Raw genomic sequence first — 115,343 nt, 5'->3', positions numbered from 1 at the left:
AGATCCGCATCCTGCGAACATTGCTGCCGCCAGCATTGCAGACAGACCAACAGCCAGAATTCTTTTCACTGTCTTGTTTTTCATATGATCCCTCTTTCCTCATTTTCTTTGGCGCTTTGACTCGCTAAAGTGCCAATCAATAACGCTTGAATTATAACATACTCTGACGGAAAGGGCAATCTATTTCAAAATCTTTTTGAGTTCATCCATAAACGTATTTACATCTTTAAACTCGCGATAAACGGATGCAAAACGCACGTACGCAACCGCCTCCAGGTCCTTGAGTTTATCCATCACAATTTCTCCGATCACGGAACTGGGGATCTCGCGTTCCTCCATATTAAAAATCTCAGTCTCGACTGAATCTATAAGGTCCGTTATTCTTTCTGCCGAAATCGGACGTTTATGGCATGCCCGAAGTACACCGGCCTCAATCTTTGCGCGGTCATACTGCTCCCTGTTCTGATCTTTCTTAATCACAATCAGCGGAATGGTCTCAACCTTTTCATATGTGGTGAAACGCTTTCCGCACTCATCACACATCCGGCGTCTGCGAATTGCATTACTGTCTTCCACTGGCCTTGAATCAACAACCCTGGTGTTATCCTGGTTACAAAATGGACATCTCATGCTCTTCCCCCTTTTTCGCTCTCCCATCACACAACTGTGAATATCATAACATTTTTCTTCTCTCTTTGCAAATTATGACAGATAATTTTTCATACTTCGCAGTGCGCTCTTTTCCAGGCGTGATACCTGTGCCTGAGAGATTCCTATCTCAGTTGCCACCTCCATCTGAGTCTTTCCTTCAAAAAACCGAAGCTGAATAATATGTTTTTCCCGTTCATTCAGTCTGTTCATCGCTTCCTGAAGAGACAGATCCTCAATCCAGTTTTCTTCTTTGTTCTTTTTATCGCTGATCTGGTCCATCACATACAGCGTATCTCCGCCTTCAGTATATACCGGTTCGTACAGACTCATAGGACTCTGGATCGCATCCAGCGCATATACGATATCTTCTTTCTGGATTCCTACCTCCTCGGCAATCTCTGCTATGGTCGGTTCACGCAGATTCTGCTTTACGTAGTTTTCTTTGGCGAAAATAGCTTTATATGCAATATCTCTCAGAGAGCGGCTCACACGAATACTGTTGTTATCCCTCAGATAACGCCGGATTTCTCCAATGATCATCGGCACGGCATACGTACTGAATTTGACGTTTAATGTCGTATCAAAGTTATCGATCGCCTTGATCAGTCCGATACAGCCGATCTGGAACAGATCATCGGCAGCCTCATTACTGTTGGAAAAACGTTTGATCACGCTTAAGACGAGACGCAAATTTCCTTTTATATATTTTTCCCTGGCCTCTTTATCCCCCTGTTTGATCTTTCGGAATAATTCTTCTTTTTCTTCATTGCTAAGTATCGGTAATTTTGATGTGTTGACTCCGCATATCTCAACTTTATTAAGCGCCATAACAAGAATCCTCCTAGAAGTTTTTTCTAGTAAAATGGTTCTCATTATGGCGCTTTGCTATGCGCATCCGGCTGAAATTTTACAAAGTTTTAGCCCTTGACAATCAAAAATTTTCCCTGTACCAAAGTAAAAAAAGGTATACTGTCCAGATTTTTCTGCTGTTATCCCTTTTCCCGTTTTTGTGTTGGTCCAGCAATACTGTCAGTCTGTCTTTTTCAAAAAATTTCTCTGCGGTTTCGCTCTCAAATTCCGCTCTCACGATTCCCTGATACGGTTCCTGCATCAGCCACTTTCGAAGAGGGACCGGAAATCCCAGTTTCCGCCTTTTGGATGTCTCCTGCGGGAGATATCCGCCGGAAACACTGCGGAAAAATGATTTCGTCTGTTTACGCGTAACTCTATGCCTTACAGGAACGGAAAATGCTGCTTTCGCGACTTCCTCATCCAGATAGGGAACTCTTACTTCGAGTCCATGTGCCATACTGATATGGTCCGATTTTCTCAGGATATCGCCGCGCATCCAGAAGTTAATGTCTATATACTGCATCCTGGTTATGTCATCAAGGCCTTCTGTTTCGGCATAATATGCCGCTGCAACATCCTGTTCCGTATATGTGACCAGTTCTTTGTTCTTCAGCAGTTCTTTAACTTCCTGGTTTTTGAATATATAGGCATTTCCTATAAAGCGTTCCTCCACGCTCTGTCCGGCCCTGATCAGATATTCCCTGCCTTTAAATGAAAACGGCAGACACTCCATCATTTGCCGCAGGCGGCGCCGTATCTTTGCCGGCACGATACGCACAAATGGTTCCAGCGCCAGTGCAGACTGGTAGATGTTATACCCCCCGAACAGTTCATCTGCCCCCTCCCCGGAATAAACGACTTTAACATCCCTTGCCGCCAGTTCACAGAGATAGTAAAGTGGTATGATAGACGGATCTGCCACCGGCTCATCCAGCGCCTTCAAAACCCAGGGAACCGCCTCCCAATACTCTTCTCGGGTAATGAGTCTGGAATGATTTGTCATCCCGTTGACCCGGCTCAGTTCCTCAGCTTTTTTTGTCTCGTCATATTCGGCTTCCTCAAATCCGATACTGTATGTCTTTTCCATCTTTCCTGCTACAGCCAGAAAAGAAGAGTCTATGCCTCCTGACAAGAAGGAACCAACCTCGACATCACTGAGCTTATGAGCTTCAACAGAATTCAGAAGTGCCTCCTCCAGGCGTTCCTCTGCTTCCTCTCTGCGCATAGTCTCTTCAGCGTTAAATCTGGCTCTCCAGTAACGGTGAATCTGCATCTTTCCGTTTTCGATCATCATATAATGTCCCGGCAGAAGCTGGTAGATACCTTTATAAAATGTTTCTTCAAGCGGATTATACTGAAAAGACAAATAACCCGGAAGTACATTTTCATTCAGCTCTTTTCTCACATCAGGGTGCGCAAGCAGTGCCTTGATCTCCGATCCAAAACAGAATCCATTATTCTGTGTGCAGTAAAACAGCGGCTTGATGCCGAATGGATCCCGTGCGATAAACAGGGTCTTGGATACTGTATTCCACAGTGCAAAGGCGAACATCCCCCGGAGCTTTTTCAAAACATCAACACCATATTCTTCATATCCGTGAAGAATCACTTCCGTATCGGCATCTGTTGTGAATACATGTCCTTTCCGCTGCAGTTCTTCCTTCTGCTGCAGATAATTGTAGATCTCACCATTGTAGACCAGGACAAGTGTTTCGTCTTCATTCCACATTGGCTGTCTGCCGTTGTCAAGTCCTATGATGGAAAGCCGGCGCATGGCAAGAGCGATCTCCTCATCAACGTAATACCCGTCATCATCAGGACCTCTTGTAATGATTCTGCTGTTCATTTTTTTTAAAGCAGTTTCGTTTTTTTCATACTTCCCCTCGGAAAGAAATCCGGTTATTCCACACATTACTTTCTCCCTTTTCATACGTACTTTTAAACACACTGTTTTTATTATAACAATTCTGCCCTTTAAACAATATAGAAATTATCTTAAGAATTATAAACTTTTTCTATTAAAATTACATATACTATAAAAACGGCATTGAGGTGGTCGCTTTGCGCCTTTTTGAACTGCGACAAAAAGAAGTTATCAATATCTGCAACTGTAAAAGCCTCGGCTGCCCGGTCGACCTGGAATTTGAATGTAAAAGCGGCCGTATTACCGCATTGATCATCCCCGGTCCCGGCAAGCTGTGGGGGCTCATGGGCCGGGACTGCGAATATGTGATTCCATGGGAGTGCATTAAACAAATCGGAGATGATATTATTCTTGTTGAAATCCGCGAGGATGTATGTCTGAAGAGGTTTTAACCGTGCCGCGGCTGAATTTCCTTCCTGCGAATCCTGTGATTATCATAATGCAGGATGATACATAAAGTATTCAGCAACTTGTTTTCAAATTGTTATTTCTGACAGTGATAAAGGGCTGCAGTTCCGTTTTCGGCGGAACTGCAGCTTACTGCTGGCAGCAGATGTATCCTCAGGAAAATCCATATCCCGGTATGTTATTATTAACAAACGTGGCAGCCTCCAGCGCTGGAAATCCCGATATCACGATATCGGTAACAACGGGATGTGAAGCGTGGTTATCAGGGAACTCAAAATAAAGTGTATATTCATCACCGTTATAAACTGCACGCGTCCCGCCATCTGCAAATTCCGCGGTATGTTTCTTAAAAATCAACGACCGCTCACCCGTCATCCCACCTACTTTATATGCTGTAAAATCAAAAGATGTATCTGTAATATCTGAAATATCAACTTCACAGTAGTCATCCTCAATATACAGCCCGTCAACGACTTTTTCCTCATCAAAGCCTGTAACTACACTGTCAAAGTACGTCCCTTCATATAACTGGACTTTAGCACTCACCGCAGATTCCCTGTCGTGATTCTCCGCGGGCACTTCAGCATCTTCCGGTGAGTCCTTCTCTTCGTCAGCCGTTATGACTTCCGGCTGCTGAGTCGTTTCCGCTTCCGGTGTCTGCTGTACATCCAGGGTCTGTTCCGGTGTCTTCTTGGCTTCCCGGGTCTGTTCTGGTTTGGGCAATTTTTCACCCGTTTTTTCTCCCTGGTCCGCCGAAGACGTATCTTTCACACCCGTATCAGAGCCGGACTGTACTTTCCCGGTCACCGGTGCGCTGGGAGCATCTGTTTCCCCTTCATTTTTGTTCACAGAACATCCCACCAGAACATTGGCAACCACTAAGACAAACGTGAGCATCAAAATTGGAATGATTCCCTTTCTTAACTTCGCAGCTTTCATCATATACCAGATCCTTTCTTTAAATGCCGCCTTACTGTCATTCAGGCTTGCGGTGAGATAGTGTGAATTCCCTGAAGCTGCTGTTTTCAGCAGCAGCCTGTTATAGACTGCGTGATCACTCTTCGGATATCCGGCTATTACATAACAATCACAGATGTATTCGATATCTTTGTCCGCTTCCCTTATCATCCAATGCAGCAGCGGATTGAACCAGTAGACCGTATCGACAATCAGCAAAAACATCTTATACCACAGGTCTTTATGCCGGTAATGAAACAGCTCATGTTTCAAAATCAGTTCCAGTTCCCGGTCTGTGTAGGGAACATCCGGCAGATAAAGATACGTTCTTCCAAGCCCTGCTAAAACAGGCGACTGCACTCTCGGATTCATCATCAGTTTCGGTACTCTTTTGATATGTTTCTCAGTACATGCCGCACGGTATATTTTAGTTATTTTGCTGTTTTTCACCGGCATTCCCCAGCGTCTAAGCCTATCGAGCGAACGGTAATATGAGATAAGCCTGCCAAATGCCAGAAATAAGAAACCGGTCAGCCAGATATAACAAAAATAAGTCAGTATATCCGTCAGCGTAAGCGCAGGTTCTTTCTGCTCATAAGTGTTGCCGCTTAGTCCCGCTTCTTTTTCCTGCACCTGAGACACATCCGCCAAAGGCGTGTTCCCCACTGTATGATGTACTGTGCCAGGGGTATTATCCTGCTGCCTGATCTCCAGTCTTACAACTGCCCGTTCATTCGAAATATTAACCGGAAACATCAAAAATAATGAGATCAGCAGCCACATGGTATATTTCCACCGGACAGAATATCTGCCTTTGAATACACGTGAAAGCAGTATGACTGCAAGAATACAGGCTGCAGCGAATATATTAACTTTTAAAATATGAAGAATCGTATTAACCATACACTGACCCCCTCGTGTTCTCTTACCTCGTTTTTCTCTAATCTCTGTGCTTTTCCAGTTCTTTTAAGAAGTCATTTAATTCATCCAGATCTTCTTCGGCAATCTGATTCCCCTGATACAGGGATGCCACAAACTTTTTAATGGAATTTCCATACAGTTTCTCCAACACAGTTTTACTTTCATTCTGCAGATACTCTTCCTGCCGGATGACCGGAGAGTACAGGTTACTTTTTCCCTGCTTTTCAATTTTTACAAATCCCTTTTTCTCCAATCTGGTCAACAGCGAAAGAATCGTTGTCGGTGCAAGGTCCTTCTTTTCATTTACGACAGCCTCAATCTCCATCCGGCTCATCCTGTCATGTCCGTTCCACAGCACAATCATAATATCCAGCTCTGAGTCGGGCAGTCTTTGATATTTGCTCTTCATACTGTTTTCCCCTTTTCCCATGCATATTTCTATTCTTCTACATATGTAGAACTTATTTCATTCTACACCTGTAGAAGAAATTTGTCAATGATTATTAAGTACAGGGCGTGAAAAAATCCCGCTTGCGGGATTCTTTTTCTGCGGCGGGTTGCTTCAGCGACATGATTCCCTTTTGCCACGGTGCGATCCTGTGAAACAAAAAACGGCCTGCCCCAGGGCAAGCCGTTAAACTGCAAAAAATCATTTCCCAGTCAATATTATATGCCATTCATTATGAACGTCACTCATATCTCACAATCTCTTTCTTCAGCCGCTTCATAATGCGTTTTTCAAGTCTTGAGATATAGGACTGTGAAATACCAAGCATATCCGCAACCTCTTTTTGTGTCTTTTCCTTACCGTCCGGTGACTGCAGACCATACCGCAGTTTAATAATGATCTGTTCCCTGTCAGACAGTTTGCTGATGGCTTTTCCCAGCAGCTTACACTCTACTTCGTGTTCGATATCGCGGTAGATCACATCCTCATCTGTCCCCAGAATATCTGACAGCAGCAGCTCATTCCCATCCCAGTCCACATTCAGCGGCTCATCAATGGACACTTCCATTTTTGTTTTATTGTTTCTTCTAAGATACATCAGGATCTCATTTTCTATGCAGCGCGAGGCATAAGTTGCAAGTTTGATCTTCCTGGTCGGATTAAATGTATTGATCGCTTTGATCAGGCCTATGGTCCCGATGCTTATCAGGTCTTCCACACCCACACCGGTATTGTCAAATCGCTGTGCGATGTACACCACAAGCCGCAGATTATGTTCTATCAGTTCATCCCTGGCTTCCTTGTCCTGCTGGCTGCCCAGGTTCTCAATAACGACCGCCTCCCGCTCTGCATCCAGCGGTGCCGGCAGTACATCAGTTCCTCCAATATAAAAAATTTCTCCCGGTTTTTTAAAGATCATTCTCGAAAATCCAGGAAACATCCCAAACCGAACACGGTTCGGCAATACAGCATGTATCATATTCTTTCCTCCTAACCGTCTACCAGATCCGGATTTAAAATCATCTGGCACTGTCCTGCAAACGACCGGTGGCCCTTTGCCAGTGCGATAACCGGCTGATCGACTGTCCTGCTCATAGTTTCATTTTTTACCACCAGGGAATCCAGCGTGACCGCAAGTATGACTCCCTGTGTACACCCCACACTTTGGAACGGGATGTAATGTGGATGGAACTGCAGCAGTTCGTCCTGTGAGAACAGACTTTCCACTACGCTTTCATCCACAATGGATACCGGTTTTTTCGATATTGTATCGAACAGCCGGTTTCCGGTGTCATATAGTCCCTTGACTTCCTTGCATTTCCCTCCTGCGTACAGCACTACTTCATAAAGATTTGTGACATTTCCCTTTAATCGCGTGTATACCAGGATGCCCGCGGTAATGACCAGATAACTCACGGCCGCAAGAAGCAAAAAAGTCCAAAAACCAGATTTTGTCAGATGGGTCTGCAACCTAGTCAGCAGACCGCCTGTAAGAAATGACGCCAGATATAAGAGCAGCAAGCCTTGTAATATTTTTTTCCAGCCTTTGATTTTGCATCCGAACTTTACCATCAAAGTATTGATTACCACATGCACCAGTACCGTATTCAGCAGCCTCCAGTCCGGAAGCTGTATGATGATGAGCAGACAAAGCGCAAGCGCTCCGAACACTGCCGCCGCCAGACTTCTCAGATGTGTGGCAGAACATCTGAGTATTCGGCTTACGATTCGCAGCAGAAAATAATCCATCACCATATTTGTTACAAAAAAGACGTCTATGAAGATCTCATAGTACACAAAACACCCCCCATAACCTTTGAATACGCACTTACTGGAATAAGCAAGATTCATTATAGGTTATGAGAGGTGTTAATTTTGTCAAAAGTACGCTGTCGGATTTTATATCTTTTCGACAGCTTTTCCCTCTAAGATTTTTAATTATGTAAAGTAAATTACTGCATACTTCTATGAAGTGAGCCAAGCATCTGCCGCATCTCTTCTATAGGCAGCTGTCCGGGCGCAGAACACGCCTCTGTCGCAGCAAAAGTAACACTGGAGCCGAAAACCTCGCCGCTGATACGGCTTACAGCCCCCATACCCGCCATGGACATGGTAATGATCGGACGCGTGGTACGCTTCGTCTCCTCATGCGTAGCCGCAAGAAGTGTCAGCACATCTTGCGGGTCCCGGGGCATCGCAGCAATTTTCAGAATATCCGCGCCTTTCAGCTCCATTCTGTCAAATATCGCCAGAAGCTCCTCTTTTGCGGGGGTTTTCGTAAAATGGTGATTCGATCCGACAACAACACATCCATTATGATGAATTTTTTGGATCAATGACTGTACAATCTCATCACCTCGGAAAATCTCGACATCAACCGCATCCACAAGCTTTGTTTCGGCTGCTGCCGTGTTTAAGTTTACATAATATTTTGTCGAAATATCCAGAACCCCGCCCTCTTCCTGCGTGCGGAAGGTGAAAAGAAGAGGAATATCGCATAAAATAGCGCGAACTGTCGACAGAACTTCTTTTACGCTCTGCAAATTTTCGACATTTTCAAAGAAATCCGCTCGCCATTCCACCAAATCCGCCCCCGCAGTCCTGGTGCCTTCCGCCTGCCTTATAATATCTTCTCTCGTTCTTCCAGTTATGGGAACGCAGATTTTCGGTATACCGTTTCCTATCATCAGCTTTCCAAGCTGTATGGGTTGTATCATATAATTTCACCTGTCTCTCTCTCAAATTAGAGGCGTCAGCCTGTACCAGCCACGCGATGCGCTCATTATACCGTTCTAAAAGTCCCTTGTCAATCTTTACACTGGCAGGATCTCATGATAAGCTAAGTGAGTGAAACTTACGATTTGGAGGAAAAACGATGACAGACATCTCTATTACCGGCCATACAAAACTGACGGGACTCCTTGGAAGCCCCGTTGCCCACAGCATGTCCCCCCTTATGCACAACGAAGCGTTTCGTGCGCTGAAGCTCGACTACGTATATCTCTGTTTTGAAGTAGGTGAGGAAATGCTGTCCACAGCCGTCAACGGACTGAAAGCAGCCGGCATCCGAGGCTTTAACCTGACCATGCCGAACAAAAATAAGATCATGGAACTCATGGACCGCCTGTCCCCCGCTGCAGAACTGATTGGAGCAGCCAACACTGTCGTCAATGACAACGGGATACTAACCGGTTATAATACAGACGGTATTGGTTTTATGCAGTCTGTCCGTGATGCAGGTCACAATATCACCGGTGATACCATGACTCTTCTCGGCGCGGGAGGAGCCGCCACTGCGATCGCTGCTCAGGCTGCCCTCGACGGGTTACGTGAAATCCGCATCTTTGCAAGACCAACCAGCCGCTTCTACAAACGGATACAGGCATTGACTGACAAGATCAATCAGATAACAGACTGCCGTGCCATCCTGTGCGACAATGCAGATCAGAAAGCCCTTAAAGACTCTCTTGATTCCAGCACAATTCTGGTTAATGCGACTTCCGTCGGCATGCATCCGGACACGTCTAAATCTTTGATCACGGATCCTGCATACTTTCACAGGGGTATGATCGTCTCCGATATCATCTATGAACCGCGCAAAACACGGCTGCTGTCTCTGGCAGAATCTGCAGGGTGCCAGACGCTGAACGGTCTTTATATGCTTCTGTATCAGGGCGCTGAGGCATTCCGCCTGTTCACCGGACATGATATGCCCGTATCACTGATAAAACAGAAGTATTTCCAGTGACAGATAAAACTGGCTTCCGGGTTTGCAGTACCCGGAAGCCAGTTTTTTAATACATGATACTTAATCAGATTTTAAAAATAAGCGCCTTAACCAGCGTGCTTAATCCCGCGCAGATAAATACAATCGTAATGATTCTCTTTATCGCAGCTTCACTCAGCTTACTGTCAACACGGCTTCCAAAGAACATGCCGAAGACAACACCCACCGCAGATATCAGTGCCAGTTTGATAATGTCCAGCGTATAGAAACCGGTGAAAATGTAAATCAACAGACGTATCGTATTCTCAATAAAGAAAATAAAGCACATCTGCCCCCGGAACTGGTTACGATTTACATAACCTGTACGTTCGATGTAAGCCACAAAGAACAGGTTGATCCCATATAGCCCTGCCGTAAAACCCGACGCTATCGACACAAGAATCATAACAATCAGGTTTCCTGAAGATTTTGTCGACTGTTTTCTCGTCAGCATCTCCACACCGCAGATCACGATAACGAGCCCGAGCAGTGCCTTGAGCACCCAGGAGGTCGCATACTTCAGGCACAGCATTCCCGGAACCATACCGATCAGTATACAGACGATCATCGGTATGGTCGATTTGACAGAAAAAGCTTTTCTGTTCTTAAATGCTATGTAAAGATTCAGCGGCCAGTTCATCAGCAGATTCATCGGTGTGATCTGATTGTTCTGCATCGTAGTCAATGACAGCATCGGATTTGATATCAACGGATCTCCAAACCCCGCCAGTCCTTTTACAAAATACGAACAGAATTGAACAACAAACAAAAACAGTGCAAATCCAATTGTAATTTCCATACTCATATTCCCCTTCTCGATCAACATTGCATCAATTATACTACTTTTCGGAGAATTTGTCTTTTATTTTATTGCATACTTCACAAAAATATGGTATCAGGTTTTCTTTTGCAGATTACGCATGGGGGATATCCGTAAACTCAGAAATCTCCCTGTTTATGGTGCACAGATCCCCCACATTCATATCATGCAGGTTTCTGTGACCCGTGATACGCGCGAACGTCTTCAGCTCCTCCCTCGTACAATTTAGGAAATTTGCTACACGCTGTGCCGCTGCATCCACTTTCAGGCGTGCCCTAAGCTCAGGATCCTGAGTCGCAACCCCAACCGGACACATTCCACTTCCGCAGATCCGATACTGCTGACATGCCGCCGCTATCAGCGCTGCCGATGCGATCGCAACTGCGTCAGCGCCCATCGCGATCGCCTTTGCAAAATCCGATGAGACCCGCAGTCCGCCGGTTATGACCAGCGAGATATCGGAATGAACAGAATCCAGGTACTTTCTCGCGCGATGCAGTGCATATACTGTCGGAACGCTCGTCGCATCCCTTATCAGGCGGGGACTGGCTCCTGTCGCACCTCCCCGGCCGTCGATCGTGATAAAATCCGGTTCGGCAAATACGCAGAATTCCAGATCCCTTTCAATCCTTCCGGCAGCGATCTTAATGCCGATCGGGCGCCCATCCGAGCGCTCGCGCAGGCTGCGAACCAGATCTCTCAGATCTTCTTTTGTATTCAGCTCAGGAAATCGGGAAGGACTGATCACATCCTGACCCAGCGGCTTGTTGCGTATTTCTGCAATTTCCGGCGTCACCTTACCTCCAGGCAGATGTCCTCCCATGCCGGGTTTCGTGCCCTGCCCTATTTTAATCTCTACCGCATCTGCCTTCCTGAGATTCTCATCTGTCGCACTGTACCGGTTCGGCACATATTCGAAAATATATTTATGCGCCGCCTCCTGCTCCTGGGGAAGAATTCCTCCCTCACCGCTGCACATCGCTGTCCCTGCCATAGCACTCCCTTTTGCAAGTGCAACCTTTACTTCTTTTGACAGTGCTCCAAATGACATATGCGATATGTACACGGGACCGCTCAGGATCATTGGTTTTTTTGCATGTCTGCCAATTACGGTCATCGTGTCTACAAATTCATGTTCATTAAGCGGCGGGGGATTCAGCTGTGCCCCAAGCACCAGAATATCTTCCCAGCCCGGCATCTGCATCTGTGTTCCCATCGCCTCGATGATCGGCTTTCCGGTAACTGCCATTTCGTGAATTTCCTTCATAAAGCGGCATCCTAAATCCACTCTGGCATACTCCGGTGGATACGCAAGGTCCGCACTTTTGACCTCTGTATCGGGCTCACCCTCCGCTGGCTGTTCTGGTTCGCCAGCTTCTTCCAACCGTGTGAATTTGTCCGCAGGCTGTCTGCAGACCGGACAGACCGTCAGTTCGGCAAACGGTTTTCCTTCTTTTTCTTCATCATAAACGTACCCACATACACTGCATTTGTATTTCGCCATAACATCCTCCCAATAAAATAAAATCAGTAACTATTATTAGTTTATCCCATTTTATTCCATATGTCAAGAAAATGAGCGTTTGAATTCCGTATCCCACACAGGGATACAAAATTCAAACGCTCATCACAGAACAGCGTCAGTTGACACTGTACAAATATATTCCGTTATGCACTCATTGCTACTTCCGATTCTTCAGGAAATCCGGAATCTGAATATCTTTTTTCGGCACATTGCTTGCTGTCGGTGCGGAAGCCTGTGAAGGCATCTGCAGCTTTGGCATTGTGAATCCCTGTGCCTGTGTAAAGGAAGGAGTTTCCTGTTTCGTCTCAGTCTTCGGCATACTGAACATGCTCTTGCCGCCAACACTCGGCTGTTTAGATGTGGCATCATCAAGTCCTGTTGCTATCACAGTGATTCTTGCTGTATCCACATCAGAATCATCATACATTGCACCGAAGATAATATTGGTATCCTCACCAGCCAGATCCTGAACATAGCTTACCGCATCGTTCGCATCCATAAGTGAGATATCACCGGAAATATTGACAATGACATGAGAAGCACCGTTGATCGTGGTCTCAAGCAGCGGGCTGGCAACGGCCTGCTGTACTGCCTCGAGTGCCTTGTCATCCCCTTTCGCCTCGCCGATACCGATGTGTGCGATCCCTTTATCGATCATTACAGTCTGAACATCTGCGAAGTCAAGGTTGATCAGGGCCGGCAGATTGATCAGGTCTGTAATGCCCTGCACTGCCTGCTGCAGCACCTCATCAGCTTTTTTCAACGCCTCCGGCATTGTTGTCCGGCGGTCAACGATCTCAAGGAGTTTGTCATTCGGAATGACGATCAGTGTATCAACGTTCTCTTTTAACTTATCAATTCCCATAAGCGCATTGCTCATGCGTGTTTTTGCTTCAAAACGGAATGGTTTTGTCACTACGCCGACTGTCAGAATACCCATCTCTTTCGCGAGCCCTGCCACAATCGGAGCCGCACCGGTACCGGTACCACCACCCATGCCGCAGGTTACAAACACCATATCAGCACCTTCGATCAGTCTGCGCACCTCATCAACGCTCTCTTCCGCTGCCTTCTGTCCTACCTCAGGCTGTGCACCGGCGCCAAGACCTTTGGTAACCTTTTCACCAATCTGAAGTACAGTAGGTGCTTTACATAACGTCAATGCCTGTTTATCTGTATTAATTCCGACGAATTCAACACCGCCGATCGCTTCATCTACCATGCGGTTTACAGCATTATTTCCTGCCCCACCTACTCCGATGACAATTATCTTTGCAGATGATTCCGCTTCATTTGACATAATCTCTAACAAGGTACTTCCTCCTTTTGCACTTTCGCATATCTTATTCCCCGAAGGGCATTCTTCTTTCTTTCGTTTAGCTACATATAGATATATAATATAATCTCTCGTCCAATTAATCAACCATTTTTTTATTTTTTTTAGTATCCGCCGTCGCTGTCTCCGCCGTCCGTTTCCATATTCTGGGAAGTACTTTCGCCCGTCCCTGATGTATCTGTTCCGGAATCCGTTTCCTCATCGCCGGATGTATCTGCTCCCGGATCCGTTTCCCCGCCGCCGGACGTATCCGCTTCGGAGTCTGTATCCTCATCACCGGTTATGTCGTCTCCGGAAGTATCGTCTCCCGAATCTCCTTCTCCCTCACCTGAGGTGTCGGCTTCTTTGTCCTGATCGTCAGTCTCCTCCTCCGGCACATCTTCCGTAAAAATGATGTTCACCGTACCCTTGGAATAGTCCTCCAGATGCAACACACCTGATTTGCCCGAAACCTTTGGCAAAATCGCAGCCACCCTGGTAATCTTTTCTTCCAGCAGAGTATCCGGTCCCAGTGTCACTCTGATGTTTCCATAATACAGTGTAATGTTATAATTATCATCAAATTCCACACGTTCTGGCTGAATCTCATATTTATCCACAATCCGTGCGATTCCGAGCACCGTATTGAACACACCCTCGTTTTCCACCGGAAGTTTCTCTTCCATCACCACGTGCCTGAATTTCAAGCCTGTGATAAAAGGTATATCTGTGACTGCAGCATGATATGTGGTCTCATTCTCATCCCGGATCTCTTCCGGCTCTACCACATCCGAGTCAGCATCCTCCGCCTGGATGACATCACTTACTTCAGGTGCCACCTCACTCTCAACCACGATGCCGTCCTTGTCGAAATACATATTGCAGTCGAGATACCTGACGTAACCGATCACCTGCTTTTCATTGACATGCAGCCGGAGCTTATGAGAAGATACCATTTCCACTTCTATGGAACTGACAAACGGCATTTTTTCTGTCTGGATTTTTTTCCTGAATACTGACATCAAAAATGAATTCGATGCAAATGGACCTTTTAATACCTCTGCCTGAACATCCTCAGTCGTATATCTGGTATTTCCTACCACTTCAACTTCTTTCACATGAAAAACGGCGAGAAAGACGATGACGCCAATGAGCAGCACCAGTACTATCCCGCCCAAAATCATGCGAAGCAATTTTTTTCCTATTTTTCTTCTATAGCGTGGAGTATTCATCCGTATAATCCTTATTCCCCTGTTAATTCAATCTTTCCCCCAAGCGCCGCCAGGTTTTGGCACAGATTTTCATATCCCCGTTCTATAAAATGAGGATTCTCAATGACCGTCACCCCTGAAGCCGAAAGTCCCGCCAGTACGAGAGCGGCACCGCCTCTCAGTTCTTCAGCAAATACGTGCTGCCCATATAGTTCTCTGCCTCCAAAAATCAGCGCATCTCTGCCATCTATCAGTATATGTGCCCCCATACGGTTTAATAGTGTTACAATCTTAAACCGTTCTTCAAATATTTGTTCTCGGATCAGACTGTTCCCCGGTATCGTTGCAAGCACACTCATCAGCAGTGACTGCATATCGGTCGGAAACCCCGGATAGCCTGCAGTCTCTATAAACGGCACCGGAAAACTGATCTGCCGGCTGTCCGTTACTAGTTTACCACTGTTCAGATGATATTGTCCACCCATTTTCTCATAGACAGACAGGATTGAGGCAAGTTCCTCGATCGGTGCATTTTCAAGCGTGACCTCTCCGCGTGTGGCTGCGCCTGCAAACAGGTACGTGCCTGCGGCGATACGGTCAGGCGGGATCCGGTACTTTACATCATGCAGCTGTTTCCCTCCGGACACCGTCAGCATATCCGTCCCACCGCCCCGAATATCCGCACCCATGGCATTTAAAAAATTGCAGAGATGCAGGATCTCAGGCTCCCGTGCACAGTTTCTGAACACGCTGACACCATCTGCCAGCACTGCCGCCAGAATTGCATTTTCCGTAGCCCCGACACTGGATTTGGAAAAAGTCATATTGACCGGTTGGATCTTTGCACAGACTGCATGCAGTATTCCTTCATTTTCCTCAATTCTGGCCCCCATCTCCTGCAGCAGTTTCAGATGCAGGTCGATCGGCCGTTTCCCGATCGTACAGCCCCCCGGATACGAAATTTCTATACACCCGGAACGCCCCAGCATGCTGCCCATTAATACGATAGAAGACCTCATACGGTTGGCATATTCTGAAGGCACGTACGTTTTATCAATGTTTGTACAGTCAAGCATCAGTGTATTTCCATTCCAGGCCGTCACGGCACCGAGTTCTTTTAAGATCGCTTCCATGCACAGTACATCTGTGATTTTTGGACAATTATAAAGCGTTGTGACTCCCTGATGCAGAAGCGCGGCCGCCATGACCGGCAATGCCGCGTTTTTGGATCCCTGTATGTATACAAAACCGGAAAGAGCGCTTCCTCCTTCAATTCGAATACTCTGCAATCGGCACACTCCCCATTTCAGTTATAAATTATTGTATTCAATTCACCTCCGATTGGTTACAGAAATTCCTGTTTTTCGTAACGGCTCACGGCGAGCGCAAGCCCCATCTCCCCCAGCAGAAACAGCACCGATGTACCGCCGTAGCTGACAAAAGGCAATGTTATTCCAGTATTTGGAATGGTATTTGTCACCACCGCGATATTTAAAATAACCTGAATCGCCATATGTCCCATGATGCCGGAGGCTATCAGTGACCCCAAAAGATCCGGTGCATGTGTAGCGATCACCATCAGCCGCCAGATCAGAAAGCTAAAGATCAGCATCAGAAGGATTGCACCGATCAATCCTGTCTCCTCACAGATAATAGAGAAGATCATATCATTCTGAGCCTCCGGCACAAAACCCAGTTTCTGCAGACTGCTTCCCAGCCCCTTACCGAAGATTCCCCCGCTTCCGATCGCATACAGCCCCTGGATCGTCTGAAACCCCTTATCATAGCTCTCCGGGTCCCTCCAGACGGCCAGCCGCTCAAGCCGATAACTCTCCAGACTTAAAAACACGGTGATAAATGCGATTCCGGCCCCTCCGATACCGATAAACTGCATATACTTTGGATTCGATACAAAGATGAGAATGACACCGATTCCCAGAATGATGATCGCTGTACTCAGGTTGTTGGTCCCGACCAGCCCTACGATCGGAAGGACAGCCAGCATGACACTCGCCATAAACCAGATACTGGTCATCTTACCTTTATACTTGCTGATGTGGTACGCCAGAAACAAAATCACCGCCACTTTCGCAAACTCAGACGGCTGAAAAGAAAGAGGTCCCAGTGACAGCCACCGTTTAGAGCCGTTGTATTCGTCTCCGAACAGCAGAACTGCCAGTGACAGCAGCATTGATATAATATAAAGCGGTGTCGCAAACCGTGCAACGATATGATAATCAATTCCCGCCACCACATAAAGCACAAGGAACCCGAGTGCTGTCGCAAACAACTGCTTTTTAAAGTAATACGCGGGATCATGAAATTTGACGCGTCCGTTGTACGTGCTTGTGCTGTAGAGCAGCACCAGACCTGTCAGCACAAGCAGAATGACAAGCACCAGCAGCGTAGCATCCAGCTTTTTCTTTTTATTACCTTCCATCGGCCACCGCTTTATCTTTTTCTCTCATTCTATGAATGTTTTTACCAAAATATAATACAGGGACAGGCCAATTCTGATCTTATTTGGCCTGCCCCTGTCAGTTAAAAGCCTGCTGCCGCAACCTTTTACTGCGCTGCAGCGAACTACAGTTCATTTACGTATTGCTTGAACATATCTCCGCGCTGCTCGTAATTATCAAATTGTCCCCAGCTCGCACATGCCGGGGAGAGCAGTACTGCATCTCCCGGATTTGCCTTCTCTGCACAGATTTTTACCGCTTCTCCCAGTGAATCTGCCAGAATTATACTGGTAAAACCGCACGCGCGCGCTTCCTGTTCTATTTTTTCCCGTGTCTGTCCAATCAGGACCAGATACCGAACTTTTCCGTCGAAAGATTTTATCCATTCCGTGTATTCCGACTGCTTGTCATACCCGCCGCCGATCAGCAGCGTCGGACGGTCCATCGCCTGTATTCCTTTGATGGCCGCATCGGGATTCGTACCTTTGGAGTCGTTATAGTAGACGACACCTCTTTTCTCAGTCACATACTCGATCCTGTGTTCCACCGCCTTAAAATTCCGAATCGTATTTCGTATGCTCTCGATGGGAACCCCGGCATAGATTGCGATAGCGGCTGCAGCCATCACGTTCTCATGATTATGACGTCCCGGCAGTTTCAGGTCTTTGACCTCTGTGACCATGACCTCATCTTTATCCTTGCGGAACAGGATTCTGCCGTCTTTCAGGAAAATCCCCTGTTCCAGTTCCCTGCAACTCGAAAAGAATACAACCCGCATCCGTTCCTTCAGCTTCTCTCCGAAAGCCCGGAGCACTTCATCTTCATAGTTGAGGACACAGACATCATTTTCACTCTGGTTTGCCGTGATCAGTTCCTTCACCCTTATGTACTCTTTCATCGTGTGATGGCGGTTCAGATGATCTTCTGTAATATTCAGGATTGCGCTCACCCGGGGTGCAAAATCCTGTATGGTCTCCAGCTGAAAACTGCTGATCTCAGCCACCGTCACAGAAGCATCCGTCATTTGCAGCGCCAACGATGTGTATGGTGTCCCGATATTCCCTACGATATAGACTTCCGGGAAATAATCCTCCATGATCTTTCCTGTCAAAGCCGTTGTCGTCGTCTTTCCGTTCGTACCGGTGATCGCGAGTATCTGCCCTTTGCTCATCTGGTAAGCCAGTTCCACTTCACCCCAGACTGGAATTTTGCTCTCTTTGATCCGGATCACTTCCGGTATATCCGTCGGAACACCCGGACTCAGAACAGCAAGCACAACTGAGGCAAGTACTTCATCCGGCAGATGCCCAAGCACGATTTCTGTATTTTCCTTTTGTTCCAGCCTGTCCAGAATATCTTCCCTGGACGCATTTTTATTTCCATCATAGATCACCGGCACTGCCTGTACCCTGTGCAGAAGGTCCGCCGCTCCGATCCCACTGACGCCGGAGCCAAATACCAGTACTCTTTTTCCTGTTAACTTCATTTCAATACTCCTTTATATCGCAAGCAGCGCTGTCAGACACAATATGGCTGTGATGATAGAGAACACCGCAACCACTCTTGTCTCCGACCACCCGCAAAGCTCAAAGTGATGGTGAATCGGCGCCATTTTAAAGATCCTCTTGCCGCCTGTCTTTTTAAAATAAGTAACCTGAATCATCACAGAAGCTACTTCTACCAGATAGATCAGCCCAACGATGAGAATGAACAGCGGCATCTGAAGCATATACGCTGTCCCTGCCACGAACCCGCCCAGGGCAAGTGAACCCGTATCCCCCATAAAAACACGTGCAGGAAATACATTAAAGAGCAGAAACCCGAGCAGGCCCCCTACAACGGCACATGTGATCGGTTCGATACCACTGTGATTACCGATCGCAACGACGGTAAAAAATGTTGCGACCATAACTGTCACACTGGAAGCCAGACCATCCAGTCCATCCGTGAAGTTGACGCCGTTCACAGTTCCGATCACCGCCAAAAACATCAGCGGTATGGCAAGCCATCCGATGTCCAGATAGTGGCCTCCGGAAAACGGTACCAGAAGCGTCAGTTCTACATCCGTGAACAGTATCATATATACCGCAAAGACAGCCGTCACGATAATCTGCAAAAACATCTTCTGCATCGGCAGAAGCCCATCAGAACGCCGCAGTACGACTTTCAGATAATCGTCCAGAAATCCTATCAGACCGAATCCCAGCGTCAAAAATAAGATCGGAATAATATTGGGATAGTCTCTGACATAAAACAGTGAAGTCACTGTTGTCGCGATCAGAAAGATAAGTCCTCCCATCGTCGGCGTCCCTGCCTTCTTCAAATGAGACTGAACGCCGTCCTCCCTCTCTGTCTGCCCCACCTTCAATTTTCTCAGAAACGGAATGATGACAGGTGCCAGCACCACACTGACAACAAACGCAATTATTACCGGAATGACTGCTTTAAAATCCATAATCCACCTCATTACATTCTTTCGTTTATTTCCGCGGGAAAAGATTCTCGCCTGACCTTGGCGACTGTCGCGGGAGTCACACACCAGACAGCCTGCTGCGGGGTATGTGACTCAGGATGCCCGGCGGCATCCTCAAACAGTATAATGCCTTTTCACAGAATAATCAACTGTTTTGGCTTTCATCGGTCTGCTTTGTGGTGCTTTGTTTTTCTATTTTCAGGTAAGGCAGCACATTATCAAATATGTCCCTCATAACGGGTGCCGCGATCGTACCGCCGTAATAGACACCCTGCGGATTGTGAATGATACAGATTCCGAGAACTTTGGGATTCTCAGCAGGTGCAAATCCGAGAAATGAGGAGATATAAATATTGGCGCTTCTTGGCAATGTCTGGGAAGTCGCTGTCTTTCCGCCGATCGTATATCCTTCAATATAGGCATTTTTCCCTGAACCTTCCGACACCACTTTTTCAAGGATATACCGCATTGTCTCCGATGTTTCGCCGGACACGATGTGTTCCTTTGTCTTATACTTCAGTTTCTCGATCAGTACTCCGTCATCATCCCGCACTTCGACGCCAAAATGCGGAGTTACCCGGGTTCCGCCGTTGACCAGTGAACTTGCTGTCGTAGCCAGCTGGATCGGAGTAATCTGAAAAGACTGGCCGAACGAAATCGTCGCCAGCTCCACCAGGCCGACATTTTCTTTTTTATGCATGATCGTGGCCGCCTCCCCCGGCAGGTCGATCCCGGTTTTTTCAAGAAGACCAAACTGTTTAAAATATTTATAAAAATTATCAACACCGAGACGCAGGCCCACATCGATAAATACAGGATTACAGGAGTTTTCTGCCGCCTGTAAAAATGTCTCCGCGCCATGTCCCGCCCGCTTGTGACAGTGGATCCTGCGGTCTTCCACAATCCTGAATCCAGGGCAGCTGAACGTATCATCGAGTGTTACCACCCCCTCCTCCAGTCCTGCCGAAGCCGTAATGATCTTAAACGTGGACCCCGGCTCATACGTATCATTGATGCAGACATTACGCCACATCTGATTGCGAAGATCCTGTATCTGTTCTTCACTCTTCCCGGATATATCGGTACCTTCAGGCAGAGTGAACGGATCATTCAGATCAAACTCCGGCACATTTACCATCGCATAGATTTCCCCGTTCTGAGGATTCATCAGCAGGATTGATACACGGTCCGCCTCTTTTTCTTCCATGACTTTAAGCGCCGCCTGCTGGACGTATTTTTGAATGTTATAGTCCATGCTGATATGCAGATTGTATCCGGCGACAGCCTCCACTCTGCTCTCACCGATCTCATCCACCTCCACACCTCTGGCATCCGTGGTCGTCATGATTTTGCCATTGATACCCTCCAGAACAGAATCGTAAGCTACCTCCAGCCCGATAATCCCCTGGTTATCCCCGCCCGTGAAGCCGAGCACGCGTGAAGCAACTTCATCATATGGATAAAATCGCTTAAAATCTTCATCTACTTTTACCCCTGCCAGGTTATATTCCCGGATTTTGTCTCCTGTTTCTTTCGGTACATTTGTCTTGATCCGTTCGATGGAACTTACCTTCTCCACCCGCTTTGTGGCTTCTTCCTGTGTCAGGCCCAGTTCTGTCACAAGCATGCTGATAACTTTGTCTTTTTCCTTGATCTGACTGTGTATCACGGATATCGTACAGACCGCACGATTATCAGCGAGTACAACGCCTTTGCAGTCGATGATCTTACCTCTGGCTGCTTTAATATCACGTTCACGCTCATGCAGCTCATCCGCTTTGCGGGCATAGTAATCGGAACGCACAACCATCAGATAGACCAGGCGTCCGGCCAGCCCCAGAAGCATCAGAATACATGCCAGAAATACAATGACTGTTTTCTTTTTGTTATAAGTCTTATTCTTCCGCACAAAAACCTCCGGATCCCCCGTTATTTCACTTTATGGGGTATCCGGAGGCTTTAACACATTTTTTTAGTATTTTCAGGAGAGCGGAACAAAATACCGGAGTTCGCGGTCCGGAAAAATATCCGGATGGAATATGGCTGAAAGATCCTGTGCTACCTGATCCGGCTGGTCAGCACTCATCCAGAACGAGTTATCCAGTTGCCATATCTTCCCATCCTGAACAGCCTTCAGATCCTCCAGCACGGGCGCTTCCGCCAGTACCGAAGCCAGGTCCGGTGTGAAATCCGGCGTCGTCGAGTAGATCAGGATATCTGCCTCCTCAGACCGGGCATAAAATTCCTCCAGCGAAATCTGTGTGTCTGTTGCCTTTATATCTTTAAAAATATAGTCGCCGCCTGCATCTTCGATCATATCGGCGATCCATCCCTCACCGGATGCGACGTATACCACACCGTCAAACAGGCTTCCGTAAGATACCGTCGGTCTTTCCTCGCCAGCGATCATCTCTTTCATCTCTTCAATATTTCCGGCCGCCTGCTGAATCACCGCCTCCCCCGATTCATCTTCGTTATAGAAAGCTGCAATAAACCGGAGCCAGTCCAGCCTGCCCATATATGTCGTCTCCATATATTCGTTGTCCACGGCGTATGGAATCCCAAGTTCTTCAAACTTCTCAATAACTCCGGTCTGTGGATTGCTTCCCGTATACACAAATACGAGCTCCGGATCCATACTCTGTATCAGCTCATAGTCGGGCTCTCCCATGTCGCCTCCGACGTCCTGTATCTGACCGTCGTCAAATCTCTCAATGACTTCGTCGATCGTCCAGGTTTCCTTTGCTCCTGCAACTCCCGTAATTGATTTCCAGATTTCTTCACTGTCAAGCGCCTGCAGCATACAGACCTGTGTTGTGGACATATACACAACGCGCTCGACAGGCGTGCGGACCACCATCTCATCTGCAGCTTCCCCGGGAATCTCGCTCTCTCTCGGCACAAGATAGATTTTTCGCTCCTCTGCATCTGTCACCAGCTTAACGCCGTCCTCGAGATACTCAATCGAAAAATCAGAGGTATATTGATCTTCTTTACTGATCTCTTCCTGCGCAGTGTCCTCTTTCTCCTGTTTCCCACAACCCGTAAATGTCACAGCCATGCACAATGCTGCCAGCACGATATACTTTGTTTTTTTCATTTTCTCTCCTCCCAGATCCTGGTGATTTTCCCTGTGATGCCCGTCACATAATGTTCCATCAGTTCTTCCCGGCCGTTCCCTGTCTTTTTTTCTCGCTTATGCGGCAGGCCCATATCCATCTTGTCAAGCAGTTCATCCGCCGTCTGTAAGGCTTCCCTCCGCCCTATCATCCCCCAGTCCAGCTGATCTGCCAGATGGACATACAGAGATGTATACAGCACACAGCTCTCTTCACCGTCTATTGTCTGCAGGATTCTGTCAAATAATTCCCGGGGCATCCTGTTTTTCGCATCACCGCATCGATAAGACTCCCAAAGAGAATCCTCCGTCACACCAAATCTTTCCAGCCGCCGCAGCACCGTATGCTGATGCGCCGGACACAGACCTGTCTCCAGAAACAATGCCTCCTTCACGGCTTCCAGCACGGCAAGACCGATCAGTTCTCCCAGTTTGCTGTGCTTTCCGGCGTCCGAAAATACGAGGTTCGATTCCGGTTCCGTGATTATGACCACCCCATCCGTTCCTGACCCGGTAGCGATACCCGATGAATAAAGACTGGGTGCCAGAAGTTCCTGCAACGCCGCGGCTTTCGCCTCTGTGCAGACCATCAGTGACTGCAGTATGGCACTATCGCTCAGTCCGGCATTGATATCCAGAAAAATATTGACAGTCCCCGGGGAAACATCGTTATATCCGTCCTCTGTCTCATACCACGAAGCCGGATCCCCGGCGCGTCCGCCGTTGACGTCAACACCTGCAGTCACCATAGCAGAAACTATCAGCTCCCTGTATGCCTTGACTTTTATGGCTGTATGTTTCATTGACGCAGCTGTCCCCAGCCCTGTCGTGTATTCTGCTTTAAAACCAAGCTCTTCCGCTGCCAGAGCCATATGTTCCGGATACGTGGCTGCGCGCAACCGGCACTCTTTGGTATCCTTCTCTTTCATATCCAGATTAAACGCCGCCGTGAGATGTTCGCTGATACCTCCGCCCAGCGGACCAGTGCTCAGTACTCTCCGTTTTCCTGTAAAACGAATCACTGTGGCATTTTGCAGTTTTACCATCTGGTTTGACCCAAATTGCTTCATATCCTCACCTACGCAAATTTTCTGCAGCGATTCTCTGCACCCTGATGTTTCAGATTTTCCAGTAACTCAGCTATACTGCTGCAGAAATGAATCTCTTGGAATACATCCGAAAACAGACGGCTGCCCTCTTTTTGCTCCCTCATAGATAACACGGTGCTCCCGTTTTTCACGGCCTGTGTGATCAGCTCCAGATTTCTCCGGTTCATGGAGCCACACGGGAAACCGGAATCAATCACAAAGCGGCAGTCTTTCATTCTTTCTGCCGCCTGTTTCAAATGAATTGCTGATATTGGTTCAAACGCCTCCTCCTGCACAATATGGCTGCAGATGGCACCAGCTATCTGGGCGTCTACGTCATTCTTATGCAGGACGCCGCTTGCAGTACCGTATCCGCCCCTCTCCAGGCTCCTGTACAGGGGAATTGCAGTTCCGCAGCCCGGAATTACAAAGACTTCTTCCTCATAGTTTCCGGTCAGTTCCACGCTTCCCAGCAATTCATTGTACCTGGCGCCTTTAACATTATACAATTCCTGCAGCGTCCCACTTTTGATAACGTCCTCCGGAGCCCCCTGCGCGATCACTTTCCCATCCTTGACCATCAGCAGTGTCTGACAGCCTTTTGCGGCCAGGTCAATATCATGCAGGGAAAGAATTGCGGTAATCCCCAGCGTACGGCAGAGATTATTTAAAATCTGTATAATCTCAATTTTATGGTGGATATCCAGATGGCTGGTGGGCTCATCGAGTATGATCAGCTCCGGCTGCTGTACCAGTGCCCGGGCGATCATCACTTTCTGTTTTTCACCGTCACTGAGCTCGCTGTAATAACGCTCTGCCAGATGCCCTATCCCTACCCGTTCAAATGCCCCGTCAATAACCTCGTAATCCTCCTTTTCCAGTTTCCCCCAGAAATTTGTATGGGGATACCGCCCCATGGAGACGAGTTCATATACCGTCATGAGTGCAGGAGCTGACTGCTCTGTCAGTACCACAGCCAGCTTTTTCGCAAGTGCATTCTCCCGCAGGCTGCTGATATCCTTCCCGTCAATCTGTACGATCCCTGAGACTGGCGCAAGAAGACCTGAAAGCGTACGCAAAATGGTGCTTTTCCCTGCCCCGTTCGGACCGAGAAGACAGATCATCTGTCCTTTCAATCCTTCCAGATTCACGCCCTCCACCACAGTCTTACTCTCATAACCTGCATTCACCTGAACTGCATTTACAATCAATTCGTTCTTCATTTTATTTTTGCCTTTCTATAATTCCTGACCCTTCTGGCGGATCAGAAGGAATACCACCAGCGGCGCTCCAATGATCGAGGTCAGCGCGCTCAACGGGAGTTCGATCGGGCTGAGCAGCAGTCTTGTACCAAGATCGCAGATGCCGGTCATCAGCGCTCCGCAGACACAGACAGCCGGCAGCACAATCCTGTTATCGGAAGTCTTAAGGAGCATGCGTACAATATGCGGGACTGCAAGTCCGACAAAGGATATCGGTCCTGCAAACGCTGTCACAAGTGCCGTAAGGACACTGGAAATGAGCACGATCATAATGCGAAAACGCTGAATACCCACACCCATCGATTTTGCATAGCGCTCGCCCAGCATCATGCTGTTCAGCGATTTGCTCATGAAAAGAGCCGCCGCCAGAAACGGAATCCCGACTGCATAGAGTACGGCTACCTGCTCCCAGGTGATTCCGGCAAAACTCCCAAGAGACCAACGGTAGAAGCCTGTCACCTTTTCTTTATCTGCCAGCGCAGAAAGCATGCTGGTCACAGCGCTGCAGACAAATCCTGCCATCAGCCCGATGATCAGCAGTGTCGATATACTTTTCACTTTTCTGGAAGCTGCGATCACACAGAGCATAACTGCCATCGCACCGATAAATGCACCCGCAACCATTCCCATCGGAGGTATGCTTTTCATCCCGAAACTGAATCCTCCAAGTGTCACAAGTCCGACAAACAGCGTGGAACCCGATGAGATGCCGAGTACATACGGTTCGACGATCGGATTATTAAAAAATACCTGCAGCAGTACGCCGGCGGCAGCAAGAGCGGCTCCCCCTATGACTGTAGCGAGTGTTCTCGGGAGCCTTATATTCTGTACAATCGCGCGGTTTGTCTCCGCCACATCCGGGCTTCCCGTGAAAATCCCCAGGATTTCACTCATGGATATCGATACGGACCCGAGCGCTATATTCAATAGAAAGACAATCACCGCCGCGGCTGCAAAGATTCCCAGCAACAGTACTCTGCGCGAATGATTCTCATAAGTTTTCAAATTTACTTCCTCCCCTCTTATACAGGAAAATCCCGTATTGAGGATTTCTTCTCAATACGGGATTCTATCATCCTTTTACCGTACCTCCTGAATTCGAAGAGTCCTGTACGTCTCATCATACCGTGTGTTCTGACTTATACATCAACATGATTCTCCGCCTTCCCGAATACATTCAGTGGCCGAACTCCCGTTCCCGGAAAATCACTCCGTAATTACAGCAGCGCTCCTGTGCGGGATTCCCACCCGTCTTCCTGGCCTTTACGTCCCAAACGGCCCGTATCAGCCAAAACGATATCATAGTGTTTCTTATCATTATATTTTCTTCGACCCAATCTGTCAACTGTCGGATTTTTTCGCCGTTAATTTTCCAGCCCGGCCTCCTCATTTGTGACTCCGTCGTCCGTCTGTGTATTTCCGCCTTCCACTTCTTCATCATCCTCAAGAGGCTCAGGAACAGAAGTGTCGGACACCCCCTCCGAAGTGCGGTCTTCACCCTCCATATCAAAAATCTCTTCAAGTGTGATCCCATCGTCTCCCGATTCCCCGTCCGTTCCTTCATCCGGGAATATATTCATATAGGGCAGAATATCCGCCATGATATTGTGAGCGAGATACTGTGCATAGGTACTGATTGACTGAATCTCTACATTCGGCTCATCCACAACTACGTATATGACTACCTGGGGATCATCAAGCGGTGCAAAGCCGACATACGATATCAGATATTTACCATTTCCCCTCGGTATCTTCTGAGCCGTACCGGTCTTCCCGCCCATGCTGTATCCATCCACCTTGGCATATTTCCCGGTACCGTCCGACGCGACAACTGCTCCCATGTATTCTCTGATATGGGCTGATACTTCTTCAGACACGGTCTGTTTCATAAGTACAGGTTCTACGTTTTTTATGACTGCACCATCGCTGTTGAGGACCTTGCTCACAATATGCGGCTGATAATAATTCCCCCCGTTGATCACGGAACAGATCGCTGCCGTCTCCTGAATCATTGTACAGGTATATCCCTGGCCAAAAGATGATGTGGCAAGTTCTGTCTGCCCCATCGTATCCGTAGTGTGAGTAATACCGGATGCCTCGCCCGGCAGATCGATGCCTGTCTTGGATCCAAAATTAAATACGTTCTGATAACGGATAAAATCTTCCACACCCATCTTCTCTGCCATCTGCATCAGTGCGGAATTGCAGGAATTTTTCATTACCTCGGACAGTGTCTGTGTCTCATGAGCCCCGGGATAAACGGAACATTTGATCGTCTCACCGGCCACCACCTCATATCCGCCGCAGTAAAAAGTATCATCATAGGCGATATCTCCGCTCTCAAGAGCCGCTGCCACAGACATAGGTTTCACTGTTGAACCTGGTTCATAAGCATCGCTGATACAGTAGTTTTTCCAGATGCCATTCAGATTATCCAGCATGGTCTCATTTGACATTTTATCAATCTCTTCCTGAGTATAAAATGGCGTCAGATCCCGCGGGTCGTTAAGATTGTAGGGATCCGAGCTTCCCATTGCCAGAATTTCTCCTGTATTGGGATCGGCTACCACAACCCCCACGTTCTTCGCACCTTTCGCACCATTAGGACCATTTGCGAGGCCATCCATCAGATCCTTGATATATTTTTCCACAGTTTCCTGAATATTGACATCAATCGTTGTAACTACACTGTTTCCACTCTGCGGCTCAATAATCGTCTGCTCAACATCAGCATCCGAATTAAAGTAACCGTACTGCCTGCCGTTTACTCCATTGAGCGTACTGGAATAGTATCCCTCGATTCCCCAGTCAGCCGTATTTCCCGAATAGGTAAACCCGATCACGTCACATGCAAGCGAATTCATCGGGTACGTGCGCAGATAGTCTTCTTCAAACCAGACACCTTTAACGTTCTGACGTTCGGCAAGCTCATCCTTGGACATTTCCTTTTCTTCGGTATCACAGTAATCTTCAAAATTTTTCTTGTCTGTGATGGAAAGTTCTTTTTTCAGAATCTGGTATTGGCTGGATTTTGTCTCTTCACCGGTCAGTTTGGCACGAACCATCTCCTCGTCGAGTCCCAGTACTTCCACAAGCGCCTTGATTGTTGGCTCCAGATATTTTTCATTGGAGTTAACAACTTTGCAGTCCAGGATCACATTGTATACCTTTTCGCTTGTCGCCAGAATCGTGCCGTTTTTGTCCAGTATATCTCCCCGCTTAAACGGAATCACACGGCTGTCGTACTGCTGCTGAGACTGCGTAAGCACCTGTTTTTTGTAACGTTCGCCGCTTGTAGCATTAATATATGTGATTCTGATCGATAAACCTACTAAAGCCAGTATGACCGCTCCAAATGACCATACCAGCTTTTTCCTCATATTGCTATTTAATTTTCGTTCTGTAAACGCTTTGTATACGCGCCTCGTTTTTTTTGTTTTTCTTGGTCTTCTAGCCACTGTTTCACCTACTCCGTGCCAGGCACATCCTGATACTGACGTACATAACTGTTTCCTGCCGTATCATACGTCACGATCTGTTCTTCTGTCGGATACTGCATGCCCAGCTTATTGATTGCTGTGTTTTTTACACTCTCCAAATCCACGGAAGCCATAACGGTATTATAAAGCGCGTCATTGTCCGCCTTCAGTGTACTGAGTTCAGACTCCTGCCTTGCCATCGCCTGCAGCTGTGATGTGAGTTCTGCCCGCCTCTGAAGATATGACACACATAAGAACAGCGTGATAATCGAGATGAGCGCAAGAAATAAAACATAACCGCGGCTCATCTGTGTTGCTTTCATACGGTTTTTCTGTGTTGACACACTGACTGCCCTGCCGGCTCTTGACGGCTGCGCCTTCCGGCCTCGCCCCGGCTCATGCCGCTGCGGCATTTCATCCAGTTTGCGCACAGTATTTCCGCTGATGTATGACTGTCCTCTGTAATAATCCGATCTCGTTGAATTTACCCTTCTTGATGAATTCGCCATTTACTATCTCCTGACTGTCAAGACTTTTTTCAGGTTTTCTTTCTTTCAAACACACGAAGCTTTGCGCTTTTCGAACGTTTGTTGACTTCCAGTTCCTCTTCTTTCGGCAATATGGGCCTGCGCGTAATAATCCTCCCCTTCGATACATTACCGCAGACACAAACCGGAAAATTGCTCGGACACGTACAGGGATTTTCATTTCTTCTGAAAATCGTCTTTACAATCCGGTCTTCCAGTGAGTGAAACGTAATAATGCAGATTCGCCCTCCATCGCTCAAAAGATCGATCATGCCATCCAGGGAATCTCTCAACACATCGAGCTCCTGATTCAGCTCGATACGGATTGCCTGAAAGGTCCGTTTCGCAGGATGTCCCCCGACTGCCCGTATCTTCATCGGAATGGCCCTCTTCACCACTTCCGCCAGTTCCCCTGTCGTATCAATCGGTGCTTCCTGCCTCGCTTTTGCAATATGCTTGGCAATATTTTTTGCAAATTTGTCTTCGCCGTAATCGCGAATCATCCGGTACAGATCATTTTCACTGTAGCCATTCACGATGTCTCTGGCCGTCTTATCCTGACGCTGGTCCATACGCATATCAAGCGGTACATCCTCCCGATATGTGAACCCTCTTTCTTTCGTATCCAGCTGGTATGAAGACACACCGAGATCCAGTACGATACCATCGACCTCCTGAATACCAAGGTTCTGTATTTCCCGGACCATGTTGCAATAGTTGCTGCGGATGATCGTCGTGATATGCTGATAGTCCCTCAGACGGCCGGCCGCAGCCTCTATTGCAGCTGCATCCTGGTCTATACCGATAAACCTCCCCGTGGCAGATAACAATTTGCATACCTCAAGGGCATGTCCGGCACCTCCCAGTGTACCGTCGACATAAATCCCATCGGGTTTTACCTTTAGATTGTCAATCGTTTCCTGAAGTAATACTGACTTATGCTTAAACTCCAATTCGATTCTCCTGTGCAGTGTTTTCCCCTTAGATTACGATACCCATATCCTGCATCCCTTCTGCAATGGCATCCATATCATCATAACTGCTGTTTTCCATCCATTTGGTTTTGCTCCAGATTTCAATTCTGGTGATATTTCCAGTAAGTACCACGTCTTTTTCCAGACCAGCAAATTCCCGCAGCGTAGCCGGCACGAGAATCCTCCCCTGCTTGTCCAGTTCACAGACTGTTGCCCCTGCAACAAAGAAACGTGAAAAGGTTCTTGCATTTTTGTTCGTAAGTGGTAAAGCTTTCAGCTTCTCTTCAAAGGCTTTCCATTCTTCCATGGGATAAATTGATAAACATCCGTCCAGACCCTTCGTCAAAACGAACTCCTCTCCCAGGAGCTCACGAAACTTTGCCGGTATGATTAATCTCCCCTTCGTGTCAATTGAATGACTGTACTCTCCCATGAACATAATAACAACCTCTTTCGTCGGAAGTGTATCTCTCCCCTGCACTTCCGGCGGCGCTTAGGAGAAAACTGCCACATTCTCTCCATTCATCACCACCTTTTACCACTTGCCACCACTTATGTTCTTATATTACTCTACTTCCCCCTAAAAAACAAGACTTAAATAATGCTTTTTTAAAGAACTTTTTGTGAAGTTTCCGCGGTTTTTCGACAAAAAAAGGGGGGAAATCAGCTTGATTTCTCCCCTTTATACAAGGTATGCTCTACTCTTTATTTTCATCCACAACATCTAGTGTTGAAGCAGTTTTTTTCATTTTTTTCCGTTTCCATAAAATGGCAGCGGCAGCCGCCACCACCAGGATGCCGGACAAAACCTGGGAAACCGGAAGCCCCACTCCGGGAATCAGAAGCTGGTCTGTACGCAGCCCTTCGATCCACACACGTCCCAGACCGTATCCAATGAGATACAGCAGAAAAACCTCTCCGTCGAACTTTTTCTTTTTTCGGTAGATCAGCAAAAGAATTAAAATGCACAGATTCCAGATTCCTTCATACAGAAATGTGGGATGAACCTGAATCATATCCACGCCTCCTACCGTCTGCACATGCGCCCACATCTGCTGTGTGATCTCATTTTCTCTCACTGCAGATACCGGAAGCTGCATTGCCAGCAGGCTGTCGGTATATCCGCCAAATGCCTCCCGGTTGAAGAAATTCCCCCATCTGCCGATAATCTGTCCCAGCAGAAGTCCAGGTGCTATGCAGTCCACGATTCTGGTGAAAGACATTTTTTTTATCCTGGAATAAATAAAAACCGCAACCGCAGCCCCGATGATCCCGCCGTAAATGGCCAGGCCCCCATGCCTCGTGTTAAAAATTTCCAGCAGATTGTCTTTATAAATATCCCAGGCAAATACCACATAATAGATTCTGGCTCCAACCACTCCGGCCACAAGGCCGATGATCAGCATGTCCCAATAATAATCTGTATTCTCGCCGACGCGTCTGGCCTCTCTCAAAACCACAAGCATCCCGAGCATCATCCCCGTCACAACGATGACACCGTAGTATGCAATGTCTATCCCAAAAACCTGAAACATCTTACCCACATTGTCCAGGTGAATCCCCAGATGCGGAAAATTGATCGCTGTATCCATTTGCTGTCCACCTTCTTCTTTTTGAGTTGATCATGATGCCACGGATTGCTCCGCTGCCTTGCAACTCCCACACTCCTGCAAACATTCAGAATTTGCTGATTTACACATTAAACCGAAATAAAATCACATCTCCGTCTTTTACCACGTATTCTTTACCTTCCATACGTACCAGTCCCTTTTCTCTGGCCCCTGCGTATGACCCGCAGTCCAGAAGATCCTGATAGTTGACAACCTCTGCCTTGATAAACCCACGTTCAAAATCTGTGTGAATCTTTCCTGCTGCCTGCGGCGCTTTTGTTCCGTTTTTGATCGTCCAGGCACGGGTTTCATCCTCACCGGATGTGAGATAACTGAGCAGTCCCAGAAGGCGGTAGCTTGCCCTGATCAGTTTCTCCAGACCGGATTCATTTAATCCCAGATCCTCGAGAAACATTTTCTTTTCCTCTTCCTCAAGTTCTGCGATCTCCTGCTCTATCTGTGCGCAGATCACAAATACCTCACTGCCTTCTTCCGCCGCAAATTCCCGCACCTTCTGCACATACTGATTGGATGCACCGTCATCTGCCAGATCATCCTCCGCAACATTCGCTGCAAAGATCACTGGCTTCTGGGTAAGCAGGTTATAGGAATTGATCAGCGCCTGCTCATCATCGTCCACAGTTTCCAGTGTCTTGACCGGTTTGCCGGCTTCCAGATGTGTTTTCAGTTTTTCTATCGTCACCAGTTCCTTTGCCGCACTCTTATCATTTCTGGCCGTCTTTGCTGTCTTCGCCGCACGGCGTTCCAGTATTTCCAGATCAGAGAAAACGAGCTCAAGTTCTATCGTTTCGATATCCCTCAGCGGATCAATGGTTCCGTCCACATGAACAACATTGGAATCCTCGAAGCAGCGTACAACATGTACAATCGCATCCACTTCCCGGATGTTGGCCAGGAACTGGTTGCCGAGTCCTTCCCCCTTAGATGCCCCTTTTACAAGTCCGGCGATGTCCACAAACTCTATGACTGCCGGCGTTACCTTTTTAGACTGGTAAAAATCTCCAAGCATCTTCAGTCTCTCGTCCGGAACCGGAACGATTCCCACGTTTGGGTCTATTGTGCAGAATGGATAGTTCGCAGATTCCGCACCAGCCTTTGTCAGTGAATTAAACAGTGTACTTTTCCCCACATTGGGAAGTCCGACAATTCCTAATTTCATTGTATTGATCTCCTATATCTTATTACTGTATTTAAAGTAATCGTGTACATTTGAACCTGGTTCGGATGTACACAGTCACCCTGCCATAATCCTGTAGATTTTATCACAGATACTGGCCTGTGTAAATATCCTGCCGACCTCAGTCATGTGACTGGATCATGATAAGGATGCCTGTTTCCATTGAAACATAAGCCTCATCCGCCGTGATCTCATTACTCACGCCCAGCCCGCTGTCATTTTTCAGTGTGTAATCCTTCAGAGGATATTTGAACCCTTCGAGTGTAAGACCTTCTGCCTGTTCTCCCAGCGGCAGAAATGAAACATATTTTCCGTACTGTTCCTCTCTTTTCAGCCGAATCTCACCGCTGACAAGCGAAATCCGGTTGTACTCATCCAGGATATACGCCGGTATCCCTGCCTCCAGTGCAGGTTTCAGGGAATAAATATTCCCCAGCGTATGGTCAAGCCTTGTCCCGGTAGCGCCAAGCAGCCATATCCGGCTGCTCCCGTGCGAGATTGCCTTCTCCAGTGCGATCTGGGTATCCGTTGCGTCTTTTACAGGATTGTACTCCCTTATTGGAATCCTGTTAAGACTGCGGTATTCCTGGAGCACATCAGAGGGAACGCTGTCAAAATCACCTACAATATAATCCGGAATGATTTTATGCTTCCACGCAAACAGAAGTCCCCTGTCCGCAGCTATAATGTAATCCGGTTTTTGTTTTTCCATAAAATCAAGGGCAAGATCAGAATTGATATTGCCCCCGCTGATAATCAATGTGTTCACTTTTTGCTTCCCTGTTTTCTATTCATAACGTTTAAATGCATCCTGAAAGTTGGCAATATTTGCCCTGATATCTCCGCCGAACACTGCAGAACCTGCGACAATAATATTTGCACCTGCCTCCAGCACTTTGTCGATGGTTTTATTGTTTACTCCTCCGTCAACCTGAATATCAGTTTCCAGTCCGCGTGATTTGATCATCTCTTTCAGCTCTTTGATCTTATCTGTGGATTTTTCGATATAAGACTGTCCGCCGAAGCCTGGATTTACCGTCATCAGAAGTACCATGTCCAGTTTATGCAGCACATACTCCAGCTGGCACAGTGGTGTTGCCGGATTGAGCGCAACGCCTGCTTTGCAGCCTGCCTTGTGAATATCAGAGATACATCCTTCCAGATGTCTGCACGCCTCTGCATGTACCGTGATCATATCGGCACCTGCTTTTGCGAAATCATCAATGTAGCGTACCGGATCAGATACCATAAGATGTACATCAAAAAACAGTCCGCTTTCTTTACGGATTGATGCGATCACAGGCATTCCAAAAGAGATGCTCGGGACAAAATCTCCGTCCATCACATCGATATGCAGCCACCTGACTCCAGACTCCTCAATCAATTTCAGCTGTTCCCCCAGACGGTTAAAGTCTGCCGACAGCATAGATGGTGACAATTGATACATACTTAATACCTCCTCTTTTCCTTTTCCTTCAATTCCTCAAACAGTTCCCTGTAATCCGCGTAACGTATAGAACTGATCTTTTTCTCATCAACTGCGCGGCGGACCGCACAATCCGGTTCAGAGATATGCACACAGCCCTGAAATCTGCAGGTCCCCTCATATGGTTGAAATTCCATGAAATAATCTTTTAAGTCTTCTTTTTCCATATCTTCCACTGTCAGCGCACTGAATCCCGGCGTGTCCATCAGATACGTGTCTGTGTCAACCTGAATCAACTGCGCATGGCGGGTCGTATGGCGTCCGCGTTTTAATTTGCGGCTGATCTCTCCCGTTTCCATACACACTTCCTTCTGAAGAAGATTGGTAATCGAAGATTTTCCCACCCCCGAAGGCCCGGCAATGACTGTTGTCTTCCCCTGGAGCAATTCCCTTATCTCCTCAATACCTTCCTCAAGGCGTGCACTCGTAAGAAGCACCTGATATCCACAGGACGCATATGTTTCACAGAGCAGACGAAGTTCCTCTTCTTTTGCCATCTCTTTTTTATTAAAACAGATGGTCGTCCTGATCCCCTGGCGTTCCATCATAATCAGAAAACGGTCCATCAAAGAAAAACTGGGCCTTGGGTTCTCGATCGCGAAAATCACCATGGCCTGGTCAATGTTTGCAGCCGCCGGACGAATCAGTTCGTTTTTTCGCGGATGTATTTCAACGATGGTGCCGGTCTTTTCAGATTCCTCCAGCACTTCGATCTCGACCTCATCCCCTACGAGCGGTTTGATTTTTTCTTTTCTGAATATACCCTTCGGCTTACACTCATAAACCCCGGCTCCTGCTACTGTAACGTAGTAGAAGCCGGCAATTCCTTTCATTATCCTTCCATGCATCATACGTATTATGACTCGGTAAACGGTACGGTATACTGTGCCCGCTGAACGTAATCTCCGTCCACAAGTTCATAGAGATAAACCGTTCCGGTTTCCACACCGTCAGCGCCTGTGATCTCCACATTATACGGGAATGAGATAGTGGCCCCCTCAACGATAGGTGTCGTCACAGTCTCACCATTAACATTCTGTACAAGATCCAGTTTCACCGCTCCGCCTGAATAGTTGCTCGGTTCACCCAGACGCTTGCTGCATGCCCATGTTCCGCTGTATGTGCCCGTCTGCGACTCATCATCCCCCGGCGAATCATTCTGCATCGGGGTGTTGTTCGTTGCGTCTGCCCGGTTTACACTGATCGTAATCTCAGTTCCGCTGTTCACTCTCGTGCCCGACGAAATACTCTGCTCATAAACTTCGCCCTCGCCGACGGCGTTACTTGTTCCCGTCTCTACTGTCACGACAAGCCCCAGATTTTCCAGCGTTGCCTTTGCATCTTCTTCAGAGATTCCTCTGACACTCGGTACCGTTACTTCCACGTCTGTAGCTCCTTTGCTGACAACCAGTGTTACGGTATCACCCACATTGACGGATGTCCCAACATCCGGACTGACCGAGATGACGCTGCCGATCGCAACTTCTGCACTGTAGTCCTGCTGTACACTCGTCTCCAGTCCCATATCACGGAGAGCCGCTTCTGCATCAGCCTGCGGCTGTCCGACAATATTCGGCACTGTCAGCTGGGCACTTCCCGTACTCAGGGTATATTCTATCGTTGTGTGTTTCTGGACTTTAGAACCCGCCGCCTCACTCTGCCTCATGATCTGACCTTTCGCATACTCATCGGATGCTTCCTCCGCCACTTTTTTAAGACCGATTCCAGTATCCTTGAGTGCCTCCTCTGCCTCTGCCACTGTCTTTCCCCGCAGTTCCGGCACTTCTACCATATCCTCATCATCAGCCGCTTCATCTTCCTGGTCATCCTGGTTTTCTTCAATCTGCTGTGGCTCTTTCTTCTTATTATCTGAACCGAACTTAAAGATACCTGCCGCAGTTCCGATAAAATAAATCAATATACAGATGATGATCGCACCGATGATAAATCCCCCGATGGTCATTGCTTTTTCAAGCTTGCTGCTGATTCCGCCTTCATCATCGTCATCTTCTTCATCATACTCATCTTCATCATTGTCGTCATAAATGACAGGCTGCTCCTGATACTGCGTATCCTGTGCATCTGTTTTTCCATCTTTGATCGCATCCAGTTCTTCCTGTGAAATGCGGACAGTCTGGGCATGGCTTGAGAGCGGCGCCAGCTGTACAAATGTTCCGTTCGGGTCAACCAGTGAATGTTTCAGATCTTCAATCACTTCCGACAGGTTATTATATCTGCGGTCAACACTTTTCTGTGTACATTTTAAAATGATCTGTTCCAGGCTGAACGGCAGATCCGGCGTATATCTCGACGGCGGTACCATCTCTTCCTGCAGATGTTTTATAGCGATCGCGACAGATGTGTCCCCGTCAAACGGTACCCGTCCCGTAACCATCTCATACATTGTGACACCCAGAGAATAGATATCACTTTTTTTATCGCTGTATCCTCCGCGCACCTGTTCCGGAGAACTGTAATGCACAGAGACCATCACATTCGATGTAATTGTGTTGGAGGACACGGCCCTCGCAATTCCAAAATCGGACAGCTTTACCTTTCCGTCCGTCGAAATGATAATATTCTGCGGTTTGACATCGCGATGTACAATGTCACTGTTATGAGCAGCTTCCAGCCCCAGTGAAACCTGGATTGCAATACTGGTCGCCTCTTTGACGCTTAATTTACCCTTCTTTTTAATATAATCCTTCAGCGTAATGCCTTCAACCAATTCCATCACGATAAAGTTGACGCCCTCATCCTCTCCGACATCATAGACGTTGACGATATTCGGATGTGCAAGACCGGCTGCTGCCTGCGCCTCTTTCCTGAATTTTGCAACAAAGGATTTATCATCCCGGAACTCCGGTTTCAGAACCTTAACCGCCACGAGTCTGTTCAGCTTATGATCACGTGCTTTATAAACGTCCGCCATTCCTCCGGTACCGACCTTGCTGATAATCTCGTAACGTTCTACTAGAATCATTCCCTCTTTTAACATTCTCTCACCTCTTTTTTAAATGGTTCAACCACAATGACTGCAATATTATCTCTGCCGCCGTTATCATTCGCCCTGTGCATCAGTACTTCCGCAGGATCTTCCCCATCCCCGCACGAAGTCAGTATTTCGAATATCTCATCGTCGGTAAGCATACCAGACAGTCCATCGGAACACATGATAATCCTGGCATTATCCTCCAACTTGACGTCAAAGAAATCGATTGCCACATCCGGCCCGGTCCCGAGAGCCCGGGTGATAATATTTCGATCCGGATGGTTACGGGCCTGCTCCTGGCTAAGCTCGCCCATACGTATCATCTCCCCTACCAGAGAATGATCTCTGGTCACCTGTTCCATTTTATCACCGGCCACATACAGCCGGCTGTCCCCAACATTTGCAACATAAATATATCGCCCCACAACAGTTGCTGCAACGATTGTAGTGCCCATGCCTTTGAGTTCTTCATTTTTGGATGCCTGTTCCAAAAGTTGTTCATTCGCAGTTTCAATCGCACTGCGTATAATTTTTATTGGATTGAAGTTAATGTCCTGCTTCACTGATTCTACCAGCACCTTCACTGCAAAGCTGGAAGCAAAATCACCTGCATTGTGTCCTCCCATCCCGTCTGCCACCACAAAAAGATTTGGAAGATTTCCTATTGGCTGCTCAGATGTATATATGTAGTCCTGATTAATTTGTCGAATCTGCCCAACATCTGTAACAGAAAATGCTTTCATTCCCCACACTCCTTTTAGTTTTGATCAAGATAGCTTTTGCGCAGCTGGCCGCAGGCCCCGTCAATATCTCGCCCCATTTCTCTTCTAATAGTAACATTTATTCCGTATTTTTCAAGCTTATTTTTGAATTTCTCCACATCTTTTTTGTCAGATTGCACAAAACTGCGCTCTTTTATCGGGTTCACCGGAATCAGATTTACATGGCAGTTCAGGCCTTTTATTTTCTCCGCCAGCTCGTCGGCATCCTGCTGGCTGTCATTGTTTCCGCCCACCAGACTGTACTCAAATGTCAGCCTCCGGCCGGTCTGTTTAAAATAATGCCGACAGGCTGCAAGCAGCTCCCCGATGGAATACCGGTTGGCGATGGGCATTAATGCCTTTCTCTTTTCATCGTTCGGCGCATGCAGAGAGATGGCCAGTGTGATCTGAAGTTTTTCATCTGCCAGTTCATAGATCTTCGGCACAATTCCACACGTCGAAACCGTAATGTTGCGCTGACTGATATGAAGCCCCCGTTCATCTGTCAGGATATTCAAAAACCTCAGTAATTCATCATAATTGTCAAAAGGTTCTCCCGTTCCCATCACTACCACGTTAGAAACCCTTTCTTTAGTCAGGTTCTGAATCCTGTATATCTGCAGGAGCATCTCTGCGGCGGTCAGGTTTCTGGTAAGACCGCCGATCGTGGAGGCGCAGAACCTGCAGCCCATCCGGCAGCCGACCTGAGATGATATACAGACAGAATTTCCGTGCTGATACTGCATCCACACACTCTCTATCACATGTCCGTCCTGCAGGCGAAACAGAATCTTTTTTGTACCGTCAATTTTTGAGGTCTGCACCTGTACTGCCTCCGGTTCATACAGAGGGTACTCCCTCTGCAGTTTCTCCCGCAGTGTCCTGGATATATTGGTCATCTGGTCATATCCGGAAACCATTTTCCTGTGCAGCCAGTCAAAAATCTGACCGGCTTTAAAAGACTTCTCACCCATTTTTTCCATCACGTCTTTCAATTCAGAAAACGTCATGGAACGAATATCCCGCGTCTGTGTCATTTCCCTGTCCTTTTCATTCTGGCAATAAAAAATCCATCCGTCTTATGCACTCCCGGCAGAAGCTGAAGGTAACCTTTTGGAGTAGTCTCTCCATGCAGTTCTTCTGGCAGGAAGGGATTCAGGCTTTCCAGTTCATACGGATAATTTTTCACAAACCATGCAATATTATTCTCGTTTTCTTCTCTTCCAATCGTACAGGTACTGTAGACCAGTGTTCCCCCGACTTTCACGTAGGAAGAAGCATTGTGCAGGATCTTTCGCTGCAGTATGATCAGGTCCTCCTGTTTCTGTGCCGTCACCTTGTATTTAATATCCGTTTTCTTTCCGATCACACCGTAACCGGAGCACGGCACATCAGCCAGAACAATATCGGCTTTTTCAATGGAATCTCTGTCAAACACCGTCGCATCCTGACAGACCGCATGTACATTGATCGCATTCATCCGCTGAATGTTTTCTTCAATCATACCCACCTTATAGTCAGTAAGGTCTCTGGCTTCCACGCTTCCGTATCCCATCATCTTATCCGCCATGTGCAGGCTTTTTCCGCCGGGTGCGGCACAGAGATCGATGACATAATCATTTTTTTTCGGAGCTGCCACTTCAGCCACAAGCATGGAGCTGAGATCCTGCACCATAATACATCCCATCTTAAAGACATTCAGCATAGAAAGATAATTATAATCCGAAATGTAGTATGCATAGCCCAGATACGGGGCCTTTTCCACCGTAACCCCCTGCTCTTTCAGTCTCTGGATCGTAACCTCCGTATTGATCATATACTGTACACAGCGGATAGTCGTAGGCTTGTCTTCCATAAAATCCGCTGCCATACGTTCTGTCTGTTCAAACCCAAATTCCAGCACCCATTTTTCGACAAGCCAGGCCGGCATTGAATACTTTACCGACAGATAGGCGATTGGCTGGGTCACAGGCGGATATGTGATATTTTCTTTATTGCGGGCCACATTTCTCATCACTCCGTTCACAAAGCCTTTGAGACTGTAAAAACCTTTTTTCTGTGCCAGTTTTACCGCCTCATTGCAGACTGCAGAATCCGGTATCCGGTCCATATAGATCAGCTGGTAGACGCCGCTTCGTACAATCTCCCGGATCACAGGTTTCATTTTCTCAACTTTCACACTGGAAAACTGCTCAATGATATAATCAATCCTGAGCATATATTCTATGGTTCCCTCACAGACACGCGTTATAAAAGCCCGGTCGTGTTTCGGGAGATACTGATATTTATCCAGTGCATTTCGGATCGCTATGTGGCTGTATTCCCCGTCTCTGTTGATTTCCAATAATACACCGAGTATGATTTCTCTGGTGCTGATTACACTTGCCATTTGTACTCCTCGCTTACCGGGACACAGTCAACTCTGCACCCTCTTTTATCTCATTTCCGCGCTGGAAAGCCTCTGCCGCCATGCGTTTTTTACCCTCAAGCTGCAGTTCACGAATGCACAGCAGGCCCTGTCCTGTCTGGACACAGATTCCGTCCTTTGAAACACGGACAACCTGTCCCGGATGAAAACTGCTGTTTTCTTCACAAACGGTTGCTTTCCATATCTTAAGTATTTTGTGATTCCAGCCTGTAAACGCACTCGGCCACGGATCCAGTCCCCTCACCAGCCGTTCCAGTTCCACTGCGCTTTTTTTCCAGTCAATCATCCCCATACTCTTTGTGATCATAGCCGCATAAGGAGTCGGACTTTCCTCTGGCTGCTTTTCATATACCGCCTCACCTGATGCGATCTCAGGGAGTGTTTCCACCAGCAGCTTTGCTCCTGCTGCACTCAGCTTTTCGAAAAGGCTTCCCCCTGTTTCCGTTTCCTCAAGCGGCACTCTCACTTTGGCGATCATATCACCGGTGTCGAGACCTTCGTCCATCTTCATAACAGTAACACCCGACTCCCTTCTGCCGTCAATGACCGCCCGCTGAATCGGTGCCGCTCCCCGATAATCAGGCAGCAGTGACGCATGAACATTGATGCATCCGTACTTCGGCATCTCCAGAAGCCGCTTTGGAATAATCTGTCCGAAGGCAACTACAACCGCAATATCCGCATGCAGTTCTTCCAGCTGATCCAGAAATGCCTCATCACGGACTCGCTGGGGCTGCAGTATATTCAGGCTGTACTTCAATGCTGCCTCCTTGACGGGGGTAGGCTGCATTTCCCTGCCTCTCCCTTTAGGTTTGTCCGGCTGGGTCACTACTGCTGCGATCTCATGTCCCGCCTCCACCAGAGCCTCCAATGTCCCCACAGAAAAGTCCGGGGTTCCCATAAATAATACTCTCATTTATTCCTCAGCCTCATCTTCGTATTCTTCATCAGCAGCCACATCACGGAGCTCGCCATCTACATGCTCCACATACATAATGCCATCCAGGTGATCACATTCATGGCAGATTGCGCGGGCCAAAAGCTCCGTTCCCTCGAGTACGATCGGTTCCATATTTTCATTCAGAGCTTCTACTCTCGCATAATTCGGACGTGTCACCGTCCCGGTTTTGCCCGGAAGGCTTAAGCATCCTTCGTCTCCGGTCTGCTCTCCGGACGTCTCCACAATCACCGGATTGATCAGTATATGTGGCCCTTCACCGACATCAATCACTACGATCCTTTTCAGAACCCCCACCTGAGAAGCTGCCAGCCCGACACCGTATTCCTGGTACATGGTATCCAGCATATCACCGATCAGCTCCCTGATTCTCGGAGTCATTTCTTCCACAGGGCGGCATTTTTTTGTAAGTACACGGTCGCCCATCTTTCTGATATTACGAATTGCCATAATTTCCTCCATTTCTTATATGTTCCTCGGCATATATTAAAATTGATGTAACTGTTCAGAGGGGGCATCTTCTTGCATGGCCGACGGCCATACAAGAAGCATCGGAGGTTCCTCCGATGTTAATATTGACACCAAAACCCGCTTACAAGCGAGCCTGACGCTGATTTTGGTGTCAATATTCCCGCCCTCTGAACGGTTACAAATTGATGTTTTATCAGCTGTTCAGATCAAATTGTATATACAGTTTTCGGAATCCCGCATTGACCTCCATATACCGCTCTGTTCTTGTTCTCACTGCAGCGAGATACGCCTCCAGCGGATGCTTCAGATACAGCACCTTCCTGTATCTGTCCTGAATTTTTGATACAGTGGCATCTGCGGGTCCTATGATGGAAAGGCGGTTATCCCGGTTGACATTCTCAATATATTTCCGAATATACTGCATCGCCACAGCCAGCTGTTCTTCATCCTCTCCACTGCCCGTCACCGCCATCATCGCGCAGGCAGGCGGATAATCCATCAGCATCCGGTATGCGATCTCTTCCTGATAAAATGCAGGATAATCCTGTTGCACGGCTGCCCTGATACTGTAGTGCTCTGGCTGGTACGTCTGAATAAATGCCTCTCCCGGTGATTTCCCCCTGCCTGCGCGTCCAACCGCCTGAACCAGCAGCTGAAAGGTGCGTTCTGCGCAGCGGTAATCGTCTGCATTCAGGGATAGATCCGCAGCCAGCACGCCCACAAGCGTAACCCGGGGAAAATCATGTCCCTTGACGATCATCTGTGTCCCGATCAGAATATCCGCTTCTCCTCCGGCAAAAGAAGACAGTATTTCAGAATGACTGTCCTTCTTCCTGGTTGTATCCATATCCATGCGCAGTACTTTTGCCTGCGGAAACATTCTCCTGACCATGTCCTCGATCTGCTGTGTTCCCGCGCGGAATGCCCCGATGTAACGTGATCCGCAGCACGGACAGGCTGAATTTTCTTTTTCTGTATAGCCGCAGTAGTGACACACCATTTTTCCGCCACGGTGCAGCGACAGTGAAACATCACAATGGGGGCATTTTACCACATGGCCACAGGACCTGCAGGAAAGAAAGCCCGCATAGCCCCTGCGATTGAGAAACAGGATCGTCTGTTCTCTGTTATCCAGTCTTTTCTGAATCGCATCCCGCAGTGAACGACTTATAATAGAAGTATTTCCTTCTGATAATTCTTCCCTCATATCCACTGTATATACACTCGGTAGCATGCCGCTTCCAAATCGCTGTGTCAGTGTTAACAGACGGTATTCCCCCGACTGACAACGGTAATACGCTTCCAGTGAAGGAGTGGCAGATCCCATTACCACGGCAGCGTCCTCCAGTGTCGCCCGCATGACAGCAGTTTCCCTGGCATGATAGCGCGGAGTGCCTTCGCTTTTATAGGAGGTCTCATGCTCCTCATCAATGATGATCAGTCCCAGCTGCGGAAAGGGCGTAAACAGCGCGGACCTTGGTCCTACCATCACCTGTACCTGGCCGTTTCTGGCCTGCTCAAAGGCGTCCCAGCGCTCCCCCTGCGACATACGTGAATGAATAACAGCTGCTTTTCCCCTGAATCTGCGGCGGAAGCGCGCGGCGATCTGATACGTCAGTGCGATCTCAGGTATCAGGACGATCACCTGGCGTCCTCCCCGCAGCACACGGTCGATGATCTCCATATAAAGACGAGTCTTGCCGCTCCCTGTTATGCCGTATACCAGGCAGGGTCTGGGGCTGTCACTGTTCATCTCTTCACAGATCTGTCTGGCAGCATGCTTTTGTTCTTCTGACAAAACCGGTTCCGGTTCTTCATCAAATTCAGGAAGATTCGGCGAGCGGTACAGAGTCTCAGAATCCACACTGATGATCCCCAGTTCAAGGAGCGGACCAAGCACGGCAGAGGTAACGTTCAGTTCTCTTAGTGCCTGTGCATAATCCAGTTCTCCCTGCTCAAGCAGCGCCTTCATCACTCTTGCCCTGGCAGTGCGATGCTTTTTCTCACATTCCCGCAGAAACTCCTGTGCTTCCTCCCGCTTCTGCAAAAGGCAAATCGTCCGCTTCTGTTTCGTTCTGACTTCCTGTTTCATAGGGAGTACAGTCTTGAGCGCCTGTATCATAGTGGCACCGTACGTCTCCTTCATCCATGAAGCAAGCGCAATGAGTCTGGTCTCAACACCGACAGGGCGCCCGGGAACTGCCGCAATTTCTTTCATCCTGTCTTCCTGAAACTGCGCTTCCTGTGTGATCCCGACTACATATGCATTCGTCATGCGGTTTCCCCTGCCGAAAGGCACCAGAACCGGTATTCCAATCCGCACGGAACTTTCGAGTTCTTCAGGAATCCGGTATTGAAATGTCCGATCCAGTTTTTCGCTGGTAATGTCCACAATTACATCTGCATATGTTTTTTCCATCTGCTATTTTCCTTCCAGAATATCCCTGATCAGATCCCTTTCATCCATCGGATATTTCTTACCCCTGATCTCCTGATAGTCCTCATGGCCTTTGCCTGCGAGCACAATGATATCGCCCGGTTCTCCATGGTGAATGGCATAGGCGATCGCCTCTTTCCGGTCTGCAATCTCTACAAATTTCCCGTCTGTCTTTTCAATTCCAACTTTAATATCATCAATGATCGCCTGAGGTTCCTCATCCCTCGGATTATCCGATGTGATGACAGTAAGGTCTGCCAGCCTGCCGGATACTTCTCCCATTTCATACCGCCGGAGCTTTGATCTGTTTCCTCCGCAGCCAAACAGACATACCAGCCGGTGGGGATGATATTCCCGCAGCGTTGTCAGGAGACTTTCCAGGCTCATCGCATTATGGGCATAATCAATCATCAGCGTAAAATCATCGGAGACTTTGATCATCTCAATCCTTCCTTTGACTTTCGCCTGCTTCAGTGCCTGAATGATATCATTTTCCGAAACATTGAAATGACGGCAGATAGCAATCGCCGTCAGCGAATTGTAAATACTGAATTTTCCCGGTACGTCAATCTCGACGGAAAAATCCATAAGGCCTTCCACCTGATATGCGACACCCAGATATCCGGGTTTCGAGATGAGATGTGCATTGACTGCCCGAAGGTCTGCATCCTCAGAAAATCCAAATGTCTCCAGCTTACAGGTATGTCCCTTGATCATGTCTTCCAGATGCTCATCGTCTGCATTCACAATGCCCACCCTGCACTGCCTGAGCAGCTGGCTTTTGCACTTAAGATATTCCTCAAAATCAGCATGTTCATTCGGACCGATATGATCCGGCTCAATATTGGTAAAGATTCCGATATCAAAAGTAAATCCTGCAGTTCTGTGAAGCTTGAATCCCTGCGAAGATGCTTCCATCACCGCACAGTCGCATCCGGCATCCAGCATTTTCCTGAAATACTTCTGAACGGTAAATGATTCCGGTGTCGTATTCTTCGACGGAATCACTTCATCTCCGATAATCGTCTCAATAGTTCCGATCAGCCCCACCTTATACCCTGCATTTTCGAGAATCGATTTCACCATATAGGTAGTCGTTGTTTTTCCTTTCGTCCCGGTAATTCCAATTACCCGCAGACTATCTGCCGGATATCCGAAGTACGCAGCTGAAATCACAGCCATGGCATACCGGCTGTCCGAAACCTTTATCACAGTTATCCCTGCCGGAACCTGAACTTCCTCTTCTACAACGACCGCTTTTGCGCCTTGCTGCACCACGGCGGGTACAAAAACATGGCCGTCAGCGACAGCTCCCCTGACACAGATAAACAGCGAACCTTCACAGGCTTTTCTGGAATCGTTCACCACTTCCGTTATCTCAACATCTTCACTTCCGTTTATTATCTCGTAATCCAGACGTTCCAATAATTTTGTAAGCTTCATGCCGCACCTCCGTTTTGCATCTGCTTCGTGACAGAACACTCTGCGTATTCTAACTCATCTTATAGAATATCACACTCAAAAAGGGTTTTCAACTTGAAACGGGTCCGTGTTCACATACAGAAACCTTTCCTGGCATCTTAATAATTTCTAAAGAATCTTTTTGTTTCTTTTATGGAATGTCCACACTTTCCTCACAATTTTCCTGTATAGTAGGTATTGGATAGTTGATTAACCACTCACTATCTCCCCCCTCATTTAAAAAAACAGGGACCCGCATAAGCGGGTCTCCGTTTTTTTGTTCTATTTATATAATTTTTCTCTGCATGACTCATACTCATCCATAATAATATCTGTCCACTCCGGGCGTACCAGCAAAAGGGCCGGAATATAGCAGCCTCCTTCGGAAAGCTCCATAATTTCTTCACGAATGCTTTCCCTGACAGCACGTTCAGTCAGCGTACCTGCGCTTTCCATCACATCCAGCTTCTGGGTGTCAAAGTATACATTATAGACCACTTTCGTCCCCGTAAGCTTTTTCATGCGCGGAATATCATTCAGTTTCATAATGTTCAGCCCGTCAACTTTCAGGTCATCCACAATTTCCGGTATCAGATCCTGGATATTTCCACAGCTGTGAAGTTCAAAGAGTATTCCTTTGCTGTGTACATGTTCCACAATTTTTCTGGTCGGCTCTTTTATCAGCTCCCTCCATACTTCCGGTGCAAAGAACAGGGCACGCTGCGTTCCCCAGTCGTCGTGATAGCAGATAATATCCGGTCTGTAGTACTCGGCGATCTTGTCGATCAGACGGCATTTATAATCGGCCATTGCCTCAAAAAATTCTTTTACCTCATCAGGATCTGTCAAAAGGGCACACAATGCATCCTCAAACCCCATAAAAGTGTGGAGGCGCTCAAAGATACCATTGTGTATCATCTGATAAAGCAGGGCATCACTGCGGTTAAATTCCAAAATCCGGTCTTTTTTTGCCGCCTGTTCCCAGTCAAACTGTTCCAGATCCGGAAATTTCACGACCTCACGCCAATCCGCAATATCTTTCAGCAGAAAATCAGGTCCCGGGACAGGCGCCGGCTCCCCTTCTTTCCACATCCAGTGTACTCCAAACCAGTCATAGCCATCCCTGCCGCCGGCTGCCCGTTCCAGATAGCCGCTGACCGGAACATTATTGATAATACCCTCCCCCATGATCGGAAGGAACTCCGGCATTTCATGGCGATACAGTTTTAATGCATTTTCTTTTTTTGAAATCATATTTTTTCCCTCCGCTCTCTTAAAATAAACAGGAATACCAGGCCGATGACCGGCATTACCGCCAGTGAAAACCAGCACGTTCTAAATGTTCCTGTAAGATCGACCGTCCAGCCGACAACCATCGGTGACAGAATGGATGCCATCTGGAAGACACAATTTTGAACTCCCATCACCGATCCGGCAAGATGATCGGGAGCATATTTTGTGATCAGCGCATTCAGATGTGCATTCGGAAGATATGTTGCAAAACCATAGACAAAGCCTGCTGCCTTCAAAATGCCGAGATTGGTCTGGAAACCAAAAATCAGTGTCACAACGGCAATCAGGATATATACGCCGATCAGATAGAATTTTACATTCATGTTGAATTTTTTTACGATAATCCCGGTCAGCAGTGAGCCGATAATCCCACCGATACTGTAAATGCTCATAACACCTGCCGCCTGTACTGTTTCATATCCAATACTGCCCAGATAAGTGTTGGCCCATGTGGACACGCCAAGATTCAGAAACATATAGAAAAAACCGGCGAAACAGACACAGACCAGGTTCCGTGTCGTAAACACAATTTTCAGTCCCGTCAGGAGCGTCACCTTTTGCCCGATTGCTTCTGATTTAATATTTTTTACAGTCACAAATATGAGAATCGCGATGGCTATGGCGATATAGCCAACCACGCGAAATGCTGCCTGCCAGCTGTAATCAACCAGCAGCCTTGCTCCCAGTTTGTTAGCGACCGTAAGTCCCACTGTCGGACCGACGAGCAGAATACCAAAAGCGATCCCCCTGTCTTTCTGTTCAAAATATTCACTGATAACTTTACTGCAGCACGCCATCACCACGCCCGCTCCAAGACCGGTGATGACACGACAGATCATGCCCTGCGTATAATCTGTGATAAATGACATTCCAATAGAAGCGAGACCGGTCACAAGCACACCTGCCGACAGGACATATTTGACCCCAAAACGGTCTGCCAGTGTTCCCCCCGGAATCTGTGTTATAACGTAGCCGATAAAAAATGCCGACATAAAAGAACCTGCTGCGACATTTGACAGTCCAAGTTCCTCCGTTACCGTTGTGTTGAGCGGTGACCAGACAAATCTGGTCATAAAAGTAACTGCAAATGCCGCGAGCATCAGAAGCAGCAGCAGCCACCGTCTGGAATCTTTTGTCTTTTCCATGTGAAACCCTCCATTTTGATTTTCTTTTGCTTTTTATGACTATATTATACCAGTCCTGCCTGATCAGAATAATGCCATGACCATACAATTTCATATTGTAAACTGTACAAAATTGCACAATTGCACTCCTCATGAATATTCCGCTTGCACACCTTCCTTATATTCTATAGAATGTCCCTATACGAATATTTTTGAGGAGGTAGATTTCATGAGGCTGTCACTCCGGCTTATATATGAACAATTGGCGGAGCAATACCCGGCATTATCTCTGACGGGCTCATCCAGCCCCGGGCTGACGGAGGTTCAGATATTTTCAGCAGGCAGTATCCCACCGAGAAATGATGTTCTTTACGTCGTTCTGGATGATGCTGCGCCACCCCGGATTTTTTCTGAAACCCCGGGCATCTCCTGCATTACGCGCGGTCCGGGACACCTGAATTTTCCGGAACAAGCCATCGTTGTCCCCTGTCAGTACTGTATGACAGACTTGTTTAACGATGTCGTATCCCTGTTCCGGCAGTTCCAGTCCTGGGAAACCTCTGTTCTGGATGCCATCGCACGAGAGCGCCCGCTTACAGACATTCTGAATCTTTCGCATATGGTCACACGTGATACCGTGTATCTCGCTGATACCACACTGAAACTTATCGCACACACATCACCAACCCTGATGGATGATATCAGCGCAAACTGGAACTATCAGATCAAATACGGTTACATGCCAATGAATATCGTCCGGAAATTGATCGACACCGGGGAACTTGCTTATATGAATAAAACCCGGGAATCATTTACCTATCCGACAGAAACCTTCAATCTTCCCTACACCTGCAAAAATATTTTTCATGGCTGCCAGCTGCTGGCACATCTGTTCATTGTCGGAGTCTATTCACCCCCCACCCGCACACATCTTGAAATCGCAGAAGCGCTGGGGCGGATGCTTTCTATCTATCTCGAAAAGAATCCCGGCAATGTTACGCTGTTCGGCACCTTCCACGAAGGTTTTTTACGTGATATATTAAACAGACGGTTATGCAACCGGGACTTAATACAGAATCAGCTTTCCTATTTTGACTGGAAGATTGATGATACTTTCGCGCTTCTGCTGATTGACTGTGCAGAAGATTCGCAATACAAGAAGCAGTTGATCATCAATCATCTAAGCCAGAACCCAAATCTGGACTGCAGTGTTTTTGAAGCAGAACATTATCTGGCTGCTATCTATCACGCTCCGGATACCACGGACATTCGCAGAGACTTATACAGCTTCGCCGATAAATTTCAGATTCGCGGAGCTCTCAGCAAAAGCTTTCATGACCTGACCAACCTGCATATTTATTTTGAGCAGGCAAAAAAAACCTTGACGATCGGACAAAAGCTGTCACCGGATAATCACATTTTCATCAATGATGACTACGGTATTTACAGCATTATTTCGAGAATCGTAGAGGGACATTCCATCTTCGAACTGTGTCACGAAGGCGTTCTGCGACTATATGAAACGGACCAGGAAAATGGTACAGACTATATCAACACGCTGTTCCAGTACCTGTCCAATGACCGCAATCTGCTGAGGACCTCAAAATCCCTGTTCATACATCGCAATACCCTGAGTTATCGTCTGGACAAAATCTCAGCTGTGGTTGATCTGGAATACGATAACCCGGAAAACCGTCATTATATTTTAATGTCCCTCTATATTTTGAGATACTGCATTCTAAATAGGAATAACCCGTGACGTTCTGCGTATTTTTTACTTCTTCTTAAGAATATTTCGATTTATTTTAGAATTTATCCATAGTTTTATCACAATTATGCTGTATAGTATGTATTAGATAGTTGATTAACCACTCACTATCTCCCCCCTCATTAAAAACAGAGACCCGCGAGAGCGGGTCTTTGTTTTTGTGATGTTCTGCTTAATCAGCAGCACATATTTTTTACAGTCTTTTATAATCCCTGTCCATCTTTATTGCAGCTTAAGACTTTTATGTTTTATTTTAGATTTTCTCCACACTTTCGTCACATTTCTACTGTATACTACATATCAGATAGTTGATTAACCACTCACTATCTCCCCCCTCATTAAAACAAAAGACCCGCTCTCGCGGGTCTTTTGTTATTTCCTTTTAAGACATACATTTGATATCTCTTGTAATCTCGTATTTTTTCCTTTATGATAAAGTTACGATAATTCTGATGATTGCGGAGGAGCGCATGAAAACAAATGAAAAAGGCGTCAGTTCAGAGTCGGAAGTATTTTTTCTTACACCGTCAGAAACAGCACGCGAACTATTATATTATATCACACGCTGCGGCCATTATTTCTGCAACACGCAGTATATGTTCAACGGCAGCACCTCTTTTGGCCGCCACCCTTCACGCCAGACAATGCTGATGATGTATGTACAGAGTGGTTCTATGTCACTTACCCTAAACGGTGTGTCCATGCAGGCAGTTCAGAATCAGGTGATTCTGGTGGACTGTCTGCTTCCGCATGAATATCGTGCGCAGGAAAACACTGAATTTTACTGGATGCACATCGACGGAGTGAATTCCCGCACGTTCTGCGAGCACATCCTCGCTGAACACGGAAATGTCTTTAACATCGTCCAGACGGCAGCATTCCACCATAAATTCCAAGAGCTCATCAACTCCTGCCAGCCCACGACAGGCACCGGAGAAGTGCCTCGTTCTCAGATGGTATACCAGCTGCTCTGCACCGCTTACCACTCAACAGCACAGCCGGGCAGTTCTTCTGATGCCAGGGCAGCCGGCGGCAGCACTCCCATCGACCGGGCTCTCTGCTATATGAGCGAACATCTTTCCGAAGACCTGAACGTCACGGACATTGCCGCCTGTGCCGGCATGAGCAGCTCCCATTTTTCAAGGCAGTTTCGGGAAGCTACTACCTATTCCCCTCACGAGTACCTCGTGTTGAAACGCATTGACTATGCCCAATGGCTGCTCTATGCAACTGTCATGCCCATCCGGGAGATCGCAGAAAAGACCGGTTACAACAGCGAGACTAATTTCATCGTCTCCTTCAAAAAGAAAATGGGGATCTCACCGTCCCGTTTCCGCAAGCTTACTAAGCCAAATCAGCCTCAGAACGTATAGCGTTTTGCAATTTCAATCATTTTATACAGTTTTTGTGGATCGACACGCGGAGGCAGACTGTCGCCGTTCGCCAGCACGAACCGCCTCCTGTGGTCGCCCAGACTCTCGATCGTCTCAACCGTTCTTTGCTCCAGTTCCTCCAGCGTACAGCGTATCAGGAAGGTCGGATCAAGTCCGCCGATGACTACAAATTTGTCATCCCACGCATCGTAACAATCTCTGATCTGAATATCTCCCACCGGTGCAGGTGTCACCGATTCAAACGCTGCTACGCTCTCCTGATTCATGAGTGGCAGCAGATTCTTAATCTTTCCGCAGGAATGATGGATCAGTTTTTTCCCATTCGCCGCCAGAATATCCGTAAATTCCTGAAACTCAGGAAGCACATACTCCTCAAACCACGCCGGTGAGAGCAGTGTTGTCGAAGAATCTTCCCACACATTGAAGTAAGTCGCGGGACAGCCCGCCGCAACACGGCACGCCCGCATATTAGCGGCCTTCAGTACCTGCATGAACTCTTCTACGATTTCCGGTTCTTCAGACAGATCTATGATCGTGCGCTGCAGATTATCTTCCAGCAGATATTCCAGTGAGGACCGAAATTCCGTCGCCTGCGGCACAACAATGCCGTGATCACCGATCAGTTCCATCCGCTCTTCATACCAGCTGTAATCCGGTTCAAAATCCATGTGTTCAAAGACATACTGCAGAATTTTATAATCTTCCAGCTCCTTAACGAAACTTGATTTACGTGCGGAGATTGATCCCCAGAGCATCGGACCTGCAAATGATTCATAAATCGTTCCGACAGGTGTGGTGTATGTGCGGACGGTTTCACCGTTTTCATATACGTCCGTATATTCCACGCCCCCCGACAGCACGATCTTATACGGCAGCGGTCCATCGCGATCAATAATATCTGCTCCGAGTTCTTTCATAAACTCGATCGGATCCGGCTTACCTGGCAGGCTGTTCGTATAATACGGATTGATCAGGAATGAGCTCGCCAGGCGGTCCGGTGTTTTTCCCTCCAGTACACAGTTTAAGCGTTCTTTTGATGTCATTTCCATCTTTCATACCCCTTTCAAAATGTGAACCATTGTTGTTTGATATCACGATTGTAACATCTGTATGATACGTCCACAATTTGAAAAACGCTTAGAAAATTTATATTTTCTGCTCTCAATGGCCGGCCTCCATGGAACCTGCATCTTTTACTGGCACAAGGAGTCTCTTTCAAACAATACAGCTTCTCCCATGCCGCCCCCGATACACAGGCTTGCGACACCAAAACGCCTGCCGGATCTTTTCATTTCATATAATAAAGTAGCAGCAATGCGGGCACCCGATGCGCCGATGGGATGCCCCAGTGCGATGGCTCCCCCGTTTACATTGACCTTGTGATCCGGAATCTCAAGATCTCTTAAAACACCGATCGACTGCGACGCGAACGCTTCATTTATTTCAAATAAATCAATGTCATCTACATGCAGTTCCGATTTTTTCAGCAGCTTCTTTATCGTCGGTACAGGACCCAGTCCCATAATCTTGGGATCTATTCCGCAGGACGCGCTGCACGCCACCCTCGCCAGCGGTTTCAGATGGTTTTCCTTTACAAATTTTTCAGAGACCACCAGCATGATACATGCGGCGTCATTGATACCGGATGCGTTGCCCGCTGTTACTGTCCCGCCTGCTTTAAAAGCAGGTCTCAGCCTGGCCAGCTGTTCAACGGACGTATTTGGACGTATATGTTCATCCTGCTGGAAGACAATATCATCTCCTTTTCTCTGCGGAATGCTGACAGGAACAATCTCCTCCTTGAATTTTCCGGTCTCTGATGCAGTTTTTGCTTTCATTTGGGATTTCAGAGCAAATTCATCCTGCTCTTCCCTGGTTATCTGATATTGCTCTGCGACATTTTCTGCTGTGACACCCATATGATAATCATTGAAAGCATCCCATAACCCTTCGTGAATCATACTGTCTACCGTGGTTCCATCTCCCATGCGCTGTCCTTCCCTCAAGCCGGGCAGCAGATACGGTGCGCCGGACATGCTTTCCATTCCGCCGGCGGCAATACAGTCTGCCTCTCCTGCTTTTATAAGCGCAGCTGAAAGGGCTATCGTGTTTAATCCCGATCCACATACTTTATTAATCGTTAAAGCAGGAACCTCAATCGGCAGTCCCGCGTTGACAGTCACCTGTCTTGCCGGATTCTGCCCCTGTCCTGCCTGCAGCACGTTGCCAAGAATCACCTGGTCTATCTGATCCGGTAAAATTTCCGCTCTTTTTATTGCCTCTTTTAACACATGGGCACCCAATTCTACAGCTGTTACTCCCTTCAGTGTCCCTAAAAATGAACCAATCGCTGTACGGCATGCTCCAATCACATATACGTTATCTGTCATATTATAAGTGTCCTCCTTAAACTCATTCAATTCATCAGCAGTTTTTTCGCAAATGACAGCAGATCATCGCTCACTGATGTGTCGAGAATTACTTCTTCAACAAACGGATACTCTTTTATAATCGCTGTCTCTACAGATTCTTTTACTGTCAGCTGCGCAGACGGACATCCGCTGCAGGTGCCAAGCATCCTTACAATCACTTTGTTATCCGCAACGCTCTGGACTTTTATAACAGAGCCGGTGCATAATGACTGTTTGTCCAGTAAACCTTGAATCTCACGTATTCTCTCATCCATCACTCAGTCCTCGATCCTGGCAAGCCTTTTTGCAAGCTCTTTCTTTCTCTCGATATTTCCCTGTCTTGAAATCATGATCCGCTGCGCCTGCGGAGAGCCGGCCCCGTGCATGGACTCTGTCCTGTATCCGACCGCTGCAGTCCCAAGGGTGATATTTTCTATGAGCCTGAGAACGCGCATACGGTTTTCAGTTGAAATCTTCGCATCGCCTTTAAAATATTTTTCTATGTACGGACCGATCTTTTCGTTTCTGAAGTCCTGTTCAGAGGGTAATGTTACCATTAACCCGCCGGCAATATCTTCTGCCAGACGGGAGATCTCATACGGAAGCCTTGTAATATTCTGTTTGCAGACATTGGCAAGCAGTGTATTCACATAGTAATTTCCCGACTGCGTCCGGGCCCCCTCAGCTGAGCAGGCAATGCCGCATGCATAAAGCGTTTCGTTCAGGTGCGTCATCTCAATTAATTTGTCTTTTATGTGTGATGCCTTTGGAATTCCGTTGTATTCTGCGGCAAGTGCCGTCGCTCCGATCAGCACATCACCCACCCCGACTTTGCATCCTCCATAACTCTGCCTGTGATAAGATGCAAACCGTTCTACCAGCATTCCTGAGAATTCCGTTTCGCCGTTCATGAAGATTCTCTCATTTGGAACAAAAACATTATCAAAGATAATCAAAGCCTCATGTCCGCCATACTGACTGTTGCCAAGATCGATATCCGCGCCTTCTTCCATCTTTCTCGTATCACAGGACTGCCGTCCGTAGATCATGAAAACCCCTTCTGCATCCGAAGGTACCGCAAATGACACTGCATAGTCTTTTTCTTCGGGCTTCATAGCCACGGTAGGCATGACCAGAACTTCATGTGAATTCACAATGCCTGTCTGATGTGCCTTTGCACCTCTTACGACGATTCCATCATCTCTTCTCTCTACCACCCGCAGATACAGATCAGGATCTTCCTGCCCCGCCGGGGACAATCCTCTGTTTCCTTTCGGATCTGTCATGGCACCGTCAACTGTCCAGTCATTTTCCTGAACCTTCTTCCAGAAATTTACGAAATTATTGAAATAGTGTGTTCCCAGTTTCTGATCAATTTCATAGGTGGTACTGTACACTGCATTTCCGGCATCCATTCCTACACAGCGCTGGAAGCATGCTGCCGTTTTTTGTCCAAGCATTCTCTGCATTTTAACCTTCTTCACCAGATCTTCCGTGCTCTGGTGGATGTGCGTAAAACGGTTGATTTTATTCCCCGTCAGATTCGAAGTGGCCGTCATAAGGTCTTCGTATTCAGGGTACTCGGCCAGCTCGTATGTAGCTGCGACGGAATTCATGGAAGGCCTGATCACCGGATGGTCCACCGCAGACTCTATTTTTTCTCCAAACATGTAAACCACCAGATTTAGTTTTCTTAAACTTTCAATGTACTCTTTCTTTGTCATCATGTTCCTTCTTCCTTTCTTCAACAAATAATCCGTGTAACCATTATATTATCTGTCGATTCAGGGCATATTGCAGAAAGTCAGAAAAAAAATACCGCTGACCGTGCAAAAGAAATACACTTACAATGCTTTCCTCATCCCTCTCTCCCCATTGAATATCGTTTTTCTGTACATCTCAGGCGATATGCCGGTGATACTTCGAAATGCCCTGGTAAATGAGGAATTACTGCTGTATCCTATCATAACCGCGATCTCTGTCATTCCAAATTCCGTATTCTCCAGTATTTCTTTTGCTTTGTCAATCCGGGTCCTGCGCAGATAATACCCCGGAGACACCCCGGTCTTCTGCTTGAACCAGTCGTTATAATACTTCACGTTATAGCTTTCGATGTAAGCAAGCTGCTCCATGGTAATGTGAGCATCATAATGATTGCTGATATACCAGATGGACGGAGGCATACACTCTTCCATCAGCTTACTGTAAAAATAGCGGTACAGGTGTTGCACGGATTCACTTTCCGGCTGCTCCCTCAGTTCTGCCTGAATCAACTGTATCAGCTGCAGGATCTGTCCTTTCATGGACAGGACAAAAGGCTCCGCCAGAAAATAACGGTGTCTTGTGATTTCCTGTCCGTCCAGATTCAAAGCCAGCATTTCTCCTTTAAAATCGCATGCGTGCTCCATCCCCTCCGGAATAAAGCAGAGTTCCCTGGAACTCACTCTGTATTCCGCCTCCCCCGCAACCAGCCTCAAACTTGCTTTTAAAGGAATCAGTACCTGTGGATATTCATGGGCGTGCTGTCCATGACACTCCTGAAAATGATTAATTTGGATATCCTGTTTCATGCATATCACCCCTTACATTCATGCAGCTAAATTACCCGTTTTACATACAGACTGAGGATTTCCCTGCAGCGCTCCAGTTCTTCCTGTGAAGGCGTCTGAAGATCCGGAAGCAGATAAGCCCGTCCCAGCTTCCGATAATTGCCTGCTCCCAGACGATGATAAGGTAAAAGTTCTATAGCGTCCAGGTGCTTCAACCGACCGGCAAAAGCCCCTGTCCTGTGGAGATTTTCCTCCGAATCATTGATTCCCGGTATCACAGGAATCCTTATGACCAGCCGAAAATCAGCATTCGTCTCATTTGTTCGTTTCAGATTTTCCAGGATTTTTTTATTATCCACTCCACAGTATTTTTTGTGTTCCTTTGGATTCATGATTTTCAGGTCCACGTATGCCGCAGAAACATGATGCAGAATCGGATCAATGTCCCCCCAGTCTCCGTAAAAAGTAGTTTCGACCACTGTGTCAATCCCTTCTCTTTCCGTCTGCTGCAGCAGGCATCTGGAAAAGTATGACTGCGACAGGGGTTCTCCCCCCGAAAGCGTCATGCCGCCTCCCGAATGGAAATAAAAAGAACTGTCTTTACGCACTTCCTTCAGTACCTCCTCCACCGTCATCAGCCTGCCATACATCTTCTTTCTGGTTTCCTCTTCTGTTGTCCCCTCAATCAGCATACTCTGACTCTCCGGCGCATTACACCACCAGCAGCTGAGGGGACAGCCTTTTAAAAAAACGACAGTTCGGAGACCATCCCCGTCAAAGATAGAACTTCTCTCAATTCTGAGTACTGTTCCCTCCATTTCTTTTCCTTGGTAAGATCCAGGCATCAGCGACATCCACACCCCCAGTTATCGATTTCTGTCCTGCCGATGATTTCATCTTGTACTTCTTTTCCCAGCTCCACAAAAAATGCCGTATATCCGGCAACACGGATCAGAAGGTCACGGTGTTCTTCCGGATGAGCCTGTGCATCCAGCAGCGTTTCCCTGTCCACAACATTGAACTGCGAATGGTAAATGTCCAGTGTACACTGCGTTTTCAACATATTCATCAGGTTCCTGATACCTGCCTCCCCTTTAAGAATCGCCGGCTCCAGCTTCATATTCAGCTGTGTTCCCTGTGTAAACCGGGCGTGCGGGATATGGCTCACCGATTTCAAAAGTGCAGTAGGACCGTTCACATCCGTGCCGCCTGTGGCTCCGATTCCATCTGTCAGAGGTGTCCACGCATAACGGCCGGACGGCAGAGCTCCCACCCATGCACCGATGGGTGTATTGCCGGAGACAGGAAGCATTCCCGTAGTCATCTTTCCAAATTTTGTATCGTACTTTTCAAACTGGTCCGTTATATAGGTGAAGATCTCCCCAACGCAGAAGTCTGCTTTTTCCTCGTCATTTCCGTATTTCGGCGCATCCATGCACATCTGATGGATATCCTCGTAGCCTTCAAAATTCGCCTCAAGTGCCTGCAGCAGCTCATCCATGGCAAGCTTTTTCTCATCAAAGATCAGATATTTCACAGCGGCAACGGAATTAATAATATCCGCCTGCCCTACCGTGATGACGCCGCCGCCGCAGTTATATTTGGCACCTCCCACGCTGTAATCCTTCTTTGCTTCCATACAATTTGGATAACCCAGGGAAAGCGCCGGAACCGGTCGATAGTTCATGCTCAGATAATCCAGAAGCTGATTTCCAGACACTACCACATCGACAAAGTAATCAATCTGCGCTTTTAATGCATTCATGAAATCATCGAAAGTCTTGAAATTTACAGGATCGCCGGTCTGAATCGATACCTGTCTGCCTGTCTTGCGGCTGACGCCATTGTTCAGTACCATCTCAATGATGCCGCCCATATTCACATCTGCCATATCCGTATACTGCTTCATTCTTCCGGAAAGGTTCGTCTCCACACAACCGCAGGGATTCCAGTCCCATGCTTCGCTTAAAGGCACCCCTTTATTAAGCATCATCCTGATTCCGGCATCGTCATGGTAAACAGCAGGCATGCTCAATCCCATTCTGATCCCTTCTGCTCCTTTGCGCAGGAAAGAATCCGGATTTTTCGCTATATTGTACCGTATGGACATGTTGGGCTCTTTGAAGCGGACATCCATAGTAGCCTGAATCACCATATAAGACAGCGGATTCACCGCATCATTTCCGTACTGGTCGATACCTCCTGCCGTTACCTGTACCGTAATACAGTAGCCCGCTGCAAACTGAGCTGTTACCTCATCCTGGAACAGAGACAGCTCAGCGATCTTGATCCACATACAGTCCAAAAGCTCCTGTGCACCATCCTGGTCAATGCGTCCGGCCTTCAGATCTGCTTCATAGTAAGGCAGCAGATACTGATCGATACGTCCCAGATTATAAGACGAAGCATTTTGTTCCATATAAATTGCATATTCGTAGGTAAGCATAGACTGGACAGCCTCGTAAAAAGTGCTCGCCGGATGTTCAGGCACTCTGCGGTTCACTTCCGCTATTTTAAGAAGCTCTTTTTTTCTCACCTCATCCTTACATTCCTCTGCCATCTGCTCCGCCAGATCTGCATGGCGGTTAGCCAGAGCAGTAATTCCTTCAGCAGCAGTGATTTCCGCCTTAAGAAAATAAATTTTTTCCAGGTCCCCAACACGTGATTCCGTAAGCTGCTTAAGCTTTTCCTCAGCCTCTCTCTTAAAACCGCCCACGCCTTTTGAGAGCAGTTCGGGCCAGCCAGGTGTCGTCTCCCCATAGCCGCGAACGGCTTTCCTGTCGATATAGATCATTCCGCTGTCTCTTAAGTCCCTGAGCTTCTCCGGCATCATAGCCTGCCAGCGGTCTAAAAGACATTTGTTCTTCCAATAATCAGACACTTCTTCTTTGAAAATCTTTTTGCCTTCTTCATCCAGGTAAAACGGATCGAATGTGCGGGTACTGATGGTATCCAGTTCCCTGTCCAGAATAGAACAGGAACTGTCTGCACACAAAATACCGGCACGCGGCTTAAATGCCGCGCCGCCCACAAGCAGCTCATGATCCAGTATAAAGATATTCTTTTTCAGACACTGATTCTTAAATCCTGCAGCTTTCTGTATGATCCAGGGCTGGCCTTCCGTTGCTTTAAACCCTTCGGTAAGATATTTTGCATTATAAACATCCATGTCCACCCGTGTATCAAGATATTGTTTTCTCAACGCCTCAATACGATTTATATACGCTTTTGCCATACTTTTTCTCCTTAAATTTTGCATCACTGTTCAGAATCTTTTCCTGTATGACGCCTGGCACGCAGGAAGATAAGCTTCCACTGAATAGTTGCCTCTTTACAAAGAAGGGCATGTTTCGTCTGTCAGAAACATACCCTTTTTTATCATGCGCTCAAACTCAAATGGAAGCTTTATTTGGCTGTATAAACCCCTTCATTCAGATAGAGATGAAGCTGTTCATCATCCATATGGTCGATATCCAGATACTCCAGAGTATATTTGCTTCCTGCAATCAGATCTCTCTTGATCATCACATTTGCCAGATAGATCATGCAGTCGACAGTCGGCGTCGGAACATTGTACTTCCTGCCCAGCTGCTGAATCAGATAGCATCCTACCGGAACGTCTTCTGTGATGTAACGATTCTCCAGGTCAAAAGGTCCATCTCCATAGAAGTTCTCATATTTCTCCTCAAACGGCACTGCAAAATCCGGTCCCATATACTCTTTGCCATACATGGTGGTACGTGAAAAGAAGTCTTCATAGTTCACTGTGCAAATGTCTACATTCATAGCCTTAGCCAGTGCCTTTTCCTCCTCCCAGAAAACCGCCTGCACCTCTGCGATCGCAGGACACAGCGCAAATCCATACAGAGAGTAGTTCTTCTTATCCTGTCCCAGGACCGTATCAAAGTTCTGCATGACCGCAGCACCCAGAACAGTTCCCGGAACATGGATTACAGGATTGACGTTGGACAGATTAACGTCTATAACGGTGGTGCCTTTTACAAATCCATCTCCGGTGCGGATCGCATCCATCGCGGGAATATACTGAGCAGACTCGATAAATGCATCGGTATCCGAGTGAGGAAGAGCCGCACCGCGGATGGTGGTGATGCGGTCTTCAACCTTGCATTCATTGGTTAAAACCCCGCCGCGTTTTATGATACGCACACCGTAAGGAGCGGTATACCATGCACCCACAATAATATTTTTCGTACAATTCATTTCACGCATTAATTTGCGAAAAATAAAGGTGCCGCAGTTATCCGGTAAGATATGTATTACCTGACCATCCTCAAGCAGCGGAATCAACTCACGGAAAATATTTTCATGAGCCATTGCTACCGTAGCAACGACTATAATACCTGCTCCTTTTACAGCTGCTGCCATATCGTCAGTGGCCAGTTCCACATGTCCGACACCGTATCTCTCAAATCCATAGTAGCTGAACTGATGACCGCCCAGTTTAATACCGGTCTTTTCAATGTTGCGGAAGTTAATCTTAGCAAAATCCGGCTGATCCCAGATGCGGACTTTCTTTCCTGCCAGGGCGCAGTCGCCCGCCATGGTTTTACCAACACCGCCTCCTCCGAGAATGGCAATTGGCATGTCTTTCAGATAACTCATATCCATCGTTTTATACCTCCTGTGGCACATATTGACAAGTTCTTTAGGACCTGTTGCAGAGCTCTGTTTGGAATTCCTTGACTTTGTTTCAATGATCTTTGTACATTGACTTAATTTCATTGACTTTCAGTCATCCATTAATTGTATTATATTCCCAGTTTATTTGTTTGTAAAGCGTTTTTTTGTGCAAAAATCACCAAAAAAAAGCCGGAACAACCGTGCAGTATTTCCATACTGTGATGTCCCGGCTCCCCGGCCAGTTACTTATGATCCAATACAGCTTTTACTCTTCCATTACTGTCTTCCACAGAAGCGGAGAGTCAGTCATTTCAAAAAGTGGTCGGCTTATTTTAAGTTGCCCGTTTCCCGTTTTATCCGTTTTATCCGTTCTTTCGCTTCCTCAATACTTTCCCCGTCTTTTGTAAGATAGCGGTCAACAAAAGCATCTTCAATCTTTGTGTAGCTGCTGACAACTGTATCTTCAATTTTCTCATAAGTACCAACAACTTTTTCTGTGATTTTTTCATTTGCTTTTACAAGTTTTGATTTTGACATATTCATTTTCCTTTCTTTTTTCCTTTGATTATCATGGAAAGTCCAAGTGCCAATATGAACAGGCATACCGCCGCGCCAGTTAATACATCCATTATAAATGCCTTTCTATCGGTCAATTCGCCAAAGGAAATAAACATAGACCGTTGCAGAGTGAAAATAGACGCTGACACATCCGCATAACCGATACTGCGAATGACTGTCAATAACGGCGACGGATTTTTATGATGCTTTACTGCACGAACGCTTACTATTGTGATTTTATAAAAAGTGTAGGTTGCAATCATAATCATCACAATCGTTTCATGTTTGGTTGCAATATTTTCTGCCAGACTGATATATATTACACTGGTCAAAACAAGACTTAATGCGGCCAGCAGACCGCCGGACAGCTTCATCACAAAATATTCCATATCGTTAGAAGCCCCCTTATTATTTTGACGTTCACATAATACGGCAGAAAAACGTGTTGTACTTAAAATCATATAGTACGCACACATGGTAATAAACCATACCGACCGATAGACGATACCAAGCGCACCATTATAGAGTGCATACAGTAGATTGATAACAAAGCCGAAAGCTGCGCCTGATACCATTCTGTATCGCTGCTCATTTAACAGCCTATTACCAATTTTTGTGCTTTTGAGTATATCAAAGATTTTCTCCTTAATGTGTCTCACTCTTTAATGCCCTTTGTTAAAGGTATTAAACAAAGCAGAATAACAATTCCGACAAGACCGATTGCCACACCCATGACCATTCTTCCCCAGACCATACTAAAGCACATTCCTACGCCCAGTGCGAAAGCTCCGGCAACGCCGATAACAACCGTAAAAACTGTTTTTACCGAAAAATGGACAGGTTTTTTATGTTCCATTCTTCTCCATACGATTAAGGTTAAAAGACCGAGAAACAAACCAGCACAACCGAAAATAACGCCCGGTTTAAAGGCGTCCCACTCCGGAATAAGTGCCATGCACATACCGAGAGCAAAGAAAACTGCACTTACTGTTCCTAAGACCATTGCCACAAAACTGCTTTTTTTCATTTGAAGCACCTCCATTATTATTAAATCAACAGTTGTTGTTCTTTTATAAATCAAGTATAATAATTACAAAATATAAAAACAATCATCAATCCTTGTCCAAGTGTTGGAATAATAAAGGAAAAGCAGAACGGCATAGCCTTTCGACTATGCCGTTCTGCGGTAATGAATTACTTCCTTATGGGTACGCAGCTTTTCAACCGAGTTTCTTCTCTATAATTATCCTTCAACATTCAATTGGTATTTTCCGCCTAAGCGTAACAGTAAAAACCACTGCCGCTTTTTCTTCCCAACTGACCTGCGCGCACCATTTTTTTCAGCAGCGGATGCGGTCTGTATTTGGGATCACCTGTTTCATTCAATAGAACTTCCATAATCGCCAGTACGACATCCAGCCCGATCAGGTCTCCCAGTTCCAATGGCCCCATCGGAAGGTTAGCCCCCGCCTTCATGGCCGTATCAATCTCTTTCACGGAAGACACTCCTTCCGCATAGAGCAAAATTCCTTCATTTATCATGGGAATCAAAATACGGTTTACTACAAAACCTGCAGATTCTTCCACCTGAACCGGTACTTTTCCAATGCTCTCGGCAATCTCTTTCACCTGTGCGGTTAAAGATTCCGGCGTATTCATACCTTCCACTACCTCAACGAGCTTCATCACCTCGGCGGGATTAAAAAAATGCATGCCCACAATCGGACGACTCAAACCCTGTCCCATCTCCGTAATCGACAAAGCCGAGGTATTTGTTGCAAATATACAATTTTCAGGACAGATTCTCTCCAATTCACTGAACAGATTTTTTTTGGTGTCCATATCCTCCCGAACACTCTCAATGACAAGATCTGCCTGAGTACATATTTCATTTGTTCCTGTTTTAATTTTGCCCAGAATCTCTTCCGCTTTCTCTTTCGTGATCTTTCCTTTCCCTACGCGTTTCTCCAATGCCTGCGCAATTTTTTCTTTTCCGCTTTTTGCACTTTCCTCTTTTCTGCTGCACAAGCAAACTTCGTAACCCTCAGCCTGAGCAAACGCAAGCACAATTCCCCGCCCCATCGTTCCAGTTCCAATTACTCCTACAATCATTCCTGCACCTCTCGCTTACAAATTGTAACAGTTCAGACGGAGCATCCTCCTGCCCGGCTTTGTACAAATTTTTCCTCATCTGAGCTGTTACATCAAATCAGTAGTTACAAATAAGAATTCATATTCATTATATGATCCGGCAGATCATACCATATGACAGAAAGTCAGAAAAATAACACCGCTGTCCGGACCCTGACGGCCGGGTTTCTTCCCTACAGCTTTTTACTGTCCAGCAAGGCGGACGTCTTCCATTTTCCAAATCGATAGTAGAGCAGCATGGACAGACTGGAACAGATCCACGTAATCGGGAAAACGAGTATAATCTTGTCAATTGTATCAAAATATTTCAGCAGAAGGTGGAGAACGATCAGCCTCACACCGCACATGTTGATCATCAGAATGACCATGGGCGGAGTACTGCGCCCGGATCCACGGATGGCACCTGCGGTTACTTCCACGATGCCATACAGGAAATACAGTCCAAATGTCGTACAGCCGATTTTTGCACTCAGTGTGATGATCTCCGGATCATTTGAGAACAACCGGAACACCTGCTCCGGAAAGATCAGAATGATTGCGCTGATCGTTATCGTTATTCCGATCACCATCATAATGGCTGTCCGCGTCCCCTTTTTCGTCCGCTCCACATTCCGCGCCCCCAGGTTCTGTCCCACAAACGTGGTGTTTGCCTGTCCGATAGCCCACTGGGGCAGGTACAGAAACCCCTCGGCTTTTGTATAGGAAGCATAGGCCGCCATGGAGTTTACCCCCAGGATATTGATCTGGGTCTGTACCATCAGATTCGCAAATGTGATCATCATAGAGCGGACGGCTTCCGGAATGCCGATCTTAAAGATTGCTTTTGACATTTCCGGCCTGATGGTCACCTTGCGCAGTTCCAGCCGGTATTCTTTCGGAAGTCTGCAGACGCACAGAATAGTCAATACTGCCGCCAGGGTCTGGGAAAATATTGTTGCCAGGCCTGCCCCTGCAATCCCCATATCAAATACGCAGATAAAAAGTGCGTCTGCCACTACATTTATAATTCCCCCCAGCAGCTGGCAGAGCATAGGTGTCCTGGAATTGCCCAGAGCCCTTAAAACGCCGGCGCTCATATTGTAGCCTACAATAGACAGAATGCTCAGCAGGTAGATTCGCAGGTAGGTAGCCGCAGGCACCTGGATATCCACAGGAATCTTCAGCAGGGTCAGCAAATAAGGACAAAGAATCCATCCCGCCGCGGTAATAATCAACGAGAGTAGCAGGGTCAGCCCTGCGGCCGTATGCACCGTCTCTTTGATCCTGCCTTTTTTCCCAGCACCATAGAACTGGGCCGTCAGGACTCCCACGCCCATTCCCATGCCATTGAAAAATCCGATGATGCAGTTGACGATCAATGTGGTGGATCCGATGGCAGCCGCTGCGGATTTGCCCAGAAAATTACCAACAAAAATAAGATCCACAGTATTATACAACTGTTGGATCAAACTACTTCCCAGCAAGGGCAGGGCAAATAAAAACAAACCTTTTGCAACTGACCCTTCGGTCAGACTGCTTTTTCTTTCCGCCATATCTTTTATACTCCCGTTTTTTCTCCGAAATCGCTGCACAATTCACAAGAAATTTTTCCTATAGTTTATTTATTTTCCTCTGTGTCAACCACACTCCCGCAAGCGCCGTGATCGTCCCGGCAAGCATCCGGCAGCCTTTCAACGCCCATACAAAATACCGCATATTTACTGGATTATTTGCCTGTTTTATCCCGGTATCCTATCTAAATTCCTCTGTTTTAAAAGGGCAAGGGCATTGCATTTGTCTCAGCATTATTGTATAATAAAATTATATTTTAGGCAACTAATATTTGCATATCGTGCAAGATATACCTGATCACAATTTTTTCACTCTTTTTAGGAGGTAGCACATGGAAAAAGCTTATATTTCCAGAATTGAAGCTTTAAGGAAACAGTATCTTGACACACGCGTGGACATGGATGTTTACAACGCCAAATATCTCACCGAAGGCTTCAAGGAGAGCGAAGGCGAACCCTGGATCATCCAGAAAGCGACCGGATTTCGGCATCAGTGCCTGAAGAAAAATATTTTTATTCAGGACAATGAGCTGCTGGTGGGCGGCGCGGCATTCAAACCGCGTGCCGGTATCCTCTGTGCAGACAGTTCCTGTTCCATCCTGGACCGGGAGCTTGATACCATCAGCAACCGTAAATTTGACCCCTTCTTTTTAAGCGAAGAAGGCAAAAAAGTCTTCACAGAAGAGGTTTCCGACTATTGGAAAAACAAATGTCTTTTAGACCGCTGGCAAAGGCTCGCCCCGGAAGATATGCGTACCATGCGTGATAACGGCATGATCTATATCGACCGGAAGGCTGTTCGCGGCTACGGTGAGACGACCCCGGACTGGCCAATGATCCTGTCCAGGGGAGTTGGAGGAATCAAAAAGGAAGCCGAGGAAGCCCTGGCACAGCTGGATGATTCTCACGTGGGTGATCTGGAAAAAATGTTCTTCTATAAATCCGAGATCATTGCCGCTGATGCGATCATCGCGCTGGCAAACCGCCACGCAGATCTGGCGGAGCAGATGGCTGCAGAGTGCAAAGATGAAAAGCGAAGGGCCGAACTTTTGAAAATTGCCGAAGTAAACCGCCGCGTACCGGAGCATCCGGCACGTACTCTGTATGAGGCACTTCAATCGATGCTGTCATATGAATATGCTATTTATATGGAACAGAATGCATCTTCCTACAACCTGGGACGGATTGATCAGTATCTGTGGCCTTACTACAAAGCTGATCTGGATGCAGGCCGGATCACACCGGACGAGGCTCAGGAGCTGTTCGACTGTATGTGGATCAAGATCGCAGAACTTTCCCTTTTCCAGGACGAAGTAACCGCACAGTTCGCAGCTGGTTACTGCATTACGGTACAGGTATGTGTCGGCGGAATCGATCAGTATGGCAACGACGCAACCAACGACCTGTCCTACATAGCCATCCAGGCCACCCAGGATGTCCGTTTTAAGGAACCGAACCTCTCCATTCGCTACAACATCGCCAAGAATCCTGATTCTTTACTGAGAAAAGGATGCGAAGCGATCCGCGAGGGATTGTCTATGCCCGCCATCTATCATGACGATGCCGGAATCCGTATGATGCTGAACAAGGGTGTGCCGCTGTCCGAAGCGTGGGACTGGAATCCCTGCGGCTGCGTGGAGACGAACCTGTCCGGCAGAATGAAACAATATACCGATATGGCGGATATCAACATGGGCGGTATCGTAGAGATGGCACTGAACAACGGTGTATCCCGTATCACCGGCAAACAGTGCTCCGTTCAGACCGGCGATCCCAGAGACTTCAGAACCTTTGAGGAATTCTACGAAGCCATCAAGACTCATATCCGCTACTTTGTAGATGTCGTCGTATCCGGCAACCAGCTCCTGGATTACCTGAGTATCAACTATCGTACCGTTCCCGCGCTGTCACTGGGATACCACGATTGCATACGTCAGGGGATCGATTATTCGGCAGGCGGCGCAAAATACAATTGCGGGGGAGGTGTCATCACCGTAGGGCAGGCTGATATTATCAACTCCATTGCAGCTGTCAAGTATCTGATCTATGACGAGAAAAAGCTCACCATGGATGAACTTCTGAAGGCACTTGACGCCAATTTTGAAGGCTACGAAGACGTACACCAGATGTGTATGGATGCCCCCAAGTATGGCAATGACGATGAGCGTGCAGACTTCTGCGTAGGCGAACTTTTTACTTATGTGACCGATACCTTTGAAACATATCATACCAAATTCGGCAAGATGACGACCGGTATGCTGCCTGTATCCGGCAACACCCCGATCGGCGCATGGGTCGGTGCACTGCCTTCCGGTCATTACGCGGGAACACCTCTGACAGACGGAATCGGCGCCACCGGCGGAACGGATGTAAACGGTCCCACCGCTCTTCTGAAGTCTGTCAGCCACATTCCACACGCACGGTTTACGCAGGGGACACAGCTGAACATGAAGATCGAACCGGCAATCCTGCAGGGAGAATCCGGTCTTCGCAACATGATGAATATGCTAAAAACACAGTGTACCCTGGACATTTACCATTCACAGTTTAACGTGGTCGACAAAGAGACACTTCTGGCTGCCCAGGCACACCCGGATGAACACCGTGACCTTCTGATCCGTGTTGCCGGCTACACCGCATTCTTTGTCGAACTCGGCAAAGAGGTGCAGGATGAAATCATTGGACGTACGGAGATTTCTTCCTTTGGCGGCTGCGGCTGCCGGTGAGCATTTACCCCTTCTCAGAGATACCAATAATCGGAAGTACATTGGATGAATTTGCATATTTGAAAAAGTTTCCTGAAATTCCGGAAATTCACTTGTAAAGCTGTGATTTCATGGTATAATATAAGAAAAATATTCCTTTCAGGAAAACAGTACAAGAAAATTATATGAATGGAGGAAACACAAATGGACAATTTTACATTCTACAGCCCAACCTGGTTCCAGTTCGGAAAAGACGCTGAGTCACTGACCGGAGCATGTGTAAAGAAGTTCGGAGGCACAAAGGCGCTTCTGCACTATGGCGGCGGTTCCGTCGTACGTTCCGGACTGCTGGACAGGGTAAAGAAATCCCTGGACGCAGAGGGAATCTCTTATGTTGAACTGGGAGGTGCAAAACCGAACCCGCTTAGCGGAAAGGTTTATGAAGGCATCGAACTGGCGCGCAGGGAAAAAGTAGACTTCGTGATCGGCATAGGAGGCGGCAGCGCAATCGACTCTTCCAAAGCCATCGCATTCGGCACTCTCTATGACGGCGATTTCTGGGATTTCTATGATGGTACACAGGGACAGGTGCAGCAGTCTCTGCCGATCGGCGTAGTCCTGACACTGGCAGCTACCGGAAGTGAAGCTTCCACAGATGCCGTTATCACCAATGAAAATGGTATGTACAAACGCTGTGCAGACGGCGATGTCCTTCGCCCGAAATTCGCTGTCATGAACCCGGAACTCACCTGTACACTTCCGCCTTATCAGACCGCCAGTGGTGCATTCGATATCTTCTCCCACTGTATGGAGCGCTACTTCAGCCATACACCGGAGGTTGAGTTTACCGACCGTCTGCTCGAATCCTGTATGCTGACTGTTCTGAAGGAAGCAAAACGTGCAATGCTGGAACCGGATAACTACGATGCCCGCGCAAACCTGATGTGGTGCGGCACGATCGCCCACAATAACGTGACCGGCGTTGGACGCGCACAGGATTGGGGAACCCATCATATGGAGAACGAGCTGTCCACTCACTATGGCTGCTCTCACGGAGCAGGACTTGCAATTTTGACTCCTTCCTGGATGGAGTATGCGATGAAGACTCAGGGGACCGAACGATTCGTGATGTTCGCTACGCGTATCTTCGGCTGCCAGATGGATTATGAGCATCCGGAGGCAACAGCTCTGGAAGGCATCGAGCGTCTGCAGGTTTTTATTAAGGACGTGCTGAAACTGCCAACCACGATCAGCGAAATCGGCGGAAAGATGGAAGATGTTCCGGAACTTGCAAGAAGCATGTTCCATGGCGCTCCAAATCACGGAAACTTCGTGAAACTGACTCCGGAAATCACGGAAGAGATCTATCGCGCTGCAATGTGAATCAATGGAAGATAAACAGAAAAACCTCGGCACCCGCCTGAAATTCTGGCGTCAGAGCAGAGGATTAAAATTGAAGGATCTGGCTGCCCGGACAGGTTTATCCATCGGTTTTTTAAGCAAGATTGAAAACGGTACGGGCAACCCCTCCGTAGATAATATCCAGAAAATCTGCTATGTGCTGGAGGTAACTCCCAACGATCTGCTGACGCCGAAAAGCAACGAGGAATTGCTGATCAATGTTTACAAAAACAGTTCCTACGTCCTTAAAAGCACAGAGCGGTGTCTGCTCTATGATTTTTCCGGAAGCGTACGTCTGGAATCCATCTTTGAAGGGAATCCCAATTTCAAAGTGAATGCCATGACGCTGACGGGAGGCGCACAGGAACAGTACAGCGCCATGTACAGCTATGATGAACTGGGAATTGTAGCAAGCGGCTCCATGTCCGTGACCTTTGAAGATGAAACGGAATATATTCTGACCGCAGGAGATGCACTGATGCTCCGAGCCAACCAACATCATACCGTGGCCTGCGTTTCTGAAAAAGACTGCGTCAGCTACTGGGTGGAGATTGTCAATAATAATAACTGATTCCTATGCAAATATAAAAAGGACGCCGGAAGCTGGATAAAATGCCAGCAATCAGGCGTCCTTTTCATATCAGTCTTTATTCTTAAACTCCAGCCAGTAGCTGATACAGGTATCATCCGTAGCACTGGATAACGTGTGGGTGGTCTGCGCGCGAATCAGGATCATGTCGCCCTCCTGAAGGATAATTTCTTCGCTGTCGTTCAGTATGGTCTGAAGTGTTCCTTTTGCAACAATTCCAATTTCATCATGACTGTGTGCAGAACGAAAGCAGTTGCTGGTGTCTCCCTCCAGCGTCAATACATTCAGCGAAAAATGAGGGTCTCCCTCAAAAAGACTTTCAAATCGAACAAAACCGGAAAAATCATAGAGCAAACAGCGATCAGACTGGCGAACGACGTAGGATGAATCCTTGTTGATCGTACTGAGAAGTTCCTCTTCCGTTTTGGTAATCATCAGATCGTTGACGGTTATTCCCAGTGCATAACAGATTTTCTGGACATTATTAATAGAAGGATTTCCGAAACCATTCTCGATCTTGCTCAGAAAGCCAACAGAGAGTCCGGTTTCCTCCGACAGTTCTTTTAACGTCATTTTTTTTGATTTCCGGTAGGATTTTAAACGGATACCCCGGCTGATTGGATCTGGATTCATTCACACTACCTTTCCTTATCTTCTCATTTTTCCATAGTCTATTATAACATTTCAAGGTAATATGTCAATATAGAGTGCCAAAAGCAGCCGGGGATCCCTGTAGGATTACAATACATATGTTACAACTGAATAATTAAAATGCAGGGATCTCTCCTTTGTGTTATATTTTAGTCACCACAACCACAACATAAACAAAGGAGTTCCCTGCTATGGCTAGTATAACACAAGATATGAGATACCGTCTATCCCTGATCCGTTACGCTGAGAAGTATGGCGTTACCAAAGCTGCCGTTAAATATAAAACCAATCGGCAGTATATCTATCGCTGGAAACGTCGCTTTGACGGCTCTATGGAGTCCCTCCGTGAACGCTCCAGACGCCCACACAGCCATCCTAATCAGCATACGCCTCAGGAGATCAAAATGATTACCGATATGCGCAGACGTAATCCTGAGGCTGGTTTAGTCATCCTTTGGGTAAAACTTATGCAGCGCGGTTATTCCCGTTCTATTCCCGGGCTTTACCGTTTCCTTAGAAAACAGGGGATTATGGCTGTTCATCCTCCGAATCCCAAGTACATCCCTAAGCCTTATGAGCAGATGGCCTATCCCGGACAGCGGATTCAGATTGACGTGAAATTTGTCCCTTCTGCCTGTCTCATGAATGAAGCCAAAGACCAACGGTTTTATCAGTACACCGCCATTGATGAGTACTCCAGATGGCGGTTTGTGGAAGCATTTGAAGAACACAGCTCCTATTCCGCTGCCTTGTTCCTTGAGCATCTTATCAAAGCGTTTCCCTGCCCTGTCGAATGTGTCCAGACTGATAATGGTCAGGAATTTACCAAACGCTTCAGCTCTTACGGCGGTTCGGATAAACCTACCATCTTTCAAGTCCGGCTTAAGGAATACGGCATCAGGCACAAGCTGATACGTCCATTTACTCCAAGGCATAATGGCAAAGTGGAGCGAAGCCACAGGAAAGACAATGAGCGTTTCTATGCTGTCCACAGTTTTTACTCTTTTGAAGACTTCAGCAAACAGTTAAAACTCTATAACCGCAGAGATTATAATAACTTTCCTATGCGCCCACTTGGATGGAAAACCCCAAAACAGGTACTGGATAATTATCTGATGTCACTGTAACATATGTTTGACAAACCTACAGAGTGCCAAAAGCAGCCGGGGATCCCCCCGGCTGCTCTCTGATTTTTTTCATTTGATCATACTTTGCTCAGCATCAGGTTTGTCCGGTCAGCAGGAGCGACAATCGGAACATCGGCTATTTCTTCTCTGTTATAAGAAGAACCGGCTACCTCCAGATTGCAGGCGTACAGCGCCAGCAGCGTATCATTTCCGTCATTCACCATACCGTGCATACAGTTCTTGGGGGCATAAAAAAGCGAACCCGGAGTCACCTGGAAGATTTCGCTGCCGCCGTACATCGTACCGTGGCCCGAAAGAATGTAGAAAATTTCAGGCTGCTCATGGAAATGCGGTGTATAACGGCAATTCGGTCTGGTAATGCAGCGTCCCCACCAGAACTCTTTACATCCTTTTCCCTCGTCAAAGGTAGATGTAAAGAACTGACTGCGGGACCCCTGTGCAGCTTCCACCATGATGTACGGATCTGCATCTCCGGCTGCTGCCCATCTGGAACCACCTGCTCCGCTGGGATTCATCAGGTCCGTAGGACAGTTGGGCTGATAATAAGCCCGTGCCACCTCCTCTGCGACCGGTTCAGACTGGATATTCTCACCGGTTTCATTATCTGTCGCAAAACAGTATAGAAAACGGACACCGTTACTGCCGGATGCTTCATATGCATGCGGGACTCCAATCGAAAAGTAATTGGACGCTTCCGCCTCCAGCTGAAAGCGCTGGCGGCCCAGTCGTGCCCAGATTTCACCTTCCAGAATATAATTGCAGTGTGCAAGATTATGCCGGTGAAGCGGAATATCCCGCCCGGCCTCCAGTTGGGCCACACCGAAATAGAACTCCGTTTTCCCCGCTGTTCTCTCACAAAGGAGTTCTTTGATTTTGAGACCGTCGCCGACCTCTTTCCACTCCACATCATCCACATGTGTTACAAATGCCTTTTTATCCAGGCCACCCAATTTTCCCATATGGCGTTACCTCTCTTCCTTTCTTCTATAAAATGATTTCCTGTACAGCCCTTCTCCCCAGACAGCGCCGCCAACGATCAGTATTGCGCCAAGAATCTGCACCGGGGTCATCGTTTCTTTTAAGATTACAGCCGCCAAAACTGCTGCCGACGCCGGCTCCAGATATCCACAGAGCGATACGGTCTGAGCTGGCAATCTGCCGATGGTGGAAAAAAAGAGCAGATTACTGAGTGCCGTACTGACAATTCCCACCCACAGGATCGGAACCCAGTCACCCGTCTGGATCTGAAAATGAAATCCCCCTCGGACGGCAAAAAACAACAGTACGACAATGGGTGCCACCGCCAGCTGGAGCGCCGCATTATCTATCCCTTTGATCTTGCGGGATAATTTGTTAAAGATCACCATTGCCGCATTCATCACCATTGCACACAGCGCGAGAAGCAGTCCCCGCACGCTCAGTCCATGGCTCACCGCCTGCCCGCTGATCAGAAATACACCTGTCACTGTCAGCATCAGCGCCAGAATCTTCCGAAACGTAAGCCGCTCTCCAAATACCAGAGGTGATAATACCACTACGATGATCGGCGCGCAGAAATTGATGATTGTCGCCACACTCACGCCGATCAGAGTAAAGGCTTCATAGAGGAGAAGCCAGTTCACAGCCATGGAGATTCCTGACAGCGTGATAAAGAACACATCCCGTTTATTTCTGTATTCACTGAGCCTGTGCCCCGACCCGAAAAACAGGATTGCTACGAAGACGCCTCCTATGACGGACCGAAGCAGGACAATCTCGTAACTGTTCAGATCAATAAAGCTGGCCACAACCCCCTGGGTACTTCCCATAAGGATTCCTATAATGTAAAAAGCCAGGCTGTTTTTCATGCTTCTTCATTAAACAGAAGGTCTCCCGGCACGTATTTCATGAGCACTTCTTTCTGATCTGCCGTGATGTCCGGCATCTGATACTCTTCCAGACGTTTAGTCCACATTTCTTTCGTCACGTCCGTGATCATCTTCCGACCGCTCTCTTCCCAGGTTCCATGGGATACGTGGTTTGCGATCCGGGTCATCAGATAGTCTTCCCGATAACAGCACAGACTGTCTTCCATATTATCATCGGACAGTGTCAGGAACTGGCCGCCGGGTCCCGCCTCCAGGAAACAGTCATAGAGCAGAGTCTCTTCACTGACTTCAAAGCCGCGGTTAACACGCTGCACCATCTGCAGGATCTCTTCATCATAAATAAATTTATCAAAGCTGACCGAACTGTCAGATTCCAGGCTTCCCAGAGAGTGTACCATCAGGTCTGCACCACTTTGGATGGTAGCATTCATGGTCGCATAGGATTCGATACCAGCCTGCATGTCTACCTGTTTGGCATCGCAGGAGGAACCACCGGTTCGAACCGGCAGGTCATAGTAGCTTCCCATGGCTTTTGCCGCGGAGAAGATCAAAACCTGTTCTGCACTTCCTATGGAAGGCGTACCGTAGCGCAGATCGCAGCCGTGACTCTGAATGCCATACATCACCGGAGTACCCGGGCGGATCATCTGAGCGGCCACTACCCCGGACAGCGTCTCCACATTGTTGGACAGCAGAAGGGAAGCAATGGAACCCGGGACCGTCATGCCGCTCATACTGGACGGCGTGATAAAGACAGCCTGTCCTGCTGTGGCATATTCGATCAGGGCTTCACACATGGCCGTGGAAAAATGGCTGGGGGAAGCCACACTGATCAGACTGTTCAGTACCGGTTTATCGTGGATCCCATAGAATTCCTGTGTCATTGAAATGGCGTTTCGCGCGCTTAGTCTGCCATCCACCATACCGATGGCCGGTTTTGTATCCATCATCAGCACCGTCGCCATAGCCCAGTCGGACGCATATGTTTCCGGAATGAAGGAGAAATCCAGCATATTGGGGTTGGAGACATCGAGCACTTTACTGGATGCATTCAGTTTGGCAAAATCCGTGTACCGTTTCCGGTCGATCTTATGGTAATAGCCATCTTCCAGAAGGTAGATCGGACCGTAGGAAGGCGCACAGATCGTTTGGCCGCCTCCCACCGTCACGCTGGAACTTCTCCCTTGCCATGGGAATACAGACGGGCAGGTCTTCAGTGCCTTCAAAACATCCGCTTCCGTCATATAGACGATCTGCCCGTCGGTCCGGAAACCGTGGCTGCAAAACAATTCCACCAGTTCTTCACAGGCAAACACGACTCCGTTCTCCGCCAGCATTTTCATGGAATATTCGTGGATCAGATCCAGTTCCTTCTGGTCTGCAAAATCATATTTTAATCTCATAATACCTTCTACTAGCCTCCATTCATTCATTTCGTGTAACAGTTCAGGAAGATGCGCCGTCCTGAACAGTTATGATTTCATTTTATATCTTAACCGCAAAGGGAAGCGATGTCCGGTCGATCATGCGGATCTTTTCCTCCGCCGCCTCCACAGACATGGGTTCCAGTTCCTGTAAGCCGTAAGGGCGGTCCAGGTACTCATAAGTAGAGCTTCCCAGACGGTGATAAGGAAGAAACTCAAGCTCCCGGCAGGAAGGAAGCTTTCTGCAAAATTCCACCGTGCTTTGAATATTTTCTTCGGTATCACTCACTCCCGGAATCAGGGGTACGCGGACACACAGCGGCTTATCGGGAAATTCTTCAGAAGCCCGCCGGATATTATCCAGGATGGTTTCATTCCCCACCCCTGTCCACTTTTTATGTGTCAAACTGTCCATTACCTTGACATCCACATAGACGCTGTCCAGATGTTCCAGCACGATGCGCACATTGTCGTAAGGTCCGAACATGTCGAGTTCCGCTGTCGTATCGATACACTCTTCCCTGCAATTGCGCAAAATCTCCGCCGCAAACTCTGCCTGCAGGAGCACATCTCCCCCGCTCAGTGTCACACCGCCTCCTGAAAAGAAGTAGAACAGGGATTCTTTCCGAATCTCCTGCATGACTTCCTGCACTGTCATGCTTTTTCCATACACGCCCACAGCCTCCGTCAGGCAGACCCCCGCACAGCGGAAACATTGGATGCATCTGTTTTTATCTCTGACCACAGCACGCCGGTCCCGAGAGACGGATAATGCATGCTGCGGACAGTTCGTGATGCAGCGGCCGCAATGGACACACTTCGGCTGCTTATAGTACAGCTCGGGTTTCGCACTCTGTGACTCCGGTGTTGAGCACCACTGACAGTGCAGGGGACAGCCTTTTAAGAAGACGACTGTCCTCAGCCCGCTGCCGTCATTGGGCGATATTTTTTCGATTCTTAATACCGTTCCTTGGTCCATTTTCCGCCTCTTAAATATGTGTCTGTGTGGTTCTGGAAATGATATCACCCTGTGTCTCAGGTCCCAGCTCCGTGAAATAAGCGGTGTAGCCCGCCACACGGATGAGCAGGTCACTGTGCTCCTCCGGATGCTCCTGTGCATCCAGCAGTACCTTGGGATCCACCACGTTGAACTGGACATGGAAGATGCCCATCGCACAGAGGCTCTTCAGATATCCCATCAGTGACGGTATGGATTTTTCGCCGCGGGCAAACGCCGGATCCAGCTTCTGGTTCAGCAGGGTTCCCTGGTTAAAACGCACATGAGGGATATTGGAGCAGCTTTTCAGTACCGCACTCATGCCATTGGTATCGGTTCCCTGATTGGGACTGATACCGTCGCCCAACGGCACATACGCCCTTCTTCCGGAAGGCAGGGCTCCCACCTCCATACCGAACGGTGTATTGCCGGATACAGGAAGAATGCCGCCGTTGTAGTGGCCATAAGGATGCTGGAAACTCTCGATGTAGTCTGCGATATAGTTGAACATATCTCTTGCTATCTTATTTGCCACCTCATCGTCATTGCCATATTTCGTTGCACGCATACACATTGCCTGCACGTCTTCATATCCCTCAAAGTTCGCTTCCAGAGCTTTGCACAGGGTATCCATTTCGAGGCGTTTTGTATCATATACCAGTTCTTTCACCGCTAAAATGCTGTTGATCAGGTCAGCCACTCCAATAGCATCCAGACCGTCCCCGATGCTGTACTTGGCTCCGCCGGTCGCATAGTCATTGGCAGTCTCGATACATTCTTGAAAGGTCAGCGAAGCCACCGGGCACTCCATCTCACGGACAATCTGAGTGCATACAAGATTTCCTTCCACGACTGCCTTTAAAACAAAACGGATCTGCTCTTTCACTGCATCCAGGAACATCTCAAAGGTCTCAAAAACTCTGGGATCTCCGGTCCGTGCTGCAGCATAACAGTCGTATTTGCGGCTCTTTCCGTCATTCAAAGCAAATTCTACGATAGAGCCCAGATTGTAATCTGCGTAGGAGGTATAACACCGCTGTTTTCCCGCGAGACTGGTCTCCACGCATCCGCATGGATTCCAGTTATACGCTTCTTTTAAAGGAACCCCCTTGTTCATCATCATCATGGTTCCCACGGTATCGTTGTGGAATGCCGGGAATCCTGTTCCCATCTGCATCAATTCAACGACTTTTTTCAGGAAGCGGTCCGGATTCTGTGCCAGATTATATTTGACGGACAAGGACGGCTGATACATCTGCACCTCCATGGTTGCCTGTAAAACCAGATACGACAGTTCATTGACCGCATCCATTCCATTTTCATCCACACCGCCTACGCACAGATTCTGGAACATTGGATATCCTGCGGAATAGCGGGCAGTTGTCGCGTCCTGCAGCAGACACTGTTCAGAGAACTTCACCCAGAGACAGTCCAAAAGCTCCTGTGCCTCGTCTTCGGTAATCCGTCCGGCTTCCAGGTCCGCCTTGTAATATGGCCACATATACTGGTCAAAACAGCCGGGATTGTAACTCGGTGCGTTGTGCTCCATAAAAATGCAGATATGTAGAAAATACATGGACTGCAGTGCCTCCCGGAAGGTACGCGCCGGTTTCTCCGGTACTCTGTCGCAGACTTTTGCGATATCCAGAAGTTCCTGCTTTCTCTTTGCATTCGTCTCTGTCTCTGCCATCTCTCTGGCCTTTTCGGCATGGCGTTTTCCCAGCTGCCGCAGCCCGTCCGCAACCAGCGAAAGAGCCTTTAAGTACGTCATTTTTTCAAAATCGCCCTTCACGGAAAGATCAAGCGTATCACGCACATCCTGAATCCGCTTCTCGATGCCTTCCACGCCCTCCCGGATGATGAGAGAATAGTCGGCGGTCAGTTCGCCCCAGCCCCGCACACACTTGCGGTCAATGTAGAGCACGCCGCAGTTGCGCAGTATCCGCACCACATCCGGCATCTGCCTTTCCCATTTTTCATTGATGGAGCGGCCCTGCCAGTAAGGTTTTACAACATCCAGAAACAGCCTGCGGTCTTCCTCTTTCAGGTGGAAGGGATCATACTGGCGCTCATTTAAGGTGTCGATCTCCCGGTCGATAAACGACCAGCAGTCATCGGGACACACCAGTCCGCCGCGCTGCTTGCTTCCGGCATTTCCCACAATCAGTTCATCATCCCAGATGGGAATCGTCTTTTCCATACACTGTTTGCGGAAGGCATATGCTTTTTGTACCACGTGAGCTTCTCCCTCAGACTCCTGAAATCCCCTGGTCAGAATTACCGCATTTTCCATATCAATTTCCGGATAGGTGTTTAATACCCGTTCCTTTAAGCGATTAATTCGTCCCATATAACTCTTTGTACCCTGATTTTGCATAAATTCTTACATCCTTTCTTTTAAAGTTGTGGTAAATACAAAAAACGAAGATATGGATTCACACTCGTCAGAATATCCATACCTCCGTTTTTATCTCAGCGTTGATTACTCAACTGCAGTTACAACAAAAGAAACAAGTTTCGCCATGTCCTCCGGTTTACTGGTGCGAATCTCCATCTCCGGAATCTTTCCGCCTGAGAAAACATTTGCATAGACAACGAGCTGGGACAGCTTTGATTTCAGATTTAAGCAGTCTCCTTCCGACGTGACCAGTTCAACCGTGCCTTCACACGTTTGAAGCGTATTAAAAAACCCGTCAATATCCTTAATGTTATAGAATTTCATATAATAAATATCCTTTCATAAAACCGGCTTTCGGCTCCCATTAAATGCCAAGGTAAGCTTTCTGAATATGGTCACTGGCCAGAAGTTCGTCGCTCTTGCCGGAGAGCACGACGCGTCCGTCCTCCAGTACATAGGCACGGTCAGCAACCTGTAAAGTCGTATTTACATTTTGTTCCACCAGCAGAATGGAAACACCGTCTACTGTCAGCTGTTTTAATGTTTCAAGTACCTGGAACACAATGTTGGGAGCCAGCCCCAGTGAAGGCTCATCGATCAGCATCGCCTTGGGGCCCGACATCAGTCCCCTGGCGATCGCCAGCATCTTACGCTCACCGCCGCTCAAGGTCCCTGCGTTCTGTTTTAATCGTTCTTTCAGCCTCGGGAACATCTCCAGGACTTTTTCATAACTCTCTTGAATCTTTCCTTTATCTCTGATGGCATAGGCACCCATCTTCAGATTCTGCTGTACGGTCATTCCGGAAAACAATGCGCCGTCATCTGTGATGTAACTAAGCCCCGCTTTCATGATCTCCTGTACAGAAGACTTTGTAATGTCGTGTCCATCAAAAATAATTTTTCCCTTTGTAGGTGTGATAATGTTGGAAACCGCCCGAAGAGTCGTTGTCTTTCCGGCTCCGTTTGGTCCGACCAGGGCAACAAATTCCCCCTCTGCTACTTCCAGAGAAACATCCCACAGAATGCCCAGTTTTCCATAACCAGCATCTACATGTTCTAATTTAAGCAATTGTATCACCTCATTCCGTTAGGTTTCTATCATCAGTGAATCTCAGTCTTTCCTAAATAAGCACTGATTACTTTTTCATCTGACAGAACTTCATGCGGAACTCCCTCTGCAATTTTTGTACCAAATTCAAGCACGGCAACCCTGTCACAAATCCCTGTTATAAAGCGCATTAAATGCTCAATGCATATGATCGTGACACCGCTGTCCCGAATTTTACGAACGAGTTCAATAAAGCCCGGCAGCTCAGCGGGTGTCAAACCCGCCGCCACCTCGTCCAGCAGCAGGAGCTTACAGTCTGTCGCCAGGGACCGCGCCAGCTCCAGTCGTTTCAGCTGAATCGTGTTCAAATTCTCAACAAGCGTATCTTCCGGAAGGGGAAATTGAGCAAACTCCAGTAATTCACGCGCCTTCTCCCTTGCTCCCTTCGGCTTTTGTGCGCCAAACACACAGCCGACCATCACATTCTCCAGCGCCGTCATCTTCGGGAACCCACGCACGTTCTGGAAGGTACGGGAGATGCCAAGGTGACACAGCTTTTCCTGCGCAGACCCGGTGATCTCTTTTCCCTGAAACAAAACCTTACCGTTATCCGGAGCATAGAAGCCTGCAATGCAGTTTAGAAACGTTGTCTTTCCGGCACCGTTTGGTCCGATGATGCCGACAACTTCTCCTTCTTCCACCTGGAGTGAAACGTTGTTAACTGCAACCAATCCTCCAAATCGTTTTTCAACGTCAATTGTCTCTAGTAGCATAATAACCTCCTGCGTCTTACTGCATGATTATTTGGCATAGTCCGGTACGAACACATCTGCTTCCTTGTCAGAGCTCGGCCAGACTACAACTTCCTTGTCACCATTCAGCTGTATTACCTGGAAGTAGAAATGATCCTCGTCGACGATCGGGTCGATTCCATTTTCCTCACTGTATTCATAGGATTTGACAAGAACACTCTCGTCAAATGTGATACCGCCGGTCTGCAGCACTTCCTTACCAAACTTATACATCGTCTCAGAGTTTACCTTCTCGTATTTCTTCTCGCACTCCTCAATACATTTGATCAGGAATTTTGCTCCGTCGTAGTTGATACCGCCGGTGGTAGCTGCCGGAGTGTATCCGTATTTATCCTCAAATGCCTTTGCAAACTTCATCGCGTTGTCATTAACCAGCTTGGAACGGCATACCAGTGTACCGGTTCCGGCATCACCAGTCAGCTCATACCAGTTCGAAGCTTCTGTCATAGTGTCAGAAGTCTGAAGGCAAGGCAGATTGGATTCTTTCGCCTGCTTAATAAAAGCTGCCGCCGCCGCGGGGTTGGTCAGTTCCATAAATGCCAGGTCCGCACCCGACTCTTTCATCTTTGTGATGGAAGTGTAGAAGTCCGTCACGTTGATCGCTGTGTAATCTTCATATACCAGTTCGCCGTTAAATTCCGGCATCGATGCTTTTACGGTCTCACCGAATACCCGGCCAAAGTCGGTGTCATCTGCGAACACTGCATACTTCACTCTGGACGCATCCCACTGTCCGGCATCGATCATCTCCTGCAGCAGGGAAAAGTATCCGATTGCCAGGGACTCAGATTTCGGCCAGATCTTGCTCAGCAGATAACCGTCTTCTTTTCCTTCTACCTTCTCATTGATAACGGAGGAGGAAGAACTGGAGAAATACCAGGGAACTTTATACTTGGAAACAACATCCACCATGGCTACCGCTACGGAACTGTTCCAGCTGCTTAAGACCACTTCATCGCCCCTCTTTACAATACCCTCTTCCAGTGCCATAGCTCCCTTATCGGCGTCTGAGGTAGCATCTACGAAATCAAGCTCTATCGTATAACTGCCAACTTTGTTTCCAACTTCTTCGAAAGCCAGGGTAACGGTATCCTGAATCTCTTTCCCTGCTTTTGCAGACTCTCCCGTCAGGGGAATCGGAACTGCGATCTTCAATACATCATCATCTTTTCCTGCAGAAGCTCCGCCGCCTCCGCCACATCCGGTCATTACAGTCCCAAATGCACACATTGATGCCATAAACAATGCCAACGTTGCTTTTGTTCGATTTCTCATACCTTGTTTTCTCCTTTTCTTAGTGTAGGATTCCTTCATTATAAGATTCTTTTATTTTTTTGTATCTTTTTTTGCGATCCGTTTCCGGATAAATTCTTTTACCGGTTTCCCGAATCCCGCGATTCCATTTGGCATGAAGATCATGATCAGGATCAGTACCAGGCCGTAGATGATGTACTTCAGCTCGACCAGTGAATTCATCGATTCAAAGATCGGCATGGTGATAAACGCTGCGAGCAGTGGTCCCCAGATGCTGCCCCGGCCTCCAAAGTATGCGATTACCAGAATCTGAATGGTCCCCTTGGTCGCCATCAGCGTCGGAGTCAGAATGCCGATATAATGAGCGTAGAACCCGCCGACAATCCCTGCGATGAAGCAGGAAATACAGAAGTTGATCAGTCTGTACTTCAGGGGGCTCACACCGGTGGTACGGGCCGTCTGCATATCCTGTCCGAGGGCAGTAAAGGCAAGCCCGAGATTTGATTTTACAATGACTCTCAATACGATATACGTGATCACACAGATCGTAAATATCACATAGAAATACGGCGTGGCCCACGGCGTATCAAACAGAGGCTGAACCTGAAGTCCCAGCGCTCCGCGCGTCAGGCCTGTCATTGCATTTGCGGCATTCATCAGAATCAACCCGACAAACCATGCGAGCAGTGCCGCGAACATTCCGTCCATACGCAGTGTCAGCAGACCGATCAGCAGTCCTGCGAACGTGGCAATCAGCCCGGCACAGATCATTCCAATCCAGGGCGACACGCCAAGCCGCTCAAAAAGAAGTGCTGATGTATATCCGCCGAGTCCCATCAGGGCTGCGTAGCCCCAGTTGGCTACTCCGATATACCCTGCTGAAAGGTCAAACCCCATCGCCAGAGTTCCATACATTACACACATCAGCAGGAGCCGTATATTATATTCATTGCCGGCAAACATAGGAGACAATGCCAGAACAATGAATGCCAGCAGGCTGACAGGGCTTAATCCTACTTTGCCCAGTATCGCAGAAAATTTAGATAACTTATTCTCTTTCATGGCAAATTCCTCAATCCCCTCTCTTATACTTTCACTCTCTTACCAAACAAACCAGTCGGCTTAATCAGCAGAATCACTACGATAACAGAAAGTGATACAGCGTCTGCCCAGGCAGCACCCACATAATACGTTGCAAACACTTCAATAAATGATACGATGAATGCACCCACAATCGTCGCCTCCAGATTGCCAAGCCCTACCAGTATGACTACAAACCACGCGGAATACAGTGGTTTCAATCCCATCGTAGGATAAGCCGGCGTGATGGAGATCAGCGCGGCTCCCGCAATCGCCGCCAGCATGCTGCTGAGCGCGAATGTCAGTGTATGGATCGAATTGATCTGAACGCCCATCAGCATGGCGCCCTCTTCATTCTCCGAAACAGCCATGATCGCATTTCCCGTCCTTGTCTTTTTCAAAAACGCCCAGAAGATAACAACCACTGCGATTGCAATCACAAAAGAAATCACGCGGTCTGTCGGAATGTTGATTCCGGCTATGTTAAGGGAGCCCTGCCAGATCTTTTCAACTCCCCAGAATTCTGCGGTGAAGATCATCTGTGCAACATTCTGTATCACGAAACTGATGCCTGCTGTTACGAGAAACGTGTTCAGACTCCAATCGGATTTCGAACGCTTTCTCAGCGGGTTGAACGTCAGACGCTCAATAATAGCACCAAACACAAACCCCATCACTGCCGCAAGGGCGATGACGACAACACCTGGAAGTTTCAGCATGGAAAGCCCGATATACGAGCAATACGCACCGATCAGATAGAACTCTCCATGAGCAAAGTTCGGTATCTTCATGACGCCATAAACCAGCGACAATCCCATACTGATCAGGATATACATGCCTCCCTTCAGAAAGGCGCTGATAAATAATTCAATCATTTTTATCCTCCTACTCTTTCTCATAAGGTAACAAATTTACAGCTTCAGATTTCTCTCTTGTATTTTTTTTAAGTACAATATTTTTTTGTAAAACAGTAGGCATATTCCAATCAATCCATTTGAAATATGCCTACTGTTTCTAAACGGCCTTCCCAAATTGAAAGTACATATATTTAATCACGAGAGAGAACCTTTTGCTTCTTATCACTGCTTCGGAGTAAACTCTCCGTCATACAGATATTTCTGCAGCTGCTCATCTGTCATATGATCAATATCCAGATAATCCAGAGTATATTTGCTTCCTGCAATCAGATCGCGCTTGATCATCACATTAGCCAGATAGATCATGCAGTCAACCGTCGGCGTCGGAACATTGTACTTCCTGCCCAGCTGCTGAATCAGATAGCATCCTACCGGAACATCTTCTGTGATGTAACGGTTCTCCAGGTCAAAAGGACCGTCACCGTAGAAGTTCTCATATTTCTCCTCGAACGGTACTGCAAAGTCCGGACCCATATACTCTTTCCCATACATGGTAGTACGAGAAAAGAAGTCCTCATAATTAACAGTACAAATGTCTACTTTCATGGCTTTGGCCAGTGCCTTTTCTTCCTCCCAGAAGACTGCCTGTACTTCTGCGATCGCAGGACACAGGGCAAATCCATACAGAGAGTAGTTCTTTTTGTCCTGTCCCAATACCGTATCAAAGTTCTGCATGACCGCAGCACCAAGAACAGTTCCCGGGACATGAATAACAGGATTAACGTTGGACAGGTTAATGTCCACAACAGTCGTACCTTTTACGAATCCATCACCGGTGCGGATCGCATCCAGTGCCGGTATGTACTGTGCAGACTCGATAAAAGCATCGGTATCTGCCTGAGGCAGGGCTGCACCGCGGATAGTCGTGATACGGTCTTCGATCTTACATTCATTCGTTACAACGCCGCCGCGTTTTACGATACGAACACCGTAAGGAGCCGTATACCAGGCACCGACGATCACCTTCCTGGTACAATTCAGTTCACGCATGATCTTTCTGCATATGAATGTACCGCAGTTATCCGGAAGAATATGGATCACCTGGCCATCTTCCAGGAGCGGGACTAACTGACGGAAAACTGATTCATGTGCCATTGCAACCGTAGCTACGATGATGATTCCGGCACCCCTAACCGCTTCCGCCATGTCGGTAGTCACCATGTCCACATGCCCTACGCCACGTCTCTCAAATCCATAATAGCTGAACTGGTTCCCTGTAAGTTTAATCCCCGTTCTCGTCAGGTTTTTCAGATTATGCTTAAAATTTTCCTGTTCCCAAAGTCTCACTGTTGATCCAGCCAGTGCACAGTCACCTGCCATTGTTTTTCCAACCGCACCACAGCCTAAAATCGCAATCGGCATGTCCTTTAAATAGCTCATATCTGCTGACACTTTCATTTCCTCCTTTTAGTCCCATTTTCATTGGGTCTTATTCATTGATTGTCATTCAATGTGTTGATTTAATTGTAACAGTAATCGCCCTTTGTGTAAATATAGTAAATACCATAATATTTTTGTAGATTTTTTGTGCAACTTGCCCGCTTTTTTTTGACAGTAAGTCAGGCGACATTATTGCTGTGTCAGCCTCATATAGGACTGATAACGCTCTTTCGCATCTGCTTCCGCCTTGGCATACAGGTCTTCTGCCTTCTCCGGGAAAGCGATCTTTAAGGATGCATACCGGTTCTCTCCCATCAGGAAATCACGGAAGTTGCCCTTCGGCTCTTTGGAATCCATCTGGAAAGGATTCCTGCCTTCTTTCTTCAGATCCGGGTTGTAGCGGTACAGATGCCAGTATCCTGCCTCCACGGCATTCTTCTCTTCTGTTATACTCATGCCCATGGCCGCCTTCATATGGTGCTCAATACACGGACAATAGCAGATCACAAGGGACGGTCCGTCGTATGCTTCCGCTTCACGGATCGCTTTCAGGGTCTGTGCCGGATCGGATCCCAGAGCCACCTGTGCCACATAAACGTAACCATAGCTCATGGCCATCATGCCCAGGTCTTTCTTCTTGGTCTCTTTTCCGCCCGCCGCGAATTTGGCAATGGCGCTGGCAGCCGTAGACTTCGATGCCTGTCCGCCTGTGTTGGAATATACCTCTGTATCCAGTACCAGCAGGTTGATATCACGGCCGCTGGCAAGTACATGGTCCAGACCTCCATAACCAATATCATAAGCCCAGCCGTCGCCGCCAAAGGCCCATACACTCTTCTTGGTGAGGAATTCCCTGTTATCACGGATGAAGACCGCTTCCTCGTTCTCCACACCTTCGATCGCTGCCAGAAGGGCGTCACTGACCTGGCGTGTCACCTCAGGATCTTTTCCTTTCTCCAGATAAGCCATACATGCCTCCTGGGCAATACCGTTTTCTTTCAGCCTCTCTACTTTGTCTGCCAGCTGTTTCTTGATGGTATCCTGTCCCAGCAGATATCCATATGCGTACTCTGCATTGTCTTCAAAGAGTGACATCGCCCAGCTGGGTCCGTATCCTCTCTTGTCTGTACAGTACGGTGATGCCGGGGTGGATCCGCCATACGCTGAAGAACATCCGGACGCATTTGTAATATACATTCTTTCACCGAACAGCTGCGTTACCAGCTTAATATACGGTGTCTCACCACATCCTGCACAGGCACCTGAAAATTCAAAGTATGGTTTTGCAAACTGTACATTTTTAATACTCTTATTGTTAATGGCATCTCTCTTTATCTCGACTTCATCCACACCATAATTCCAGTTGGCCGCCTCTTTTATCTGACTCTCCATGGGTTTCATCGACAGCGCTTTTTCCTTTGCCGGACATACATTTACACAGCTTCCGCATCCGGTACAGTCATAAGGGGATACCTGCATACGGTATTCATATTTCTCAAGACCTTTTCCTTTCGTCTGTACGGTTTCAAATCCAGCAGGAGCCGCTTCCTTTTCTTCCGCAGTAACCAGAACCGGACGGATGGCTGCGTGAGGGCAGACCAATGCACACTGGTTGCACTGAATACACTTTGTGGCATCCCATTCGGGAACGTCCACTGCCGCACCGCGTTTTTCATACTTCGTCGTACCTGACGGCCAGGTTCCATCCTCAAGTCCGTACTTGGTCATCTGGCTGACCTTCAACACGTCACCCTGCTGGCGGTTCATCACGTCAACAACTTCCGTGATGAATTCCGGCACATCGCGCTTTGCCGACACATCCTCTGCCATCGCCCAGCTTTCCGGAATCTGAATCTCATTGAGCTCATTGATTCCATAGTCAATGGCATTGTTGTTCATATCAACAATCTCCTGGCCTTTTTTCTTAAAGTAGGACTTGTAGTTGGCATTTTTCATCTCCTGAATCGCCTGCTCCAGAGGAATAACCTCTGCCAGTTTGAAGAAGGACGCCTGCAGAATGGTATTGGTACGGTTCCTAAGACCGATCTCCCTGGCGATTCGGATGGCATCTATGGTATACAGTCTGGCATGCTTCGCCGCAAGTGCACGTTTCATAGATGCAGGCAGGTGTCTCTCCAGTTCTTCCTGATCCCAGCTGCAGTTTAAAAGGAAGATACCACCGTCTTTCAGATTTGCAGCCATATCGTATTTGTTCACATAGGACGGATTGGAACACTGTACAAAATCCGCTGCCTGAATCAGATAAGGAGCACGGATGGGATTTTTGCCAAATCTCAGATGCGACTGGGTCAATCCTCCGGATTTCTTGGAGTCATATACAAAATATGCCTGACAGTACAGGTCCGTGGCATTTCCTATGATCTTAATGGAGTTCTTATTCGCTCCCACAGTACCGTCAGAACCTAAGCCCCAGAACTCCGCATTGGTCACACCTTCCGGTGTCGTATTGATCTCTTCGCTCACGGGCAGTGAGGTAAAGGTAACATCATCCTCGATGCCGATGGTAAAGTTATCCTTTGGATATTCTGCTTTCAGGTTCTCAAATACGCTTACCAGCTGTGCCGGTGTGGTATCCTTGGAGCTCAGACCATAACGGCCGCCTACGATTTCCACGTCATCAGTCTTTCCTTTACAGGCAGCACAGATATCCTGATATAATGGTTCTCCCATGGCACCCGGTTCTTTGGTGCGGTCCAGCACTGCGATCTTCTTCGCCGTCTCCGGAACTGCTTTCAGGAAATATTCTGCCGGGAAGGGGCGGTACAGATGCACGTTCAGCATTCCAACTTTTTCACCCTTTGCCACCAGATAGTCGATGGTTTCTTTCGCCGTCTCCGCCGCAGAGCCCATGAGAACGATCACCCGCTCTGCATCCGGTGCTCCGTAATAATTCACCAGATGATAGTCCCGGCCGGTCAGCTTATTGATCTCTTCCATGTAAAGTTCTACGGAATCGAGGATTTTGTCGTATTTTACATTCAAAGCTTCGCGGCACTGGAAAAAGATATCAGGGTTCACCGTGGTCCCTCTTGTTGCCGGATGTTCCGGATTCAGTGAATTCGCACGAAATGCGCGTACTGCATCCATATCCAGCAGCGGTCTGAGATCTTCATAGTCGAGTGCATCGATCTTCTGTATCTCGTGTGATGTACGGAATCCATCAAAGAAGTGCAGAATTGGCATTCTGCCGTGTATCGCTGCCAGATGTGCCACCGCACCCAGATCCATAACTTCCTGCGGTGAAGAGGATGCAAGCATGCCAAAGCCAGTACTTCTGACCCCCATGACGTCAGAGTGATCCCCGAATATGGAAAGCGCATGCGCGGAAAGGGTTCTGGCTGACACATGGAAGACTCCCGGAAGCATCTCACCTGCAATCTTATACATATTCGGAATCATCAGAAGCAATCCCTGTGAAGCTGTATATGTGGTGGTCAGCGCACCGGCCTGCAGTGCCCCGTGAACAGTACCCGCGGCTCCGCCTTCCGACTGCATCTCCACTACTTCCACAGGCTGACCAAATAAATTCTTTTTGCCGTTTGCCGCCCACTCATCTACATGTTCTGCCATGGGAGATGAAGGGGTGATCGGGAAAATCCCGGCAACCTCCGTAAACGCATATGAGATATATGCAGCTGCTTCGTTTCCATCCATGATTGCCTTTTTACTGGACATTTTTAATTACCTCCTTAATTCTTTTGTCGTTTTACATTACATGCTCCGCACAATAATTGCATGCTATTTATATAATTGCATGCAATTATTATAGTTACATTCAATATAGAATTTTCCATGCAAAAAGTCAATGAACAATACAGAAGAATTTTCCTCGTTTTTTTTGTGTAAATTGTTCTAAAAAATCATTTGCAATATGCAATTTCTTAGGGTATAATAACTATAATTGGAGAAAAATAGCAGGTTTTTCCATATTTAAAGAACATAAAAAGGAGCATGATCCATGCGTTCTCAAAGTAGCATTGCTTATGAAACACTCAAAGAACAAATCTTTCATATGGAGTTACTGCCGGGCGAAAAAATATCCGAACTGCAGATCTCTTCACAGCTGAACATCAGCCGTACACCTGTACACGACGCGATCAGACGTCTGGCATCGGAAGAGCTGGTTACCATCAAATCCAATCGCAGCGCCATCGTCGCGGAGTTTACGGATAAGGAGATTCGGGACATCGGTTCCATACGCCTTGTACAGGACATCCTTTCTGCTGAACTGGCATCCTATTATGGCAGCGCAGCAAATTTTGAAGAACTGAAGAATTTGGCTGCAGCATGTGAAGAAGCTGCTGAACAGGGAAATATCTACGAACGGATCCGCGCAGACGGGGATTTTCATCTGAAGATTGCCGAAATTTCCGGAAATACCAGTCTATATCAACATCAGAAGGCTATTTATCAACAGATTCATCTGATTCAAATCTCCAAATATACCAGTATCGAAGACAGTTTGCAGCAGATTCATCATCATCTGCCTATCATCGAAGCCATCTGCAACAGTGAACTATCCAAACTGCGAAAGCTGGTTTGTATGCACATTCAAGACTTTTATCAGATCGACCCATACCTTTTAAAGTGCTACGGAACAGATGAATAATCAGAAATTCTTAGGATCGAGGGTCATATATGCAAAATAAAAATCCAATCAGATTAACCAGACGCCAGCAGCAGGCACTGGCAACCAAAGACAGGATTTTCCAGGCTGCCATGGAGGTTATCAATGAAAAGGGCTTCAGCAATACTACCATCGAGGATATTACCTCCCGGGCCGGCGTGGCCAGCGGCAGTTTTTATACGTATTTCAAGTCAAAGGAGACCATCGTACTGGATACCATCCAGCGTTCAGATGCGATCTATGAATGGGCTTATCAGCAGACAGTGCAGGAAACATTCCTGCCTACAATCATACATTTCATCCGCCTCTCCTATGCGGAGTATGAAAAGCGCGGCAAGGGTATCATCAAAGCGATTATCTCCAACTATTTTTCTTTCCCGGAGTATGATTTTTACCGGCAGAACCGCTCGCTGTTCCGATGCCTGCTGCGCATAGTAGAAAAGGGCATTGCCAGAGGAGAAGTCAGCAATAGCCGGACTGCCATCGAATGTGTATCCCAGCTGCTCTCCGCCATGGCGGGCGTGGAAGTCATCTGGTGTTTTGACACAGGCGGACAGAGTCTGGCCGACATGATGGTCGAGACGATCCGCACCATGGCTCTCGGTATGATGGTAAAATAATGCCGGAATCCGAATATATCTTCGAGCCAATTGACTGTTGCATGAAGAAAAGAAATCATGTATACTCTTTGAGAACTTATCTGTATAGTTCATCAAAAAATGGAGATAGAAATTGAGAAGGATGAAATGAGCAATATGACCAAGAGAAAACAGATGGCTTTGAAAACCCGGGAAAAGATCTATGAATCCGCACTAAAGGTCATCAATGAAAAAGGGTACAACAACGTCAATATCGAAGATATTACCACCGAGGCAAACGTAGCAAAGGGAAGTTTTTATACATATTTTGATTCGAAAGCAGATATTATTTTTTATAATATCCAAATGGCAGATGAACAGTATGAACGAATATATCAACAGGTGGAAGATGAATGTTTTTCGGATATGCTGATGGATTTTATCCGTATAGCCTACACGAAACACGAGGACCACGGAAAGGGAATCATAAAGGCAATGATCTCCAATTTTTTTTCTTTCCCTGAATATAATTTTATCAGCAGAGACCGGACTCTGCTTCGGGTACTGAAAAAAATAGTCGAGAAAGGCAAGCTGGAAAATCAGCTGCGCGATGACATACCCAGTGATCACTATGTAGAGGAATTAATCGTCGCCCTGCTTGGGGCTGAGACATTGTGGTGTTTTGATGAAACCGGCAGGAGCCTGGTAGATATCGTAGACAATGCAGTGCGTCTGACCATGAAAGGGATATCAAAAGTCTGAACAAACAGGGCAGGGCCCGGCAGATAATACAAATCTGCCGGGTCCTGTATTATATTCGGTTCGTTTTTCACTCCCCAAGCCTTATCAGCATCTGTCCTGCTTTTACCTGTTCCCCTTCCGATACATAGATTCGCTCTGCCTGCCCGGAAGCTGAAGCCAGGATATTGCTTTCCATCTTCATGGCCTCAATCAGCGCCACGGGCTGGCCTTCGGTCACACTTTCTCCTTCTTTCACAAACACTTTTACGATGTTCCCCGGGATGTGTGCTCCGACCTCTCTGGGATTTTCCGGGTCTGCATACAGCAGCGCATTATGGGCATTTTCCGCCACATCCAGATCCTTGATCCGGATACTGCGGCGATTTCCATTCACTTCGAACACAGCATCCCGGTAACCTTCGGCATCCGCAGGTCTTACCTCGCAAAGCTTTACCATGAGGAAACTTCCCTCACTCAGTTTTACTTCACAGGTCTCCCCTTCCTCCAGTCCATGAAAAAAGATATCTGAACCCATATACCGGAAATTGCCTTCCTGGCGCTGGCCCTTTACATAATCCTCAAATACTTTCGGATAGAGCGCATAGCTGATCACTTCCCTGTCCGTGCCATAAAGTCCCAGTTCCGACTTCAGATACCCGCGGATACCATCCAGATCCTCGGGCGGCAGCAGCTCTCCCGGCCGAACCGTAATCGGCGTTTTTCCTTTCAGTACTACCTTCTGGAGCTCTTTCGGAAAGCCTCCCTCAGGCTGTCCCATCATGCCTTCAAAATATGATGTCGTGGAATCAGGGAAATCCATACCTGCCCCTTTTTCACATATATTTTCCGGTGTAAGATCGTTCTGCACCATAAAGATTGCCAGATCTCCAACCGCTTTGGAAGTAGGTGTTACCTTTACGATATCTCCCAGCATCTCATTGACCTGCTGATACATTTCCTTTACTTCTTCAAAACGGTGACCCAGCCCAAAACTCTCCACCTGAGGTTTCAGATTGGAATATTGCCCGCCGGGAATCTCGTACTTATAGATTTCCGCGGTAGAAGTAACCAGTTCTGATTCAAATCCGGCATACACTGGTCTTACATCCTGCCAGTAATCCGAAATTTTCTGCAGTCCGTCAATGTTAAGGCCTGTACTTCTCTGACTGTTTTCCAGGGCTGCTGCCACCGAGTTCAGGGCTGGCTGGGATGTCAGACCGCTCATGGAATTGACAGCAGCGTCTGCGATATCCACACCCGCCTCGGCAGCCATCAGAACTGTGGCCACTCCGTTTCCGGAAGTATCATGCGTATGTAAATGAACAGGGATACCAATCTCCTGTTTCAGTGTGCCAATAAGTTTGGCCGCTGCCATGGGTTTTAACAGGCCTGACATGTCCTTGATCCCCAGGATATGAGTACCGCGTCTCTCCAGTTCTTTTGCCATCCTTACATAATAAGACAGGTTGTACTTCGTTCTGGATTCATCCAGAATATCTCCTGTATAGCAAATACATGCCTCAGCAAGTTTTCCCTGATTCAGTGTTTCATCCAGCGCCACCTCCATCCCGGGAATCCAGTTGAGCGAATCAAAGATACGAAACAGGTCAATGCCTGATGCGGCGGACTGCCGCACAAAGTTTCGGATAACATTGTCCGGATAGTTTTTATATCCCACACCGTTAGCGCCCCGGATCAGCATCTGGAAAAGCAAATTTGGTATCTTCCCACGCAATGTGTCCAGCCTCTCCCATGGGGATTCTCCGAGAAAACGGTAAGACGTATCGAAGGTGGCACCGCCCCACATCTCCAGTGAGAAGAGGTCTTTCCCATAGACGGAAACCGCCGGCGCTATTTTCTCCATATCCACGGTCCGCACCCGGGTAGCCATCAGTGACTGCTGCGCATCGCGCATGGTGGTATCTGTGATCAGAAGCTGCTTCTGGTCCAGGATCCAGTCCCGGAACTTTCCGGCCCCCATCTGTTCAAAAAGCTGTCTGGTACCCTGAAGCCCCGCCAGTTCTTTTTCCTGGAATCTTGGAAATACCGGCACATTAAAATATGGCTTCTTTCCCTTGCTTTCATTGACGTACTTATTTCCCAGAAATGCAAGTACTTTCTGCTCCCGGTCCTGGGTCTTCTGAATATCCAGCAGATCCGGATTCTTGGCGATAAAACCTGTGTCACAGGTTCCCGCAGCAAATGTCGGATGATTCAGTACATTCAGCAGAAACGGAATATTTGTCTCCACACCTTTAATCTGTGTTTCCTGAAGTGCACGCATGGCTTTTCGCCGGACATCCTCAAACTTTCTGCCATAGGCAATGACTTTAAGCAGCAGGCTGTCATAGAAAGGAGTGATCTGGGCCCCCTGAAAGCTGTTTCCTCCATCAATGCGGATTCCGATTCCTCCAGGACTCCGGTAAGTCTCGATCACTCCTGTATCGGGCATAAAATCATTGGCCGGATTCTCCGTGGTAATCCGGCACTGAATCGAATAGCCCAGGCAGCTGACACTTTCCTGTCCTGATATTCCTATCTTATCAGAGTCCAGTGTATAGCCCTGAGCGACAAACAGCTGTGCCTGAACAATGTCGATGCCTGTTACCATTTCCGAAACCGTATGTTCTACCTGGATTCTGGGATTCATTTCAATGAAGTAATGATTTCCTTTCTGATCCAACAGAAATTCTACCGTTCCGGCACTCTGGTATGATACTGCTCTTGCGATCTTCAGCGTGTCATCACATATTGCTTCCCGCTGGGCTTCTGTCAGACAGAGGGCAGGAGTAAACTCAATCACTTTTTGATGCCGTCTCTGGATCGAACAGTCTCTCTCGTACAGATGTACAATATTCCCGGCTTTATCCCCCAGAATCTGTACCTCAATGTGTTTGGGGTTTTCCAGATATTTTTCTATAAAAATATCATCAATGCCGAATGCTTTTTCCGCCTCGCTGCGGGCACTGCGAAACTGCGGCAGAAGTTCATCCTCTGAATTTACGATTCTCATGCCCCTTCCGCCCCCTCCGGCAGCCGCTTTGAGCATCACCGGAAATCCGCAGGTTCTGGCGGCCGCGAGCGCCTCTTCCTCCGTCTCAATTACCTTTTCAACGCCGGGAATCGTCGGTACACCCACAGAGTGAGCCACCAGCTTGGATTTCACCTTGTCGCCCATCTGCTCCATCATCTCCGCTGTCGGACCGATAAACTCAATTCCCGCATCAGCACAGGCTCTGGCAAAATCAGCATTTTCCGCCAGAAAACCGTACCCCGGGTGGATCGCATCCACACCTTTCGCTCTGGCCAGGGCAATGATTTCATCAATCCCCAGATAAGCTCCTACCGGAGTCTTTCCCTTGCCAACCCGATAGGCTTCATCCGCTTTACTGCGAAACAGCGTATTCTTATCCTCCTCCGAATAGACAGCCACAGTCCGGATTCCAAGTTCATGGCAGGCCCTGAAAATGCGGATAGCAATCTCCCCCCGGTTGGCAACCAGTACACGCTTAAACTTTTTAATTTCTTTCATTTTTACCTCCCAACTTGATTTTATTGCATTGATCACAATCTTTAACATCTCACACTATATTGTAGATCAATCTGCTCCCTATATTTATCATATAGCCTTCTCCTTTTATCCGGAAATCAGATTTACAGGATTGATGTATCACAGACAAAGCAGAGGACCCGCTTTTGATACGGTGCCGCAACGACACTTACGGTATATCTAGAATTACCGTAGATTGTTTTACACGGAATTGCTCACAAGTTGTAAGTTGAACAGCTACCTCGCTGAAATCGATGAACAAGCAAGCGAGATGCTTTCTCGGCTGGTAAGGCAGATTGCGGAACGAGAGAGTGTTACCGAAACACTTAAGGTGGAAAACCAAATGATATGGGTAGGTCAAATGAACAATATTCGCAGCAGCGTAACAGAAATAGTAAACACAGAGCTAATTAATAATTCTTTTTGTCTTACCTTTACAATATCGAAAGAAGTCGATTGCTGTTAAAGCGATTGACTTCTTTTTTTATGTTTTTCTCTGATTGCAGTGGCTTCTGACCGCAGATGATCCGGATGAATCAGCAATCTGATGTCCGATGCAAAATCATTTGAAAGCAGCCTGTTCTTGACTGTTATTGCTTATTTAGTTCCTGCAAATAGCGTTTTGCATAGGTGATTGTGCCTTCCGAAAGAACACTGCTTATAAACCTGGCTAAATCATCTGAAGTTATGTTTTTGCCGCTGCGCTGCCAGTGGCGAAAGGCTGCAACGATCATCGATAAGCTGCATTCCACAACGTAAGGCATGTATAGATCCTCATTCAGAATTAAGTTTATGTTCTTCATCTTTTTGACCATCTCGTTTTTAAGCTTTTCACCAAAGCGAACACTTCCGTAATCCCCCAAAAGGGCGCTTAGATAAGCGCCCTTTTTTTCATATAAGCTGGCGATGTTTTGTATAAACATGTGGTTTAATTGGCTGTCGTTTAAATTTTTCGGCTCACTGTTCCGCATATATTCCAACACATCGTTTTCGATATACTCCAGCAAATCATAGATATCTGTAAAATATTGGTAAAAAGTGCTGCGGTTGTATCCTGCCATTTTCGTTATCTCCTGTATGGAGATTTTTTCAATCGGTTTTTGTTGATAGAGACTGCAAAACACATTGATAAACGTTGACCTTGTTTTTTCTGTCACATCCGGCTGCTTATTCATGTTATCCTCCCTTGGTCATCCAACAGATTATAAAATATTGATGGTTGTTTCCTATTCGAATATAAGCTATATTTTCATCATACAACACGTTGTTGTATGATTCAAGTACAAATTTTCGTAAGGAGGAAACCAGTATGCCGGTGATGGAAATTAAAAACTTGACAAAAGATTATGGTCATGGCCGAGGGGTATTTGACGTTTCTTTTGACGTTGAAAAGGGAGAGGTCTTTGGATTTCTTGGGCCAAACGGCGCGGGAAAAACAACTACCATCCGTCACATTATGGGCTTTTCACGCCCGCAGCAAGGATACACCTATGTGAACCAAAGAGACAGCTGGAGCAATTATTACATCAATCAAAAAGAATTGGGGTATCTGCCAGGAGAGATTGCCCTGCCGGAGTCGCTTACGGGCACACAGTTCATCAAAATGATGGCAGAATTGCGGTGTATTACAGATAGTACGCACACCGATTACCTAATCGGAAAATTCAAGTTAGACCCCTCCGGGGGATTAAAGCGTATGTCTCTTGGCATGAAAAGAAAACTTGCCATTGTAACAGCTTTTATGCATGACCCGGATATCCTTGTTCTGGACGAACCAACCTCAGGACTTGACCCTGTGATGCAGGAGGTTTTTATCGACTTTATCCGGGAGGAAAAGGCGCGGGGCAAAACCATATTGCTTTCCAGTCATATTTTTTCGGAGGTGGACGCCACCTGCGACCGGATTGCCATTATTAAGGACGGAAAAATTGTTTCCACCGTGGTGGCGGACGATTTGCGGCACAGCGAAAGCAAAACCTTTAAGCTGGAATTCCTTACAAAGGACGAATTCGAGCGGTTCCGCCAGGAGGTGGAGTACCCCGGAAAGCTGGAGGTGGTCTCCGTAAAACGGCACCGAAACCAGGCGAAAATTCAGGTAAACGATCAGGACATCAACCATTATTTTGGCACCATATCCGAATATCAATTAAAATTTATGTCGGAAATCAAATTCACCCTTGAAGACTATTTTATGGCCTTTTACGACCGCAACCCACAGCAGGAAGGAGGGCAAAATTATGCCGCTCATTGAAATAAAAAGCCTGACGAAAGATTATGGCAACGGCCGGGGAATTTTTGATCTTGACCTTTCCATTGAACAAGGCGAGGTTTTTGGCTTTGTCGGTACCAACGGTGCGGGAAAATCCACGACCATACGCCATCTGATGGGTTTTTTAAAACCGGAAAAAGGGTATGCCTGCATCGAAGGTTTGAATTGCTGGGAACAGTCCGCTGAAATCAAAAAGCGGGTCGGATATATCCCCGGCGAAATTGCTTTCCCGGACGCGCCGACCGGTACGGAGTTTTTAAAACGCCAAGCGGAATTATTAGGCCTTTCCGATCTGTCCTATGCAAAAAACATCATTCAAAAATTACAGCTCGACGAGGCAGCAAATTTAAAACGAATGTCAAAGGGAATGAAACAAAAAACAGCAATTGTCTCCGCATTCATGGCTGATCCGGAAATTCTTATTCTCGATGAACCGACTACGGGGCTGGACCCATTAATGCGCGCGGAGTTTGTCGATATTTTAAATGAACAAAAGAAAAAAGGGAAAACGATCTTTATATCCTCCCACATGTACGAGGAGCTTGAAGATACCTGCGACAAGGTGGCGCTGATTAAGGACGGCAAAATCATCGACGTAAAATCCACCATGGAGATTCGGCACAGTCAAGATAAGATATATAAAGTAGAGTTTTATTCGGGGCGCGATTATGAGCGCTTTTTATCGGAACGTTTTGAACTTAATGAAAAGCGGGATACGCAAAATCAGGTGCTGGTAAAGGTGAACGATACACAGATCAATGCTTTTACAAATGTTCTCAAGGATTATTCTGTCAAATTCATATCGGAAATTAAATTCACTCTTGAAGATTACTTTAAGAGCCTGATGTAGGAGGAAAACAATATGTTTAGTAAAACAGTTTTTAAGCAAACGCTGAAATCTAACTACAAGCTGTGGCTTGTCTTTACCGTGATCCTGTGTGCCATCAGCGCGGTGATTATTTCGGTATACGACCCCAAAGCCATGTCGGGCATGATGGACATGATGGGAAGCTCCCCCATGGGCGACATGATAGGTGACCGCGCCGCCGACATGACCTCGCTGCTGGGGATGCTGGGGTCTAGCTTTTATGGGATGCTTGTGGTCATCCTCCCCTTAATTTTCATCATTATAACTGCCAACAGCCTTGTGGCGTCCCAGGTGGACAAGGGCTCCATGGCCTATACCCTGTCAACACCCATCAAACGGAGCAAGGTTGTGGCCACACAGGGATTATACCTGGTTACCTCCATACTGGCCATGATTTTGGCGGTCACCATTGTAGGGCTTTCCATGGTTCAGGCCGTCCACGGCGGCGTATTCGGTGAAACGAACACGCCGGACGTGCAAGCGATTTCCACGACCATGAATATCAGCGCGGAAGAACTGGAAGGCGACCTGAACCTGATTCTCAACGACGAGAACGCCATTCGGGAAGGCGCGGAGACAAGAGAAATCGAGGAAGACGTGTATGTTTCGTACCTCGGTCTTAGGTTGACAGACAAAGCCTATGAAGCGGCCGCCGATGTTTTGGAAACAGACACGGCTGCGGTAAGCGGTGATCCGGGGCTGCTTCTTGGAAACGATGAAGCGCTGCACGCGGCTGCACAGGCGACGGGTATGGATGAAGAAGCATATCGCGCGCAACTGGAAACAACGCTTGCGCAGCAGGCGGACACAAAACAAACGGAAGAGATGCAAAACAAGCTGATGTACGGCTTGACAGCGGCAGCCGAGATGTTGGACATGGAGGTCTCTGATCTCAGCGAAGACATGGGCTTGCTTAAAAAAAGTCCTCAGGCCATGGCAGTGGCCGTAAATGAATCGGGACTCCCTGAAGCGACATTTGTATTGATGGTCAATATGCAGTTGGCTAACGATGAGCTTCAATTGGATGCGGGTGTCGACTTTTCTATAAAAGATTATTTAATCCTCAATGTGGGAGCCTTCCTTTTCCTGTTTGCAATCAGCAGCATTTCTTTTGTGTTCTCCTGCATATTCAACCTTTCCAAGTATTCCCTCATGTTTGGGGCAGGCATCCCCGTTGCCTTTTTCATCTTCCAGATTGTGGCGCAGACCAGCGAAAGCCTGTCCGGGTTCAAATACCTTTCGCTGAACAGCCTGTTCGATCCCGGCGCGATTACAGGCGGCGGCACTTACGGCGTCCAGTTCGCGGTGCTTGTGGCAGTCGGCGTTGTGCTCTACATCGTCGGGCTGCAATGGTTTAAGAAAAAGGATTTGCCTCTATAGATAGACAAGAAATGATTTTCATATGCTTTTAAAACAAATATGAATAAATGAAAAAATACAAGAGATACGCATTTGAACTGCACCCCAATTGTTAGGCAGTATGGTATACTGTAAATAACGATTGGGGTGCGGTTCTGCAGTTGTCTTGTCTTTTATTTTGAATTACCGTCCGAATGGGATATGACTGTGCGAAGATACGAACACAGCAACGTTGGGGTGAAATTCCCGGGCAGGAACTGTATTCGGAGAAAACGGCAAGCACTAAGTGGCAGCATTATGATGCCACAGGCAATATCGGAAATAAAAGCAGTATCATTCTGATGCCGTTTGCAAGCAGATTCAATGATGGATACTGTTCCCCGGTACTGCGGTCAAGAGCCGGAAAAGTCGGTGTTTTATTAAACAGAAGCAGCGGTTATGGACTCCTTCATCGTTTGAAATGCTTCTGCTTTAAAATCAGCGTTTTTCTCGGTTTTAGAGCAGAGAAAAACACGCCCAAATCAGCACTCTTAAAAAATCTCTGAAAATTAGGCTGAATTTCCGAAAACAGTTCCGCTTCCCCCCTTTGTCTTCTCCTATTAGTGAGGAGGGGAAGCAAAAGACTTCAGCCGGAAAGGATTTGAGAAAATGAAAACAGGATTTACTAAAAACAAAAAACAACGGAGATATTTTTTGATGAAGCAAGTAATATCGTGTATATCACCACCTATAACAACGACCTCAAGAAAAGGCTGTCGGCATACTCTGTGAAATATCCTGAATTGTGCAGGCAGACGGATGATACTGCGGACGGCGGGTTGTCTTTTGAGATGGTAAAAGGGCGATTTTGCTTTCGCCTGACTGAGCCGTATTCAGATGAGCGTCGGAAAGCGGCAAGCAATAATGCAAATAAGCAAAACAATCTGTCTCAGATAAATAAATCACGGCGGTCTTAGCCTCACAGAGCCCACTGACATCTTTGCAGCCGTAAGGCTGAAAGTGTCTTAGTGGGTAATACAGATTGAAAATCTGTATTGGAGAACGAAATTTGCAAAGAAAGGAGAGCGCAATGAAGCAAAAACAAGACCGTTCCATTGTCCGTGTGGCTGAATATGCCCGTAAATTCTTTGAGAACGCATTTCACTTTGCCGAAAGGGAAATGGGCGTTGACAATATCATCTCTGCTGTTATGCATGCCGATGAACTGAACAAAGGCTTAACCTTACAGCTTGGGGGATTCCACCATAGTATCAACTGTTCTCAGCTGTCTTCCAGCCTGACGCCAGCTCTTTCGCCCGTTTTACGGCATCCGCAACGATCACATCCGTTTTCATATAATATTCATCCAGTCCGTCCGCAGCCAGGCATGTCATCTCACCGATCCCATACATTCCACACACCGCCTGCAGATAACGCTCCCCCATCTCACACTCTTTCATGGGGCTCTCTGCAAAATCAGCTCCTCTGCTCGTGATGAATAAAAGCTTGTCAGCCTTACACAGTCCTTCGCTTCCATGGTCTGTATACCGAAATGTGATGCCTGCCACTGAGATGTTCTCAATATAAGAACGCAGTACCGCGGGAAAACTGAACTCCCACATCGGGGCAGCGATCACGATGGCATCTGCCTTTGCAAATTCATGTGCCAGGTCGAACATCGGATGGGAATAATCTTTTTTCTCAATAAGTTCATTTCTCTCCTTAAGACTTTCTCTCGTCAAATACGGCGGTTTCAGGTCCATTAAATTTTTCTCTGTGATAACAGTCCCGGGACTGCCGGATTTTAATCCATCCAGAAATGCCTGTGCAATCTTCAGGGTCCTGGACTGCTCCTCTCTCATACAGCTGTTGATAAATAAAATATTCATATCATGAATCCCTTTCTATTGAAAAATCCACGGATTCCCACATGAGGAATCCATGGACTTAGCGTGTGATCTGTCAGCGGATGATTGTCCCCGTTTTGCCGAGGTAACCCTCCCTTGCTCTGTCAATGGAAGTGATGACAGCCCTTCTGCCGTTCTTTTTCTCCACAAATTCTACCGACGCTTCTACTTTTGGAAGCATGGTGTTCGGTTCAAACTGTTCCTGCCCCATATATTCTTTTGCTTCCGCAACAGAAATTTCCCCCAGAAGTTCTTCGTGTTCTGTGTTAAACCTGAGTGAAACCTTCTCGACACTTGTTAAAATCAACAGTTCGTCCGCGTCCAGGGCATCCGCCATCTTTCCGCTGGCATAATCCTTTTCGATCACCGCACTGGCACCGCGAAGCTGTGTTCCCTGCTGCAGCACCGGAATACCGCCACCGCCTGCTGCGATCACGATCTGTCCTGCCGCAAGAAGAGCTTTGATTGAATCGATCTCAATAACCTCCTGGGGTCTCGGGGCCGCAACGATACGGCGGTATCCCTGTTCCTCCTTCACCACATAATTCCCTTTTTCTTCTTCGTTCTCAGCCTCTTCTTCCGTCATATAACGCCCTATGACTTTCACCGGCTTATGAAATGCATCATCGTAGGGATCCACCGTCACCTGTGTCAGAACAGTACATACAGGCTTGTAAATCCCGCGGTTTAAAAGCTCCTCACGAATGGAATTCTGCAGATCATAGCCGATATATCCCTGGCTCATCGCAGAACACACAGACATCGGTGCATGTGTATAATTCGGATGTGACTTTCCAAATTCATTCATCGCCGTATGGATCATCCCGACCTGCGGCGCATTGCTGTGGGATATCACGATATCAGCCCCTGCTTCCACCAGATCAGCAATGACTTCCGCCGTTCTTCTTGTCGCTTCCTTCTGCTCAGGAAGCGTGGCGCCAAGGGCCCTGTGCCCGAGAGCCACCACGATATTTTTCTTACCCATTTAAAAACCTCCCATAAATTATGCAAACAACGTTTTGCCTGCAAAGTATCCCAAAATCAAAATACCAAGTACAATACGGTACCATCCAAATACTTTAAAATCATGCTTCCTGATATAGCTCATCAGGAACTTAATGCAGAAAATCGAAACCACAAAAGCGACAAGCATCCCGACAAGCAGGTAAATGATCTCCGGGCCTGTAAAACTGAAGCCAAACTTCACGATCTTCAGCAGGCTCGCCCCGAACATTACCGGAACCGCAAGGAAAAATGTATACTCAGCCGCCAGTTTTCTGGAAGTCCCCAGCAGTATTCCGCCGATAATCGTCGCTCCGGAACGTGAAGTACCCGGAACGATGGAAAGTACCTGGAAAACCCCGATCAGCAGCGCTGTGGTCCAGGTAATCTCGCTGATTTTACGCATTTTAGGCCTGCGCCGCTTGTTATAATTCTCGATTATGATAAACAGTATACCATAAACAATTAACATGATGGCTACCACAACATAATTGTTCAGTTTCTTTTCAATGAAATCATTAAATGGAATTGCAATGATCATTGCCGGCAGACAGGATACCGCAATCTTCAGCCACATAATGATCTTATTCATCGACACGTGGTTATCAGCAAACTGCTGAAGTCCGCCGACCAGCCTGTTCTCGCTGTGGTTCTGCCAGAAACTCTCCGACACATCCGCGGGCTTTCTGTGAAACGGCCACAGCTTGTTCCAGTAGATCAGCACAACCGCCAGGATCGCCCCCAGCTGGATAACGACCAAAAACATCTGCAGGAATTCATCGCTGACTTTCAGGCTGAGAAATTCGTCTACCAGTATCATATGACCCGTGCTGCTCACAGGCAGCCATTCCGTAATCCCTTCCACAATTCCGAGGAAGATAACTTTTAACAATTCTATAAAACTCACAACTACTCCAATCTGCATTTTTGCCTTTTATCAATTGTATGTGTATCCGGCTTCGACTATTATTCTATTCGATGGTTGCGATATCGATCAGGGTCAGCCTGTTCTTATCTGTATTTTCCAGGCTTGTGACGAGTGCTGTCGCTGTATCCAGTGAAGTCAGGACATTCACCCCGGTTTCGATGGCATTCCTTCGGATGATGAATCCATCTTTTGCTTTTTCCACCCCCTGAGTGGGTGTATCAATGACAAGATCGATCTTATGCCCGAGGATCAGGTCCATCAGGTTCGGTGACGGCTGTTCGATTTTATTGGTTCTGATCGCCTCCACACCATTTGCATTCAGTACTTTGGCCGTACTTCTGGTCGCATAGATGCGGTAGCCGATTGCCTGGAATCTTCTCGCAATCGCGATCACATCCTCTTTGTCCTCGTCTTTTACAGTAATGATCATGTTCTTATGCTTCGGAAGATTGATCCCCGCGCCAAGAAATGCCTTGTACAGTGCCTCATTAAAAGTCGTTGCAATTCCAAGGCACTCACCGGTTGATTTCATCTCCGGTCCAAGACTGATGTCCGCACCACGAATCTTTTCAAATGAGAACACCGGCATTTTAATGGCAATGTGTTTTGCTTCCGGCTGAAGCCCCGGCGTATAACCCAGATCTTTTAACTTATGTCCCAGAATCACCTTCGTAGCCAGCGGTACGATAGGGATTCCTGTCACTTTGCTGATGTATGGTACCGTACGGCTGGAACGCGGGTTCACCTCGATCACATATACTTCTTCCTCACACACGATGAACTGAATATTGATCATACCGATCACATGAAGTGACCTCGCCAGCCTTCTGGTGTACTCTTCGATCGTCTCTTTTGCCTTTTCACTGACACTCTGGGCCGGATAAACAGAGATACTGTCACCTGAATGAATTCCTGCACGCTCAATATGCTCCATAATACCCGGGATCACAATGTCCTCGCCGTCACATACGGCATCTACCTCTATTTCTTTTCCAACCAGATATTTATCAACCAGGATCGGATGCTCCTGGGCGATCCGGTTGATGATGCCGATAAACTCATCAATATCGTTGTCGCTGATCGCGATCTGCATTCCCTGTCCTCCGAGAACATAAGAGGGTCTCACAAGCACCGGATATCCGAGTTCATTTGCCGCCCTTTTCGCCTCTTCTGCTGTAAATACCGTATGCCCCTGCGGTCTCGGAATCCGGCATTCCTCCAGGATCTTATCAAAGAGTTCTCTGTCTTCCGCCGCATCTACATTTTCTGCGGAGGTTCCGAGAATCTTAACACCCATGTTGATCAGCGCCTCTGTCAGCTTGATGGCTGTCTGTCCGCCGAACTGAACGACTGCACCATCCGGTTTTTCAATATCCACAATGTTTTCTACATCCTCAGGAGTCAGCGGCTCAAAATACAGTTTATCAGCGATGTCAAAGTCCGTACTCACGGTTTCCGGATTGTTGTTGACAATGATCGTCTCGTATCCCTCTCTTGCAAATGCCCAGGTACAGTGTACCGAACAGAAATCAAATTCAATGCCCTGTCCGATGCGGATCGGGCCTGAACCGAGCACGAGGACTTTTTTCTTTCCCTCTGTGCGGACAGCTTCATTTTCACCGCCGTGCACTGAATAATAATACGGCGTTGTCGCTGCAAATTCAGCTGCACACGTATCAACCATCTTAAAGGCCGCTACGATGCCATTCTGTTTTCGCATCGCTTTTATATCATCCACAGCTTTTCCTGCCAGTTCTGCGATCACATGGTCCGGGAATTCCAGTCGCTTTGCCTCTGTCAGCAGATCTGGTGTCAGCTCATGCGTCTTCAGTTCCTGCTCCATCTCAACCAGTATGGAGAGCTTGTCGATAAACCAGCGGTCTATTTTGGTAATGGCGTGAATGAGTTCCGCATCCACCGAGCGCCTGATCGCCTCTGCGATCCTCCAGATCCTCATATCATCCACGATCTCCAGCTCTTCCAGGAGTGTATCATCCATAAGCTCTGTAAAATCATAGGACATCAGACTGTCCACATGCTGTTCCAGCGAACGAATCGCCTTCATCAGAGCGCCTTCAAAGTTGTTGCAGATGCTCATAACCTCACCTGTGGCTTTCATCTGCGTGGTCAATGTCCGCTTCGCACTGATAAATTTGTCAAATGGCAGCCGCGGCATCTTCACAACACAGTAATCCAGCATCGGCTCAAAGCTCGCATATGTCTTTCCGGTAATCGCATTCGGAATTTCATCCAGGGTATATCCAAGCGCAATCTTCGCCGCAACCTTTGCAATCGGATATCCCGTCGCCTTGGATGCCAGTGCGGAGGACCGGCTCACACGCGGATTTACTTCGATCACGCAGTACTCAAAGCTTTCCGGATGCAGTGCATACTGAACATTACATCCCCCTGTGATATTTAACTCACTGATGATATTCAGCGCAGAAGTACGGAGCATCTGGTATTCCTTATCTCCCAGTGTCTGTGATGGTGCCACAACGATACTGTCTCCGGTGTGCACCCCCACAGGATCAATGTTTTCCATGTTGCAGACCGTAATACAGTTTCCGCGGCCGTCACGCATCACCTCATACTCTATTTCCTTCCAGCCGGCAATGCAGCGTTCCACAAGAACCTGGCCCACGCGTGACAGACGAAGGCCGTTCTGCAGGATTTCAACGAGTTCTTCCTCATTATGAGCGATTCCGCCGCCGCTTCCTCCCAGTGTATACGCAGGACGCAGAACGATCGGATATCCGATGGTATTGGTAAATGCGATTCCGTCTTCCACCGTTTCCACAACCTGTGAGGCTGCGATCGGCTCGTTTATTTTTTCCATCGTCATCTTAAATTCAAGGCGGTCTTCTGCCTTTTTGATCGTCTGAGCCGTTGTGCCGATCAGCCTGACGCCATTTTCCTCTAAAAATCCTGTTTCATCCAGCGCCATCGCCAGGTTCAGTCCGGCCTGTCCTCCCAGTGTCGGCAGGATGCTGTCCGGTCTTTCCTTCATGATCAGCTGCTCCACTACCTCCACGGTCAGCGGTTCAATATATACTTTATCGGCAATATCCTTATCCGTCATGATGGTCGCCGGATTGGAATTCAGAAGCACCACCTCAATTCCTTCTTCTTTTAAAGAACGGCAGGCCTGTGTACCCGCATAATCAAATTCAGCTGCCTGTCCGATAATGATCGGGCCTGAGCCAAGCACTAGCACTTTTTTGATATCTGGATTCTTCGGCATTATTTTGTACCTCCCATCATTTCCATAAATCGATCAAACAGGTAACCGGAGTCCTGCGGTCCCGGGCAGGCTTCCGGATGGAACTGAACCGTAAAGATATTCTTTCCTATATAAGAAAGCCCTTCGTTTGTCCGGTCGTTTACATTGATAAATGCCGGCACAGCGATCGAAGGATCTAATCTGTCGGTATCCACCACATAACCATGATTCTGTGAAGAAATATAAACACGGCCTGTTTTCAGGTCCTTGACCGGATGATTTCCTCCCCGGTGCCCGTATTTCATCTTATGAGTATCTGCGCCTGTGGCGAGTGCCATCAGCTGATGTCCCAGACAGATTGCAAAAACGGGTACATCAGAATCATATATTTTTTTAATTTCGGTAATAATGGATGTGCATTCTTTGGGGTCGCCAGGACCATTAGAGAGCATGATGCCGTCCGGATCTCCGGAAAGTATCTCCTCCGCCGTCGTAAGTGCCGGATAGACCGTCACCTGACAGCCACGCTGATTCAGGGATTTTGCGATATTGTTTTTCGCACCGAGATCGAGAAGAGCGACCCTGGGGCCGTTTCCCTTTAACACAGATTTTTCAGAACAGGTTACTTTTTCCACAACCTTACCGGTCGTGTACATTTTTAATTCAGGAATGATTTCATCTATCTTATAATTTTCGTTCGTCGTGATCATACCGTTCATGGTACCTTTTTCCCTCAGGATCTTTGTAAGGGCACGCGTATCGATTCCGGCGATTCCGGGAATATCAAATTTTTTCAGAAAATTCTGAATCGTATCTTCGCTTCTGAAGTTACTTGGCATTCGAGATAGTTCCCTTACGATATATCCATCCGGCCAGGGGCGCAGCGATTCGCTGTCTTCATAAGAGATGCCATAATTCCCGATCAGCGGATAAGTCATACAGACAGCCTGTCCCGCATAAGATGGGTCCGTCAGCACCTCTAAATATCCGGTCATCGACGTATTAAATACAATCTCACTGATCACTTCTTTCCTGGAGCCGATGCTGGTTCCCGAAAAAACATGTCCGTCTTCTAAAATCAGAAAAGCTTTCATCATTCCACCGTATTCCTTTCTTAAAAAACACGGAAATCCGTGCATATGTGCAAAAAAAAAGAGTTTACGCGCTCTTTTATATCTAAAAGAGTTTATCATATTATATCACGCATTTCAACCTTTTTCATCATGAATGCACAGCGTTTCCATCGTATCCCCATCATTTTTGCAGGAATTTTATTGAAAATAGGGATTGACATTTCAGCCCAAACCAGATACAATATATCTTGCGAGTCGATCAGGCACGCATTATAAGAGATATGCAGGAGTGGCGGAATTGGCAGACGCGCAGGCTTCAGGTGCCTGTGGCAGCAATGTCGTGTGGGTTCAAGTCCCATCTCCTGCATCTTTTTATTTTATCCCTGTGCACACACAGGGATTATTTTATTGCCTTAATCTGTTTATCAAGCAACTGATAAAAACTTGCAATATGCATCCCATCAACCAGACCATGATGGCACAACACAGAAACCGGCATCACTGTTTTATCTCCCTGCTCCACATATCTTCCCCATGTAATCCTTGGATTACTGTCTGCAGGAACCGGTACAGGCTGGACAAGAGCGGTGTAAGAAATCCAGGGCAGCGTTGAGATAAATATTTTGTCATATACAGCACCCTCTTCTTCATTTATCGTTCGGTTATGCCTTGCCATCTCCTGTTCCCGTTCGGCATAAGGCAGGAAATCTGAAAAAGGCATATGACTGTCAAGCGTACAATAGCAGTAAGTTCCATCTTCTAATGCCACAGTATGAGATGTTTTGCAGTTATCAAATTCTATAATTTTATGATCCAATATTCTCTGCCTGAATTCTGGGACGCCATTAGCCGCTTTTGACGCACAATAGCAGACGGTGAGAAAAAACGGCAGCTTTTTTGTTTTTACTTTTTTTATGAAATCTGTAATATCAACATTCACCGTCAATCCAACGTACGGATACGACAGACTGTTAAAATACTCAAAATGCTGTTTTCTCTTATATCTTTCCATGTCCAGATATTTGTAATTCATCAAAATCTCTCTTTCTTTAACATATTATGATCTGATTCAATAAAGCTGTTCTAAATAGATGATTATATATTATTTTCACAGTATTCGCAATACCTGAAAACATCACTGAACATCTCTATTTCTTATTGTGTCAAAAAACTGTAAAATAGGGATTGACATTTCCAGACAAACCAGATACAATATACCTTGCGAGTCGTTAAGGCACGCATTTAAGAGATATGCAGGAGTGGCGGAATTGGCAGACGCGCAGGCTTCAGGTGCCTGTGGCAGCAATGTCGTGTGGGTTCAAGTCCCATCTCCTGCATCTTTTTTTGTCCGAAATTCACTGCCGGAGACGACAGTAAAAACAGCGAAAATGCTCACTCACAGGGTGATCATCTCCGCTGTTTTTTTACGGCCCGTCAAGCGTCAGCCAACACCTGATATCAGCTTTTAGCATTTTCAGGGTTGTCAATTTTGTTGTTAAAGTCTTCGATCAGACGTTCCCGGTTTTCACTGGCCCATACCGGGTCGTGTTCGATCAGATTGATTTCGGAAAGCTGTACCGCGCCATCGACTGCTCTGGCATTCTCATTGATCGGCGTGCGGTTCGCATTGGATTCCAGGTACATTTCCTGTCCCCGGACAGACAGCATCCAATCAACAAAGGTCTTTGCGTTTTCCAGCTGATCCTCGGGCGCACCGTTCAGGATCGCCATTCCGGTAACTTCATAACCGGTTTCATCTTCTGGATATACGACCTCAATTGGATACCCCTGATCCGCAGTGGTCAGCGCATCGTCTCCAAACATAATTCCTACCGCAGCTTCCCCCAGAGCGACTTCCATTCCGGGCGCTGCTCCGCTCTTCGTGAACTGACGGAGATTATTCTTAAGCTTTGTATAGTAATCGAATGCTCCGTCCTCACCAAGTTTCTCAACCATGGACATAAAGATCGTATACCCCGTTCCTGCCGTGGAGGGATGCGAGATCGAAATCTGATCTTTGTAGGTGTCCGTCAGCAGTTCATCCCATGTTTTCGGGTATTCCAGATTATTTTCTTCAAACCAGTCTTTATTGCACGCAAATCCTATCGCGTGCTCCGTCGCAGGGAACCATTGATTATCAGGATCCTTAATCGCTTCCCGGACATTTTCCAGTTCTTTGGACTCATAGGCCTGGAACAGCCCTTCTGACTTTGCAAGTTCATAGTAATCTGTATTGCCTGCCAGGACCAGTGCAGCGTTAGGATTGTCCTTCTCAGAACGCACCCGTGCAAACAGCTCACCCGCTGACAGCCGCACATAATTGACTTTGATACCGGTGTCCTCCTCAAATGCGGCAAAGTAAATTACATTTTCCTCATCTGGATATGCTGAGTATACCGTGAGTTCTTTACTGCCCGTACTTTGAACCTCTTCCTTTGCCTCTTCAGTGGTGCTCTTTTTCTCTTTTGTGCCCGTGTCAGCCTCACCTTTGCTGTTTCCACACCCGGTCAACACCAGGGATGCCACAAGCATCCCTGCCACAGCGGTACTTTTCCAAATTGTTTTTTTTCTCATACTGTTTTCCTTCCTTTCAAATGTTTTAAGGTTTTTATAAAAATTCAGCATAGCGCTCTTTCATGTAAGCTACCACTTCGCTTCTGGAAGCCTTAAGCGGACCCGTTGTTTCCAATTTAAGTGAAACTGCCGCTGCCGCATATAACAGCGAACTCGGTATATCTTGCTCCAGGCGCATGGCAAGATAACTGCCAAAGGTCGTATCTCCCCTCCCTGCGCGGCCGTCGATCGCCCTCGGACGCAGCGGACAGCGGTACATCTTCACTCCATCATACACAATCACCTCCGTGTGATGTGTGATCATCACTTCCCTGGCGCCCCACGATACAATGATCCTGGCCGCTTCTTCCCTGTCTTCACAGCCCGTCAGAATCTGGGCTTCCCTGGCGTCTGCTTTCAGGTAGGTGATATATGGAATATACCGGCGCTTTTCCGCCCAGTCACGATAGACGATTTCTCTGTTTTCCTCATAACGGACGTAGCACTGGATGTCGCAGGCCAAGCTTCCTTTCCCTGAAAGATACGTAAACAGAGCTTCATCATAATCACCATAATATATACCTGCCATATGGTATATTTTTGCCGCCACATCCGGAATATCCGCAATGCCGATCGGGTCAATCTGTGCGTTGATAAAAATATCTCTGCGCTCCTGACTCTCCGTATAATAAATCGCTTCTGCCTTTGTCGTCTCTTTGGAGACCGAAAAAAACATCTGTTTGGCAGGTAAATTCCTAAGTATATGAAAATCCTCCGGTGCACATTTGACCAGTCCACACACTTCTCTGCCCGCACTGTGTACAGCATGCACCGCAAAAGGCAGTGCACCTCCGATATACTCCCGTTTTACTCCTCTGTGCCGCAGCTCTTCTACATCCAGAGACAACGGACCCATCGCTAAAACATCACAGTTCATGTAAGTATTTCCCCCTTCTTATTCCTTTAGTCTTTTAGGATACGGACACATTCTGCATCCAGTTTCAGGTACACCGTTTCCCCCTCGCCAAACTGCTTTGAGATCTGCGGGTTATAAATCTCTACAATGACAGGCCTTTCATTGATAACAATCTCATACTCCGCCTTGGAACCGTAGTATGTGACACGCCGAACCCTCCCCTGAAGTTCCCCTCCGGTGTCAGACAGTCTGACAGACTCCGGCCTGGCACCCAGAACACAGGCATCTCCATTCTTGAGTCCCGAAACGTTGCCGGGATTCGGCACTGCATACGGCCTGTCCCCAATCAGAACCACTGCTTTGCCGCCCTCATTCCCCCGGTAGATACAGGGAAGGAAGTTGTCTTTGCCGATAAAGTTTGCAACAAATTGATTGGCAGGATACTCATAAATCTCTTTTGGTGAGCCAAGCTGCATGATATTCCCGTCCTTCATGATGACAACTTTATCCGATATCGCCATAGCCTCCGACTGATCATGTGTCACATACAGGCTGGTAATAGCCAGTTGCTTCTGAAGCGCACGGAGCTCATCCCGCATATACTCCCGCAACTTTGCATCCAGATTGGACAGCGGTTCATCAAACAGCAGAACACTGGGCTCTATGACGACAGCCCTGGCAAGCGCCACACGCTGCTGCTGCCCGCCCGACAGCTGGTTCGGGAAACGATTCTCCATCGTGGTCAGCTGCATAAGCTCCATAACGTCCCGCGTACGAGTCAGAATCTCCTCCCTGGGAAGCTTCTTGACTTTCAGCCCATACGCCACATTTTCAAAAATCGTCAGATGCGGAAACAGCGCATAGGACTGAAACACCATGGAAATATCGCGTTTATTAGGCGGAATCTGTTCCACCGAACGATTGCCGATGAAAATTTCACCACCTGTCGGTGTCTCAAATCCCGAGATCATCCTAAGCGTCGTGGTTTTTCCGCACCCGGAAGGTCCAAGAAGCGTCATCATCTCGCCATTTTCAATTTTAAGATCAATATGATTGACTGCCACCGTCTTGTCTTTACTGCCTGGAACTTGAAATTCTTTTGTAAGGTCCAGCATCCGCACGCCACTGGAGCGTGTACTGCGCAGATTCTTTTCTGTTTTTGCTTCTGCCATAATCCATTTCCTCCACTATCACTATTTTTAATTATACCGTTTGTTCCCTGTCCCGCCCCCTTTTTCTCAGATGCTTCGGTGAAAAAAGAAACTCAACAACAAGATTGATAATTCCTATCGCAATCATAATGATCACGATCATGATGATAATATAAGCCGCAACTGTACTGTATTTACTGGACTCAAACAGCGAGAAGATCTTAGTTGTCGCGAGCGACCATTTCGGTGATATGATAAAAATCACCGTACTGACCGCCGTCATCGCTCTCACAAAAGAATATACCAGGCTGGAAAAGAATGGCTGTTTCAGGAGCGGCAATGTCACACGCCGAAATGTGGTCCCCGAACCGGCACCCAGGATCGTGGACGCCTCCTCAATACTTTTGTCAATCTGCATCAGGGTAGTCTCTCCGGCCTCGATGCCGACGGGCATGTTTCTGAAACAGAAAGCAATCACCAGGATAAAGGCTGTCCCCGTCAGCAGCAGCGGCTTCTGGTTAAACGCAAACACATAACCGATGCCAAGCACGGTACCGGGTACCGCGAAGGTTAAAATCGAAGAAAACTGCATATACGACCTTCCCCAAAAGCGATGTCTTACAACAAGATAGGCAATCACCATCCCCATAACACCTGCCAGCGGTGCAGAAATACTCGCCAGTATCACAGAATTTTTCAGTGTATCCCATCCCGATGCCAGCACATACTTAAAGTGGTCAAGCGTCAGACTGTAATCAACTCCCCAGGTTTTAAACACCGCACCTGCGAGAACCGTCCCATACAATACCACAAGGGCTATGAGAATGAGCGAGCAAAAAGCAAACAACGGCCAGACGATATATGGCTCATGAAGCTTTCTTCTTTTCTGTGTGGGTTTTCCTGTCACCGTCACAAAAGACTTATTGCTAATCCAGTAGCGCTGAATCAGATAGGCAGCCAGCGTCGGAATCAGCAGAAACAGGGCGAGAACCGCGCCTCCGTTCATATCAAACATCCCTGTAACCAGCCGGTACGCCTCCACCGACAACGTAGAATAATTGCCGGCAAGCACCGCCGGATTGGCAAAATCCTCCAGAGACTGTATGAACACCAGCAGCATGGAACTTATGATTCCCGGCATCGACAGCGGCAATGTCACGGTGCGAAAGATATGCCCGCGGGACGCCCCCATATTGTACGCCGCATCTTCCACAGAATCATCAATCGCACTGAGAATTCCGGTCAATGTCATAAAGGCAATCGGAAAAAACGATATTGTCTGCACGGCGATCAGACTGTGCAGACCGTAGACGTTTGCAGTCGTGATGCCAAGCAATCCCTTTGTGATCAGTCCCTGCCGTCCAAACAAAAAGATCATCGACAGCGAAAGAATGAACGGCGGTGAGATGATCGGCAACGTTGCAGCTGTCTGAAAGAGCTTTTTCCCCCTGATTTCCGTCCGGGTGACTGCAAACGCAAAGATGTAACCGATCAATGTTGCCAGGACTGCAACGATAAGTGCCAGTTTGATAGAGTTCCAGAACGTCTTAATGTAGGAACTGTTTCCCAGAATGTCCGCAAATCTCTGCAGCGTCAGGCCTCCACCGTCCCCGGTCATCCCCAGGCGGACGATATTTACCATTGGATATATGATAAAGAGTGTGAGCATGGCCAGGATCAAAATAATGGCTGCGAGCAAGACCGGTTGCCTGAGCATCATCTTAAATTGATTTCTGCTTTCATTTTTGAGCATGTGATATTCCCCCTTCAACTTGTTTTTCTGTCTCGTGTTGTTAGGATAATAGCACAAAAAAACCAGTCACAAAATGTAATTATTTATCGAAAATTTATAATAATCACAAATTTTAACTGGTTTTTTCAAATTTCTTATGAAATATCCATGTACTTCCTGTTATTTATCGTTCTTCCTGTTCTGGTATTCCTTTGGGCTGATTTTAAAGTATTTTTTAAACACCTGGCTGAAATAATATGGATCACTGTACCCCACCTGTTCCGCCAGATCCTGCAGACGCACATGCCCATCTCCGATCAGGGCTTTAGACTTTTCCATGCGGTAATTGGTCAGATATTCCACGAAACTCATACCGATCTCCTGCGTAAACAGAGAGCTGAAATAACTGGGGGAAAACCCGGCAATCTTCGCAACCTTATTCAGAGAAATGGTGCTGTCATCAAAATGCTCCTCAATATACTGTTTTGCCTTTGCAATCTCCCTGCTGTTGCCCGCATTTTTTCCTGCATCACGCTGTGTGATGTATAAATGCATATACCGTTTCGATACCTCCCTGGTCTTTTCCCAGGAATTTGCAACGGAAAGAAGCGACACCGCCGACATGTGGTCGCAATTTTCATCGAGCTGCTTGAGCAGCTCATCAACCGCCATGATGAGATTCATCAGCAGATAGTAACGAAACAGAATACTCTCCGCGCTGTTATCATTTGCCGACTGGTAGTAAGCCTCATAAATGTCGTCCAAATCTTCCTCTTTTGCATACCGGAGCCTGGACGTAAAGTTGGCCAGATCATGACCGGAAATCATATCATCCGGGCCCTTCGCACTGTCTGTTATCAGACTCTCATCCGAGTATCGGGCGAGCAGCCGTTCCGGGTTCTCCTGTTCCCCCAGTTCCGGCTTTTCAATGGTCTCCAAAATATCCATCAGCTTTCTCGAGTTGATCGGCTTGAGCACATAGGCATCCACCTTAATGGCAACCGCCTCCTGTGCGTACTCAAATTCATCATGTCCGCTGATGATGATAAATTTCGTCTCCGGCATGGTCTTTTTTACGATCTTTGCCAGCTCCAGTCCGTTCATAAACGGCATGCACACATCCGCCAGCACTACATCGGGTCTGCTCTCCAGAATCATCGGCCATGCGGTTTCCCCGTCTGATGCCTCTCCGCAAACCTGATATTTTCGGCCCGGCAGATTCTGGATCGCATTCCTGATGCCGGAAAGAATCACATCTTCATCATCTACAATAAACACCCGTATCATTCTGCCGCCTCACTCCTTTGCTGTGGTATTTCAAAACTGACACTCGTTCCAGCACCACAGGTGCTCATAATCTGCAACCCCTCCGTCTCGTAGTACAGCCGCAGACGCTGGTTCACATTAAACAGTCCCACCCCTATTTCATCCGACATCGCCCCTTCCCGCAGTGCTCTTTGTATTCTGGTCAGTTTGCCAGGGGTCATGCCCACCCCGTTATCTTCCACCACGAAGACAATGTTGCCCGTCATGGTTTTCACTCCGGTTACACTGATGTGTCCCGCCCCTCTTCGTTTTTTCAGCCCATGGTAAATGGCATTTTCCACAAGCGGCTGCAGCGTCAGTTTCAGGATCTTACAGTCCATAATGCCGGGATCAATGATAATGTCTGACGTTAAAAAGTTAATATACCTCACCTTTTGTATCTCAATATATTTTTCAATATGCTGCACTTCTTCACTGACATTTACATACTCCCGTCCGCGGCTGAGTGA

97 protein-coding genes, 2 tRNA genes, 1 pseudogene and 1 riboswitch (2 of these 101 cut by a window edge) are annotated in these 115,343 nt (G+C 47.3%); of the genes and pseudogenes, 18 read left to right on the top strand and 82 right to left on the bottom strand.

The features are described from left to right. From MCG98_RS07040 to asnB, 4 genes are all read right to left on the bottom strand, one after another. Positions 1–84, bottom strand: the 5' portion of a protein-coding gene (locus MCG98_RS07040) for an ABC transporter substrate-binding protein (protein WP_240301334.1). It extends 987 nt beyond the left edge of the window; only the first 84 of its 1,071 coding nucleotides appear in the window; it begins with the start codon at positions 82–84; its stop codon lies off the left edge, out of view. Between the two features lie 96 nt (positions 85–180). Continuing rightward, a complete protein-coding gene (gene nrdR / locus MCG98_RS07035; RefSeq protein ID WP_028529771.1) occupies positions 181–630 on the bottom strand; it encodes a transcriptional regulator NrdR in 450 nt (149 codons plus the stop codon). A 72-nt stretch (positions 631–702) separates the two neighbouring features. Continuing rightward, positions 703–1,479: an RNA polymerase sporulation sigma factor SigG gene (sigG, locus tag MCG98_RS07030; protein WP_028529770.1), complete on the bottom strand. Its 777-nt coding sequence runs from the start codon at positions 1,477–1,479 to the stop codon at positions 703–705. 103 nt (positions 1,480–1,582) lie between these two features. Continuing rightward, the gene (gene asnB / locus MCG98_RS07025; protein ID WP_240301332.1) at positions 1,583–3,415 is read right to left on the bottom strand and encodes an asparagine synthase (glutamine-hydrolyzing); all 1,833 of its coding nucleotides are present in this window, start codon (positions 3,413–3,415) and stop codon (positions 1,583–1,585) included. Positions 3,416–3,564: 149 nt separating this feature from the next. Here asnB and MCG98_RS07020 point away from each other — a divergent pair, with 149 nt between their 5' ends. Further along, the gene (locus MCG98_RS07020) at positions 3,565–3,819 is read left to right on the top strand and encodes a YlmC/YmxH family sporulation protein (RefSeq protein ID WP_240301330.1); all 255 of its coding nucleotides are present in this window, start codon (positions 3,565–3,567) and stop codon (positions 3,817–3,819) included. 169 nt (positions 3,820–3,988) lie between these two features. Here the strand turns inward: MCG98_RS07020 and MCG98_RS07015 are convergent, their stop codons facing one another. The 5 genes from MCG98_RS07015 to aroD all read right to left on the bottom strand — a co-directional run bounded on the left by MCG98_RS07015 (position 3,989) and on the right by aroD (position 8,878). Beyond that, positions 3,989–5,695: a M56 family metallopeptidase gene (locus MCG98_RS07015; RefSeq protein ID WP_240301328.1), complete on the bottom strand. Its 1,707-nt coding sequence runs from the start codon at positions 5,693–5,695 to the stop codon at positions 3,989–3,991. Positions 5,696–5,732: 37 nt separating this feature from the next. Further along, the gene (locus MCG98_RS07010) at positions 5,733–6,122 is read right to left on the bottom strand and encodes a BlaI/MecI/CopY family transcriptional regulator (RefSeq protein WP_240301326.1); all 390 of its coding nucleotides are present in this window, start codon (positions 6,120–6,122) and stop codon (positions 5,733–5,735) included. Positions 6,123–6,402: 280 nt separating this feature from the next. Continuing rightward, positions 6,403–7,101, bottom strand: a complete 699-nt coding sequence (gene sigE, locus MCG98_RS07005) for an RNA polymerase sporulation sigma factor SigE (RefSeq protein WP_044983295.1) — start codon at positions 7,099–7,101, stop codon at positions 6,403–6,405. Between the two features lie 50 nt (positions 7,102–7,151). Beyond that, on the bottom strand, positions 7,152–7,958 hold the full coding sequence (locus MCG98_RS07000) for a sigma-E processing peptidase SpoIIGA (RefSeq protein WP_240301324.1): 807 nt from the start codon (positions 7,956–7,958) through the stop codon (positions 7,152–7,154). Positions 7,959–8,113: 155 nt separating this feature from the next. After that, positions 8,114–8,878, bottom strand: a complete 765-nt coding sequence (gene aroD, locus MCG98_RS06995) for a type I 3-dehydroquinate dehydratase (RefSeq protein ID WP_240301322.1) — start codon at positions 8,876–8,878, stop codon at positions 8,114–8,116. Positions 8,879–9,036: 158 nt separating this feature from the next. On the opposite strand from aroD, the gene MCG98_RS06990 reads away from it, so the two are divergent. Further along, a complete protein-coding gene (locus MCG98_RS06990) occupies positions 9,037–9,909 on the top strand; it encodes a shikimate dehydrogenase (RefSeq protein WP_240301320.1) in 873 nt (290 codons plus the stop codon). 64 nt (positions 9,910–9,973) lie between these two features. Here MCG98_RS06990 and MCG98_RS06985 read toward each other — a convergent pair whose 3' ends face one another. From MCG98_RS06985 to MCG98_RS06830, 32 genes are all read right to left on the bottom strand, one after another. Next, positions 9,974–10,726 carry a sulfite exporter TauE/SafE family protein gene (locus MCG98_RS06985; RefSeq protein ID WP_240301318.1) on the bottom strand — a complete coding sequence of 251 codons (753 nt, stop codon included), beginning with the start codon at positions 10,724–10,726 and terminating at the stop codon, positions 9,974–9,976. A 115-nt stretch (positions 10,727–10,841) separates the two neighbouring features. Continuing rightward, positions 10,842–12,251 carry a glutamate synthase-related protein gene (locus MCG98_RS06980; RefSeq protein WP_240301316.1) on the bottom strand — a complete coding sequence of 470 codons (1,410 nt, stop codon included), beginning with the start codon at positions 12,249–12,251 and terminating at the stop codon, positions 10,842–10,844. A 178-nt stretch (positions 12,252–12,429) separates the two neighbouring features. Then, a complete protein-coding gene (gene ftsZ, locus MCG98_RS06975; protein WP_345891631.1) occupies positions 12,430–13,584 on the bottom strand; it encodes a cell division protein FtsZ in 1,155 nt (384 codons plus the stop codon). 128 nt (positions 13,585–13,712) lie between these two features. Next, positions 13,713–14,819 carry an FtsQ-type POTRA domain-containing protein gene (locus tag MCG98_RS06970; RefSeq protein ID WP_240301314.1) on the bottom strand — a complete coding sequence of 369 codons (1,107 nt, stop codon included), beginning with the start codon at positions 14,817–14,819 and terminating at the stop codon, positions 13,713–13,715. 11 nt (positions 14,820–14,830) lie between these two features. Then, positions 14,831–16,087 carry a UDP-N-acetylglucosamine 1-carboxyvinyltransferase gene (gene murA, locus MCG98_RS06965; protein WP_240301312.1) on the bottom strand — a complete coding sequence of 419 codons (1,257 nt, stop codon included), beginning with the start codon at positions 16,085–16,087 and terminating at the stop codon, positions 14,831–14,833. A 56-nt stretch (positions 16,088–16,143) separates the two neighbouring features. After that, positions 16,144–17,238, bottom strand: coding sequence for a putative peptidoglycan glycosyltransferase FtsW (locus MCG98_RS06960; RefSeq protein WP_240301304.1), 1,095 nt, complete (start codon positions 17,236–17,238; stop codon positions 16,144–16,146). 143 nt (positions 17,239–17,381) lie between these two features. Next, the gene (murD, locus tag MCG98_RS06955) at positions 17,382–18,743 is read right to left on the bottom strand and encodes a UDP-N-acetylmuramoyl-L-alanine--D-glutamate ligase (protein WP_240301302.1); all 1,362 of its coding nucleotides are present in this window, start codon (positions 18,741–18,743) and stop codon (positions 17,382–17,384) included. Between the two features lie 12 nt (positions 18,744–18,755). Then, positions 18,756–19,712 (bottom strand): phospho-N-acetylmuramoyl-pentapeptide-transferase, encoded by a 957-nt coding sequence (mraY, locus tag MCG98_RS06950; RefSeq protein ID WP_240301296.1) that lies wholly within the window; start codon positions 19,710–19,712, stop codon positions 18,756–18,758. 163 nt (positions 19,713–19,875) lie between these two features. Further along, positions 19,876–21,576, bottom strand: a complete 1,701-nt coding sequence (locus MCG98_RS06945; protein ID WP_240303389.1) for a penicillin-binding transpeptidase domain-containing protein — start codon at positions 21,574–21,576, stop codon at positions 19,876–19,878. Positions 21,577–21,711: 135 nt separating this feature from the next. After that, the gene (locus tag MCG98_RS06940; protein ID WP_240301294.1) at positions 21,712–22,830 is read right to left on the bottom strand and encodes an ABC transporter substrate-binding protein; all 1,119 of its coding nucleotides are present in this window, start codon (positions 22,828–22,830) and stop codon (positions 21,712–21,714) included. Continuing rightward, positions 22,827–23,918 (bottom strand): adenosylcobinamide amidohydrolase, encoded by a 1,092-nt coding sequence (locus tag MCG98_RS06935; RefSeq protein WP_240301292.1) that lies wholly within the window; start codon positions 23,916–23,918, stop codon positions 22,827–22,829. The genes MCG98_RS06940 and MCG98_RS06935 overlap by 4 nt, the downstream gene beginning before the upstream one ends. Positions 23,919–23,926: 8 nt before the next feature. After that, positions 23,927–25,159 carry an ABC transporter ATP-binding protein gene (locus tag MCG98_RS06930; RefSeq protein WP_240301289.1) on the bottom strand — a complete coding sequence of 411 codons (1,233 nt, stop codon included), beginning with the start codon at positions 25,157–25,159 and terminating at the stop codon, positions 23,927–23,929. A 15-nt stretch (positions 25,160–25,174) separates the two neighbouring features. Next, positions 25,175–26,203 carry an iron ABC transporter permease gene (locus MCG98_RS06925; protein WP_240301288.1) on the bottom strand — a complete coding sequence of 343 codons (1,029 nt, stop codon included), beginning with the start codon at positions 26,201–26,203 and terminating at the stop codon, positions 25,175–25,177. A 103-nt stretch (positions 26,204–26,306) separates the two neighbouring features. Continuing rightward, a riboswitch (cobalamin riboswitch) is annotated at positions 26,307–26,512 on the bottom strand. Positions 26,513–26,562: 50 nt separating this feature from the next. Then, positions 26,563–28,656: a penicillin-binding transpeptidase domain-containing protein gene (locus MCG98_RS06920; protein WP_345891630.1), complete on the bottom strand. Its 2,094-nt coding sequence runs from the start codon at positions 28,654–28,656 to the stop codon at positions 26,563–26,565. An 8-nt stretch (positions 28,657–28,664) separates the two neighbouring features. Beyond that, complete coding sequence (locus MCG98_RS06915) at positions 28,665–29,186, bottom strand: hypothetical protein (protein ID WP_240301286.1); 522 nt, start codon at positions 29,184–29,186, stop codon at positions 28,665–28,667. Between the two features lie 29 nt (positions 29,187–29,215). Then, on the bottom strand, positions 29,216–30,157 hold the full coding sequence (rsmH, locus tag MCG98_RS06910) for a 16S rRNA (cytosine(1402)-N(4))-methyltransferase RsmH (protein ID WP_240301284.1): 942 nt from the start codon (positions 30,155–30,157) through the stop codon (positions 29,216–29,218). A gap of 28 nt (positions 30,158–30,185) precedes the next feature. Continuing rightward, positions 30,186–30,617 carry a division/cell wall cluster transcriptional repressor MraZ gene (gene mraZ, locus MCG98_RS06905; RefSeq protein ID WP_240301277.1) on the bottom strand — a complete coding sequence of 144 codons (432 nt, stop codon included), beginning with the start codon at positions 30,615–30,617 and terminating at the stop codon, positions 30,186–30,188. Between the two features lie 259 nt (positions 30,618–30,876). Next, positions 30,877–31,770 (bottom strand): prolipoprotein diacylglyceryl transferase, encoded by an 894-nt coding sequence (lgt, locus tag MCG98_RS06900; protein WP_240301268.1) that lies wholly within the window; start codon positions 31,768–31,770, stop codon positions 30,877–30,879. 100 nt (positions 31,771–31,870) lie between these two features. Then, positions 31,871–32,968: a redox-regulated ATPase YchF gene (gene ychF / locus MCG98_RS06895; RefSeq protein ID WP_240301260.1), complete on the bottom strand. Its 1,098-nt coding sequence runs from the start codon at positions 32,966–32,968 to the stop codon at positions 31,871–31,873. 139 nt (positions 32,969–33,107) lie between these two features. Next, entirely contained in the window at positions 33,108–33,755 is a 648-nt protein-coding gene (locus tag MCG98_RS06890) for a thiamine diphosphokinase (protein WP_240286302.1), read from the bottom strand. Positions 33,756–33,773: 18 nt separating this feature from the next. Then, the gene (gene rpe, locus MCG98_RS06885; RefSeq protein WP_240286304.1) at positions 33,774–34,433 is read right to left on the bottom strand and encodes a ribulose-phosphate 3-epimerase; all 660 of its coding nucleotides are present in this window, start codon (positions 34,431–34,433) and stop codon (positions 33,774–33,776) included. 2 nt (positions 34,434–34,435) lie between these two features. Beyond that, the gene (rsgA, locus tag MCG98_RS06880; protein WP_240286310.1) at positions 34,436–35,320 is read right to left on the bottom strand and encodes a ribosome small subunit-dependent GTPase A; all 885 of its coding nucleotides are present in this window, start codon (positions 35,318–35,320) and stop codon (positions 34,436–34,438) included. An 8-nt stretch (positions 35,321–35,328) separates the two neighbouring features. After that, on the bottom strand, positions 35,329–37,470 hold the full coding sequence (gene pknB / locus MCG98_RS06875; protein WP_240286306.1) for a Stk1 family PASTA domain-containing Ser/Thr kinase: 2,142 nt from the start codon (positions 37,468–37,470) through the stop codon (positions 35,329–35,331). Further along, on the bottom strand, positions 37,464–38,207 hold the full coding sequence (locus MCG98_RS06870; protein ID WP_240301253.1) for a Stp1/IreP family PP2C-type Ser/Thr phosphatase: 744 nt from the start codon (positions 38,205–38,207) through the stop codon (positions 37,464–37,466). The genes pknB and MCG98_RS06870 overlap by 7 nt, the downstream gene beginning before the upstream one ends. Before the next feature lie 14 nt (positions 38,208–38,221). Beyond that, entirely contained in the window at positions 38,222–39,262 is a 1,041-nt protein-coding gene (rlmN, locus tag MCG98_RS06865) for a 23S rRNA (adenine(2503)-C(2))-methyltransferase RlmN (protein WP_240301245.1), read from the bottom strand. Continuing rightward, the gene (gene rsmB, locus MCG98_RS06860) at positions 39,259–40,614 is read right to left on the bottom strand and encodes a 16S rRNA (cytosine(967)-C(5))-methyltransferase RsmB (RefSeq protein WP_240301239.1); all 1,356 of its coding nucleotides are present in this window, start codon (positions 40,612–40,614) and stop codon (positions 39,259–39,261) included. The genes rlmN and rsmB overlap by 4 nt, the downstream gene beginning before the upstream one ends. Positions 40,615–40,627: 13 nt before the next feature. Continuing rightward, complete coding sequence (fmt, locus tag MCG98_RS06855; RefSeq protein ID WP_240301237.1) at positions 40,628–41,569, bottom strand: methionyl-tRNA formyltransferase; 942 nt, start codon at positions 41,567–41,569, stop codon at positions 40,628–40,630. Further along, entirely contained in the window at positions 41,570–42,061 is a 492-nt protein-coding gene (gene def / locus MCG98_RS06850; protein WP_240301235.1) for a peptide deformylase, read from the bottom strand. It abuts the gene before it with no gap. 214 nt (positions 42,062–42,275) lie between these two features. Further along, positions 42,276–44,501, bottom strand: coding sequence for a primosomal protein N' (gene priA, locus MCG98_RS06845; protein WP_240301233.1), 2,226 nt, complete (start codon positions 44,499–44,501; stop codon positions 42,276–42,278). 3 nt (positions 44,502–44,504) lie between these two features. Next, a complete protein-coding gene (locus tag MCG98_RS06840) occupies positions 44,505–45,962 on the bottom strand; it encodes a UDP-N-acetylmuramoyl-L-alanyl-D-glutamate--2,6-diaminopimelate ligase (RefSeq protein WP_240301231.1) in 1,458 nt (485 codons plus the stop codon). A gap of 300 nt (positions 45,963–46,262) precedes the next feature. Continuing rightward, positions 46,263–47,234, bottom strand: a complete 972-nt coding sequence (locus MCG98_RS06835) for a uroporphyrinogen decarboxylase family protein (RefSeq protein WP_240301229.1) — start codon at positions 47,232–47,234, stop codon at positions 46,263–46,265. Continuing rightward, positions 47,231–48,418 carry an MFS transporter gene (locus MCG98_RS06830; RefSeq protein WP_240301227.1) on the bottom strand — a complete coding sequence of 396 codons (1,188 nt, stop codon included), beginning with the start codon at positions 48,416–48,418 and terminating at the stop codon, positions 47,231–47,233. Before MCG98_RS06830 ends, MCG98_RS06835 begins: the two co-directional genes overlap by 4 nt. 208 nt (positions 48,419–48,626) lie before the next feature. On the opposite strand from MCG98_RS06830, the gene MCG98_RS06825 reads away from it, so the two are divergent. Both MCG98_RS06825 and MCG98_RS06820 read left to right on the top strand, forming a co-directional pair. Next, positions 48,627–50,156, top strand: a complete 1,530-nt coding sequence (locus tag MCG98_RS06825) for a helix-turn-helix domain-containing protein (protein WP_240301225.1) — start codon at positions 48,627–48,629, stop codon at positions 50,154–50,156. A 479-nt stretch (positions 50,157–50,635) separates the two neighbouring features. Next, the gene (locus MCG98_RS06820) at positions 50,636–51,538 is read left to right on the top strand and encodes an AraC family transcriptional regulator (protein ID WP_240301223.1); all 903 of its coding nucleotides are present in this window, start codon (positions 50,636–50,638) and stop codon (positions 51,536–51,538) included. Here the strand turns inward: MCG98_RS06820 and MCG98_RS06815 are convergent. The 13 genes from MCG98_RS06815 to MCG98_RS06755 all read right to left on the bottom strand — a co-directional run bounded on the left by MCG98_RS06815 (position 51,526) and on the right by MCG98_RS06755 (position 65,401). Further along, positions 51,526–52,608: a uroporphyrinogen decarboxylase family protein gene (locus MCG98_RS06815; protein WP_240301221.1), complete on the bottom strand. Its 1,083-nt coding sequence runs from the start codon at positions 52,606–52,608 to the stop codon at positions 51,526–51,528. The genes MCG98_RS06820 and MCG98_RS06815 overlap by 13 nt on opposite strands. 144 nt (positions 52,609–52,752) lie before the next feature. Continuing rightward, positions 52,753–53,949 (bottom strand): acetyl-CoA C-acetyltransferase, encoded by a 1,197-nt coding sequence (locus MCG98_RS06810; RefSeq protein WP_240301219.1) that lies wholly within the window; start codon positions 53,947–53,949, stop codon positions 52,753–52,755. Positions 53,950–53,975: 26 nt separating this feature from the next. Next, positions 53,976–54,245 carry a NifU family protein gene (locus MCG98_RS06805; RefSeq protein WP_240301217.1) on the bottom strand — a complete coding sequence of 90 codons (270 nt, stop codon included), beginning with the start codon at positions 54,243–54,245 and terminating at the stop codon, positions 53,976–53,978. A 3-nt stretch (positions 54,246–54,248) separates the two neighbouring features. Further along, positions 54,249–55,697 carry a 4-hydroxyphenylacetate 3-hydroxylase family protein gene (locus MCG98_RS06800; protein WP_240301216.1) on the bottom strand — a complete coding sequence of 483 codons (1,449 nt, stop codon included), beginning with the start codon at positions 55,695–55,697 and terminating at the stop codon, positions 54,249–54,251. A gap of 117 nt (positions 55,698–55,814) precedes the next feature. Then, positions 55,815–56,540, bottom strand: a complete 726-nt coding sequence (locus MCG98_RS06795; protein WP_240301214.1) for an AraC family transcriptional regulator — start codon at positions 56,538–56,540, stop codon at positions 55,815–55,817. Between the two features lie 26 nt (positions 56,541–56,566). After that, positions 56,567–57,337 carry a glycyl-radical enzyme activating protein gene (locus tag MCG98_RS06790; RefSeq protein WP_240301212.1) on the bottom strand — a complete coding sequence of 257 codons (771 nt, stop codon included), beginning with the start codon at positions 57,335–57,337 and terminating at the stop codon, positions 56,567–56,569. A 26-nt stretch (positions 57,338–57,363) separates the two neighbouring features. Continuing rightward, positions 57,364–59,754: a formate C-acetyltransferase/glycerol dehydratase family glycyl radical enzyme gene (locus MCG98_RS06785; protein ID WP_240301204.1), complete on the bottom strand. Its 2,391-nt coding sequence runs from the start codon at positions 59,752–59,754 to the stop codon at positions 57,364–57,366. A 170-nt stretch (positions 59,755–59,924) separates the two neighbouring features. After that, positions 59,925–61,148, bottom strand: a complete 1,224-nt coding sequence (locus MCG98_RS06780; protein ID WP_240301202.1) for an NAD/NADP-dependent octopine/nopaline dehydrogenase family protein — start codon at positions 61,146–61,148, stop codon at positions 59,925–59,927. Between the two features lie 339 nt (positions 61,149–61,487). Further along, the gene (locus MCG98_RS06775; protein WP_240301194.1) at positions 61,488–61,697 is read right to left on the bottom strand and encodes a hypothetical protein; all 210 of its coding nucleotides are present in this window, start codon (positions 61,695–61,697) and stop codon (positions 61,488–61,490) included. Between the two features lie 2 nt (positions 61,698–61,699). Further along, positions 61,700–62,293, bottom strand: a complete 594-nt coding sequence (locus tag MCG98_RS06770) for a hypothetical protein (protein WP_240301192.1) — start codon at positions 62,291–62,293, stop codon at positions 61,700–61,702. Positions 62,294–62,373: 80 nt separating this feature from the next. Then, entirely contained in the window at positions 62,374–62,745 is a 372-nt protein-coding gene (locus MCG98_RS06765) for a hypothetical protein (protein ID WP_240301190.1), read from the bottom strand. A 248-nt stretch (positions 62,746–62,993) separates the two neighbouring features. Beyond that, positions 62,994–63,830, bottom strand: coding sequence for a 3-hydroxyacyl-CoA dehydrogenase NAD-binding domain-containing protein (locus tag MCG98_RS06760; RefSeq protein ID WP_240301188.1), 837 nt, complete (start codon positions 63,828–63,830; stop codon positions 62,994–62,996). Positions 63,831–64,042: 212 nt separating this feature from the next. Continuing rightward, positions 64,043–65,401, bottom strand: a complete 1,359-nt coding sequence (locus MCG98_RS06755) for an MATE family efflux transporter (RefSeq protein WP_240301186.1) — start codon at positions 65,399–65,401, stop codon at positions 64,043–64,045. A 350-nt stretch (positions 65,402–65,751) separates the two neighbouring features. Here MCG98_RS06755 and MCG98_RS06750 point away from each other — a divergent pair, with 350 nt between their 5' ends. The 3 genes from MCG98_RS06750 to MCG98_RS06740 all read left to right on the top strand — a co-directional run bounded on the left by MCG98_RS06750 (position 65,752) and on the right by MCG98_RS06740 (position 70,096). Next, a complete protein-coding gene (locus tag MCG98_RS06750; protein ID WP_240301184.1) occupies positions 65,752–68,145 on the top strand; it encodes a formate C-acetyltransferase/glycerol dehydratase family glycyl radical enzyme in 2,394 nt (797 codons plus the stop codon). A gap of 183 nt (positions 68,146–68,328) precedes the next feature. Beyond that, positions 68,329–69,507, top strand: a complete 1,179-nt coding sequence (locus tag MCG98_RS06745) for an iron-containing alcohol dehydrogenase (protein ID WP_240301182.1) — start codon at positions 68,329–68,331, stop codon at positions 69,505–69,507. A 4-nt stretch (positions 69,508–69,511) separates the two neighbouring features. Further along, positions 69,512–70,096, top strand: coding sequence for a helix-turn-helix transcriptional regulator (locus MCG98_RS06740; RefSeq protein WP_240301180.1), 585 nt, complete (start codon positions 69,512–69,514; stop codon positions 70,094–70,096). Between the two features lie 69 nt (positions 70,097–70,165). On the opposite strand, the gene MCG98_RS06735 is transcribed toward MCG98_RS06740, so the two are convergent. Next, entirely contained in the window at positions 70,166–70,747 is a 582-nt protein-coding gene (locus MCG98_RS06735; RefSeq protein WP_240301173.1) for a helix-turn-helix transcriptional regulator, read from the bottom strand. Between the two features lie 209 nt (positions 70,748–70,956). Between MCG98_RS06735 and MCG98_RS06730 the strand changes: the two genes are divergently transcribed. After that, positions 70,957–71,892: a DDE-type integrase/transposase/recombinase gene (locus tag MCG98_RS06730; RefSeq protein WP_240288967.1), complete on the top strand. Its 936-nt coding sequence runs from the start codon at positions 70,957–70,959 to the stop codon at positions 71,890–71,892. Positions 71,893–71,969: 77 nt separating this feature from the next. Here MCG98_RS06730 and MCG98_RS06725 read toward each other — a convergent pair whose 3' ends face one another. The 13 genes from MCG98_RS06725 to nifJ form a co-directional block, all read right to left on the bottom strand. After that, positions 71,970–72,872 carry a dimethylsulfonioproprionate lyase family protein gene (locus tag MCG98_RS06725; protein WP_240301167.1) on the bottom strand — a complete coding sequence of 301 codons (903 nt, stop codon included), beginning with the start codon at positions 72,870–72,872 and terminating at the stop codon, positions 71,970–71,972. Between the two features lie 6 nt (positions 72,873–72,878). Further along, positions 72,879–73,760, bottom strand: coding sequence for an EamA family transporter (locus MCG98_RS06720; RefSeq protein ID WP_275891311.1), 882 nt, complete (start codon positions 73,758–73,760; stop codon positions 72,879–72,881). Continuing rightward, entirely contained in the window at positions 73,757–75,184 is a 1,428-nt protein-coding gene (locus tag MCG98_RS06715; RefSeq protein WP_240301158.1) for a trimethylamine methyltransferase family protein, read from the bottom strand. Before MCG98_RS06715 ends, MCG98_RS06720 begins: the two co-directional genes overlap by 4 nt. 82 nt (positions 75,185–75,266) lie before the next feature. After that, positions 75,267–76,184: a glycyl-radical enzyme activating protein gene (locus MCG98_RS06710; RefSeq protein WP_240301152.1), complete on the bottom strand. Its 918-nt coding sequence runs from the start codon at positions 76,182–76,184 to the stop codon at positions 75,267–75,269. Between the two features lie 10 nt (positions 76,185–76,194). Next, a complete protein-coding gene (locus tag MCG98_RS06705; RefSeq protein WP_240301145.1) occupies positions 76,195–78,579 on the bottom strand; it encodes a pyruvate formate lyase family protein in 2,385 nt (794 codons plus the stop codon). Positions 78,580–78,684: 105 nt separating this feature from the next. Then, a complete protein-coding gene (locus MCG98_RS06700; protein ID WP_240301143.1) occupies positions 78,685–78,924 on the bottom strand; it encodes a polya polymerase in 240 nt (79 codons plus the stop codon). Between the two features lie 40 nt (positions 78,925–78,964). Beyond that, positions 78,965–79,678 carry an ABC transporter ATP-binding protein gene (locus tag MCG98_RS06695; protein WP_240301141.1) on the bottom strand — a complete coding sequence of 238 codons (714 nt, stop codon included), beginning with the start codon at positions 79,676–79,678 and terminating at the stop codon, positions 78,965–78,967. A gap of 23 nt (positions 79,679–79,701) precedes the next feature. Beyond that, the gene (locus tag MCG98_RS06690; RefSeq protein ID WP_240301139.1) at positions 79,702–80,421 is read right to left on the bottom strand and encodes an ABC transporter ATP-binding protein; all 720 of its coding nucleotides are present in this window, start codon (positions 80,419–80,421) and stop codon (positions 79,702–79,704) included. Positions 80,422–80,448: 27 nt separating this feature from the next. After that, positions 80,449–81,735, bottom strand: coding sequence for an ABC transporter substrate-binding protein (locus tag MCG98_RS06685; protein ID WP_240301138.1), 1,287 nt, complete (start codon positions 81,733–81,735; stop codon positions 80,449–80,451). 51 nt (positions 81,736–81,786) lie between these two features. Further along, positions 81,787–82,776 carry a branched-chain amino acid ABC transporter permease gene (locus MCG98_RS06680; protein ID WP_240301131.1) on the bottom strand — a complete coding sequence of 330 codons (990 nt, stop codon included), beginning with the start codon at positions 82,774–82,776 and terminating at the stop codon, positions 81,787–81,789. A gap of 23 nt (positions 82,777–82,799) precedes the next feature. Further along, positions 82,800–83,669, bottom strand: a complete 870-nt coding sequence (locus MCG98_RS06675; protein WP_240301130.1) for a branched-chain amino acid ABC transporter permease — start codon at positions 83,667–83,669, stop codon at positions 82,800–82,802. 204 nt (positions 83,670–83,873) lie between these two features. Then, positions 83,874–85,103 carry an NAD/NADP-dependent octopine/nopaline dehydrogenase family protein gene (locus tag MCG98_RS06670; RefSeq protein WP_240301128.1) on the bottom strand — a complete coding sequence of 410 codons (1,230 nt, stop codon included), beginning with the start codon at positions 85,101–85,103 and terminating at the stop codon, positions 83,874–83,876. Between the two features lie 177 nt (positions 85,104–85,280). Continuing rightward, a complete protein-coding gene (gene nifJ / locus MCG98_RS06665) occupies positions 85,281–88,787 on the bottom strand; it encodes a pyruvate:ferredoxin (flavodoxin) oxidoreductase (RefSeq protein WP_240286259.1) in 3,507 nt (1,168 codons plus the stop codon). 283 nt (positions 88,788–89,070) lie between these two features. Between nifJ and MCG98_RS06660 the strand changes: the two genes are divergently transcribed. The 3 genes from MCG98_RS06660 to MCG98_RS06650 all read left to right on the top strand — a co-directional run bounded on the left by MCG98_RS06660 (position 89,071) and on the right by MCG98_RS06650 (position 91,079). After that, positions 89,071–89,721, top strand: a complete 651-nt coding sequence (locus MCG98_RS06660; protein WP_240286257.1) for a GntR family transcriptional regulator — start codon at positions 89,071–89,073, stop codon at positions 89,719–89,721. 29 nt (positions 89,722–89,750) lie between these two features. Further along, complete coding sequence (locus MCG98_RS06655) at positions 89,751–90,359, top strand: TetR/AcrR family transcriptional regulator (protein ID WP_240301127.1); 609 nt, start codon at positions 89,751–89,753, stop codon at positions 90,357–90,359. Positions 90,360–90,494: 135 nt separating this feature from the next. After that, positions 90,495–91,079, top strand: a complete 585-nt coding sequence (locus MCG98_RS06650) for a TetR/AcrR family transcriptional regulator (protein WP_240286253.1) — start codon at positions 90,495–90,497, stop codon at positions 91,077–91,079. Between the two features lie 67 nt (positions 91,080–91,146). Here the strand turns inward: MCG98_RS06650 and MCG98_RS06645 are convergent, their stop codons facing one another. Beyond that, positions 91,147–94,590 (bottom strand): pyruvate carboxylase, encoded by a 3,444-nt coding sequence (locus MCG98_RS06645; RefSeq protein WP_275891309.1) that lies wholly within the window; start codon positions 94,588–94,590, stop codon positions 91,147–91,149. Between the two features lie 214 nt (positions 94,591–94,804). Here MCG98_RS06645 and MCG98_RS06640 point away from each other — a divergent pair, with 214 nt between their 5' ends. Further along, positions 94,805–95,074 carry a TnpV protein gene (locus MCG98_RS06640; protein ID WP_275891308.1) on the top strand — a complete coding sequence of 90 codons (270 nt, stop codon included), beginning with the start codon at positions 94,805–94,807 and terminating at the stop codon, positions 95,072–95,074. A gap of 124 nt (positions 95,075–95,198) precedes the next feature. Here MCG98_RS06640 and MCG98_RS06635 read toward each other — a convergent pair whose 3' ends face one another. Further along, entirely contained in the window at positions 95,199–95,783 is a 585-nt protein-coding gene (locus tag MCG98_RS06635; RefSeq protein ID WP_240301125.1) for a TetR/AcrR family transcriptional regulator, read from the bottom strand. Between the two features lie 134 nt (positions 95,784–95,917). On the opposite strand from MCG98_RS06635, the gene MCG98_RS06630 reads away from it, so the two are divergent. From MCG98_RS06630 to MCG98_RS06615, 4 genes and pseudogenes are all read left to right on the top strand, one after another. Beyond that, a complete protein-coding gene (locus MCG98_RS06630) occupies positions 95,918–96,859 on the top strand; it encodes an ATP-binding cassette domain-containing protein (RefSeq protein ID WP_240301123.1) in 942 nt (313 codons plus the stop codon). Continuing rightward, positions 96,846–97,727 (top strand): ATP-binding cassette domain-containing protein, encoded by an 882-nt coding sequence (locus tag MCG98_RS06625; RefSeq protein ID WP_240301121.1) that lies wholly within the window; start codon positions 96,846–96,848, stop codon positions 97,725–97,727. The genes MCG98_RS06630 and MCG98_RS06625 overlap by 14 nt, the downstream gene beginning before the upstream one ends. A 12-nt stretch (positions 97,728–97,739) precedes the next feature. Then, positions 97,740–99,125 (top strand): hypothetical protein, encoded by a 1,386-nt coding sequence (locus MCG98_RS06620; protein ID WP_240301119.1) that lies wholly within the window; start codon positions 97,740–97,742, stop codon positions 99,123–99,125. A 627-nt stretch (positions 99,126–99,752) separates the two neighbouring features. Continuing rightward, positions 99,753–100,060 (top strand): annotated as a pseudogene (locus MCG98_RS06615) (hypothetical protein). Positions 100,061–100,354: 294 nt separating this feature from the next. On the opposite strand, the gene MCG98_RS06610 reads toward MCG98_RS06615, so the two are convergent. The 5 genes from MCG98_RS06610 to MCG98_RS06590 all read right to left on the bottom strand — a co-directional run bounded on the left by MCG98_RS06610 (position 100,355) and on the right by MCG98_RS06590 (position 107,237). Beyond that, complete coding sequence (locus MCG98_RS06610) at positions 100,355–100,972, bottom strand: NAD(P)H-dependent oxidoreductase (RefSeq protein ID WP_240301117.1); 618 nt, start codon at positions 100,970–100,972, stop codon at positions 100,355–100,357. Between the two features lie 73 nt (positions 100,973–101,045). Beyond that, positions 101,046–101,975, bottom strand: a complete 930-nt coding sequence (arcC, locus tag MCG98_RS06605) for a carbamate kinase (protein ID WP_240301115.1) — start codon at positions 101,973–101,975, stop codon at positions 101,046–101,048. An 18-nt stretch (positions 101,976–101,993) separates the two neighbouring features. Next, complete coding sequence (locus MCG98_RS06600; RefSeq protein WP_240303385.1) at positions 101,994–102,899, bottom strand: undecaprenyl-diphosphate phosphatase; 906 nt, start codon at positions 102,897–102,899, stop codon at positions 101,994–101,996. A 64-nt stretch (positions 102,900–102,963) separates the two neighbouring features. Further along, on the bottom strand, positions 102,964–106,164 hold the full coding sequence (carB, locus tag MCG98_RS06595; RefSeq protein WP_240301113.1) for a carbamoyl-phosphate synthase large subunit: 3,201 nt from the start codon (positions 106,162–106,164) through the stop codon (positions 102,964–102,966). After that, positions 106,164–107,237: a carbamoyl phosphate synthase small subunit gene (locus tag MCG98_RS06590; RefSeq protein WP_240303384.1), complete on the bottom strand. Its 1,074-nt coding sequence runs from the start codon at positions 107,235–107,237 to the stop codon at positions 106,164–106,166. The genes carB and MCG98_RS06590 overlap by 1 nt, the downstream gene beginning before the upstream one ends. Positions 107,238–107,499: 262 nt before the next feature. Between MCG98_RS06590 and MCG98_RS06585 the strand changes: the two genes are divergently transcribed. Next, positions 107,500–107,583, top strand: a tRNA-Leu gene (locus MCG98_RS06585). Between the two features lie 33 nt (positions 107,584–107,616). Here the strand turns inward: MCG98_RS06585 and MCG98_RS06580 are convergent. After that, positions 107,617–108,249 carry a CatA-like O-acetyltransferase gene (locus tag MCG98_RS06580; RefSeq protein ID WP_240301107.1) on the bottom strand — a complete coding sequence of 211 codons (633 nt, stop codon included), beginning with the start codon at positions 108,247–108,249 and terminating at the stop codon, positions 107,617–107,619. Positions 108,250–108,469: 220 nt separating this feature from the next. Here MCG98_RS06580 and MCG98_RS06575 point away from each other — a divergent pair. Then, a tRNA-Leu gene (locus MCG98_RS06575) sits at positions 108,470–108,553 on the top strand. 121 nt (positions 108,554–108,674) lie between these two features. Here MCG98_RS06575 and MCG98_RS06570 read toward each other — a convergent pair. The 6 genes from MCG98_RS06570 to MCG98_RS06545 all read right to left on the bottom strand — a co-directional run. Next, positions 108,675–109,790 carry an ABC transporter substrate-binding protein gene (locus MCG98_RS06570; RefSeq protein ID WP_240301105.1) on the bottom strand — a complete coding sequence of 372 codons (1,116 nt, stop codon included), beginning with the start codon at positions 109,788–109,790 and terminating at the stop codon, positions 108,675–108,677. A 34-nt stretch (positions 109,791–109,824) separates the two neighbouring features. Next, positions 109,825–110,706: a ribokinase gene (locus MCG98_RS06565; RefSeq protein ID WP_240301103.1), complete on the bottom strand. Its 882-nt coding sequence runs from the start codon at positions 110,704–110,706 to the stop codon at positions 109,825–109,827. A gap of 26 nt (positions 110,707–110,732) precedes the next feature. Next, entirely contained in the window at positions 110,733–111,857 is a 1,125-nt protein-coding gene (locus MCG98_RS06560; RefSeq protein WP_240301101.1) for an ABC transporter ATP-binding protein, read from the bottom strand. Between the two features lie 31 nt (positions 111,858–111,888). Next, positions 111,889–113,589, bottom strand: a complete 1,701-nt coding sequence (locus MCG98_RS06555; RefSeq protein ID WP_240286244.1) for an iron ABC transporter permease — start codon at positions 113,587–113,589, stop codon at positions 111,889–111,891. A 159-nt stretch (positions 113,590–113,748) separates the two neighbouring features. Further along, entirely contained in the window at positions 113,749–114,855 is a 1,107-nt protein-coding gene (locus MCG98_RS06550) for a response regulator (protein WP_240286246.1), read from the bottom strand. Continuing rightward, positions 114,852–115,343, bottom strand: partial view of a sensor histidine kinase gene (locus tag MCG98_RS06545; RefSeq protein ID WP_240286248.1) — the final stretch only. It continues 966 nt past the right edge of the window; the window shows 492 of its 1,458 coding nt (coding positions 967–1,458); the start codon falls outside the window, past its right edge — the gene reads right to left on this strand; it ends in the stop codon at positions 114,852–114,854. Before MCG98_RS06545 ends, MCG98_RS06550 begins: the two co-directional genes overlap by 4 nt.

This window comes from Ruminococcus sp. OA3, from assembly GCF_022440845.1.
Classification (GTDB): domain Bacteria; phylum Bacillota; class Clostridia; order Lachnospirales; family Lachnospiraceae; genus Ruminococcus_G.
The sequence above is the reverse complement of the archived record's forward strand: the minus strand, read 5'-3'. Positions and strand labels throughout refer to the sequence as shown.

What these genes read in the sequence shown, in the direction of transcription:
- nrdR (WP_028529771.1), bottom strand. Translation starts at nt 630, where the DNA reads ATGAGATGTCCATTTTGTAACCAGGATAACACCAGGGTTGTTGATTCA.
- sigG (WP_028529770.1), bottom strand. Translation starts at nt 1,479, where the DNA reads ATGGCGCTTAATAAAGTTGAGATATGCGGAGTCAACACATCAAAATTA.
- asnB (WP_240301332.1), bottom strand. Translation starts at nt 3,415, where the DNA reads ATGTGTGGAATAACCGGATTTCTTTCCGAGGGGAAGTATGAAAAAAAC.
- MCG98_RS07015 (WP_240301328.1), bottom strand. Translation starts at nt 5,695, where the DNA reads ATGGTTAATACGATTCTTCATATTTTAAAAGTTAATATATTCGCTGCA.
- MCG98_RS07010 (WP_240301326.1), bottom strand. Translation starts at nt 6,122, where the DNA reads ATGAAGAGCAAATATCAAAGACTGCCCGACTCAGAGCTGGATATTATG.
- sigE (WP_044983295.1), bottom strand. Translation starts at nt 7,101, where the DNA reads ATGTTTCCTGGATTTTCGAGAATGATCTTTAAAAAACCGGGAGAAATT.
- aroD (WP_240301322.1), bottom strand. Translation starts at nt 8,878, where the DNA reads ATGATACAACCCATACAGCTTGGAAAGCTGATGATAGGAAACGGTATA.
- MCG98_RS06990 (WP_240301320.1), top strand. Translation starts at nt 9,037, where the DNA reads ATGACAGACATCTCTATTACCGGCCATACAAAACTGACGGGACTCCTT.
- MCG98_RS06985 (WP_240301318.1), bottom strand. Translation starts at nt 10,726, where the DNA reads ATGGAAATTACAATTGGATTTGCACTGTTTTTGTTTGTTGTTCAATTC.
- MCG98_RS06980 (WP_240301316.1), bottom strand. Translation starts at nt 12,251, where the DNA reads ATGGCGAAATACAAATGCAGTGTATGTGGGTACGTTTATGATGAAGAA.
- MCG98_RS06970 (WP_240301314.1), bottom strand. Translation starts at nt 14,819, where the DNA reads ATGAATACTCCACGCTATAGAAGAAAAATAGGAAAAAAATTGCTTCGC.
- MCG98_RS06960 (WP_240301304.1), bottom strand. Translation starts at nt 17,238, where the DNA reads ATGGAAGGTAATAAAAAGAAAAAGCTGGATGCTACGCTGCTGGTGCTT.
- murD (WP_240301302.1), bottom strand. Translation starts at nt 18,743, where the DNA reads ATGAAGTTAACAGGAAAAAGAGTACTGGTATTTGGCTCCGGCGTCAGT.
- mraY (WP_240301296.1), bottom strand. Translation starts at nt 19,712, where the DNA reads ATGGATTTTAAAGCAGTCATTCCGGTAATAATTGCGTTTGTTGTCAGT.
- MCG98_RS06945 (WP_240303389.1), bottom strand. Translation starts at nt 21,576, where the DNA reads ATGCTTCTGGGGCTGGCCGGACGCCTGGTCTATCTGATGGTTGTGCGT.
- MCG98_RS06940 (WP_240301294.1), bottom strand. Translation starts at nt 22,830, where the DNA reads ATGAAAAAAACAAAGTATATCGTGCTGGCAGCATTGTGCATGGCTGTG.
- MCG98_RS06935 (WP_240301292.1), bottom strand. Translation starts at nt 23,918, where the DNA reads ATGAAGCAATTTGGGTCAAACCAGATGGTAAAACTGCAAAATGCCACA.
- MCG98_RS06930 (WP_240301289.1), bottom strand. Translation starts at nt 25,159, where the DNA reads ATGAAGAACGAATTGATTGTAAATGCAGTTCAGGTGAATGCAGGTTAT.
- MCG98_RS06915 (WP_240301286.1), bottom strand. Translation starts at nt 29,186, where the DNA reads ATGGCGAATTCATCAAGAAGGGTAAATTCAACGAGATCGGATTATTAC.
- mraZ (WP_240301277.1), bottom strand. Translation starts at nt 30,617, where the DNA reads ATGTTCATGGGAGAGTACAGTCATTCAATTGACACGAAGGGGAGATTA.
- lgt (WP_240301268.1), bottom strand. Translation starts at nt 31,770, where the DNA reads ATGGATACAGCGATCAATTTTCCGCATCTGGGGATTCACCTGGACAAT.
- ychF (WP_240301260.1), bottom strand. Translation starts at nt 32,968, where the DNA reads ATGAAATTAGGAATTGTCGGACTTCCCAATGTGGGGAAAAGTACACTG.
- rpe (WP_240286304.1), bottom strand. Translation starts at nt 34,433, where the DNA reads ATGTATCAATTGTCACCATCTATGCTGTCGGCAGACTTTAACCGTCTG.
- rsgA (WP_240286310.1), bottom strand. Translation starts at nt 35,320, where the DNA reads ATGCATGGAAGGATAATGAAAGGAATTGCCGGCTTCTACTACGTTACA.
- pknB (WP_240286306.1), bottom strand. Translation starts at nt 37,470, where the DNA reads ATGTTAAAAGAGGGAATGATTCTAGTAGAACGTTACGAGATTATCAGC.
- MCG98_RS06870 (WP_240301253.1), bottom strand. Translation starts at nt 38,207, where the DNA reads ATGAAAGCATTTTCTGTTACAGATGTTGGGCAGATTCGACAAATTAAT.
- rlmN (WP_240301245.1), bottom strand. Translation starts at nt 39,262, where the DNA reads ATGACACAGACGCGGGATATTCGTTCCATGACGTTTTCTGAATTGAAA.
- rsmB (WP_240301239.1), bottom strand. Translation starts at nt 40,614, where the DNA reads ATGGCAAGTGTAATCAGCACCAGAGAAATCATACTCGGTGTATTATTG.
- fmt (WP_240301237.1), bottom strand. Translation starts at nt 41,569, where the DNA reads ATGAGAGTATTATTTATGGGAACCCCGGACTTTTCTGTGGGGACATTG.
- def (WP_240301235.1), bottom strand. Translation starts at nt 42,061, where the DNA reads ATGGCAATTCGTAATATCAGAAAGATGGGCGACCGTGTACTTACAAAA.
- priA (WP_240301233.1), bottom strand. Translation starts at nt 44,501, where the DNA reads ATGGAAAAAACATATGCAGATGTAATTGTGGACATTACCAGCGAAAAA.
- MCG98_RS06840 (WP_240301231.1), bottom strand. Translation starts at nt 45,962, where the DNA reads ATGAAGCTTACAAAATTATTGGAACGTCTGGATTACGAGATAATAAAC.
- MCG98_RS06835 (WP_240301229.1), bottom strand. Translation starts at nt 47,234, where the DNA reads ATGATTTCAAAAAAAGAAAATGCATTAAAACTGTATCGCCATGAAATG.
- MCG98_RS06830 (WP_240301227.1), bottom strand. Translation starts at nt 48,418, where the DNA reads ATGGAAAAGACAAAAGATTCCAGACGGTGGCTGCTGCTGCTTCTGATG.
- MCG98_RS06825 (WP_240301225.1), top strand. Translation starts at nt 48,627, where the DNA reads ATGAGGCTGTCACTCCGGCTTATATATGAACAATTGGCGGAGCAATAC.
- MCG98_RS06820 (WP_240301223.1), top strand. Translation starts at nt 50,636, where the DNA reads ATGAAAACAAATGAAAAAGGCGTCAGTTCAGAGTCGGAAGTATTTTTT.
- MCG98_RS06815 (WP_240301221.1), bottom strand. Translation starts at nt 52,608, where the DNA reads ATGGAAATGACATCAAAAGAACGCTTAAACTGTGTACTGGAGGGAAAA.
- MCG98_RS06810 (WP_240301219.1), bottom strand. Translation starts at nt 53,949, where the DNA reads ATGACAGATAACGTATATGTGATTGGAGCATGCCGTACAGCGATTGGT.
- MCG98_RS06805 (WP_240301217.1), bottom strand. Translation starts at nt 54,245, where the DNA reads ATGGATGAGAGAATACGTGAGATTCAAGGTTTACTGGACAAACAGTCA.
- MCG98_RS06800 (WP_240301216.1), bottom strand. Translation starts at nt 55,697, where the DNA reads ATGATGACAAAGAAAGAGTACATTGAAAGTTTAAGAAAACTAAATCTG.
- MCG98_RS06795 (WP_240301214.1), bottom strand. Translation starts at nt 56,540, where the DNA reads ATGAAACAGGATATCCAAATTAATCATTTTCAGGAGTGTCATGGACAG.
- MCG98_RS06790 (WP_240301212.1), bottom strand. Translation starts at nt 57,337, where the DNA reads ATGGAGGGAACAGTACTCAGAATTGAGAGAAGTTCTATCTTTGACGGG.
- MCG98_RS06785 (WP_240301204.1), bottom strand. Translation starts at nt 59,754, where the DNA reads ATGGCAAAAGCGTATATAAATCGTATTGAGGCGTTGAGAAAACAATAT.
- MCG98_RS06780 (WP_240301202.1), bottom strand. Translation starts at nt 61,148, where the DNA reads ATGGATATGAGTTATCTGAAAGACATGCCAATTGCCATTCTCGGAGGA.
- MCG98_RS06775 (WP_240301194.1), bottom strand. Translation starts at nt 61,697, where the DNA reads ATGTCAAAATCAAAACTTGTAAAAGCAAATGAAAAAATCACAGAAAAA.
- MCG98_RS06770 (WP_240301192.1), bottom strand. Translation starts at nt 62,293, where the DNA reads ATGGTATCAGGCGCAGCTTTCGGCTTTGTTATCAATCTACTGTATGCA.
- MCG98_RS06765 (WP_240301190.1), bottom strand. Translation starts at nt 62,745, where the DNA reads ATGAAAAAAAGCAGTTTTGTGGCAATGGTCTTAGGAACAGTAAGTGCA.
- MCG98_RS06760 (WP_240301188.1), bottom strand. Translation starts at nt 63,830, where the DNA reads ATGATTGTAGGAGTAATTGGAACTGGAACGATGGGGCGGGGAATTGTG.
- MCG98_RS06755 (WP_240301186.1), bottom strand. Translation starts at nt 65,401, where the DNA reads ATGGCGGAAAGAAAAAGCAGTCTGACCGAAGGGTCAGTTGCAAAAGGT.
- MCG98_RS06750 (WP_240301184.1), top strand. Translation starts at nt 65,752, where the DNA reads ATGGAAAAAGCTTATATTTCCAGAATTGAAGCTTTAAGGAAACAGTAT.
- MCG98_RS06745 (WP_240301182.1), top strand. Translation starts at nt 68,329, where the DNA reads ATGGACAATTTTACATTCTACAGCCCAACCTGGTTCCAGTTCGGAAAA.
- MCG98_RS06740 (WP_240301180.1), top strand. Translation starts at nt 69,512, where the DNA reads ATGGAAGATAAACAGAAAAACCTCGGCACCCGCCTGAAATTCTGGCGT.
- MCG98_RS06735 (WP_240301173.1), bottom strand. Translation starts at nt 70,747, where the DNA reads ATGAATCCAGATCCAATCAGCCGGGGTATCCGTTTAAAATCCTACCGG.
- MCG98_RS06730 (WP_240288967.1), top strand. Translation starts at nt 70,957, where the DNA reads ATGGCTAGTATAACACAAGATATGAGATACCGTCTATCCCTGATCCGT.
- MCG98_RS06725 (WP_240301167.1), bottom strand. Translation starts at nt 72,872, where the DNA reads ATGGGAAAATTGGGTGGCCTGGATAAAAAGGCATTTGTAACACATGTG.
- MCG98_RS06720 (WP_275891311.1), bottom strand. Translation starts at nt 73,760, where the DNA reads ATGAAAAACAGCCTGGCTTTTTACATTATAGGAATCCTTATGGGAAGT.
- MCG98_RS06715 (WP_240301158.1), bottom strand. Translation starts at nt 75,184, where the DNA reads ATGAGATTAAAATATGATTTTGCAGACCAGAAGGAACTGGATCTGATC.
- MCG98_RS06710 (WP_240301152.1), bottom strand. Translation starts at nt 76,184, where the DNA reads ATGGACCAAGGAACGGTATTAAGAATCGAAAAAATATCGCCCAATGAC.
- MCG98_RS06705 (WP_240301145.1), bottom strand. Translation starts at nt 78,579, where the DNA reads ATGCAAAATCAGGGTACAAAGAGTTATATGGGACGAATTAATCGCTTA.
- MCG98_RS06700 (WP_240301143.1), bottom strand. Translation starts at nt 78,924, where the DNA reads ATGAAATTCTATAACATTAAGGATATTGACGGGTTTTTTAATACGCTT.
- MCG98_RS06690 (WP_240301139.1), bottom strand. Translation starts at nt 80,421, where the DNA reads ATGCTACTAGAGACAATTGACGTTGAAAAACGATTTGGAGGATTGGTT.
- MCG98_RS06685 (WP_240301138.1), bottom strand. Translation starts at nt 81,735, where the DNA reads ATGAGAAATCGAACAAAAGCAACGTTGGCATTGTTTATGGCATCAATG.
- MCG98_RS06680 (WP_240301131.1), bottom strand. Translation starts at nt 82,776, where the DNA reads ATGAAAGAGAATAAGTTATCTAAATTTTCTGCGATACTGGGCAAAGTA.
- MCG98_RS06675 (WP_240301130.1), bottom strand. Translation starts at nt 83,669, where the DNA reads ATGATTGAATTATTTATCAGCGCCTTTCTGAAGGGAGGCATGTATATC.
- nifJ (WP_240286259.1), bottom strand. Translation starts at nt 88,787, where the DNA reads ATGTCCAGTAAAAAGGCAATCATGGATGGAAACGAAGCAGCTGCATAT.
- MCG98_RS06660 (WP_240286257.1), top strand. Translation starts at nt 89,071, where the DNA reads ATGCGTTCTCAAAGTAGCATTGCTTATGAAACACTCAAAGAACAAATC.
- MCG98_RS06655 (WP_240301127.1), top strand. Translation starts at nt 89,751, where the DNA reads ATGCAAAATAAAAATCCAATCAGATTAACCAGACGCCAGCAGCAGGCA.
- MCG98_RS06650 (WP_240286253.1), top strand. Translation starts at nt 90,495, where the DNA reads ATGACCAAGAGAAAACAGATGGCTTTGAAAACCCGGGAAAAGATCTAT.
- MCG98_RS06645 (WP_275891309.1), bottom strand. Translation starts at nt 94,590, where the DNA reads ATGAAAGAAATTAAAAAGTTTAAGCGTGTACTGGTTGCCAACCGGGGG.
- MCG98_RS06635 (WP_240301125.1), bottom strand. Translation starts at nt 95,783, where the DNA reads ATGAATAAGCAGCCGGATGTGACAGAAAAAACAAGGTCAACGTTTATC.
- MCG98_RS06630 (WP_240301123.1), top strand. Translation starts at nt 95,918, where the DNA reads ATGCCGGTGATGGAAATTAAAAACTTGACAAAAGATTATGGTCATGGC.
- MCG98_RS06625 (WP_240301121.1), top strand. Translation starts at nt 96,846, where the DNA reads ATGCCGCTCATTGAAATAAAAAGCCTGACGAAAGATTATGGCAACGGC.
- MCG98_RS06620 (WP_240301119.1), top strand. Translation starts at nt 97,740, where the DNA reads ATGTTTAGTAAAACAGTTTTTAAGCAAACGCTGAAATCTAACTACAAG.
- MCG98_RS06610 (WP_240301117.1), bottom strand. Translation starts at nt 100,972, where the DNA reads ATGAATATTTTATTTATCAACAGCTGTATGAGAGAGGAGCAGTCCAGG.
- arcC (WP_240301115.1), bottom strand. Translation starts at nt 101,975, where the DNA reads ATGGGTAAGAAAAATATCGTGGTGGCTCTCGGGCACAGGGCCCTTGGC.
- carB (WP_240301113.1), bottom strand. Translation starts at nt 106,164, where the DNA reads ATGCCGAAGAATCCAGATATCAAAAAAGTGCTAGTGCTTGGCTCAGGC.
- MCG98_RS06590 (WP_240303384.1), bottom strand. Translation starts at nt 107,237, where the DNA reads ATGAAAGCTTTTCTGATTTTAGAAGACGGACATGTTTTTTCGGGAACC.
- MCG98_RS06580 (WP_240301107.1), bottom strand. Translation starts at nt 108,249, where the DNA reads ATGAATTACAAATATCTGGACATGGAAAGATATAAGAGAAAACAGCAT.
- MCG98_RS06570 (WP_240301105.1), bottom strand. Translation starts at nt 109,790, where the DNA reads ATGAGAAAAAAAACAATTTGGAAAAGTACCGCTGTGGCAGGGATGCTT.
- MCG98_RS06565 (WP_240301103.1), bottom strand. Translation starts at nt 110,706, where the DNA reads ATGAACTGTGATGTTTTAGCGATGGGTCCGTTGTCTCTGGATGTAGAA.
- MCG98_RS06560 (WP_240301101.1), bottom strand. Translation starts at nt 111,857, where the DNA reads ATGGCAGAAGCAAAAACAGAAAAGAATCTGCGCAGTACACGCTCCAGT.
- MCG98_RS06555 (WP_240286244.1), bottom strand. Translation starts at nt 113,589, where the DNA reads ATGCTCAAAAATGAAAGCAGAAATCAATTTAAGATGATGCTCAGGCAA.
- MCG98_RS06550 (WP_240286246.1), bottom strand. Translation starts at nt 114,855, where the DNA reads ATGATACGGGTGTTTATTGTAGATGATGAAGATGTGATTCTTTCCGGC.